Here is a 114,090-nt window from a genome sequence, read left to right on the forward strand (position 1 = left end):
CCCGGAGGACCGGGCGGCCATTCCTTCGGAGTCATCAACGACAGACCACCATCAGCCACACCCGGTCCTCCCGGACCGCCAACCATTCTTAGGGAGTCCACCATGAAGAAGAAGCTGTCGCTGCGCGCCCGTGTTCTGACCGGTGCCGTTGCCGTGGCCGCCGTCGGTGCCGGAACCCTGGGCGCCATGTCCGCCAACGCGTCCACCCCGGCCGCCGCCCCCGCCGCCGCGGTGAAGGCCGACACCGCGAACCGGAACCTCCAGCAGACCACCCACCTGACCGTGGAGGCCGCCACCAAGGCCGCGCAGGCCACCCTCGACGCCGCGAAGAAGGAGAACCAGCGGGTCTCCGTCGCCGTCGTCGACCGCAACGGCAACACCATCGTCACGCTGCGCGGCGACGGCGCGGGACCGCAGTCGTACGAGGCGGCCATGAAGAAGGCGTACACCGCCGTCTCCTGGAACGCGCCCACCTCCGAACTGGCCAAGCGCCTGGAGCAGGCCCCGACCCTCAAGGACATCCCCGGCACCCTGTTCCTCGGCGGCGGCGCCCCGGTGCAGGTCAAGGGGGCCCCGGTGGCGGCCATCGGCGTGGCCGGCGCCCCCAGCGGCGACCTCGACGAGAAGTTCGCGAATGTCGGCGTCGCCGCCCTCGCCAAGTAACACACGCCTGAGGGCTGTCCCGTGATCCCCGGCGGGCGCCCACCGGCGGCTGCGGCACCTCGCCGCGTTGTCGGAATGCCCGCATACATCCGGTATGCGGGCGGCCCTCCGCTGTACGGGCGGTCCTCCGCCTCGCCACGCACCACAACCGGAACCGCGTACCCGGGCCACCGTGGATTGCCAGGTCACCACGGATTGCCAGGCCACCACGGGTTACGGGAAAGCCGTCAGCCCGGCACCCTGCGGCGTGCTCGGCAAACTCACGGCTCGCCGGGCGCCTCACGAGCCATGAGCCGAGAGCCACGAGCCGGGAGCCGGGAGCCGAGAGTCGAGAGTCGACAACAGGGTCAGGACGGGAGAAGACATGAAAGCCCTCGATCGCCCATTTCCCGACGCCGCTTCCACCAGCGACACAGGCGGCACCCGGGCCGGGATCGAGGGCGTTGTCCCCGTCGGCAGGAGGGTCGCCTCGCCGCCGCGGAGCCGGACACTGCGGGACGCGTCGTCGGGGAACGGCCGATGAACGCGCGCCGAGCGGTCCTGACCATCGCCGCGGCGGCCGTGCTCGCGGGCTGTACGGTCGGCACTCCGACCAGCGCGCGGCCCGAGGCGCAGACCAGCGACGGGTACGGAAACGGCATCACCGTCATCGATCTCACGGGAAAGCGGCCCCCGGCCAAGGTGAACGTGGGAGCCCGCCTCCTGGGCATCGCCGTCCTCTGAACCGGCCTGCGGTTCAGGAGGCCGGGCCCGTGGCTGGTGGTCCCGGCAGCCACGGTGACTCCAATAGCCCAGCACGCCCAGCCCGCCCGCCCAGCCCAGCCCGCCCGGCCAGGCCAGCCCGCCCAGCCCGCCCAGCCCAGCCCGCCCGGCCAGGCCAGCCCGCCCAGCCCAGCCGGACCAGTCGGCCCCGAGGCCGAAGGCCGGGTGGTCCCCGCGCCGTCACCCCGGCGGTCGGTCACTCCGTGCGTCCGCCCGACCCGCGCCTAGGATCGCGGGTGTGAACCAGCGAATACCTGTACGCCGCGGAATATGCGTACGCCGCACGGCATGCATATGCCGCACGGTACGCGTACACCGCACGGCGCGCCCGCGCCGTACGGCACACATATGCCGCACGGCACGCGCCGCGGCTCTCGCCCTGCTGGTTCTGGCGGCGTTCAGTGGCTGCACCTGGGGCGTCGGCGGTGTCGAGGGCACCCCCGGAGCTTCGGGGCTGCGCGATCCGTACTTCCCGGGGCTCGGCAACGGGGGCTACGACGTCACGCACTACGACCTCGCACTCGATGTCGGCCCCGACGCCCACCGGCTGCGCGGCACCGCCACCATCACCGCGCGCGCCACCCAGGACCTCAGCGCCTTCAACCTGGACCTCGCCGGGCTCACCGTGCGGTCCGCGACCGTCGAGGGCCGCCCCGCCGCCGTCAACCGGGCAGGCCACGAGTTGACGCTGCGGCCCGACGCCCGGATCGCCCACCGGCTGCGCAAGGACCGGACCTTCCGCACAGTCGTCCACTACTCCGGCTCCCCGGAGACCCTCACCGACCCCGACCGGTCGAAGGAGGGCTGGCTCACGACGGCGGGCGGGGTGGTCGCGCTCGGCGAACCGGCCGGTGCCATGGCCTGGTTCCCCGGCAACAACCACCCGAGCGACAAGGCGACATACGACATCACGGTCACCGTTCCCAAGGGGCTGACGGCCGTTTCCAACGGCGAACTGGCCTCCCGTACCACCGCCGGCACCACCAGCACCTACCACTGGCACGTCGCCGAGCCGATGGCCGGCTACCTCGTCGTACTGGCCGTGGGCCGCTTCGAGACGAAGACATCGACGACCCCGGACGGCATCACGGTGTTCACCGCCGTCGACACGACGCTGGCGGACCGCAGCGCGGCGGTCCTGGCCCGCGTCCCCGAGGTCGTGGCGTGGGAGGCGGAACGGTTCGGGCCGTACCCCTTCTCCGCCACGGGCGCGATCATCGGGCGGAAGGGGGACGCCGGTTACGCGCTGGAGACCCAGAACCGGCCCTACTTCCCGGGGCTGCCGACCACCGGACTGCTGGTCCACGAAATGGCGCACCAATGGTTCGGGAACTCCGTCACGCCCGCGAGCTGGCGGGACATGTGGCTCAACGAGGGGCCGGCGACGTACGCGCAGTGGCTCTGGGAGGACGACCAGGAGGGCGAACCGATCGAGGACCGGTTCGACGCGGCCTTCGAGAACGATGACAACTGGGTCTTTGCGCCCGCCGATCCGCCGACGGCCGCGGACATCTCGAGGGCGCCGGTGTACGGGCGCGGCGCGATGATCGTCCACAAGATCCGGCAGGCGGTCGGCGATGACGAGCGCTTCTTCGCGCTCGTGAAGGGCTGGACGAAGGCCCACCGGCACGGCAACGCGTCGACCGCCGACTTCACCTCCTATGTGGAGAAGACGACCGGCAAGGACCTGACGGCGCTGTGGAAGACCTGGTTGTACGGGGAGAGCCGGCCAGCCTCGAAGGACTGACCGGCTCCCGCTCCGTGGTGCCTGTGCCCTCTGCTTCCCTTCCCGGGTTCCGTTCCGGATTCCTTCCCGGATTCCTTCCCGGATTCCTTCCCGGATTCCTTCCCGGATTCCTTCCCGGATTTCGTTCCGGATTCGGTTCCGGATTCCGAATCCCGGTGGCGAAGGCGGGGCGTTACTTCACGTCGACGGCGTCCCAGGCGGCGCCGACGGCCGCGAGTTCGGTGCTGTCCGCCCCGTACAGGTCGGTCGCCGCCTTCTCGGTGGCCGTGCGGGCGTCCGCGTAGTCGGTGCTCGACGTCATGTACTGGGAGAGCGCCTTGTACCAGATCCGGACGGCCTTGTCCCGGCCGATGCCGGTGACGGTGGAGCCGTCGACGGTCGGGGAGTCGTAGTCGACTCCGTTGATGGTCTTCTTGCCGCTGCCCTCGGCCAGCAGGTAGAAGAAGTGGTTGGCGACGCCGGAGGAGTAGTGGACATCGAGGTCGCCGACGCTGCTGTCCCAGTAGTCCGCGGAGGAGCCGTCCTTGCTCGGCTCGTCCATGTAGCGCAGCGGGGTGCCGTCGCCGTTGATGTCGATCTCTTCACCGATGAGGTAGTCGCCGACGTCGGTGCTGTTCTCGGCGGCGAACTCCACAGCGGTGCCGATGATGTCGCTGGTCGCCTCGTTCAGCCCGCCGGACTCGCCGTAGTAGGCAAGGTCGGCGGTGGACGAGGTCAGGCCGTGGCTCATCTCGTGCCCGGCCACGTCGAGCGAGGTGAGGGCGCTCTTGTTGCCTGCGCCGTCGCCGTACGTCATGCAGAAGCAGCTGTCGTCCCAGAACGCGTTGACGTACTCGTTGCCGTAGTGGACGCGCGAGTACGCGGCCTTGCCGTCACCGGCGATGCCCTCGCGGCCGAACGCCGACTTGTAGAAGTCCCAGGTCTCCGCGGCGCCGTAGGCGGCGTCGACGGCCGCGGTCTGGCGGTCGTTCCCGGTGCCGTCGCCCCAGGTGTCGTCGTCGTCCGTGAAGAGTGAACCGGTGCCGCTCTGGCCCTGATTGAGGTCGTACGTCTTGTGGCCGCCGCGTTCGCCGTCGGTCAGTTCGTAACCGGAACCGGTCTTGGTGGTGGTCAGGTCGACCTTGCCGCTGTACTGGCTGTTGCCGATGCCGGTCTTGACCGACTCGTACCTGCGGAGTTCCTTGCCGGTGTTCGCGTCGGTGATGATGTGCAGCCGGCTGGGGGTGCCGTCCTTCTGCTTCCCGGTCCGCACCGACTCGAGGGCGAGGACGGGCTTGCCGTCGCCCGCCCAGATGATCGTGCGGGCGCCCGACGTCGCGGTCCTGATCTTCGCCGTCGTCGACGGCACGGATATCCGGGCCTCCGTCGCCTTGGTGACGCCCTTGAGCCCGCCGTCGCGGGCGGTGTGGGTGACGAGGTCGCCGCCGAGGACCGGGAGGCCCGCGTAGGTGCGCTCGTAGCGGGTGTGAACGGTGCCGTCGGCGTCCTTGATCACATCACGGACTATCAGCTTCTCCTGACCGCCGAGGCCGAGCGTCTCGGCGGTCGAAGAGGCGTCGGCCTGGGCCGACGTGATGGCGGCGGTGCGCTGAGAGGCGTTGTTCGCGCCGAAGGGGACGACGCTGCGAGTGGCGGAGGGGGCGTCAGCCCCGTTGTCGGGAGCGGCGTTCGCCGCGCCGGTCTGCACGCCTACGACGACCATCGCGGCTACAGCGGCGAGGGCCGCGGCGCGACGCGTGTTCATGTGGGGGGTCATGCGTTCTCCGTTGCTCGTTCCGTGGGGGGTTACGAGCGGAGAGCGTGCCACCGAATGACCAAGATTGACGGTGTACTAACAAATACCTCACATTTTTTTGACCACCTCTTGTCTGTCTTGGATTTATTCGTGTTCGTTATTCGACGGATATTGGCAGGGGTTTGACGTCTCCTCTCGTGTGGGCACGCGGCTTCCGCCCCCGCGCACGCCGACGGCCGACCCTTGCGTCCGTCCCCGGACCCGAGGCGCTGCCCCGGACCCGAGGCGCTGCCCCGGACCCGAGGCGCTGCCCCGGACCCGAGGCGCTGCCCCGACTTCGGGCACCTGGACGCCTGTGGCCCCGGACGCCCGTGGCGCCGGGTCTGCGGTGCGTGGCACGCGTCTTGCGGCGTACGGGCTGCGGTGCATGGGCTGTGGCGTACGAGCTGTGGCGTACGGGGCATGGGAGGTGGGGGTGGCCGACGGACGGCGGGAGCCCCCGGCCGCAGGACGAGCGGCCGGGGGCTCCCGGTGACAGCGGTCCGGTCAGCCGGACCCGGCGTCAGACGTTGACGCCGAAGTCCTGGGCGATGCCGGTCAGGCCCGAGGCGTAGCCCTGGCCCACGGCACGGAACTTCCACTCGGCGCCGTTGCGGTACAGCTCACCGAAGACCATGGCGGTCTCGGTGGCGGCGTCCTCGCTCAGGTCGTAGCGGGCGATCTCCACGCCGCCGGCCTGGTTGATGATGCGGATGAAGGCGTTGCGCACCTGGCCGAAGTTCTGACCGCGGTTCTCGGCGTCGTAGATGGAGACCGGGAAGACGATCTTGTCGACATCGGCGGGCAGGCCCGCCAGGTTGACGTTGATCTGCTCGTCGTCGCCCTCACCCTCGCCCGTGACGTTGTCACCGGTGTGGACGATGGTCTGGTCGGGCGTCGACTTGTTGTTGAAGAAGACGAAGTGGCTGTCGGAGACGACCTTGCCGGCCTGGTTGACCGCGATCGCCGAGGCGTCGAGGTCGAAGTCGGTGCCGGTCGTGGTGCGGACGTCCCAGCCGAGGCCGACGGTGACGGCGGTCAGCCCCGGGGCCTCCTTGGTGAGGGAGACGTTGCCGCCCTTGGACAGGCTTACAGCCATGGGAAGTCCCTTTCATCGTCGGTTACGGGCTTCATGTCATCATGAAGCCACCGTCACTGGCCATAACGCGAATCAGGGACCACGAGGTTCCTGCTCTCTTTGCTTTCTTTACCGAAGTCCCCCCGGTCGGCCCGGTCCCGGACCGCATCGCTGGCCCCGGAGCCGACGGCCCCGCCCCGACACCACGGCGTACCACGGAGCGCGCGGCCGTGCTGCGAAGGCGCGGCGTACGACAATGCGCCCGGTCGCGCCGCGAGGCACGGTCGGGCGGCAAAAGAAGGTGGCGAACGGCCGGTCGGGCGAGGAACATGGGTGTCATGTCCGGGCCCTATGTCATCCGCGGCTCGGTCTCCCTGCCGGAGGCCGAGCTGATGTGGCGTTTCTCTCGCTCCTCCGGCCCCGGCGGACAGCACGTCAACACCAGCGACTCCCAGGTGGAGTTGCGCTTCGACCTGGGGGCGACCGAGTCACTGCCCCAGGTGTGGAAGGAACGGGCGCTCCAGCGGCTGGAGAACCGGCTCGTGGACGGGTTCGTCGTGGTGCGGGCGTCCGAGCACCGGTCCCAGTGGCGCAACAGGGAAACGGCGCTCGTGCGGCTCGCCGCCCTGCTGGCGGAGGCCACGGCGCCGCCCCCCAAGCCGCGCCGCAAGACCAAGATCCCACGCGGGATCAACGAGCGCCGACTGCGCGAGAAGAAGCGGCGCGGAGAGACGAAACGCGGTCGCTCCGGCCGCGACTGGTGACCCGCGACCGGTGACCTCCGCGGGGCCCGCCTCCCGACTGCGCCGCTCCCCCCCTGGGCCGTGCTGCGACTCTCCCCCTCCGAAGTGTGCCGCGTCGCTCCCCTTTGGGGCGTACCGCGCCGGGTCGTCCTCGGCCGCGCCGGGTCGTCCTCGGCCGTACTGGGCCGTCTCAGTCCAGGTGCCGGTACCGTCCCCGGAAGTACATCAGCGGCGAACCGTCCCCGCTCGGCAGGGCCGCGCTGAGCACCCGGCCGATCACCAGGGTGTGGTCGCCCGCCGGGACCCGCTGCTCGGTGCGGCACTCCAGCGTGGCCAGCGCGCCGCCGACCAGGGGCGCACAGGTGAACTCCCCTCTCTTGTAGGGGATGTCCTCGAACAGCAGCCGGTCGCTGATCCGGCCCCTCATCGCGAACCGCCCGGCGATGTGCCGCTGGCTCTCGGCGAGCATGGAGACCGCCCACAGCGGCTGCTCCGAGAGCAGGTCGTCCATCCGTGAGCCACTGCGCAGGCTCACCATGACCAGCGGCGGGTCCAAGGACACCGACATGAAGGCGGTCGCCGTCATGCCGACGTCCTCGCCGATCCCGTTCTCGTCCAGCGGCGGCTCCTCGGCCGTGACCAGGACGACCCCGGCGGCCAGCCGGGACAGCGCGGCCCGGAACTCATCGTTGCTCACCCCCTCAGCATGGGGGACGAGGCCGTGCGGGGCGGGACCGGAACCGGAGGCGGGGGACTCTGTCTTCAACACACCCGCACGCTATCCGCGCCCTGGACGCGGTCGCATCGGGCCAGGGGACCAGCCTGGTCCTAGGACCAGGCGCCCCGTCGGCACCCCAGCCCCCGCCGGCCCGCCCGTCGGTTCCCGGCGCGCTGCCCGCGACCCGCATCCCACACCACCCCGTCGCCCCCGCCCCTCCCGGAGCCCCGGCAGCCCGCCCCCGGTGTCTCCGTGTCCCCATGTCCCGTGTCCCCATGTCCCATGTCCCGGAGGCCCGCGGCTCAGGCGCACCGCACGGCCACGCCGGATTTGCGTTTTTGCGTTCAAGAAAGGGGTGGAACGTATCGGAGCGACACCTGACCCCCTTTACCATCTTTTGTGACTTGAGTCACAGAGGGCGATATTTGCTGACCCTGTGTACCGAGGGGGCAGCTCACTGTGATTCAGTGGCCGTGACACTTCATTAAGTAAGTCATCTAAGTGGGTCATCCAAGTACGTCATCAAGTGCGCCGATATGAACCTGGAGTGCTGTCGAGGTCTCGGGGAGTGCGAGCGATGGAGACCGAGTCGGAGCCATACGTCCGCCTGGCGACGCTGCGGCAACTGCATCAGGCCGTGGCCGACCTGAACACGGCACGGAGCCTGGCCGACACGGTGCAGACCGTGGCCGACGGAATCGTCACGGGTCTCGGCTACGGGCTGGCCTGTGTGAACCTGGTCCGACCGGACGGGGACCTCGTCGTCGCCGCCTTCGCCGGTAACAGCGCCGCGGAGGCCCTGATCACCGGACGCATCGGTTCGCGTGCTTCCTGGGAGCGCAGGCTCTCCATGGGCGAGGCGTGGGACGAGCTCCGCTTCATACCCCACACGGACGGTTGGGTCCTCCTCGACGACGACGTACCGCAGTGGCACACCGAGGGTCCCGAACCCCGCTTCGAGGACGAGTGGCACCCCCAGGACCGCCTCTACGCGCCGATGTACGCCTCCGGCAGCGGACGCGATCTGCTGGGCGTCATATCCGTCGACCGTCCGCGCAACGGCCGCCGCCCCGGTGCCTGGGGGCGGGAGGCCCTCCAGATGTACGCCTCGCAGGCGGCCATCGCGATCAGCAACGCCCGGCTCAGGACGAACATGCAGCGGGCCCTGGTCCGCCTGGAGCGGGAGCAGCAGGCGCTGCGCGCCAGCGAGGAATCCTTCCGCCAGGCGTTCGAGTACGCGCCCAGCGGCATGGCCATCGCCGAGATGGGCGGCGATCAGCACGGTCGGCTGCTGCGCACCAACGACGCCCTGTGCCGGCTGCTCGGACGCCCCGCGTCCGTGCTCCGCCGCTACTCCTTCGCCGACCTCGTCCACCCCGAGGACATCGGCACCCTGCTGCGCACCTCCGCCGAGGGCGGCCGCGCCGAGCTACGGCTGGGGCGGCGGGACGGCAGCTACTTCTGGGTCTCGCTGCGCAACTCCGTCGTCGCCGACACCACCGACGGCCCGCGCTTCCTGCTCACCCATGTCGAGGACATCGAGGAGCGCAAGCGCCACGAACTGCATCTCGCGCACCGGGCCTCGCACGACGCGCTCACCGGCCTGCCGAACAGCGCGGAGCTGCGCTCCAGGCTCAGTTCCCGGCTCTGTGAACGCCCGAACGCGGTCGGCGCCACCGCGATCGAGGTGCTGGACGCGGCGTACGCCGACCTGGACGCCGAACGGGACGCGCGGGGGCACGGCTACGAGGTGGACCTGGGGCCCGAAGGTCTCTACGACCACCATGTGCACGCCGTCGCCCCGGACACCGAGCAGGACGACGGGGCGAAGGGGCTCGCGGTCCTCTTCTGCGATCTCGACGGTTTCAAGTCCATCAACGACCGTTTCGGGCACCACACCGGTGACGCGGTGCTGATCGAGGTCGCCCGCCGGCTCAGCACCGGTGTCCGCGACGGCGACACCGTCGCCCGGCTCGGCGGCGACGAGTTCGTCGTCCTCGCCGATGGGCTCGCGGCGGTGGACGCCGCCGATCTGGCCGTTCGCCTCCGTAACGCGATCATTCCGCCGATCCGGGTCGACGGCCGGGCGGTGCGGGTCGGGGCCAGTTTCGGCATCGGCTGGGCCGCCTGCGGCATGACGGCGGAGGAGGTGCTGGCCTCCGCCGACCAGCGCATGTACGTGGAGAAGCGGTCCCGGTCCAAGGCCAACCGCAGGGCCGGCTGATGGCCGCGGGGGGAGTCGTCGGCCAGTGGGGCCGACGGGTGGATTCGTCGTCGGCTGCCAGGGGGCCGGCGAGAGGGGTTAACCGCAGGATCGGCCGATGTTCACGGAGGCGATGAAGCCCCGTTTCGAGGCGGTCCCGGGACACGCGACGGAGATTCTTGGTGTGGCTCGTTCGGGGTAGGCTCGGCCGGTCGGCCACGGCTGGCCAATTCGGCGACGGCTGGCGAGATGGTGAGGAGTGACCAGGGATGACAGCCGGGAACAACGGCGCAAACACGCCCGAGGACGACGATCCGTTCGGCTACCTGTACGAGGACGGTCAGGCGTCGGGCGCTCAGTCGCCACAGCAGGGCGGTTACGGCTACCCGCCGGTGGCCCAGCCCGGTGTGCCCCGGACCTCGTACAACCAGGTGCGGGCCGTCGGCGAGCGCCAGTACGGGCAGCAGGTGCCGCCGCAGCAGGCATACGGGCGGCCGAACGCCCAGTACGCCGCCCCGGAGACGTACCCCGGCGGCCCCGCCGGACATGTCCCGCAGCAGCCCGGCCGGGTCGCCCCCGGTGGTCCCGGCGGCTCCGGCAAGGGCGGCCCGAACACCAAGGGCCTGCTGATCGGCGCGGTCGCGGTGGTCCTGGTCGTGCTCATCGGCATCGGTGTCATGCTGCTCAGCGGCAACGACAAGGGGGACCAGAAGAAGAACGAGGCCACCCCCTCCCAGACCCCCGACGAAAAGGTCGAGGAGTCACCGCAGCCCGAGCCGACCACCGGCGCCGAGGCCCCGACCGAACTGCCCAAGCAGGACGCGGCGACGCTGAAGCTCGGCGGCTCGGCGGTAGTCAGCCAGTCGGTCAAGGGCGCGGAAGGCCCGAACGGCTCATACGTCACGGGCTTCAACGAAGTCGGGTCATCCGTGACGTGGAAGGCGGCGATGGGAGAGGAAGGCAAGTACCGATTGACGGTGCGCTACGCGATTCCCGCCAAAGACGCCAACGCCACGCTGACGGTGAACGGGAAGCCGAATTCCCAGCCCATCGGCCTCAAGAACTTCGTCCACTCGTCCGACTCGGACTGGGAAAAGAACTGGCAGACCACCTGGGCGCCGGTCGACCTGATCAAGGGTGAGAACGAGATCAGCATCTCGTGCCAAGAAGGGAATCAGTGCGACGTGATCCTGGATTGGCTGGAGGTCACCCCCGCGCCCGCGGGCGGTTAGCCCATCGAGGGCGAACGCTCTGCGATCCTTCCCGGTGTCCGAACCCGGGAGGGATCGCAGGGGACTGCCTCGCACAACCTCTTGGCGGCCCGTCGGTGCGGCAAGGTGCCGTGTTCCCCGGTCAGCCCATTAGCGCCAGGAATCCAGCCACCGTCGTCGCCATCGCCTCCCGGCCCGGTGCGAGGTACTTGCGCGGGTCGACCCCCGTGGTGTTCTCGGCCAGGTATGCCCGCACCGCCCCGGTGAACGCGGTGTTGAGCGCCGTACCCACGTTGATCTTGACCATGCCGGAGGCGACGGCCCGGCGGATCTCGTCGTCCGGGACACCGCTGGAGCCGTGCAGCACCAGCGGCACCGGGACCGCGTCGCGCAGCCGGCCGATCAGCTCGTGGTCCAGGGCGGCGGTGCGCTCGGTCATGGCGTGCGAGGAGCCGACCGCGACGGCCAGCGCGTCCACCCCGGTGTCGCGGACGTACGCGGCGGCCTCGGCCGGGTCGGTACGGACGCCGGGGGCGTGGGCGTCGAGCGGGGGTTCGCCCTCCTTGCCGCCGACCTTGCCGAGTTCGGCCTCGACCCAGATGTCGTGCTCATGACCCCAGGCCACCGCCTCGGCCGTGACCCGGACGTTCTCCTCGTAACCGAGCTTGGAGGCGTCGAACATCACCGAGCCGAAGCCCTCCGCGTGCGCCTGGCGCAGCAGGGCCACGGACTCGACGTGGTCGAGGTGGAGCGCGAGCGGGACCCCGGAGGCACGGGCGACGGCGGCGGCCGCCGCGGCCACGGGGGAGAGCCGCCCACCGTGGAACTTCACGGCGTTCTCGGAGATCTGCAGGATGGCGGGGGCCCCGGCGCGCTCCGCGCCGGCCGCTATGGCCTCCGCGTGCTCCAGCGTGATGACGTTGAAGGCGGCGATACCGCGTCCTTCGGCCTGGGCGGCGGAGACGAGTTCTCCGGTGCTGACGAGCGGCATGCTGACCTCTGTTGCTTCTGTTGCTTCTGTTGCGTTTGTGCTTCACGGTCCGGCCGGGCGCGGTGGCCGGACGGGGCGGTACGGATGACCGGACGAGCCGGTGCGGGTGGTACGGGCCGGCGGCTCAGGCCGCCGTCGTGCGTTCCTCGACGCCGACGCGCGGCAGCAGCTCCTCGTACGCCGCGCGGTCGAAGTCACCGGCCGTCGGGGAGAGCACGGTCGCCGTCGACAGTGCCACCGCCCGCCGCAGCCGGTCCGGCCAGCTCAGGCCCTCGACGAGACCGGACAGCAGTCCGGCCACCGCGGAGTCGCCCGCACCGGTCGGGTTGCCCGGGACCCTGGCGGGCGGGGACGCCTGCCAGGCACCGACGGGGGTGACCGCCAGCATGCCGTCCGGGCCGAGCGACGCGACGACCGTGTGCGCGCCGCGGCGGCGGGCGTCGCGGGTGGCGCGCAGCGGGTCGCGGGAGCCGGTGAGCTGGGCGAGCTCGTCGGCGTTCGGCTTGATCAGGTCGGGGCGGGCGGCGATCCCCCGGCGCAGCGGCTCGCCGCTGGTGTCGAGGAATACGGGGACGTCGGCCGCGCGGGCGGGGCGGATCAGTTCGGCGTAGGCGCCCACGTGGATGCCGGGGGGCAGGCTGCCGCACAGGGCGACGGCGTCGGCCCCGGCGAGCAGCTCCTCGTACCGGGCGAGGAAGGCGGACCACTCGTCGGCGCTGATGAGCGGGCCGGGTTCGTTGAGCTGGGTGGTGTCGCCGGTGGCTCGGTCGACGACGGCGATCGTGCGCCGGGTGCTCCCGGCGACGGTGACGAGGGCGTCGGTGATGGGCGCGGGGGAGGAGTCGAATCCCGGCGTGGGCGCGGGGGTGTCGCCGGCCCCGGATGCCGGTGCGGCACCGGATGCCCCGCCGGGCGCGGACGTGGCGTCGGCGGATATCGCGGCACGGGGCGACAGCTCGGCCAGCAATGTGCGCAGCACCGTTCCGGTGGCGCCTCCGGCGAAGCCCGTGACCACCGTTTCGTGGCCGAGGGCGGAGAGCACCCGGGCCACGTTGAGGCCCTTGCCCCCGGGACGCTCGGCGACATCGCTGACGCGGTGGCTGGCGTGCGGGACGAGTTCCGGGACGCCGTACGTCAGGTCGAGTGCCGTATTCAGTGTGACCGTGAGGATCACCGCGGCCGCTCCCTCGATCCCTGCCTGGAACGCGATTCCTCGGGAATGGAATGCGCTTACTCTGCCTGTTTCCGGGCGTTCGAGCCACCCGTCTCCCGGACGATCATGTCAAACAGGCGCCGGTCGGCCCAGACCCCGGAACCAACCGCCGTCTCTTCGTTACGTATTCGACTCGCCGTAAACAGTCGTAAAGATCCGTTGGCGTCGAGGGCGTCAGGACGGTCCGAGGACGCAGAACCCGTGGCCCTCGGGTCGGCCAGGCACGTCCACGGGACGTCGCCCTGGCCGAGGTCGAGGCCGGTGGCGCCGAGGGCCCGCAGCCGGGCCACCTCCGCTGTGACGAGCCGCGGTGAGCGAGTGAGTAGACGAGCAAACGCGCGACCAGGCGGAACGGGCCGGCGGACCGGCGGTCGGTCGGAACGTACGGACGAAACGTGGGGCGGTCGGACGGGCGGAACGCAGCGCGGTCGGACGGGCGGGCGGAGGAGCGGAACGGCGGGTCAGACCGCCTCGGGCTTGACGATCCACTCGCCCTTGCGCATGACGCCCTTCAGCGTGAAGTCCGCGTCCAGGACCACCAGGTCCGCGTCCTTGCCCGGGTCCAGCGACCCGACCCTGTCGTACACGCCGAGCAACCGGGCGGGGTTGGCGGAGATGGACTGCACGACGTCCTCGACCGGGATCCGGTCGATGGTCACGGCACGGCGGAACGCGGTGTCCAGGGTGAGCGTGGAGCCGGCGATCGAGTTGCCCTCGACCAGCCGGGCGACACCGTCCTTGACCTCGACCGCGAGCGGGCCGAGCTGGTAGCGCCCGTCGCCGAAACCGGCCGCGTCCATGGCGTCGGTGATCAGCGCGACGCGGGCGGCGCCCGCGTGGTGGTAGGCCAGCTCCAGGGCGGCGGGGTGCAGATGCGTGCCGTCGTTGATCAGTTCGACGGTGACCCGCTCGTCCTCCAGGAGGGCCGCGATCGGACCGGGCGCGCGGTGGGCGAGCGGTGGCATCGCGTTGAACAGGTGCGTGGCGACGGTGGCGCCCGCGTCGATCGCCTCGACTGTCTGCTCGTACGTGGCGTCCGTGTGGCCGATCGCGGCGATGACGCCGTGCTCGGCGAGCAGTCGCACCGAGTCGATGCCGCCGGGGAGCTCGGTGGCGAGGGTGAACATCTTCGCGGTGCCGTGCGCCGCGTCCATCAGCTTGCGGACCTCGGCCGGGTCCGGGTGGCGCAGCAGGTCCTCGCTGTGCGCGCCTTTGCGGCACGGCGAGATGAACGGCCCCTCGAAGTGGATCCCGGCCAGGTCGCCCTGTTCGACCAGTTCGGAGAGGATCCCGGCCCGCTGGGCCAGGAAGTCCAGTTCGCCGGTGACCGTGGAGGCGACCAGGGTGGTGGTGCCGTGCTTGCGGTGCGTGTGGATGCCGGTGAGGACCTCGTCGACGGTGCCGGAGGTGAAGGACGCGCCGCCGCCGCCGTGGTTGTGCATGTCGACGAAGCCGGGGACCAGCCAGTGGCCGCTGAGGTCGACGACCGGGGCGTCCTCCGGTGCCGAGCCGGCGATCCGGGCGCCTTCGACGATCACCCGCCCGTTCTCGACGGTGCCGGTGGGAAGCACCACCCGGGCACCTGCGAGAACCGTGCTGTCTGCGCGTCCGGCCATCAGGCGGATACCTCCGTGGAGAGAAGATCCCAGGCGAGCAGCCCTGCGCCCAGGCATCCGGCGGTGTCCCCGAGGGCCGCCGGGACGATGTGAGGCAGCTTCTGGAACGTCACGCGCTCCTCGACGGCCGCACGGAGCGGTGTGAACAACGTTTCCCCGGCCTCGGCGAGCCCGCCACCGATGATGAGCATGCGGGGGTCGAGCAGCGTCACAGCGGTGACCAGTCCGGCGGCGAGCGCGTCGACGGCGTTCCGCCAGACCTCCACGGCCGCGGGGTCGCCCGACTCGACGGCCTTCGCACAGTCCGCGGCATCCGCGGTCGGGACTTTGGACGCGGCGGCCCAGGCCCGGGTCACCGCGGAGGCCGAGGCCATGGTTTCCAGGCAGCCGCGCTGGCCGCAGCCGCATTCCGGACCGTCCGGGCGGACCACGATGTGGCCGATCTCGCCCGCGTACCCGTGGGCCCCCGCCTCGATGGTGCCCTCGATGCCGATGGCTCCGGCGATCCCGGTGCCCAGCGGCAGGAAGAGGAAGCGGTCGGTGCCCTTGCCCGCCCCGATCCGGCCCTCGGCGAGCCCGCCGGTGCGCACGTCGTGGCCGAGCGCCACGGGGACGCCGCCGAGCCGATCGCCGAGCAGCCGCCGCATGGGTACGTCGCGCCAGCCCAGGTTCGAGGCGTAGACCGCGATCCCGTTCTCGGCGTCGACGATGCCGGGCACGGCGACGCCGGCGGCGAGGGCGCTCTCACCGAGGTGCTCCTCGCCGTACGCGCGCAGGTCCGCGGCGAAGGTGAGGATCGACTCCACGACGGCGTCGGGACCGCGCTCCCTGCCGGTGGCCCGCCGTGCCTCGTGCAACAGGGTGCCGTCGGTCCCGACCAGTGCGGCCTTCATTCCGGTGCCGCCCACATCGAGGGCGATGACGTGTTTCACGGGCAACAGTCTCGCCCGAGAACCCCAATAGGTCTAGTCCACTCTTCTGGTTTGTTACGGATACATACAAAATCATCTTCGGGGCGTGGAGCCCTCCGCTCCGGGGTGTGTGCCGCGAGTCCGGCGAGGTGATGGGTGAGGTCTACGCGTCGCTCTGTTGTTCCTCATCGGCTGTTCCTCCTCGGCCGTCATCGCGCCGTCCCGTCGCTTCCGCCGGTCGTCGCTCCCATCGCTGTGGCGCCGCTCGTCGCCATGTCGCCCCGGTGCTCCCGTCGGCCCGCCGCCCCTTCACCGGCGTGGGGGAGAGGGGCGGCGAGGGGAAGATGTCGGCCATCCGGTCGAAGGCCGCTGTATTTACCGCCTATTCGACGATCGGTGCAGGTCGTGGTGCAGGCTGCACGCGTCAACGGACCGTTGGGAAGGGTCTGTTGTGGAAGAGGTGGCTCGTTGGTGTAGACCTTCGACGGCGGACCCGGAAGGATCGCGGCTCGTCCGGAGGCCTTCACTAGAACGGAACTGGGTGTGCGGCGGCGTTACTTGGGAATGACGGCGGCTGTGGCCGCGATGGGAATGACGGCGGCGCTCACGGGGTGCGGCGGGGGCGGCGGCCCGGGGCAGATCACCCTCCGGCTCGTCGCGGCGGACTACGGCACCGGAGCCGCCGACAGCTCCGAGAAGTACTGGGACGGGCTCGTCAAGGACTTCGAGGCGTCCCACCGCGGCATCAAGGTCGACGTGAGCATCCACTCGTGGAAGGACGTCGACCGCGAGGTCGCCATGATGGTGAAGAACGGACGGGCTCCCGACATCGCTCAGATAGGCGCCTACGCCGACTATGCGAAGGCTGGCAAGCTCTACCGGGCCGACGAGCTGCTGTCCATACGGGCCCAGGCCAATTTCCTGCCGCGCCTGACCGACGCGGGCAGTGTGGACCGGACCCAGTACGGGCTGCCGTTCGTGGCCAGTACCCGGCTGCTCTTCTACAACAAGGAACTGTTCGCCGAGGCCGGCCTGTCCGCCCCGCAGACCTGGAACGACATCCGCGACGGCGCGGCGGTGCTGAAGCAGCGCGGTGTGACATACCCCTTCGCGCTGCCGCTCGGACCGGAGGAGCCCCAGGCCGAGACGCTGATGTGGCTGCTCAGTGGGGGCGGCGGCTATATCGACGACTCCGGTTCATACGCGTTCGACGCGGCCGAGAACATCAGGACGTTCGACTGGCTGAAGGCGAATCTGGTCGACAAGGGCCTGGTGGGCCCCGTCGCTCCCGGTGAGCTCGACCGGGGCACGGCGTTCGCGGCGTTCACGCGCGGTGAGGTCGGCATGCTGAACGGTCACCCCACGCTGATGCGGGAGGCGCGGAAGAGCGGGATCTCCGTCGGCATGGTGCCCCTGCCCGGCGCGGACGGACCCGGCGCGAGTCCGATGGGCGTCGCCGACTGGATCATGGGCTTCAAACAAGGCGGCCACCGGAAGCAGCTCGGCACGTTCTTCGAACACCTCTACACCGACAAGAACGTGGTCGAGTTCGCCGACCGGTACGACATGCTGCCGGTCACCGGCAGCGCCTCGGCCGCGATGGAGACGGACGCCGAGCACAAGCCGCTGCGGAAGTTCCTGACCGCCTTGCCGACCGCGGAGTTCTACCCGTACGGCAAGACGTCCTGGGCCCGGACCAACGAGTCGATCAAGGAGAACATCGGCAAGGCGGTCGCGCCGGGCGGCAGCCCCGCGGACGCGCTGGGGCGGATCGCACGGGACGCGGAGGCCGCGGAGGCGGCGCGCTAGCGCGGGGGCCAGGCGTCGGCAGGGGCCGCGCGGCTGCGGAGTGGCGGCCCTCCGACCGGGCGATAGGTTGGCTGATATGACCACCCCCGAGCACGGCCCCGACGACACGGCCCGCCCGGCCGGGCCGGTCGGCCCCGCCGAACCGGTCGGCCCGGTCGAACCGTCCCACCCATCCGCCCGGTCCCGTTCATCCGGCCCGTCCGACCACACGGAGCCGTCGACTCCGCCCGACGCGGCACCCGAGGCACCCGGCGGACGGCACGGAGCGCGCGCACCCCAGGATCCGGCTGCGCCGGACGCGGCGGATACGCCGAGTGCACCCGAGGCACCCGGCGAGCCGGACGTGCCCGAGGCGCCCGAGGCGGCGGTCGCGTCGAACCCGTCCGGCCTCTCCGAGCGCGACCGTGCCGTGCTCGCCGTCGAGCGGCGGTCGTGGACCGGTCCCGGGGCCAAGGAACGGGCGATCCGTGAACGGCTGGGCATCTCGCCCACGCGCTACTACCAGCTGCTGAACGCGCTCCTCGACGACCGCCGGGCGCTGGAGGAGGACCCGGTGACGGTGTACCGCCTGCGCCGCGTCCGGGACGCGCGCCGCGACCGCCGCTGACACGACCCGGCCGCCGTAACAGCCCGGCCGCAGTGGCGGATCTGCCCGGGGGCGGATCCGCCCCCGGGACGCGGCCGCACCCCGCTTTCGGCCGCACCCCGCTTTCGGCCGCGAACGCCCTCCGCCTCCCGCTCCCCGCCTATAGGCTCGGCTCATGGGCAGCAACCCGCACGCACCCGCGCCGAGCGCGACTCCGTCCGAGTTCCCGACCCCCACCACCCCGGCCGGCCGAGAGGCGCTCGCCGCGATCCTCGCGCACCCGGACCGTGCCGTCGTCGCACTCGACTTCGACGGGACGCTCGCCGACATCGTCCCGGACCCGGACCAGGCCCGTGCCCACCCCGGTGCCGTCGCCGCCCTCGCCGCGCTCGCCCCGAAAGTGGCCTCCGTCGCCGTGATCACGGGCCGCCCGGCCGGCGTCGCGGTCCGGTACGGCGGCTTCGCCGGGGTGGCGGGCCTCGACCACCTCGTCGTCCTCGGCCACTACGGCGCCGAACGCTGGGACGCGGTCACCGCCACCGTTCGGGCCCCCGCCCCGCATCCCGGAGTGGCCGCGGTCCGCGCCGAGCTGCCCGGAGTGCTGGACCGGCACGGCGCCTGGCACGGCACCTGGATCGAGGAGAAGGGCCGGGCGCTCGCCGTCCACACCCGCCGCGCCGCCGACCCGCAGGGCGCCTTCGAGGCGCTGCGCGAACCCCTCGGTGAGCTCGCCGCCCGGCACGGGCTGATCGTCGAACCCGGCCGTCTGGTGCTGGAGCTGCGCCCGCCCGGCATGGACAAGGGGGTCGCGCTCGCGCGGTACCTGCGCGAGACGGGCGCCGAGTCCGTCCTGTACGCGGGCGACGACCTCGGCGACCTCGCCGCGTACGCGGCCGTCGAGAAGCTCCGCACCGAGGGCCCCGACGGCATCCCCGGCCTCCTGATCTGCAGCGGCAGCGCCGAGGTCGCCGAACTGGCCGACCGTGCCGATCTCCTGCTGGACGGCCCGGCCGCTGTCGTCCGCTACCTGGCGGCCCTGGCCGCACGCCTCTGAAACGGTCCGGAGCCGAAGAGGTCCGGACGGCCCGCCCCGTCGAACGCCACTGACGGATGTGGCCGATCTGACGGATCTGGCAGACCCGGCAGACCTTGACGGCCCCGGGCGGGCCCGGCCGCGCCGCGCTCCTTCGGAGGAAGAGTCGCCGGGCGCCCCTGGCGGACACACTCCCGGACATGCGCCCGGTGGCCCTGGTCGCACGCCGCCGACGGGTCTCCCGCCCCCGGCCCCGCTCACTCCTCCCGCAGCGCGCGCAACTGGTCCAGGAACCACTGCTGCGGCGGCAGCGCGACCGCCGCCGCGGCCAGCCGCCGCGTGCGTTCGGCTCGTTCACCGTCCGCCATCGTCAGCGCCTCGTGCAGGGCACGCGCCGTGGCGGACACGTCGTACGGGTTCACCACGACCGCGTCGCCGCCCAGCTCCTCGTACGCCCCCGCCTCCCGGGACAGCACCAGCGCGCAGCCGTGGTCGGAGACGACCGGGACCTCCTTGGCGACCAGGTTCATGCCGTCGCGGATCGGGTTGACGAGCGCCACGTCGGCCAGCCGGTACGCGGCCAGCGAGCGGGCGAAGTCGTCCTTGACGTGCAGCACGACCGGTGTCCAGCCCGGCGTGCCGTATGCCTCGTTGATCGCGTCGGCGACCTGCCTGACCTCGGCGGTGTAGTCGCGGTAGACGGCCAGATCCTGTCGCGACGGGTAGGCGAAGGCGACGTGGACGACGCGCTCGCGCCATTCGGGCCGCTCGTCGAGGAGTGCGCGGTAGGCGAGCAGGCCGCGCACGATGTTCTTGGACAGCTCCGTCCGGTCCACCCGCACGATCGTCCTCCGGCCGGGGCCGATCTGCTCGCGCAGCGCGGCCATCCGCTCGTCCACGTCCGCCTCGTGCGCGCGTCGGCGCAGGAAGTCCGCGTCCGCGCCGAGTCCGTGCACCCCGATCGCGGTCCGTCCCGTCCCGCCCAGGAACTCCGTGCAGCAGGCGGTGAACGCCTCGGCCCAGCGCCGGGTGAGGAAGCAGGCCCGGTCGGCGCCCAGGATGCCGCGCAGGAGCTGTTCCGCGATGTCGTCGGGGAGCAGCCGGAAGTAGTCGACGGGCGCCCAGGGGGTGTGCGAGAAGTGGCCGATCCGCAGGTCGGGGCGGAGTGCGCGGAGCATGCCGGGCACCAGCGCCAGGTGGTAGTCCTGCACCAGGACCGCCGCGCCCCGGCCCGCCTCCTCGGCGAGCGCCTCGGCGAAGGCCCGGTTGTATGTCTCGAACGATGCCCACTGCCGCCGGAACTCCGCGTCGAAGACCGGCTCCAGCGGCGTCTGGTACAGCATGTGGTGGACGAACCAGAGCACCGAGTTCGCGATGCCGTTGTACGCGTCCGCGTGGACGGCCGGGGCGATGTCGAGCATCCGCACGCCCGGTTCGCCGACCCCGCGCCGGACCGCCTCCCGGTCCCCGTCCCCGAGCGCGGAGCACACCCACAGCTTGTCGTCGACGGCGCTCAGCCCCGAGACCAGCCCGCCGCCGCCGCGCTTCGCGCCGAGCGACCCGTCCGTCTCCAAGGTGTACGACACCGGGCCGCGGTTCGACGCGACGAGGACGGTGGCTTCGGCAGCGCCGGACCGTGCGGCACCGGCTTCGGCGGACGGGGCTTCGTGCTCGGAGACCATGTTGCGGAATCTAGCCCGATCGCGAACCACTCAAACGCGCGAAGCCGGACGACGTCCGGCGGCATCCGGGTGGCGCACGGCCACGCCGTACGCCACCGTGCGGAACCCGGTGCGCCGGGCGCCGCCCGGCCCGCGCGGCACCACACCGCCCGTTGCCGCCCGTTGCCGCCCGTTGCCGTCCGGCAACGTCGGCGGCGTTCGACGGCATCAGGCCGCGCGGCGCGAGGTGTACTCCTCGATCTCGCGCATCGGAGGCCGCTCCTCCGTGTCCACCGCATGGGTGCGCGGTACGAAACCGTCCTCGCCGCGCTCGAACTGGGTCAGCGAAGGGCGCACCAAATGCCCGCGGGACAAGCGAAGTTGAGCGGTCCGGTAGATCGCCGCCGCCATCCGGCCGAGTGCCTGGCCGTCCTGGTGGCGGTGTTTGCGCACACCCACGTCGACCTGGGCGAGCGCGTCCAGGCCCACCGTGTGCAGCGCGTCGACGAGGAGGCCCAGCTCCACCCCGTACCCGACGGGGAAGGGCAGCTGTTCGAGCAGCGAGCGGCGTGCCGCGTACTCGCCGCCCAGCGGCTGGACGAAACCGGCCAGTCGCGGCCAGTGCAGATTGAGCAGCGGCCGGGCCACCAGTTCCGTGACGCGGCCTCCCTGCCCCGCGGCCCCGCCGGGCCCGTCGCCGAACGGCCGGTCGTACATCGCCTTGACGAACCCCACCTCGGGGTCGGTCAGCAGCGGGCCGACGACACCGGAGACGAAGTCCGCCGAGAAGTCCCTCAGATCGGCGTCGATGAAGCAGATGATGTCACCGTGCGTCACCAGGAGCGAGCGCCACAGCACCTCGCCCTTTCCGGGCAGGGCGGGTATGCGGGGGAGTATGTCGTCCCGGTGCACCACGCGGGCGCCGGCCTCCCGGGCGACCTTTGCGGTGGCGTCCGTGGAACCGGAATCGATCACCACGAGTTCGTCGACGAGCGCGACCTTCTCCATCAGTTCGCGCCGGATCGTCGCGACGATCTCGCCGACGGTCGCCTCCTCGTTCAGCGCAGGCAGTACGACGCTCACACTCCCGCGCCGAGGATCCTTCGCCCTGGCGGCGAGGAGCCTGTCCAGCGGGCGGTCGGCGACCGACCAGGAACGCCTGGTCAGCCAGCGTTCCACCTCTTCCAGCACGGTCGATACTCCCTGTATGTGATCCATCTCGCGGTTCGGACGACTATCTCAACAGTCCGGTGCTTCGGTTACAGTCTTGAACAACGCGGACGACCATCGCATGCCGGGGTCGGTCCGCCCACAAACGCCTGGAGCACCGCTCCAGTGCCATAGCGCTCATCCAGAGGGACTGAGGGAACGGCCCGTTGACGTCCCGGCAACCCCCCTGCCGACCGCGAGGTCACGGTGGGGAAGGTGCCAATTCCGGCTTGCGGCGAAACGCGTCGCAAGGAAGATGAGGAGAAAGGGCCTCCGCCATCATGGCCGTGCAGACCGCTGCGACCGCTTCAGCGAACACCGCTTCTTCCGCCGACGAGTCCTCCGTCGGCACCGCGCCCGCCGACCTCGATCTCGGACCCGCCGCGGCACTCTCCTGCCGCGAGTGCGGCGAGCGCTTCCCCCTCGGACCGATCTTCGCCTGTTCCTCCTGCTTCGGGCCGCTCGAAGTGGCCTACGACCTGCCGACCGGGTCCCCGGAGGAGCTGAGGAAGCGTATCGAGGCCGGACCGAACAGCATCTGGCGTTACGCGCCGCTGCTGCCGGTGCCCGCCGACGTCGCGGACAAGCCCAATCTCAACCCCGGCTTCACCAAGCTGGTCAAGGCCGACAACCTCGCCCGCGAGCTGGGCGTCACCGGCGGTCTGTACGTCAAGGACGATTCCGGCAACCCGACGCACTCCTTCAAGGACCGCGTCGTCGCCATCGCCGTCGAGGCCGCCCGCGCCTTCGGCTTCACCACCCTCTCCTGCTCCTCCACCGGCAACCTCGCCGGCGCGGTGGGCGCCGCCGCCGCCCGCGCCGGCTTCCGCTCCTGCGTGTTCATCCCGCACGACCTGGAGCAGGGCAAGGTCGTCATGGCCGCGGTGTACGGCGGCGAGCTGGTCGGCATCGAGGGGAACTACGACGACGTCAACCGCTTCTGCTCGGAGCTCATCGGCGATCCGCTCGGGGAGGGCTGGGGCTTCGTCAACGTCAATCTGCGCCCGTACTACGGCGAGGGTTCCAAGACCCTGGCGTACGAGATCTGCGAGCAGCTCGGCTGGCGGCTGCCCGACCAGATCGTCGTTCCGATCGCGTCCGGTTCGCAGCTCACGAAGATCGACAAGGGGCTCCAGGAGCTGATCGGGCTGGGCCTGGTCGAGGACAAGCCGTACAAGATCTTCGGCGCCCAGGCCGAGGGCTGCTCCCCGGTCTCCACCGCCTTCAAGGCCGGTCTCGACGTCGTACGGCCCCAGAAGCCCGACACCATCGCCAAGTCCCTGGCGATCGGCAACCCGGCCGACGGCCCGTACGTCCTGGACATCGCCCGCCGCACCGGCGGCGCGGTCGAGGACGTGGACGACGAGCGGATCGTCGACGCGATCAAGCTGCTGGCCCGCACGGAGGGCATCTTCGCCGAGACGGCGGGCGGGGTGACGGTCGGCGTCACGAAGAAGCTGATCGAGAACGGCCTGCTCGACCCGTCGCTGACCACCGTCGTCCTCAACACCGGCGACGGGCTCAAGACCCTGGACGCGGTGGCCGCCACTTCGCAGGCGACCGCGACGATCCGTCCGAGCCTGGACGCCTTCCGCGCCGCCGGCCTCGCCACTGCCTGACACCCACCGCGACCGAAGAAAGGCACATCCACCATGAGCGTCAAGGTCCGTATCCCCACCATCCTCCGCACCTACACGGACGGCCGGTCCGAGGTCCCGGCCGAGGGCGAGACCCTCTCCCAGGTCATCGAGTCCCTGGAGCGGAACCACCCGGGCATCGCCGCCCGTGTCCTGGACGACCAGGGCAAGCTCCGCCGCTTCGTGAACGTGTACGTCAACGACGACGACGTGCGCTTCGAGGACGGCCTGGGGACGGCGACCCCGGACGGCGCCGGCATCTCGATCATCCCCGCCGTCGCGGGCGGCTGCTGACGGACCGGCGGCTCCCCACGCCGTCGGCTGCCGCCAACGGCCGAAGATTTCCCGGCATTACCCGAATTGCCCTCTCCGAGAAGAAAGCGGAGGGGGCAATTCTGCATGGTTGAGCGCGGTAGAGTGGGGGAAGTCCCCCCAGCTTCACGTGCCGCCCGCCAATGAAAATGCGCCCGGTCACGATAAGAAGTGGCCAAAGTGCGCGATCTTCCTGAGTCATAAGTCACTTTTGCCCGGCCCGACTTGCCCTGGGATCTTATGAATTCTTCAGATCCGGGCGATCGATGCTGCCCAGAATTCTCGTCCGATTGACCTGTTGCAGGGGGCAGTTGGGCAGATACATTCAGCCGCGGTCGACGCGTTCCGGCGCACACACCCTCTCCTGTCGGAGGGTGAGTTCTGACCCGGGTCCGCGAAGTGCGGTCCTGCGCAAGGGCCAGTAATAGGGGAGTTAGGCATGGCTCAGGGCACCGTCAAGTGGTTCAACGCGGAGAAGGGGTACGGCTTCATCGCGGTCGACGGTGGTGCGGATGTTTTCGTCCACTACAGCGCGATTCAGATGGACGGCTACCGCACCCTCGAAGAGGGTCAGCGAGTTGAGTTCGAGATCTCGCAGGGCCAGAAGGGGCCGCAGGCGGACATGGTCAAGCTCGCCGTCGGCTGAGTTCGGCGCGGTCGGCCACCAACGACACCACTTTCGTGCGGAGGGCCCGTTCCCGGGGAGCACCCAGGGGCGGGCCCTCCGCATGTTCCCGCGCCGTCGGCCCTCCTGCGCCCCGGCTGCGCGGGCGCCCCGCGCCGTGCGTGCCGGGTGCCCGCGGTGCGTGCCCGGCCGTGTGTGCCCCGGCCGTGTGTGCTGAACGCCCGCCGTGCGCGCATCCGCCGTATGCACCGGTGCGCGCCTCAGTCAGCCAGGAGCACCCGGGTGCGCGTACAACCCTGCTGACCCTGCGCGCCCGGGTGCGTGTACGCGAGCGCGCGCCTTCACGCGCGCGCTCACCGGGACGCGGGGGCGTGCGGGAGCGTTCTGGCGGCCCGTTCGTACGGACCGTTCGGGGGGTGCGTCCGTCCGGGTTCAGGCGAGCCTCCCACCGCCTCCGTCCGGCGTCCGGGGTTGGCCACATCCCGAGGGGGACGCTTGCACTCTCGGGGGTCGAGTGCTAATCATTGGCGTTAGCACTCTCCGGGTGAGAGTGACAGACTTGGGCCGGGCCGGTGAGGTCCGCAGGTCCGGTGGGGCAAGGAACCACCGGTACGCAGGCCGTCCGTCGCGGGCGCCACTCGGTCCGGAGAAAATCCACCCCTGTCCGGGAGGACCACTTCACATGGCCAAGATCATCGCGTTCGACGAGGAGGCCCGGCGCGGTCTCGAGCGCGGCATGAACCAGCTCGCTGACGCCGTCAAGGTCACCCTTGGCCCCAAGGGTCGCAATGTCGTCCTTGAGAAGAAGTGGGGCGCCCCCACGATCACCAACGATGGTGTGTCCATCGCCAAGGAGATCGAGCTGGAGGACCCGTACGAGAAGATCGGTGCGGAGCTGGTCAAGGAGGTCGCCAAGAAGACGGACGACGTCGCCGGCGACGGTACGACCACCGCCACCGTTCTCGCCCAGGCTCTCGTCCGCGAGGGCCTGCGCAACGTCGCCGCGGGTGCCAACCCGATGGCCCTCAAGCGGGGCATCGAGAAGGCCGTCGAGGCCGTCTCCGCCGCTCTCCTGGAGCAGGCCAAGGATGTGGAGACCAAGGAGCAGATCGCTTCGACGGCCTCCATCTCCGCCGCCGACACCCAGATCGGTGAGCTCATCGCCGAGGCCATGGACAAGGTCGGCAAGGAAGGCGTCATCACCGTCGAGGAGTCCCAGACCTTCGGTCTGGAGCTGGAGCTCACCGAGGGTATGCGCTTCGACAAGGGCTACATCTCGGCGTACTTCGCCACCGACATGGAGCGTATGGAGGCGTCCCTCGACGACCCGTACATCCTGATCGTCAACTCCAAGGTCAGCAACGTGAAGGACCTCCTTCCGCTGCTGGAGAAGGTCATGCAGTCCGGCAAGCCGCTGCTGATCATCGCCGAGGACGTCGAGGGCGAGGCCCTGTCGACCCTGGTCGTCAACAAGATCCGTGGCACCTTCAAGTCCGTCGCCGTCAAGGCCCCGGGCTTCGGCGACCGCCGCAAGGCCATGCTCGGTGACATCGCCATCCTCACCGGTGGTCAGGTCATCTCCGAGGAGGTCGGCCTGAAGCTGGAGAACGCCGGTCTCGACCTGCTCGGTCGTGCCCGCAAGGTCGTCATCACCAAGGACGAGACGACGATCGTCGACGGTGCCGGTGACAGCGACCAGGTCCAGGGCCGCGTCAACCAGATCCGCGCCGAGATCGAGAACTCCGACTCGGACTACGACCGCGAGAAGCTCCAGGAGCGCCTCGCGAAGCTGGCCGGCGGCGTGGCCGTCATCAAGGCCGGTGCCGCGACCGAGGTCGAGCTGAAGGAGCGCAAGCACCGCATCGAGGACGCGGTGCGCAACGCCAAGGCCGCCGTCGAGGAGGGCATCGTCGCCGGTGGTGGCGTGGCCCTGCTCCAGGCCTCGGCCGTCTTCGAGAAGCTGGAGCTCTCGGGTGACGAGGCGACCGGCGCCGCTGCCGTCAGGCTGGCGCTGGAGGCCCCGCTGAAGCAGATCGCCGTCAACGCCGGTCTTGAGGGCGGCGTCGTGGTGGAGAAGGTCCGCAACCTGACCCCGGGTCACGGCCTGAACGCCGCGACCGGCGAGTACGTCGACCTGGTCGCCGAGGGCATCATCGACCCGGCGAAGGTCACGCGCTCCGCGCTGCAGAACGCCGCGTCCATCGCCGCGCTGTTCCTCACCACCGAGGCCGTCATCGCCGACAAGCCGGAGAAGGCCGCGGCCGGTGCTCCGGGCGGCATGCCGGGCGGTGACATGGACTTCTGATCCCCACGGGATCGTCAGTCCGGCACAGCTTCGCTGTCGCGCAGGCCCCCGGGACCATCTGGTCCCGGGGGCCTGCGCCGTGTCCGCGCTCTCGTATCCGTCCGGCCGGCGCCGGGGCTGCCGTCGGCGTCACGGCAGCCGGTCGAGGAGCCATGCGCAGAGTTCCTCCGTCACCAGGGTGTGGCCCTCGTTCCGGGAGGCGAGCTTGAAGTCGTCGAGCCCGCTGTCTTCGGGCGGGAGCGCCGAGATGTCCGTGTAGAGATCCTCGTCCGTGTCCAGGTCGCGGATGTCGACCGCGCTGACGGACGGTACGAAGCAGTGCGAGCGGATGCGGACGTCGGTCTTGAAACCGAGCTCCGGGCCGAGGGCGTTGAGGCCGTCGGCGAGGATGCCGAAGCCCTCCAGCGAACCTCCGGGGGCGCCGTCGATGGACGGCAGCCCGGACGTGCGCACTTCGGGGGACTTCAGCGTCGCCACGCTCGGTTTCGCGACGAGTTCGTCGTCGCCGGGCGCCTGGGTGTAGAGCGCGGTCCCGGTGACCGACGGGCCCTTGCCCTCCAGGGCCAGTTCACCGGCCGGGACATCGGTGCCGGTGCCGTCGGCCGCACCGTTGGCGACCCCGATCAGCCGCGGCCTGCGCGGCCATTCGCCGAGGTTCCTCATCTCGGCCAGGAACGCGGCGCGTTCCTCGCTCTGCGCCGGGGCCGCGTTCCATGCCGCGATGTGTCGCCACAGCAGTTGACGGGCGGCCGGGCTGTTGAGCTGGTCGGAGAGCCTGCTGTCGAGAACCCCGATGTAGTGTGCGAACGCCTGGAGCGCGATCGGGACCCAGGCGCCGCGATGCGGGCTGTCGTACGAGAAGTACAGCGCGGTCTGGTGGTCCGCGTGCTCGTGCTCCAGCTTGGCCAGTGCATGCCGGGCGACCAGCCCGCCCATGCCGAACCCGCCGACGGCGAGCGGTGTGTCGCCCCGCCGTTCCGCGATGACGCGCATGACCGCAGCCTGCACGGTCCGGGAATTGTCCAGAATCGACGCACTGCGCTCGTGGAATCCCAGGAGGATGACGTCATGCCCCCGGCGACGCAGTTCGCTGATGAGCGCGTAGTCGCCGAACTCCATGACCTCCCAGGAAACGTCCAGGCTGCTCGGCCCGGTGTTGAAGCCGTCGGCCACGATCACGGGTCGCACGAGACCCCGGTGCCCCTCGCCTTCGTACACCCAGGCGGTTCCGCCGGGCAGGTCCCACACGGTGCTGGGCGGCAGCGGAAGGGCACCGTGCGGCTCGGCGTCCCGGCGGAGGCCGGGAGTCAGGACGATGGGAGCCTTGCTCCGCAGCGCCGAGACGATCTGCTCGCGGGTCGGTTCGGACACAGGTCGTTCCCCTTTGGGCCGGTTCATCACAACTGGCGCCATGGTGATCACGTGGAGTAGCGGCCGGGTGGTGGAAGTGGATCAAACCACTCCCAGGTGGGAGTAGGTTTCGGACATATGGAGGGGTGGGGGCGCGGATGCGTGCGCCCCGGGGCGGCAAGGCGTGGGTGCGCGGCCGTGGTCCAGGGGTGCAGTTGAATGCGTTCAATTCTTCTGCGAGGGTGTTCTGCCCGTGATCTTCCCCGCCCATGGCGGAGACGGCCCGGTGGGTGGGCCGGTGAGGTCAACCGGACGGGCGGGGACGGCGGTTGGGGCGGAGGGGTGGGCGAACGGTCATGAGGACGCCCACGACGTACACCTGGAAATTCTTCGTGGACCGCAATGCGCGCAAGAAGCCGGTGCTGTTCTTCTTCTACGGCGCCCCCGACAGTTCTACGGCGCCCCCGACAGCGGGAACGCGTATGTGATGCAGCGCGCCGAGGGCCGAGACCGCCGCGATCGCCGTCGATCAACCCCCGGCTCGCGACTGAGTCGTGTCTTTCGGTTGCGGGTACGGTCGTTGTCCCACCCGCTGCGAGGAGTGCTTCGTGCCCGTGTCGCCATCGCCCGCCCTTGAACCGTTCCTCGACCTGCTGCGCTGTCCGATGTGCCATGCCGGTCTGCATCCCGACCAGGGTGCCCTGCGTTGCCGGGTCGGCCACACCTACGACATCGCCCGGCACGGTTACGTCAGCCTGTTGACCGGCACTCGCGCCACCAGCGGCGACGACGCGGACATGGCGCGAGCCCGGGACCGGTTCCTGGCCACCGGCAGGTACGAGCGCATCCGTCAGACCGTGGCTCGTCTGGCGGCCGACGCCGTGTCCGAGGGGGGCACGCTCCTGGACGTCGGGTGCGGTACGGGCTACTACCTCGCCGGGGCGCTCGACCAGCTGCCCGGTGCCCGTGGGCTGGGGCTGGACGCCTCGGTGCGTGCCCTGCGCATGGCGATCCGGTCCCATGCGCGGGCGGCCGCGGTGACCTGGGACGTCTTCCGGCCCTTCCCGCTGGCCGACGGGGTGGTCGATGTCGTGCTGGACGTGTTCGCACCGCGCAACCCGTCCGAGTTCCACCGGGTGCTGCGTCCGGGTGGCCGGCTGATCGTCGTGCGCCCCACCGCGCGGCATCTGACCGAACTGCGCAGCCGGGTGCCCGGGATGGTCGCGGTCGACCCGGCCAAGGAGCGGCGCCTGCGGCAGGCGCTGGCCCCGTACTTCGAGATCGACTGCACCCAACTGGTCGAGTACGTCACGGACTTGACCAGGGAGGAGGCGGTCGACCTGGTGGGGATGACGCCGAGCGCGCGCCATCTCGATCAGGCGGCCCTGGGCGACGGCCGCCTTCTGCCCGGCCAGGTCACCGTCTCCGTGTTGGCCACCGCCTACCGGGCCCGGCGAGCCGCTGCCCGTACGCCTGTCGGTCCTGGTGAGTCTCGACCGCGTAACGGGGTATCGGGGTAACGGGGTATTGGCGCAACCGTGTGATCGCGTAACCGTGTCATCGTGCGACAGCGCGTCTCGGCGGTGCTACGGCCGTGACCAGGACGGTCGGTCGTCGCGTGGGGCCATCGCGGCCCGGACCTCGCTCATTCGGGCCGGTACGCGGGACGGGGGGGGACCGCTCCGGGCGGGGCGGCCGAGGGGCTGACGAGGTTGCCGTGGCAGCGCCCGCAGACGCCGCCGACCAGGGAATCCGCAAGGTCGAGTGTGCCGCAGTCGCCGCATTCCAGAGTGCGTAGCAACGGGCGAGGGGGCGTCGGGGCCATCCGCTCGGGCGGCATCTTGTCGACCAGCCGCCTGCGGACGAGCGCCGCCGCGTGGTGGACGGGGGTGGGGAGGCCGTTGGTGAGGGTGTGCAGGAGCTGCGCCTCCGTGGCACCGCGCTCGAACCAGTCGGTGACCAGGGGTTCCAGCGCCGCGCAGTCGGCCGCCGAGAGGGTGAGCGAGGGTGCGGTGCGGCCGAGGGCGGCCAGCAGGACGAACTGACGGGAATGGGTGGAGCGTCGGCGCTGCTCCGGCGGTACGTCACCCCGGGTGAACGCCGCCCACCAGGCATCGTCCCGCGCGGTACGGGAGAAGAGCGTGCGGGTCACTCAGAGGGGTACCCGGTCGTTGGCGACGCACTTGCTGCCGCCTCACAGATGCCCGGCGGCCTGGAGCCGGTTGAGGGCGGTCCGCAGGGCGCACTGCCCGTAGGGGAGGACCGTGGCCAGCGTCTCCACGGAGATGTCGGCGCCGTCGGGGAGCTGGTCGAGGAAGGTGGCGTTGGACGCTTCGCGGGTCGGCAGGTGAGCGAAGTCGTTCCCGGTGCACTGGAGTTGCGAGGGAACGGAGCGCTTGCCGTAGCCCGGGGCGGCCATGGGGTGCGGGGTCCCACCATCCATTTCTATGAAAGAGCGCTCGGATCCCGAGGCTTGAGCCCCGGACGGGGCCGGGGGCGGTACGACGGACGGGACGACGGACGGGGGACGGGGGGCGACGGACGGGGAACGGTGGGCGCGGCATTGTGCGCTGAGTCGGGCGGAACACCGGGCGCTGACTCGGGCGCGGCGTCGGGCGGAACGCCGGGCTGCTGAGTCGGGCGGAACATCGGGCCCTGAGCCCGAGCGGGACGCCTCTCGTGGGCGCACGTGACAGACATGGCCCCCGGCCCGCGTGAGCGATCTACGCGGGCCGGGGGCCGACAGGGTGTCCGGCGGGCTCCGGCTGGGCTTCCGCCGGACCTCGATCCGGGCTCAGTCGCGGCGGGGGCCGATGACCGAGGTTCCGTCGTGCACGGTGATCGCCAGTGCCGGGCAGATGTCGGCGGCGTCCAGCACCCGCTCGTCCGGCTCGATCCCGTCGGCCTTGACCCGGGCGTGCTCCCGTCCGTCCCGCTTCCCGTCCAGCGCGAACACCTCGGGGACCGTTCCGGCGCACATGCCCGAGCCCTGGCAGAGTTCCGGATCGACGCGTACGTTCCACTCGGCCATGCCGGTCACCACCCGATCGGCATGACGCGCGGGCCGCGCACCAGCATCTCGGACTTCCACGTCACGTCGCCCGCCAGCCGCAGTTCCGGGAAGCGGGTGATCAGGGCGCTCAGCGCCTCCTGGAGCTCCAGCCGGGCGAGCGGGGCGCCCAGGCAGTGGTGGACGCCGTGGCCGAATCCCAGGTGCTGGTTGCCCTCCCGGGCGATGTCCAGCACGCCCGGGGCGGAGAACCGCAGCGCGTCGCGGTTGGCCGCGCCGATGGCGACCAGGACCGGGCTCCCGGCCCGGACCAGTGTTCCGCCGACCTCGATGTCCTCGGTGGCATAACGGGGTTGGCCGGAACCGCTGCCCAGCGGCACGAAGCGCAGCAGCTCCTCGACCGCGTTCGGGACGAGCCCGGGTTCGGCCCTGAGCCGGGCCAGCTGGTCCGGGTGATCCAGCAGGGTGAGGACGAAGTTGGGGATCTGGGTCGCCGTGGTCTCGTGTCCGGCCACCAGGATGCCCACGCACAGATCGATGAGTTCGAGCTCCGAGAGCCGGTCACGCCCGTCACGGGCCTCGATCAGGGCCGTCATCAGGTCGTCCTGCGGCTCCGCGCGGTGTTGTGCGATCAACCCGGCCATATAGGCGCGCAGTTCCTCGCGGTTGCGGTCGAACTCCTCGGCGGTGAGCGAACTGGTCGACAGCGCGGCGTCGCTCCACGCGCGGAACTTCGGGCGGTCCTCGGTGGGAACTCCCAGCATCCGGCAGATCACCGCGACCGGGAGCGGCAGCGCGAACAGGTCCACCAGATCGGCGGGTTGGCCCGCCGCCTCCATGCCGTCGAGCAACTCGGACGTCAACTGGCGTACCTGCGGGCGCAGTTTCTCGACCTGGCGAACCGTGAACGCCTTGGCGACCAGGGAACGCAGCCGGGTGTGGTCGGGCGGATCCATGCTGAGGATGCCGCTGTCGCGCTGTCCCTCGGACTGTCGGGGTTCGTCGTGCGAGAGGGCCGCCGCCCGGCTGAAGCGCTGGTCCCCGAGGACGAGCCGGGCGTCCGCGTAACGGGTGACGAGCCAGGCCGGCTCGCCGTACGGCATCTGGACGCGTAACAGGCCGGGCCGGTCGCGTACGCGCTCGTACTCCTCGGCGAGTTCCAGCCCTGCGGCGGTGTTGAAGGGATAGGCGAGGGGGGTGACATCTGCTGTGGTCACTGCGACCTCCGATATGTAAGCAGCTGCTTACAACGGTAGGAGCGGCCACATGGCAGGTCAACGATGCTTTACGGCCGTTATCCTTACGGGCCGCTCCGAGAGGTCCGAAAGGAGGGCCGACATGGAGTCCGCCCCCGTCCCGTCGCCCCGAGAGCGCCGCCGGGGCGCCGAGGCCGCGCGTCACCCGGGTGCCGAGGCCGCGCGTCGCGGGGAGGCCGAAGCCGCATCTCGCCACGATGCCGTGGGTGCGCCTCGCCGGTCGGACGCCATGGGCGTCCCGCGCCGGGACGCGGCGGCCACGCGCCGACGACTGCTGGACGCGGCCAGCGACCTGTTCGCGGAGCAGGGGTACGAGGGGACAACGGTCCGGAGTATCGCCGCGCGGGCCGGGGTCAACCAGGCACTGCTCTTCCGCTACTTCGGGTCCAAGCAGGGGCTGCTCACCGAGGTCCTGGCCCAGGGCGGACTGGAGCAGTTGCGCGCCACCCCGCCCGAGGAGCTCTTCGAGACCGCCCTGCGCTCGATGCTGACGCGCAGCTCGGGCGGTACGGAAGACCGCACCCTGGAGGTTTATCTGCGGTCCATCGGGCGGGGCGAGGAGGCGGCCGGCACGCTGCGGGAGCTGGGCGAGGAGTACCAGCAGGCACTGGCCGGGCTCTCCGGTGCGTCGGACGGCGCCCTGCGCGCGGAACTCGCCATGGCCTGGTTGCTCGGGATCGGCCTGATGCGGACGGTCGTCGCCCGCGAGCCCCTGGCCGGGGCGGAGCCGGACGACGTCTGCCATCTGGTGCTCGGCGCGCTCGGCCATCTCTGGTCGGCGCCGGAACAGGGACGAGAACCGGAACAGGGGCGAGAGCCGGGGGAAGCGGGAGAAGCGGGGGAGGGGCGGAGTGCGGCGCAAGGGCGGGGCGAGGCGGGCCCGGTCCCGGAGCAGCGGCAGGGCTCGGGAGAGCGGCAGGGCCCAGGGGAACAGCAGGGCCCAAGGGAACAGCAGAGCCCGGGGGAACGGTAGCCGGGGCGGGGGATGCCGGGGAGGCGGTGCGGGAGTTCGGGAGCGGTGGGGTGTCCGGTGGGGGACGCGTCGGGGCCCGGTCCCGGAGCTCAAGCCCCGGGACCGGGCCCCGACGGTATGTGCGCGATGGCCGGTGGCGGCGTACGCGTACGTATTCACCGGTGGTGGCAGTGCGTATGTGTGACCGGGTTGGGTTGCCGGTGCGTACGCGTTACCGGTGGCGGTTCTCGAAGGTGGTGAAGGCGGCCTCCTGGCGCCATTCGGTCGCCGCCTTCGGATTCTCGGCGAGGTAGCGGGCACAGCGCGTGCCCGGGTTTCCTTCGCCCGGCCGGTCGGCACGGCAGGCGGCGACCATGCGGTAGCCGGAAGCCGCGGAACCGGCGGCCCACAGGCTGCGGCCGTCGCGGAAGGCGTACTCCAGCGAGGCGCGCGCCAGGTCCTTCAGCTCGGTGTAGCGCAGACCGTACGTCCGGGCCGCGTACGCGTACTCATGGCTGATGTCGATCCGCGACACCCCCGGATCGTCGGTGGCCAGGACCACCGGAACGCCGTAGCGCCGGTACGCGTTGAACGGGTGCTCGGCGCCCGCGATGCCGAGGATCTGCTTGTTGCTGCTGAACGGCACCTCGACCGCCACGCCGCGTCGGGCCATCGTCCGGGCGAGCTGCCGCCAGTCGTCCTCGTGGACCAGGTCGACGCCGTGTCCGATGCGCTCGGCGCCGGCGACGAGCACGGCCTCACGGATGTGGAACCGCAGATCCTCCGGCTTCACCATGCCGGGGGCCAGCTCACCGGCGTGAAGGGTGAGATGGGCGCCCGGGTACACACCGCGCAGGTACTTCAGCATCCGCATCTGGAGGCGGTAGTTCTCCAGCGAGCTGTCCCAGTCCTCGGGCTGCACGAGGTTGACCGCGACGAACCTCCGGTCGCGCTCGGCCAGCCGCATCCCGACCGCCATCTGCGTGAACACGCGCGCCGGTGAACTGCCCCGGGACACCTGGGAGATCCACCGGACGGGGAGGCGGCAGCCCGGGTCGGGGCGAGCCGTGTCGCAGTGCGCGGCGGCCCGGAACTCCACGTCGGCGTCGTCGGCCTCCTTGACCGCCTCGTCCACGACCCGGTCGAGCTGCCCGCCGGACAGCAGCTTGCGGTGGAACGCCGCGAAGTCGGGGTCGTACCCCACCTTCTCGGACAGCTTCTTGGCGCTGTCCGAGGCCGGGGTGACCAGGGTCTCCAGATAGAACTGGTTCTGCTCGACCACGGTGTTGGAGACGTTGGCGAGGAGCTTGCCGCGGTCCCAGGTCGCCATCCCGAACTTGTCGAACGTGGCGAAGAAATGGTCGTGCCCGGACTGGTCGGCCGGGAAGTCCTGCATCGACCAGGCCCGTACGATCTGCTGCCGGAACGCCGCGTCGGTCCGCGCGTCGGCTGCCGGTCGCGTACCCGGACCGCACGGCGGTGCCACGGCCGTCATCGTGGCGTCGATGCACAGGCCCTTTTCGCCCGCGAGTTTGATCAGGAACTCGGTCGTGGCCGCGCCCGACAGGTGATTGTGCAGGTCGCCACCCTTGGGCAGGGCTTTGAAGAACTCCTTCAGCCGCTCGGGCCGGTTTCGCAGCGAGTCGAGGTACGCGGAGGTCCGTCGCTCGGCCGGGGTGACCGCGCGAGGCGAGAACCGTTCCGCGGCGGCCGGACGGGACGAGGTGCCGCCGGCGGGTGCCGCCGCGGCGGCCGGAACCGCCGGGAGCAGGGACAGCACGGTGAGCGCGCCGAGCCCGGCGGCACAAAGGGACTTGGGACGGTGAGCCGTCCGTTTCGATGAGGTCACCGCCGCATGATTGCGCCCGGGAGGAGCTTTTCTCACCGAAACCATATTGATGGCCGAAAACTCCCACTCGATCGAGTGCGTGTGGGGCCGCGCCTCCCACCGTCCCGATGTTTTTTCAGGGCGACAGCCCCCGGAGAACTCGGGGGGCGAGACGCGTGGACGGCTGCTGGCCGACCCCCAACTGACCGACCCCCAACTGACCGACGCCCAACCGACCGACCGGTGGCCTTCGACGCGTTCGCGGTGGACTTCGACCCGATGTGCGACCCTGACGACCACGGGCTGCAACTTCTCCTGAGTGGATCGGTCGTATCCGCAGTGATCTGCCGGGTGTTGCCGGTGTGTCCTGCGCACGCACAGCGGCCGCCACGGTTCAGCGGCTCGCCGACGAGTCGGCGAACTGGACGCTCATGCCGACCCATGTCCTAGCCCGCCGTGAGCCCCGCCCGCGCCCGTGCCCTGCCGCATACCGTGGCGCCGCGGCAGCCCCAGCTCTGCCGCCTATTGCGCGCGGCTGCACCGCCCATCGGCTCACCCCGAGCAGGCTGCACGACGGGATCAGCGGCCCGCTGGACGGCTCGCGCTGGGGCGACTTGGGGTCAGCATGACAACTCCCTGTGACACACGTGCGGTTGTCTTCTGCGCCTCTTCCAGGCCGACCGCGCGTTGGACACTCTGGGTATGCATCGTCATTACGCAGAGTGGAAAGGTATGGATCATGACGACGATGGAACGGCGCGAAGCGGCGGAGCGGGAAGTGCGGGCGGCGGAGGACGCGGTGGCACGGCTGAGAGAAGGTCTCTCGGGGGTGGGGGTCACGCTGCCGTCGTTGCGGGTCGACCCGGTGTCGTGTGCCGGGAGCGATCCCGCGCCGCTGGTGGAGCTCGGCCGGTGCAACCTCGACACGGCACTGCGGCTGAGCGCGGTGCTGGAGGCGCAGGGGAGGCCCGGACATGAGCGGTGAAGGGGGCGAACCGGGCGCACGGGGTTCGCGGAGTACGCCGGATGCGCAGGGCGGGCGGGGTTCGGGCGGTGTGCGGGGGGTGCCGGGCGCGCAGGATGCGCAGGGGGCGCCGGAGACGCCGGAGATCGGGGCGTTCGCGGTGGACGCTCGGGACGGACGGGTGGGACGCGTGATGGGGAGCGTCGGGCCGTACGTACAGCTCCGGGCGCCGGGCGGCGGGGCGGAGTGGGACTGCCCGCCGGACCTGGTGCGGGCGGCGCCCCCCGGACTGGAGCTGCGGGCACGGGTGACGGAGATCAATCGGGAGGGGCGGCTCCCGCGCTGAAGACCGGCCGTGCCGATGGCCCGGACCGGCACCGAACCGGGACGGCCAGGACCGGCGCCGTTCGAGGAGTCGGGTCCGGGCCGAGGGCGTGCGGGGGCAGCCGTCCGCAGGCCCGGCGGTGTGTTCCGGTGGCGTGTTCCGGTGCCATCGTCGGCGCGGGCTGTCAGGCCGGGTTCGACGACCGGACCAAGAAGCACCGCGCCTACGCGCGCCGGGGTGCCGACGTATCCGTTGACCGACCGGTTCGATACGCGTGGCGCGACGACCACGCTGTTCACGGAGCCGAACGAGGACGGGACGTACAAGCGCTCCGACCCTGTGCCGTTCGGGAAGCCGTTCACGCGGCCCGAGCCCTTCGGCACGACGCCGCTCACGGGACTTCCCGGGGGGCTTTCCCGTCGGGGGCTTCCCCGCGGAACGGGCGGTGACGGGAAGACGAGAAGCGAAGGAGAGGACGGCACCCCGGTGTGGGTGCCGCCCTCTCCGCCTCGTTCACCCGGTCACAGACCCGCAGGCTCCTTGGCCTGGTCCGGGCCCGAGCCCGGGACCGTGGGGGTGTTCGGGGCCTCGGAAGCGTGGGACGCCGTGGCGCCCGCCGGTTCCTGCGACACGTTGAACTCGGTCAGCAGTTCCTTGCCGAAGCCGAAGAAGTACGTCGCGAGGAACCCGGTCAGATAGCCGACCAGCAGCCCGCCGCCGTAGATCGCGATCGTGGTGCCCAGGCCGTGGTTGCCGTCGAGAAGGGGGAACAGGGCCCAGCCGGACGGGCCGATGGCCGTGGAACCGACCTTGTCACCGAGCTGGTTGAACAGGCCGATGAAACCACCGCCGAACGCGCCGCCCACACACGCCGTGATGAACGGACGGCCCAGCGGGAGGCTGACACCGTAGATCAGCGGCTCACCGACGCCCAGCAGACCGGCCGGGAGAGCGGACTTGATGGTGCGTCGGACCGAACCGTTGCGGGGCAGCCGGAAGTAGACCGCCACGGCCGCGCCGACCTGGCCTGCGCCTGCCATCGCGAGGATCGGGAGCAGGACCGTGTAGCCCTGCTGCTCGATCAGGGTGGTGTGGATCGGGATGAGAGCCTGATGCAGTCCCAGCATCACCAGCGGCAGGAACAGGCCGCCGAGGACGAAGCCCGCGCCCGCGCCGCCGTTGGCGAGCAGCCAGTCGGCGAACGAGCCGATCGCGGTGGAGACCTCACCGGCCACGTACATCAGGCCGAAGATCGTCACCAGCCCGGAGACCAGGACCGTCAGCGTCGGTGTGACCAGGACGTCCAGCGCCTCGGGCACCCAGCGGCGGCACCACTTCTCCACGTACACCGCGAGCACCGCCGCGCCGAGCGCGCCCAGCACGCCGCCCTGGCCGGGGGAGAGCTTCTGGCCGAACGCCTCGATGTTGGCGACGCCCGGAAAGACGACGATCGCCGCGACCGCACCGCCCAGGATCGGCGTACCGCCGAACTCCTTCGCCGTGTTGAAGCCCACGAACACGGCGATCAGAGCCATGAACCCGGACGCCATCGCGGCGAGCGCGGGTGTGACGGAGGGCAGCCAGCCCAGGTTCACCAGCAGTCCGTTGAGACCGGCGATGATGCCGCAGCCGATGAGCGCCGGGATCAGCGGCACGAAGATGTTCGCGATCCGGCGCAGGAAGAGCTTGAGCGGGGTGGCGTTCTTCGCCTTCCGCGCCGCCCTCATCGCCGCGCCGTGGGCGGCCAGTTCCTCCGCCGAGGCGGACGCGGCGGCGGCTCCGGCTCCGGGGGCGGGAGCGGTGCCGCCCTCGACCCCGGTCCCGGTCCCGGATACGGGGACGGGCGGCTGGGCGGGCTGCGGGGCGGTGGCCTCCCTGCCCTCCTCCACCAGCCGTTCGAACTCCGGCGTGACCCGGGCGACGGTGCCCGGGCCGAGGACGATCTGATACGTGTCGTCCTCGACCACGCCCATGACGGCGGGTATCGCCTTCAGAGCCTCGTCGTTGACGAGTGAGCGGTCGCGCAGTCCCAGCCGGAGCCGGGTCATGCAATGGGCGATGGAGTCGACGTTCGCGGCGCCACCGACGAGCGGAAGGATCGCGGCGGCTGTGGCGCGGTTCTTGTCTTCTGGTGCCATGGTGCGTGGTGCCTTGCTGTGCGGGGGTGGTGCGGGATGGTGCCGGTGGTTCAGGCGGTGCGGGGCGATGCTGGTGGTTCAGGCGGTGCGGGGTGATGCTGGTGGTTCAGGTGGTGCGGGGTGATGCTGGTGGTTCAGGTGGTGCGGGGTGATGCTGGTGGTTCAGGTGGTGCGGGGTGATGCTGGTGGTTCAGGCGGTGCGGGGTGATGCTGGTGGTTCAGGCGGTGCGGGGGGCTGCGGCAAGAGCAGGCCGGAGGTGGCCGTCGGAGGCGGCCAGCAGGCTCTCGGCCGTGGGGCCGTCGACCCGGCCGAGGATCGTGAGGATGGCTTTCTTCACCTCGCCGTCGGTCGCGGTGAGCGCGGCCTCGATCTCCGCGTCGGACGCGCCGGTGGCGAGCGAGACGATCCGGCGGGAGCGGGCGCGCAGCTTGTCGTTGGAGGCGCGGACGTCGACCATGAGGTTCCCGTACGTCTTGCCGAGCCGGATCATCGTGATCGTCGAGATCATGTTGAGGACGAGCTTCTGGGCCGTGCCCGCCTTGAGCCGGGTGGAGCCGGTGATCAACTCGGGGCCGACGACGACCTCGATGCCGTGCTCGGCGGCGGCGGCCAGCGCCGAGCCCGCGTTGCAGGACAACCCGATGGTCAGCGCGCCTTTGCCGCGGGCGTGCTCCACGGCGCCGATCGCGTACGGCGTGCGGCCGGACGCGGAGATGCCGACCACGGTGTCATCGGCCGTGAGCCCCAGGGCCTCCAGGTCGGCGGTGGCCAGTTCCTTGCTGTCCTCGGCGCCCTCGACGGCCTTGACCATGGCGGACGGGCCGCCCGCCATCAGGCCCACGACCTGGGACGGGTCGGTGTTGAAGGTGGGCGGGCACTCGCTGGCGTCCAGCACACCGAGCCGGCCCGCGGTGCCCGCGCCCGCGTAGATCAGCCGGCCGCCCCGGGCCATGCGCTCCGCGGTGCCGTCGATCGCCGCGGCGATCTCGGGCAGTCGGGCGCCGACGGCGACCGGGACGGATTGGTCCTCGCCGTTCATGATCCGGGCGATTTCGAGCGTGTCCAACCGGTCGATCTCGGCCAGCTCCGGGCGGAACGCCTCGGTGGTGAGCGTGTCGAGCTGGGCGCGGAGATCTCCGTACCCGGCGGGGGGAGTGGCTTCGCCGCCCGTTCGGTCGGCGTCGGTCGTGGAGGTCATGGAGGAAGGCTCTGCTTTCTCTTTCTCGGTCTCGTAAGGGCTTGTCCGGGCTTGCTCGGGCTTGTTTCGGGCTTCTTCGATCTCGGCCGAGCCTCGGCGACCTCGGCCGGTCTCGGGTGGTGTCGCTCGGGCCCGGCCGGGCTCGGGCGGTCTCGGGCGGTCTCGGGCGGGCTCGGTCGGCTGTGCGGGGTCGGCTGTAGAACGGGCTGCGGGGCGGGTCGGCTGCTGGGGTACGGCTGCTGCGGTGCGGGTGTCGCGCGGCGTCAGCGCGGGCGTGGGGTGTGGCGGTGGGCCAGTGCCTCGTAGGAGGCGGCGAGGGCCGGGGCGGCCGTTTCGTAGGTGCGCTGCGCGACGCCTATGAACAGGCAGTCGACGACGAGTAGTTGGCTTGTGCGGCTCGACATGGCGGCGGGCCTCAGCTCGGTCTCCCGGGCTGTGGACGTGGTCAGTACGTGGTCGGCGTACTGCGTCACCGGACCGTCGGGACGGCCCGTGATCGCGATCGTCGTCGCGCCATGGTCGAAGGCGACCCGCAGCGGCTCGATGACGTCGACGGTGGAGCCGGAGTGCGTGATCGCGATGGCCACGTCGCCGGAGCGCAACTGCACGGCGTTGGTCACCGCGAGGTGCGGATCCGTGTGGGGGTGCGCGATCAGGCCGATACGGGCCAGCTTCTGCGCCAGGTCCTGGCCGACGAGGGAGGAGGCGCCCACGCCGTAGATGTCGATGCGGCGTGCGGTGGCGGCGGCGGCGACGGCGGCGCCGAGCTGGACCGTGTCGAGCCCCGCGGCCGTGTCGGCGAGGGTCTGCTGCTCGTCGTAGGCCAGCTTGGCGACCACGTCGGCGATGGGGTCGTCGACCGTGATGTCGGCGGTGACCGACGGGGCCCGCCCCGACTGCTGGTGCGCCGCGAGCCCGGCGAGGGCGAGGCGCAGATCGCGGTAGCCGGGATAGCCGAGCAGGCGGGCCGTGCGCACCACCGTCGCCTCGCTGGTGCCGGTGAGCTCGGCGAGACCGGTGACCGTCAGGGCGGCGCAACCGGCGGGATCACCCGCGACGGCCTCGGCGACGCGCTGCATGGAGCGGGTCATGGACGGCGCGAGCGTACGCACCTTGGCCGCGAGGGCCGCCGGAGCGGGCGGGGATTCAGCGCTGAAACTTTCCTTCAGGTCACGGGTCACATTTGAAAGATATTTTCAACACGGGTTCCCGTCAACCCCCCTTTCCGGCCCTGTGGCCGGGGACCGGTCCGGGGCTCGGGTCCGGGAGCCGGCCGGACAGGCCCGTTCGCGAGCGGGGCGACAAGGTGGCGGGGTGACAAACGAGCGGGGTGACAATGGGCGTATGGAGATGAATCCCTTGGAACAGGCGTTGCATACGGCCCGCGCACTGGTCATGGCCGATCTCGCCGCGGGCGGCGTCGCCGAGGCCGGGATCGTCTCGCTGGTCGAGGACGCGGTGACCCATCGCCGCTGGTGGGTCGAACAGTGGCCCGAGGGCGCCGCGTTCGTCGTCGGTCTGGTCGCTCAGGACGTGCAGGACGCGCTGCTCGAACAGTACGGGCGCTGGCCGCTGTGCCCGGTCTGCGACGCGGGCGACCCGCACGCCCTGGACGTCGAACCGGAACTCGGACCGGACCCGCACTGGGTGTGCACCAAGGCGGCCGTCGCCGTGGCGCCGGTCGGTTCGCTGGGCGGGATACCGCGCGGGTGACGGTCTATATCGATCCGCCGCAGTGGCCGGGGCACGGGCGGCTCTGGTCGCACCTGGTCAGCGACGTGTCCTTCGAGGAACTGCACGCCTTCGCTGCGTCGATCGGCTGCCCGCGCCGCGCGTTCGAACGGGACCACTACGACGTGCCCGAGTCGCGCTACGAGGACGCGGTGCGCGCCGGGGCGGAGGAGATCGGCTCGAAGGAACTCGTCCGCCGGCTCACGGACGCCGGGCTGCGACGGCCCAAGGGGCGTCCGGCCCCCGCCCCGTCGGGGGCACGGCTCGGCTGAACGTCCCCGCAGCGCCGGAGGCGGGGTCCGGGCAGCGGACCGAGCGGCAGGCCGGACGCCCGGGGCGGGCGCCGATGGCCGGGCGGGGCGTCGAGACCGCCTACCCGTGCCGGCACGGGTAGGCGGCGGGGCCGGGCACCGAGGCCGGTCGCGGCCGGGGAGACGGGCGGACGGCGGAGGTCAGACCCCTGTGGTGCCCGTCTCCGCGCACATCTCCGACGCCCGGACGGACCGGTCCGCCGTCGCAGAGGCTGGTGCCGATGAGGCCGATGAGGCCGATGAGGCCGATGAGGCCGATGAGGCTGACGGGGCTGACTGGGCTGACGGGGCTGACGGGGCCGAGGACGTCGCCCTCGGCGAGCCCGTCACCCGCAGGGACCCGCCCCCGCGGCCTTGGAGCCGCAACGAGATCACCACGGCCACCAGCGCCAGCACGGTCATGGCCGCTCCCGCCCACGCGGTTGCGGCGAAACCGAAGTCGGCGTCGATCACCGCGCCGCCCAGCCAGGGGCCGCCCGTGTTGCCGAGGTTGAACGCGGCGGTCGTGGTCGCACCGGCCAGCGTCGGGGCGGCGCCCGCCACGTTGAACATCCGGGCGTTCAGCGCCGGGGCCGTGTAGAACGCCGAGACGCCCAGCAGGAACGACAGCCCGATCGCGGCCACCTGGTACGAGGCGAACAGGGCCAGCGCGACCAGGAACACCGTCGAGGCCGCGATGCCGCTCATCAGCACCCCGAAGAGATGTGCGTCCGCGACCCGGCCGCCGATCGTCGTACCGACCAGTGCGCCGATCCCGAAGAGCGCGAGCACCGTCGGAACCCATCCGGAGTCCAGTCCGGCGACATCCGTCAGCAGCGGGGCCAGATAGCTGAACGCGCAGAACACACCGCCCGCGGCGAGCGCCGTGATCACGATCGACAGCCACACCTGACGGTCCCGGTAGATGGCCGTCTCCTGCCTGAGTCGCGGCTTCCGCTCCGGCAGCGGGATGCGCGGGATCAGCGTCACGACCCCGACCAGCGCCACCGCGGATGCCGCCCCCACGGCCCAGAACGCCGAGCGCCAGCCGAGGTTCTCACCGAGCAGGGCCCCCAGGGGCACGCCCAGTACATTGGCGATCGACAGACCGCCGATCATCACGGCCATCGCGCGGGCCCTGGCGTTCATCGGCACCATCGCGATGGCGACCGCCGCCCCCACCGCCCAGAAACCGGCGCAGGCGAAGGCGCTCACGATCCGCGACGCGAACAGCACCTCGTACGTCGGCGCCAGCGCGCCCACGACCTGTCCGATACCGAAGACGGAGATCAGGGAGATGAGCGTGGTGCGGCGCGGCAGCCGCAGCGTGGCGACGGCGAGCAGCGGGGCGCCGATCACCATGCCGATCGCGAAGGCGGATATGAGGAGTCCGGCGCGGGGAATGGACACGTTCATGTCGTCGGCGATCGGCGGCAGCAGACCGGAGAGCATGAACTCACTGGTGCCCAGGGCGAAGACGGAGAGACCGAGGATGTAGACGGCCAGGGGCATGCGGGAGGGGCGAGCGGCGGAGTCGGGCATGACTGCTGACAACCGTGTCCGCCGTGGCGTCATTCCCGCCGGCGCCGGTTTCACGCAGGTGTCACACACCCGTCATGTCCGGTGCGCAGGCCGTGCGCCGGCCCGTCGTCCGTCGCCAGGTCCCCGGCCCGTCGTCCGGTGCCTGGTCCTCGGCCCCGGCCCGTCGTCCGTCGGGCGGTCCTCGGCGCCGGCCTTCAGCGGTCGAGCAGTTCCAGTTCGGTCAGCAGGTTCTGCCGCGCCCGCGGCTCCCAGTGCTCCGCCGCGTACGGCGTACGGAACAGGCGGGGCAGGCCGAGCAGCTGACGCAGCACCATCGCCCGCCCCTCCCGGAACGCGTCGTCGGGCACGAATCCGTACTCCGCGCGCACCTGTGCCGCGTACGTGGCGTACTCCCTCGGGGGCGCCGCCAGGATCGCCAGATCGGCGTCGCACAGCACCTCGCCGTCGGCGTCGCCGGCCGCCGGATCGTGGCCGACGGTGAGCCGGACGAGCCGGGCCACCTCGGCGGTGACCTCGTCCGGTACGCCCGCCTCCGGCAGGGCGCGCTCGGCGAGGGCCGCGCTCCGTTCCTCGTTCTCCGAGCGGTCGGGCCGGTACACCGCGTCGTGGAACCAGGCGGCCAGGCGCACGGTGTGCGCGTCGGCCGCGTACGCGGCGAGCGTGTCGACGTGGTCGAGCACCGCGATCAGATGCGCGGTGGTGTGGTATTGCCGCTGCGGCTCGGCCCAGCGCGCCAGCAGATCGTCCGCGTACGGCCCCGGATCGGGGCCGGGAGCCCCGCGTCGTGCGGCGAGGAGCGTCTCCCGCCAGCGGTCGCGGAGCCTGGCGCGGGTGGCGGCCGCCTCCTGGGCGCCGCTTCCGCGTGAGCTGTCGGTCATGGCACGACCTTACGGCCGTCCGGCGGCTCCAGGAACGGTGTGCGCCCCGGTCCGGGAGGCTCGCGGGCCGACCCGAGCGAGGCCGCCCGGCCGAGTCCCCGGCCCACCATGCAGGACGGGGCCCGTCCGGCCGGGAGGAGGGCCGGACGGGCCCCGTCGGGGCCGGGGAGGCGGTGCTACGACGCAGCCTTGAACCCCCGCAGCCGCAGCGAGTTGCCGACCACGAAGACCGAGGAGAACGCCATCGCCGCGCCCGCGATCATCGGGTTGAGCAGTCCGGCCGCGGCGAGCGGCAGGGCGGCCACGTTGTAGGCGAAGGCCCAGAACAGGTTCGTACGGATCGTGCCCAGCGTCCGGCGGGCGAGCCGGATCGCGTCCGGCGCGGCCCGCAGGTCGCCGCGCACCAGGGTCAGGTCGCTCGCCTCGATCGCGGCGTCCGTGCCGGTCCCCATGGCCAGGCCCAGATCGGCCTGGGCGAGCGCCGCCGCGTCGTTCACCCCGTCGCCCACCATGGCGACCGAGTGCCCCTGCGACTGGAGTTCCTTGACGACGTCGACCTTGTCCTCGGGCATGACCTCCGCGTACACCTTCTCGATCCCGACCTCGGCCGCGACCGCCTCGGCCACCGCCCGGTTGTCACCGGTCAGCAGGATCGGGGTGAGGCCGAGGCCCCGCAGCCGCTGGATCGCCTCCGCGCTGGTGTCCTTCACCGCGTCGGCGACCTCCAGGACCGCGCGCGCCTCCCCGTCCCAGGCGACCGCGATGGCCGTCCGGCCCCCGGTCTCCGCCTCGGCCTTCCGGCGGGCCAGCTCGGCCGGCAGGTGGATCTCCCACTCCGCGAGGAGTTGTTCGCGGCCGACGAGGACGGCGTGGCCGTCGACGATGCCCTGGACGCCGAGGCCGGGGACGTTGGTGAAGTCCTCGGGGTTGGGGAGGGGGTTGCCGGTGCGTTCGGCGGCTCCGGCGGCGACGGCCTGGGCGATGGGGTGTTCGGAGGAGTGTTCCAGGGCGCCGGCGAGGCGCAGGACGTCGGTCTCGTCGGTGCCGTCGGCGGTGTGGATGTCGAGGAGGGTCATGCGGCCGGTGGTGACGGTGCCGGTCTTGTCGAGGACGATGGTGTCGACGCGGCGGGTGGTCTCCAGGACTTCCGGGCCCTTGATCAGGATGCCGAGCTGGGCGCCGCGTCCGGTGCCGACCATGAGGGCGGTCGGGGTGGCCAGGCCCAGGGCGCACGGGCAGGCGATGATCAGCACGGCGACGGCGGCCGTGAACGCGGCCGTCAGGCCCGCGCCGTTGCCCAGCCAGAAACCGAGTGTGCCGAGCGCGAGTGCGATGACGACCGGGACGAAGACCGCCGAGATCCGGTCCGCGAGGCGCTGTGCCGCGGCCTTGCCGTTCTGCGCGTCCTCGACGAGCTTCGCCATCCGGGCCAATTGCGTGTCGGCGCCGATCCGGGTCGCCTCGACGACGAGCCGGCCGCCCGCGTTGAGCGTGGCACCCGTGACCGAGTCGCCGACACCGACCTCCACCGGCACGGACTCACCCGTCAGCATCGACGCGTCGATGGCCGACGCACCCTCCACGACGACACCGTCCGTGGCGATCTTCTCGCCGGGACGGACCAGGAACCGGTCCCCGACCTGGAGCTCGGCCGTGGGCACGGTCACCTCCCGGTCGCCGCGCAGCACGGTGACCTCCTTGGCACCCAGTTCGAGGAGCGCCTTGAGGACCGCGCCCGCCTTCCGCTTGGAACGGGCCTCGAAGTAGCGCCCGGCGAGGATGAAGGCGGTGACTCCGGCGGCGGCCTCCAGGTAGATGTTCCCGGCGCCGTCGCTGCGGCTGATCGTCAGCTCGAAGGGGTGCGTCATGCCGGTCATCCCGGCCGTGCCGAAGAACAGCGCCCACAGCGACCACAGGAACGCTGCCGAGGTGCCCACCGAGATCAGTGTGTCCATCGTCGCCGCCCCGTGCCGGGCGTTGGTCCAGGCGGCCCGGTGGAACGGCCAGGCGGCGTATGTGACGACGGGAGCCGTCAGCGTCAGCGCCAGCCACTGCCAGTAGTCGAACTGGAACGCCGGAACCATCGACAGGACGATCACCGGCACGGAGAGCGAGACGGCGGTGACCAGCCGCTGCCGCAGCACCGTCAGCTCGGCGTCCTCCTCGCCCGCGGCGGGGGCTTCCTTCTCGGCGGCGGCCGGGGGAGCGGGCTCGTGCGCCGTGTAACCGGTCTTCTCCACCGTGGCGATCAGGTCCTGCACGGAGACGTCCTCGCCCCGGTAGCTGACCTTGGCCTTCTCGGTGGCGTAATTGACGGTGGCCTCGACCCCGTCCATCCGGTTGAGCTTCTTCTCGATGCGGGCCGCACAGGAGGCGCAGGTCATGCCGCCGATCGCGAGCTCGACCTCTGCTGTGGTCCCGGCGAGCGTGCCGGGACCGGTGCCGGTGGTGGCGGTATGCGCGGACACGATGTCCTCCCTGGCGGAGATCCCATACCCCTGGGGGGTATGCCTACGCCTTCAGGTATACCCCCCACCCCTATTAAACGCAAGGCGGGAATGCCCAGGGCGCCCGGTGCGTGCGTGTCTGGGCGGCCGGATGCGTCCGACCTCACGGCGCTCGGCTCGTATTCGGGCTGTGTCCGGGGGAGATCTCCCCGTAGGGTGGCATTGGACTAGACCTGTTGACCTATTGGCGCTTCCTGGAGGATGGGGATCCGATGAGCAACCGTGCAGTCCTGGAGGTGATCGCTCTCGACGCGGAGGACGCGGTCGCCGCCCAGGCGGGTGGTGCGGACCGGCTGGAGCTGGTGACCGACATGGCGGCGGACGGCCTGACCCCGCCCCGCCCGACCTTCGCGGAGATCCGGGCGGCGGTGGACCTCCCGCTACGGGTGATGATCAGGCTGGCGGGCGGCTTCGCCGCCGGTGACCTCGACGTGCTCGTGGCCAAGGCACACGAACTGCGGGAGGCGGGCGCCGAGGAGTTCGTCCTGGGCTTCCTCGATGCCGAGGGCGGCCCGGACCTGGACGCCGTCGAGCGGCTCGTCACCGAACTGGACGGCTGCCACTGGACGTTCCACCGGGCGATCGACCGCTCCGCCGACCGGGACATGCTGCGCAAGCAACTGGCGGACCTGCCCGGTCTGGACACCTATCTCACGGCGGGCTCCCCGAAGGGCGTCGACGACGGCATCCCGACCCTGGTGGCCGAGATGGCGCGCAAGGGCGAACCCGGGTACGAGCCGCGGATCCTGGTGGGCGGCGGCCTGCGCCTGGACCATCTGCCGGAACTGCTGGCCGCGGGCATCGACGCGGTGCACATCGGCGGCGCGGCCCGCCCGCAGGGCTGGTCGGGCCCGGTGGACGCGGCGGCGGTACGGGAATGGCGGACGGTCCTCGACGCGTGAGGGGGCGTGGCGTCCGCCCGGCGGGGCCCGGCCGACGGGAGCCCGTCTGCGGTGTGGCCCGTGGTGAGCCGATTCCGCGACGGGGATGCTCCTGCCGGGCACCCGTCGGGCGGGGCGCGGGCGGGGCCTTCGCGGTCGGGTGCCCGCCCGGCGGGGCCGGCGGGGAGCCGGGACGGCCGGCACGGGGGCGTGCGGGAAGACGTTCCGTACGAGCCGTGCCGGGATACGCGGCGCGGGGGCGTGCGGAACGGCCTGTGACCGCACCGCGCCCCCGTGCCGACGGCCTGTACCCCGCGTGGGACGGCCCGTGCCCCGTGCCGGATGGCTTGTGCCCCGTGCGAGGCGGCCCGTACCCGTCCCCCGGCGCCGCCCCTTCGCTACGCCAACTCCTCCGGCAGCGCCGCCGCGTGCACGACCGTCAGCCCCGACACCGCACGGGTCAGCGCCACATACAGCCGCCGCAGCCCGGTGCGCTCGTCCGGTTCGCCGTCCACCACCGCGGCGGGCTCGTCCAGCACCACGTAGTCGTACTCCAGGCCCTTCGCCAGCGAGGCCGGCACCAGGATCAGCCGGGTCTCGGCCGAGGTCTCCTCACCGGGGGAGAGATACACGCGGCCCGCGGCGGTCAGCGCCTCGGCCAGCGCCGGGACGCGTGCGTCGGCCGCGATCAGACCGATCGAGCCCTCCCGGACCAGCGATTCCTCGCATGCCGCGAGCACCGCCGCGTCCAACTCGGCCGGATCGGCCACCGCCCGTACCTCCAGCGAACCCGGCGACTCCCGTACCGACTCCACCGGCGCGAGCCCCGGCGAGATCACCGGCAGCAGCCGCGAGGCGTACGCGATCACCTCGCGCGGCACACGGAAGCCCGCAGTCAGCTCCTCCACCGCCGCGTCCGGCTTGCCCAGATGACGCAGCGCCTGGGCCCAGTTCTCCGTCGACCACGGCGTCGTCCCCTGTGCCAGGTCGCCGAGGACCGTCGCCGACCCCGTCGAGCAGCGGCGGCCCACCGCCCGGTACTGCATCGGGGAGAGGTCCTGCGCCTCGTCGAGCACCACATGGCCCAGGGAGTGCGTACGCGTCACCAGATCGCGCGCCTCGTCGATCAGCACCGCGTCCGCCGCCGACCACTTCGCCGACCGCACGCTCCGGGCGGGTTTCGTGAACAGGACCGCCTTCTGTTCGTCCCCGGTGAGCAGCCCGTCCGCGTGCGCGGCCAGGAACTCCGCGTCCGACAGCAGACGCAGCACCAGCTTCGCCGGGTCGACGGCCGGCCAGATCGCCTTCACGGCCGCCTTCACCGCCGGATTACGGGCCACCGCGTTCTGCACCCGGTCGTCCGGCGCCTCGCCCGCCTCCTCCATCCGGACCAGGACGGCGTGCGCGATGCGCTGCGGCAGAGCCTCGTGGGCGGCTCCGTACCGCATCTCACGGGCCAGCAGTTCGGTGACGATCTCCTCCAGTTCGTACGCGGGCACCCGCCAGCGGCGCGAACCGCGTACCACCACGACCGGCTCCGTCGGCATCGTCACATGGGAACGGAGCGCCCGCCGCAGCACCTCGGCCATCCTGGCGTCGCCCTTGACGACCGCGGCCTCCGCCGCATCCGTACCGCGCACCTCGATGCCCGCTGCACCTGACGCGCCCGACGCGCCCGCCATGCCCGGCGTACCCGCCGTCACCAGGTCCTCGACGGTCGCCTGCCGCACCTCCAGCTCGCCGAGGGCCGGAAGCACCTGCTCGATGTAGTGGAGGAAGGACCGGTTCGGCCCGATGACCAGCGTCCCGGTCCGGGCCAGCCGCTCACGGTGCGCGTAGAGCAGGTACGCGACCCGGTGCAGGCCGACGGCCGTCTTCCCCGTCCCCGGGCCTCCTTGGACGCACACCGTTCCACCCAGGCCGCTGCGGACGATCTCGTCCTGCTCGGGCTGGATCGTCGCCACGATGTCCCGCATGGGGCCGACGCGGGGCCGCTCGATCTCCGCCTGGAGCAGCCTGCTGGTGCGCTCATTCCCCGTCGGGTCGGTGAGGTCCTCGTCCTCGTACGCGGTCAGCTCACCGCCGGTGTAGCCGAAGCGGCGGCGCCGACCGACGTCCTGCGGGTCCTTCTTCGACGCCCGGTAGAACGGCTGCGAGACGGGCGCGCGCCAGTCGACGACCATCGGGTCGCCGTCGGCGTCGTGGACGTGACGGCGGCCGATGTAGAACCGCTCCCCATCGCCCCCCTCGGCCTGTTCGGCACCGATCGCGCGCAGGTAGTCCAGGCGCCCGAAGAAGAGCGGGGTGTGGGCGAGATCGGCGAGGGACCTGATGCGCTCGTCGATCTGGGACTGGAGGACGGCCGCGTTGACCCAGTTCGCGGTGACATCACTGATGTCGAGGGCCTGGGCGTCCTCGCGCATGGTGCGCAGCGCGGCGCGGGACGCGGCCAGATGGGCGCGTTCCCGGACCAGCGGATCGGTGGTGACGCTTTCGTGTTCGTGCGCGGGCACGGTGTTGCCTCCGGCTGTTCGACGCAGGACGGCGGGCCGCACCTCACCCACGGAGCGGCACGGATTCGGCACGGCACGGTTCGGTGCGGTACGGCCGGGCGCGGGGCGATGCGGTCCGCTCGGGGATCGATCACGGGTGTACGCGGGTGGTGTGCGCGTACGGATGTCGGCCGGTTTCCGTCCGGTCGGCGGCACTCCCCCGGCTGCCGGCGCGGGCCGGTACCACGGTGCGGGAGGCGGGCAGACCGGCGATTGTATCGGCCGTTCCGGCCCGGAGCGAACGGTTTTCACGCCCGGGGGCCGTGTCCGCGCCGGTGTCCGCGGCCGTGCCCTTGGTCCGGGGCCGCTTCGGCCTGACGCCGGGGCCGTCTCCGGGCCGTTTCCGGGACCCGCCCCTCACCTTCGCACCGGGGCCCGCCTCTCGGCACCGGGGCCGTCTCCGTAGCGTGCCGTCGGATGCCGGGCCGTCCCCGAGACGCCGGGCCGCGACCCGTAGGGGACGGGTCCGTCGCGGAGAGGAGCGGCTACGGCCCGTCAGGGCTACCCGCCCGGCCTCCCGGTTCCGCCCGTGGGCCGACGCGCGCGGGGGACGGGAACAGGACCATGGATCACATGAGCACCGTCACCCTGAACCCCCGCAGCACCGCCCCCGCGCACGGCGCGACGGCGGCCACCGGTCACCCGCGCACCCGCCGCTTCGGCGGCACCCTGCGTGCCGTCAAGGTCTACGCCCGCGCCGCGTTCGGCGTGATCGTCATGGGCGAGTACGCCGAGGAAGTGGGCGTCCACACCCGCAGTCACACGCGTACCGGTGCCGGTACGCACTGAGCACCCCGGTCGAGCACCGGACAACCCGGCTGAGCACCGGACAACCCGGCTGAGTACCGGGCAGCCTGAACGCACACGACTGAGCGTCCCCCGCATGTGCCGGCCGGTCCGGGTACGCGCTGAGCGGCCCCGTACGCCTTCGCACGAAGACCAGTACGCCCACCCCTGAAGACGTCAGCACGCCTCACCGCACGAAGCCGGCACGCCTCCTCCGCACGGAGCCGGCACACCCCCGTACGAAGGCCGGCCCGGCCCCCGTGCCCGCCTCCCGTACGAGAGTCAGCCGCCGCTGAGCATCTCGTCGGCGTCCACGATCCGGTACGCGTACCCCTGCTCGGCCAGGAAACGCTGGCGGTGCGCCGCGAAGTCCTGGTCGATCGTGTCGCGGGCCACCACCGAGTAGAACCGCGCCTCGTGCCCGTCCGCCTTCGGCCGCAGCACCCGGCCGAGCCGCTGCGCCTCCTCCTGACGCGAGCCGAACGTCCCCGACACCTGGATGGCGACGGTCGCCTCCGGGAGGTCGATCGAGAAATTGGCGACCTTCGACACCACGAGGACGCTGATCTCGCCCTCGCGGAACGCGTCGAACAGCTTCTCCCGCTGGGCGTTGCTCGTCTCGCCCTTGATCACCGGCGCGTCCAGGTACTCGCCGAGCTCGTCGAGCTGGTCGATGTACTGCCCGATGACGAGAGTCTGCTCGCCCTTGTGCTTGCGTACCAGGGCCTCGGTCACCCTGCGCTTCGTCGCGGTCGTGGCGCAGAACCGGTACTTCTCCTCGGTCTCGGCGGTCGCGTACGCGAGCCGCTCCGAGTCCGTCAGATCGACCCGTACCTCGACGCAGTCGGCGGGCGCGATGTAGCCCTGCGCCTCGATCTCCTTCCACGGGGCGTCGAACCGCTTCGGCCCGATCAGCGAGAAGACGTCCGACTCACGGCCGTCCTCGCGCACCAGCGTCGCGGTGAGCCCGAGGCGCCGCCGGGCCTGCAGATCGGCGGTGAACTTGAAGACGGGCGCGGGCAGCAGATGCACCTCGTCGTAGACCACCAGCCCCCAGTCGCGGGAGTCGAACAGCTCCAGATGCGGGTAGACGCCCTTGCGGCGAGTCGTCAGCACCTGGTACGTCGCGATGGTGACCGGCCGGATCTCCTTGCGCGTGCCGCTGTACTCGCCGATCTCGTCCTCGGTCAGCGAGGTCCGCTTCACCAGCTCGTGCTTCCACTGCCGGGCCGAGACGGTGTTCGTCACCAGGATCAGCGTGGTCGCCTTGGCCCGTGCCATCGCGCCGGCCCCGACCAGCGTCTTCCCCGCGCCGCAGGGCAGCACCACGACACCGGAGCCGCCGTGCCAGAACCCCTCGACGGCCTGCTTCTGATAGGGCCGCAGCGCCCAGCCGTCCTGCTCCAGCTCGATGGCGTGCGCCTCGCCGTCGACGTAACCGGCCAGGTCCTCGGCGGGCCAGCCCAGCTTCAGCAGCGTCTGCTTGATCTGCCCGCGCTCCGACGGGTGCACGGCGACCGTGTCCGGGTCGATCCGCGCCCCGACCAGCGGCCGGATCCTCTTCGACCGGAGCACCTCCTCCAGCACCGGCCGGTCGGTGGAGGTCAGCACGAGACCGTGCACCGGGTGCTTGGAGAGCGTGAGGCGGCCGTACCTGGCCATCGTCTCGGCGATGTCGACGAGCAGCGCGTGCGGAACGGGATAGCGCGAGTACTGCACCAGCGCGTCGACGACCTGCTCGGCGTCATGCCCGGCGGCGCGTGCGTTCCACAGCCCGAGCGGGGTCAGCCGGTAGGTGTGGATGTGCTCGGGCGCCCGCTCCAGCTCTGCGAACGGCGCGATGGCGCGGCGGCAGGCGTCGGCGAGGTCGTGGTCGACTTCGAGGAGCAGTGTCTTGTCGCTCTGGACGATGAGGGGTCCGGTCACGCGCGTCGGCCCTTTCTGCTGCGGGGAACGGCCGGGAATGGCTGGGAACGGCCAAACGTCCAGTCTGCCGCATGCGCGGGCCCGGTGCGTGGGTCGTGCGCCACGTCGTGCACCAGACCGGACGCGGGTACCGGGCGACCGGGGCGGATGACCGCTCGTTGCATGGGCTCCAGATTCGCGCCGAGCGAATGAGTGAGAACGCCATGCGATGTCGTTCGGTGGGCAGTATGGTCAAAGCTCGACGAGAAAGCCTGGTCAACGACATTGTTCAATGTTTGGAGGAGCTGCTGTGCTGCTTCGGTTCCAGGTCACGAATCACGCTTCGCTCCGGGAGGAGCAGGAGCTGTCTCTCGTCGCTACCGATCACCATTCGGAGCGCGCCGAGGCAAGAGTGCCGGGCGGTGAACTCCGCGCGGTTCCGGTCGCGACCGTGTACGGCACCAATGCTTCCGGGAAGTCGAACGTCATCGACGCCCTCGATTGGATGCGATCGGCGGTGCTGACATCGTTCCGCCGCTGGGATCCCCGCGGCGGAGTCCCGCGTCGACCGTTCGCCCTCAGACCAGCAGCCTCTTCCTACCCCAGCTCGTTCGCCGTCGACTTCGTCGTGGCCGGAGTACGCCATCAGTTCGGCTTCTCGGTCGACGACGACCGGGTGACTGAGGAGTGGCTCTACTACTACCCCGAAGGTCATCGGCGCCGTCTCTACGAGCGCGGAGCCGATGACAAGGTCCTCTTCGGGCGGTGGCTCACCGGGCGACGCAAGCTGATTGCCGAACTCCTGAGGCCGAACAGCCTCTATTTGTCGGTTGCGGCGGCGCAGGGACACGAACAGCTCCGTGAGGTGTTCCGCTGGTTCGGAGACGGGCTGAGGATGGCGACGGACCGCGACTTTCCGCAACGGCTCGATCACACCGTGCAGCTGTGCCTCGCCGACGGTGCGGAAAATACGGCGGAATCCGCCATGGCCCTGCTCCGCTTCGCGGATCTCGGTGTGTCCGGACTGGAGATCAAGGAGCAGGACGCCGCGGCGCGGGAGGAGCACGAGCGGATCACTCGGGCGCTCAGGGACGCGCTGGGCGACAAGGTCCGGATCCAGCACGATCACGGCAAGCGTGTGCGTGTTGAGCACCGCACGGCAGACGGAGTCTTCCCGCTCGACCTCGTATACGAATCGAGTGGGACGCGGACATGGATCGGCCTGATCGGTCCAGTGATCACCACGCTGGCCGAGGGGGGCGTTCTCTGCGTGGACGAGCTGGACGCGCGTCTGCATCCATATCTCGTGGACGCCCTGGTCGGTGTGTTCCAGTCGCCCGAGACCAATCGGGCCGGAGCCCAGTTGGTGTTCAGTACACATGAGGCAGCTCTGCTCGGCCGGAACGTCCGGACCGAACTCTTCAGGGACCAGGTGTGGTTCACGGAGAAGGATCCGCACACACTTGCGACGCGGTTGTTTCCCATGACGGAGTTCTCGGTACGCGATTCCGCCGACAACCTTGAGAAGCGGTACCTGGGCGGACGCTATGGGGCAGTGCCGCACTTGGACGACGAAGTGCTGCGGGACATCGCCGCAGCGATCCTGCGTGGGGGTGGGAGTGAAGCGGGGCAAGCCGCTGAAGCGGACAAGGGGCGCGCGACCGGAGCAGCGTAGGTTCCTCATCTACTGCGAGGGAGAGTGCACGGAGCACCAGTACTTCAAAGGTCTGCGAGCCGAACTGCGCGCTCTTCCCGTGGCGGTTTGTCTCGGAGGGGAGCACGGTGAGCCGAAGTCCCTCGTCAAAGCGGCGATCGAGCACAAGAACCGGGCTCCGAGTTCCGCGAGCGACCGATGGACCGCGTACGACGAGGTCTGGTGTGTGATCGATGTCGAAGCGCCGGCTCCGCACGAAGGATTGGCGGACGCGCTGAAACTGGCCAGACGGAATGGGATCGAGGTGGCGCTCACAAACCCCTGCTTCGAACTCTGGCTGCTGCTGCATTTTCAGGATGTGCGGGGGTACTGCACGTCGGCCGAGGCACAGAAAGCCCTGGAGAAGCTCGGCTCCTGCGGGTATTCCGCCAGCCGCAAGCACTTGGTGTACGAGAGCCTTCGCGACGGCCATGCTCGGGCCGAGGAACTGGCCCGAGCGTTACGGGGACGAAAGAAGGGATACGCGGACAATCCGTGGACGGATGTGGACCGGCTGGTCGGGCTGCTGAAGGCGGCGCGGCACGGGCGGGCCTGAGACACCGGGCTCCCGGAGCGGGCGGAGTGCCGACGGGTGCCTTTCCAGGCGCTCGTCGGCACTCACGGCTCGGCGTCGTCGGCCAGTTCGGCCACGCCCGTGATGCGGTGCAGCGGGTATGTGCGGATGCCGTCGGCCGTGTGGTCGTACGCCGTGACGTAGCCGCCCTCGACCTTCACCGGGGCGATGACGCGCTGGCTGGCCGCGCCCTCCGCGTTGACGTAGCCGATCCAGAGCGCCGAGCCGGTCAGCACGGCGGCCTGGACGGTGGCGAGGGTCTCGGCCACGGAGGTACGGGGCAGGGAGCCGGGCGGGGTGGGTGCGGAGGAGTTCCCGTGCGGTTCCTTGCGGGGCACCATCGCGGCGGCGTCCCCCGCGCGGATCGCCCGGATCGCCGCGCCGAGCAGGGTGGCGTCGGGGACCGGGGGCCCCTCGGGCACGGGGGCGGGGGGTGTGCGCGGCGGGGTGCGGTGGGCGCCCGCGCGGGTGATCAGGACATCGCCCTCGGCGGACTCCGCGGCCGGCGCGTACCCCATCTCGCGCAAGCCGTCGAGCAGGGACGCCGGGTCGACCGGGGCGGCCAGGACGGTCGGGGCGAGGCGGCGCAGGCGCAGGGTGGAGGCGCGCTTGTCGGCGAGGATCTCGTTCAGCACGGTGTCGTCGTCGCAGCGCACGTAGGACGAGGCGGCGCCGATCCGCAGATGGCCGTGGCGGCGGGCCACGTCGTCGACGAGGTAGCTGAGCGGCTGCGGCACCGGCGTGCGGCTGTGCGCGGCGAGGAACGCGTGCAGATCGGCCGCCGACCTCCCCGCGTCCAGGGCACGGCGTACGGACCCGGGCGTGAACCGGTAGACGGTGGCGCCGCCCTTCGACTCGACGTCCGCGAGCACGGAGAGCATGTCGGCCAGGGGGCGTTCCAGCGGGCCGGGCGCGACGGCGGTCAGGTCGGCCTGGAGCAGGATGTGGTCCAGGGGCTCGGGGATCAGCGGCGCGAGCAGCGCGGCGGCCTCGGCGGGACCGGCGTCGAGCAGGGCCCGGGTGTGCGCGGCGAGCGCGCCGCGGCCGGTGATGCCGAGGAGTTCGGACTCGCTCAGCGTCCACAGGGCGATCCGGGACCGCAGGTCAGCGGTGTCCCCGCCGGCACCGGAACCAGGACCGTAGCCGGAAGCGGACGCCGCCGCGGAGGCCGATGAGGCCGTGGACGCGGCGCGCAGGGGGCGTTCCCAGCGGAGCCGGGCGAGGACGGTCTCCGGGTCGGGGGCAGCGCCCGGATCCAGGGCGGCGAGGAGGGCCAGGACCCGGTGGCGCACCTCGGGCGCGGCCGAGCGGTCGAGGCCGGGGCCGAGGGCGGACAGCGGCCGGCCCTTGGCGTCCTGGCCGCCGACCAGTCCGGGGGTGCGGGTGGCGGCGAGCCAGGCGGTGGCGAGGCACGCCCAGCGCTCCTGGGCGGGGAGGTCGGCCCAGTCGTCGTACGCGGGTGTCGGCGCGTACCGCTCCGCGGCTTCCCCGTCGGAGGCCACCAGTCCGGCCGCGTAGGCGAGTTCGATCCAGAACGCGGCGACCGGCTCGGGGACGTCGAGGGCGGCGGCGGTCCGCTTCAGGTCGCGTACGCCCACCCCGCCGGCCCGCAGCGTGGCGGGACCGCCGCCGTTCCAGCCCTTCAGCAGTTCCTCGACCGTCGTCACCGCGAGGTACGCCTGACCGGCCGCGGCGCTGTCCACAGCCTGGGGATCGCGGTGCGCGACCGTCTCGACCGCCGGCGGCCGGGGCTCCGGTACGCGGTGGGCGCGCCCGGCCCGCAGATGCAGGGCGGCCTCGCGGGGCAGCACCACGGTGCGGGCCGACACGGGCAGGAGCAGTCCGCGGTCGCGCAGCCACCGCACGGGTGGGGCGGGGGCCGCGGTGACTTCGCCGTAGGGAGGCCCCCACACCAACCGGTCCAGGACGGACAGGGCCTCGGCCGGGGCGGTGTCCAGCAGGGCGGCCATGGCGGCCCGGTCGGTGAAGAGGCCGGTCAGGGCCGTGACGGCGGAGACCGGGTCGTGGGTGGCGGGCAGCCCGGCGGCGGCCAGGATCTCCTGGAGGCGGCCCGGCGACATCCCGGCGGTGGCCTCCGCGACGGTCGGGCCCAGACCGGTGGGGGAGGGGTGCCGCGGAGACGGGGCGAGGAGTTCGCGCGCGGTGCGGACCAGCCGCAGCCGGTCGTCCTCGCCCCATGCGAGGGCCTGCTCGCGCAGGGTGGCCAGGGCGGAGGGCAGCGCTTCCGCGATCGCGTCGGCGTTCGCCTCGGCGGCGGTGCCCGCGAAGGTGGTGCCGGTGGCGCCGCGCCGCTGGTCACCGGTGCCGTGCTGGTTGCCTTCGCCTTCGGCGGTGGCGGTGCGTTCGTCTCTGTTCTCGGCTTCGCTTGTGTCGGGCGGCTCGTCGGCGTTCCGGTCGTCGCCGGTGAGCAGGCCGAGGAGTGTCTCGTACGAGGCCGGGTCGGGGGCCACGGCGAGTGCTTCGGCGGTCTGGAGGGCGAACCGGTCGAGGTGCTCCAGCGCCCGTACGACGGAGGCGCGGGTACCGGCTCTCGTCGCGAGCTGGGTGATGTCGTTGGGTACGGGGGAGAGGAGATCGGGGCGGGCACGCAGCAGCGCAGCCAGCGACTCGTCGTTCCGGGCGCGGATGGCTTCGGCGAGCGTCCGCGGTGGTGTGGTCGTCCCCATCCGCCCCACCGTAGTCGTTGTCCGTCCCGGACAGCCTCATCCCGGTGTTCGTCGATGGCCGCCGTCCGGCGTTCCCCGGTCGTCGCCGCCCGTCGCCGCCCGTGGTCCGTGGTGGTCGCCCCGGACGGGTCCGGGCGCTACCGTCGGCGGTGCAAGCGGCAGGAGGGGAACCAGCGCGGTGGGGATCGAGAGCGACCAGCTCGTCTACGACTATCTGAGCCGGGTCGGCGACCTGGCTCAGCAGCAGCAACTGTCCTCGGGCGCCCGCATGAAGCTCGTGTCGACACTCCGGGGCGAGATCGACCGGCAGCGCCGGGAGCAGTCCGCGGACACCCCGGCGGCGGTCCGCCGCATCATCGGCAGGCTCGGCACACCGGACGAACTGGTCGCCGCGGCGGCCACGCCGGACGGTGATGGCTCGGTGGAGTCGCCGCCGCGGCGGCCGGCACGCGACGTCCCCGGTCCGCGCGAGGTGCGCCGGGGGCTGCTGAGGAAGGACGCCTTCGGCAGGGGCGCGTCACGGGCGGCAGAGGGACCGGGGGCGAGTACGGGTACGGAGACGGGTTCGGGCGAGGGTGCGGGCGAGGGCGCGGCGGTCCCGGCGGTCCCGGCACCGGAGGTTCGCGGCGGTCGGCTCGCTCCGGACGATCAGGCGGCCCGGGAGGACCGGGGGGGTGGCGGCGCCCCGGAGGAACCGGAGGCGCCCTGCTCCTCGCCGGACGACGCCCCCCCGCCGCAGATGCCCGGACGGGTACCCTCGCCTCCGCACATGGCCGGTACGGACGAACTGGGGCCGTCCGGGGACGAACCCGACTGGTGGCTGGTCGAGCCGGGGCCGTTCGGCGCCGGGGTCGACGTGCCGGGGTTCACCGGGGGCATCGAGATCCCGGCCATGGTGCGGCAGCCGTCGGCGGGGGACACCGTTCCCCGTCCGCGTACGGCGGCGGACGGGAAAGCCGACGCGGCGACCGAGGACGAACCCTCCGCCGAGGACACCGGCCCCGACGAGCCGGCGCCGCGCCGCCGCCGGCTCCTGGGACTGCCCCGCCGCGCCCCGCGCGAGGCGAAGGACGGCGGCGCGGCGCGGCGCGGGTTCTCCCACCCGCTGCTGCTGGTCGCCGCCGCGCTGCTGGTCGCGGGCGCGGTGCTGGGTTCCTGGCTGGCCCTGGGGGCCGGCTGGTTGCTCGCGTACACCTCGCGCACGCTGTCCCGTGCCGAGGCGAAGTGGGCGGCGATGGGGCTGCCCGGCGTGGTCGTGGCGGGCGCGATCGTCTGGCTCTGGGGCCGCATGGACGGCCGCTGGGGCGAGCCGATCGCGCAGGACGGGCTGGCGCAGGCGATGAGCGGGATGTGGCCGGTGGTGGTCCGGATGGCCGCGGTGGCCTCGGCTGCGTTCCTGGTGTGGCGGGCGCGCCGACGGGCGGGATGAGCGCGCAGGACGGGCGGACGACGGGCCGGGCACCAAGGGCGTCAGGGTGCCCGGCGGCGTGATACGCGAGCGGCGCGATACGCGAATCGCCCCTGTCGCGCCGTCACTTGGTCATGTCCGCCTGCAGCTCGTCGAGGATCTTGTCCGCGGCCGTGTAGCCGATGCCCCCGATCCACAGGCGGTCGTCGACCTCGAAGACCTTGCCGTTCTTCGACGCCTTCAGCTCCTTCCACAGGCCGCTGTTCATCGTCTTCTTCGTCCCCGCCTTCTGCGGGCTGCCGTACGTCGATGTGAAGATGACGTCCGCGTCCGCGAGGTCGATCTTCTCGGGGGACACGTCGTACGAGAAGCCGTCCTTGGCCTTGTCGGTGATCGCGGGGCGGCCGAGGCCGAGGTCGGCGAGGATCGAGCCGATGTAGTTCTGCTTGCCGTAGATGCGGATGTCGGCGCCTTCGACGAACCGGACGAAGTTGACCTCGGTGGTGGCCGCCTTCTCCTTGCCGCCGAGCGCTTTCGTGACCTCCGCGACGTGGGCGTCGTATGCGGCGAGGACCTTCTTCGCCTCGTCCTGCTTGCCGAGGGCTTCCGCGTGCAGCCCGAAGTTCTGCTTCCAGGCGGACCCGGTGGACTCCGTCATCACGGTGGGGGCGATCGCGCTGAGCTGCTCGTAGCGGTCGCCGTCTCGGACCTTGCTGGTCAGGATCAGGTCGGGTTTCAGCGAGGCGACGGTCTCCAGGTTGGGGTTGGCGATCTCGCCGACCACCTTGATCCCCTTCGTCCGCTCGGCGGGCAGATAGGCGGGGAAACCGTCCTCCGTCGCGGAGCGCGTCGCGCCGACGGGCTGCACGCCGAGGCTGAGCGCGGAGTCCAGCTCACCGGTGTCGAGCACCACGACGCGCCGGGGGTGCATGGGCACCTTGACGTCGCCCATGGCCGTCTTGACGGTGTGGGTCTTGGCGGAGGCGGCGTCGGTGCCGGAGGAACCGCCGGAGTCCGAGGAGCCGCAGGCGGAGAGCGCGAGCGTCCCGGTCAGGGCGAGGGCGCCCAGGGAGAGGGCACGGCGGCGGCGGGTGGTCATGGACGGCCTTTCGTCGAGGGGGTGTGGGGTGCCGGGCCCGGTCATGGTGCGGTCGGTCTGCCGGTCGTGGCGGGCTGCCAGGGCGCCCCCGGTACCACGAGCGGCGAACCGGTCACCGGGCACGGGACGATCACCGCGTCCAGCCCGAAGACCTCGTGCACGAGGTCCGCGGTCACGATGTCCTTCGGGTGGCCCTCGGCGACGATCCGCCCCGCCTTCATCGCGACCAGGTGGTCCGCGTACCGGGCGGCCTGGTTGAGGTCGTGGAGCACGGTGACGACGGTCCGGCCCCGGGTGCCGTCCGCCGCGGGGGTGGTGAGCCGCCGCACCAGGTCCAGGACCTCCACCTGATGCGCGATGTCGAGGTAGGTGGTCGGCTCGTCGAGCAGCAGCAGGTCGGTCTCCTGGGCCAACACCATCGCGATCCAGACCCGCTGGCGCTGACCGCCCGACAGTTCGTCCACCGACCGGTCGGCCAGCGCGGTGACGTCCGTGCGTTCCATGGCGTCCGTCACCGCCCGCTCGTCCTCCTCCGACCACTGCTGCCACCAGTGCTGGTGGGGCTGTCGGCCGCGGGTGACGAGATCGGAGACGGTGATCGCCTCGGGGGCCACCGGGGTCTGCGGCAGCAGCCCGATCGACTGGGCGATCCGTCGGGTGGGGATCTTCGACAGTTCGGTGCCGTCGAGGAGTACCGCCCCGCCGCTCGGCCGCAGCAGCCGCCCAAGCGCCCGCAGGGTGGTCGACTTGCCGCAGGCGTTCGGGCCGACGATCACGGTGACCTGCCCGTCCGGCACGGCCAGGTCCAGTTCGCGCACGACGGTGCGGTCCTCGTACGCGAGGGTCAGGCCGCGCGCGGTGAGCCGGCTGTCGGCGTTCCGCGCCGCCGCGGCCCCGGAAGCACCCGTCGTACCGGGAACGCCGTTCGTACCGGGGGCACCGGATGTGTCGGCAACACCGGATGCGTCGGGAACACTGGACGTGCCGGATGCGCCGGATGCGCCGGACGTGTCGGACGTACGGGTCGAGCTCATGCGGTACCTCCACTACGGCCGCGACCGCCGCCGTGACCGCGGATGATCAGCCAGATCAGATACGGGGCGCCGACCGCCGCCGTCAGCACGCCCACCGGCAGTTCGGTGGGCGAGAAGAGCCTGCGGGCCAGCAGGTCCGCCGACACCACGATCAACGCGCCCAGCAGCGCCGAGCACAGCAGCGGGATCTGCGCGGTGCGGGTCAGGCGACGAGCGATCTGCGGGGCGAGCAGCGCCACGAAGTCGACCGGTCCGGCCGTTCCGGTCGCCACGGACGCCAGGACCACGCCGAGGGCGACCAGCCCCAGCCGTACGCGGCCGAGCCGTACCCCGAGCGCGGTCGCGGTGTCGTCGTCCATCGAGACGGTGCGCTGTGCCCGCGCCGCCCACAGCACGGCGGGCAGCAGGAGCAGCAGCGTCCAGCCGATCGGCGCGGCCTCCGCCCAGCCCCGGCCGTTGAGCGAGCCGGTCATCCAGATCTTCGCCTGCTGGGCGACCAGGTAGTCGCCCTTCGTCATGAAGAGGGTGGTGAGCGAGCGCAGTGCGATGGCGAAGCCGATGCCGATGAGCACGAAACGGGTGGCGTGCAGCCCGCCGCGCCAGGCGAAGAGGTACACCAGCGCCGCCGCGGCCACCCCGCCGACGACGGACAGATACGGCAGCACGGTGTGAGAGGTGATGCCGAACGTCATCGCGCCGACCGTGAGCGCGCTCGCCCCCTGGCTGATGCCGATGATGTCCGGGCTGGCCAGCGGGTTGCGGGCGACGGTCTGGATCAGTGCGCCGGCGATCCCGAACGCCGCCCCGACCAGCAGCCCCGCCGTCATGCGCGGCAGCCGCAGCGTGCCGACGACCAGTTCGTCCGGGGACGGTCGGCCCAGGATCACGTTCACGACCTCACCGGGCGCGACGAAGCTCTCGCCGACGCAGAGGTACGCGACGCAGACGGCGGCCAGCAGGACGACGAGGCCGCCGGCGACGGCAAGGGCCCGCCGGTGCAGCAGGAGCCGGCCGCGCGCTCCGATCTGTATGACGCGGTATCCGGTGGGCGCCATCCGGCGACCGGTGGTGGGCCGCACCCGGTCGGCCGTGTGCGTGTTCATGCGGGCACCGCCTTCCGGCGCACCAGCGTGACCAGGAACGGGACGCCGAGCAGGGCCGTCATCACCCCGGCCGGGACCTCGCTCGGCGGGAACAGGACGCGGCCGATGACATCGGAGACGAGCAGCATCACGGGTCCGATCAGCGCCGCCGTCGGCAGCACCCAGCGGTGGTCGGCGCCGACGATCGCGCGGGCGATGTGCGGGACGGCGAGCCCGATGAACGCGATCGGCCCGGCCGCCGCGACCCCGACACCGGTCAGCACGGTGGCACCGATGCCGCCGACGATCCGCACCGTCGCGATCTTCTGCCCGAGCCCCTTCGCGACGTCCTCGCCCAGCGCCAGCGCGTCGAGGCCGCGGGCCACCGACAGCACCAGCACGGCCCCGACCAGCAGGAACGGCCAGATCTGCCCGACCACCACGGCCTCGCGTCCGGCGAGCGAGCCCACCTGCCAGAACCGGAACTCGTCCAGCGCGGACGCCTTGGTCGTCAGCACCCCCGTCGTCACCGACAGCAGCAGCGCGTTGATCGCGGCGCCGCCCAGGGCGAGCTTCACCGGGGTGGCGCCCCCGCGGCCGCTGGAGGCCACCGCGTACACCGCGACCGAGGCGATGGCCGCGCCCGCGAAGGCGAACCACACGTATCCGGTCAGGGTGTGGATGCCGGCGTACGCGATGGCCAGCACCACTCCCACCGACGCGCCCTGACTGATGCCCAGGACACCGGGGTCGGCGATGGGGTTGCGGGTGATGCCCTGGAGCACGGTGCCCGCCAGGGCCAGTGCGGCGCCGACCATCAGCCCGATCAGGGTGCGCGGCACCCGCATGTTGCGGACGACTTCGGCTTCGTTGGAGTTCCCGCCGTGCAGCAGGGCGTCGAACACCTCGGACGGGGGTATGGTGCGGGCCCCCACGGCCAGGCTGAGGAGCACCGCCATCAGCAGCGCCGCGACGGCCGCCGCCGTCACGAGTGCGCGTCTGGAGCGGCGTGGTGCGGCGGCTGACATCGGACCCAATCGGACGGCGAGTGGAGCGGTGAAGCAAAGTTAGGCTTGGCTAAGTCTAAGCATCGTCGTCGTACGGCCCGAGGGCCGTACCGGCTTTACCGGGACCATCGGGGCCGATCCGGGCCCTCGGGGCCACTATTGAAATCGGGTCATTCGGGACTGCTCGGGCCATTCAGGCTACTCGGACTACTCGGACTACTCGGATTGTCGGGTCGGATGTGGCGTACTCGGCTCCGCGACAATGGGACCCATGTCTTTGTCTCAGCCCTCGATCCCGTTGACGGTCGGTTTCGACCTCGACATGACGCTCATCGACTCCCGGCCCGGCATCAAGGCCACCTACCTGGCGCTGTCCGCGGAGACGGGCACGCCGATCGACGCGGACCTCGTGGTGAGCAGGCTCGGTCCGCCAGTCGACGACGAACTGCGGAACTGGTTTCCGGCCGATGTCGTGGCGGCGACCGCCGACCGGTACCGGGAGATCTATCCCGCGCACGCCATCACTCCGACACCCGCGCTGCCGGGTGCACGGGAGTCGTTCGCGGCGATCCGCGAGTGCGGCGGCCGGGCGATCGTCGTCACCGCCAAGTACCGGCCGAGCGCGGAACTCCATCTGACCCATCTCGGGATCGAGCCCGACGAGCTGATCGGCGGTCTGTGGGCGGAGGCCAAGGCGGAGGCGCTGCACGAGCACGGTGCGTCCGTGTACGTGGGCGACCACATAGGCGACGTACGGGGTGCACGCACGGCCGGCGCCCTGTCGGTGGCGGTCACCACGGGGCCGTGCGACGCCGCCGAACTCCGGGCGGCCGGCGCGGATGTCGTCCTGTCCTCCTTGACGGAGTTCCCGTCCTGGCTGGAGACGTACAACGCCGCACGCTGAGCACACGGGCCTTGCCTTGCCCTGTCCTGCGCCGGGGCCTCGTCCGGACCTTCCGGGTGATCGAGCAGACGCAGGATCTCCGCGTGGTCGTGCCGGGTGACTGCCATCCGGGAGCTCGCCATCAGGTCCTTGGTGGGGGAGGCGTTGCGTCACGCACCGTCGTGGTTCCCGAGCGCACTTCGGAGGTTCCCGCTCATTCCTTCTGCCCGGCGCCGCTGATGCGGTCGTTGATCTGCTGGGGACGCTGCCAGGCAGCGAGGTCGGTGCCGTCGCCGAGCGTGTAGTGCAGGGTGGCCGGACCGAGCCGGACGGGCGGGGTTTCGGTGAGCGTATGCCAGGCCCGTTCCAGGGCACCGCCCAGGACGAGCCGCTCATCAGCCGGGTGCCTTCGGGCGAGTCCGTCCGGAGCCGGAGTCGGAGCCGGCCGGAGCGGTTCGGCGGGTGGGTGGGGCGCGCGATCCGCCGGGCTACCCGGCCCTACCGCTCCCGCGCGCCCGCGCGCACGGAGCGGATCACGCCCGCCGCGGCGATCAGGAAGCCCACACCCATCAGCATGCACAGCGACCACGCGATGGGCGGCAGCGGACGGGTGCCGAGGAACAGCGGGGCCACCGTGGCCAGAGTGGCCAGCGTGCCGATGAAAAAGACGATCGCGCCGATACGGACCAGCCGGTCACCCGCGCCAGGAGGTGTAGTACTCACCCCGCCAGGGTAGTTCCCGACGGCGACAGGACCGCCCCGCGGGTTGCGGTGGGCGGAGCAGGCATCGTTTCCGGACAAAGGTCCGGATGACCAGGCTTGACTAGGGGTACTCCGCTGGGGAGGCTGCTGCCAGCAGGGGAGCACCACCACTGGATAGCCTGACCTGCTGAGGCTTTGTTCCGGCATACAGGTTGAGATGGGGTGCGTGCTTTGCCGACTGGCAAGGTCAAGTGGTTCAACAGCGAGAAGGGCTTCGGCTTCCTCTCCCGCGACGACGGCGGCGACGTCTTCGTGCACTCCTCCGTGCTTCCCGACGGTGTCGACGCGCTCAAGCCCGGCCAGCGTGTCGAGTTCGGTGTCGTCGCAGGTCAGCGCGGGGACCAGGCGCTGTCGGTGACGATTTTGGAACCGACTCCGTCCGTCGCGGCGGCACAGCGCCGCAAACCGGACGAACTCGCCTCCATCGTGCAGGACCTGACCACCCTGCTGGAGAACATCACACCCATGCTGGAGCGGGGCCGCTACCCGGACAAGGCGGCCGGCAAGAAGGTCGCCGGCCTGCTGCGCGCGGTCGCCGACCAGCTGGACGTGTAGGACCAGCTGGAGTAGGACCAGCCGGACGTGCGGGACGGGCTCGACGCGCAGGACGGCGCTGTCCTTCCGGACCGGCTCCGGAAGGACAGCCGGGATTCAGACGAACGACAGCGCGTCCGGGCCGAGGGGCGGGACCAGTCCCTCGGCCGCCGCGCGGGTCAGCAGCCCGCGGACCGCCGCGTAGCCGTCCTCGCCGAGGTCGGCCGTGAACTCGTTGACATACAGTCCGATGTGCTGGTCGGCCACGGCCGGGTCCATCTCCTGGGCGTGCTCCAGCACGTAGGGCCGTGACGCCTCCGGTTCGTCCCAGGCCATCCGCACCGAGGTGCGCGCCGACTCGGCGAGCCGCCTCAGCGTTTCCGCGCCCAGCGACCGCTTCGCGATGATCGCGCCGAGCGGGATCGGCAGCCCGGTGGTGTCCTCCCAGTGCCGGCCCATGTCGGCGAGGCTGTGCAGCCCGTAGTTCCGGTACGTGAAACGCGCCTCGTGGATGACGAGACCGGCGTCCACCTTCCCATCGCGCACGGCGGGCATGATCTCGTGGAACGGCATGACGACGATCTCGCCGACCCAGCCCGGAACGACGTCCGCAGCCCAGAGCCGGAACAGCAGGTAGGCGGTGGAGCGCTCGCTCGGCACCGCGACCGTCCGCCCCGTCAGATCCGTGCCCGGCTCCCGGGTGAGGACCAGCGGTCCGCAGCCCCGCCCCAGCGCCCCGCCGCACGGCAGCAGCGCGTACTCGTCGAGCACCCACGGCAGCACCGCGTACGAGACCTTGAGGACGTCGCCCTCACCGCGCTCGGCCATGCCGTTGGTGATGTCGATATCGGCGAAGGTCACGTCGAGGGCGGGCGCGCCGGGGACCCTTCCGTGCGCCCAGGCGTCGAAGACGAAGGTGTCGTTCGGGCACGGTGAGTAGGTGATGCTCAGCGGGGAGCGAGGGGCGCGCGGTGGTTCAGGCGTGGTTTCGGTCATGGTGGGTCCAACCTTCCAGTACGGGGGCGAGCTTCCCGAACGCCTCGGTGAGTGCGGCCAGCGCGTCCCCGATGCGCCAGGCGTCGCGGTCGCGCGGGCCGACCGCGTTCGAGACCGCTCGCAGCTCCAGGACCGGTACACCGGCCTGGTCGGCGGCCTCGGCGACGCCGAAGCCCTCCATGGCCTCGGCGGCGGCCCGCGGGTGCGCGGCGGTCAGGGCGGCGGCGCGCTCCGCGCTGCCGGTCACGGTGGAGACGGTGAGGATCTCGCCGGGGAGCGCACCGGTCGCGGCGGCCACGTCCCGGACCAGCGAACGCGGCGGTACGTGCCGGTCGCGGCCGAAGCCGAGCGCGGTGACGGGCACGAAGCCGTCCGGGGTCTGCGCGCCCAGATCCGCGGCGACGATCCCGCTCGCGACGACGAGCGAGCCGACCGGGGCAGCGGGCAGGAACCCGCCGCCGATCCCGGCCGAGACCACGAGGCCGTACGGCGCGCAGCCGCCGTCGTACGGGGAGCGGCCCGGCGCGTGCCCGGAGGCATCCCCGGATCCGGGGACCGGGGCAGGGGCGGCCAGGTGCCCGGCGGCGAGGCCGAAGGCCGTGGCGGCGGCCGCGGCGGCCGGTCCCACACCGCCCGCGAGCACATCGACGACGATGCCGGGGCCGCCGGGGCCGGGTACGCGGTGGAACTCGGCACCGGCCACCCGGCGCACCGCCGGTGGCGTCCCGTCCCCGAACGCACGCGTGACCGCGTCCCGTTCTGCCGGGACGGCGGTCACGACGAGCACACGCACAGGAAGGGGCCCTTCGGGGCCGGAGGCCGTCAGGGGGCGGGTCAGGACGTCTTCTTCAGCTCGAAGTGCCAGATGCCCGTGAGGTTCTTGCCCTGCGTCTCGACGATGCTGACCTGCGTGCTGTTCGCGGTCTCACCGGTCTGGCTGGAGAAGAAGGCGCTGCCGGGGATGGACCGGTAGGTCTTCTTGTACGGCTCCTGCTCGGCCTGCTGGCCGTTGATGAACAGGGTCCAGCCGCTGTCGGCGATCTCCGGCTCGACGCCGAAACGGACCTTGTCGTCCATCGCGACCTCGACGGTCTTCTCCGCCTTCTTGTTGAGGCAGCTCTTGATCTCTGATGTCGTGAGGGGCTTGCCGTCGTTGTAGCAGGCCGCCTCGGAGCTCACCGAGTTGCCGCCGACCGTCACGGTCGCGAGCGGCGTCGGCTTTTCGCAGGCGGAGAGGACAAGGATTCCTGCGGAAACGGCACCAAGAGCGACGCCGATTCGACGGCCCTTACCGGAGAAGAACGCAACGGTCATGAGCCGAAGGCTATCGGTCGCCCCGGCTCACGCCACGCGGGGGTGCGGCGAGCCGCGTCGGGCGGCGCCCAGCAGCCCCCGTACGGACGTGGCGGCGCCGAGGACGAGGACCCCCGCGGCGACCGACATGCCCAGTACGCCGTTGAGGGGGAGGACGATGCCGATGCCGCCGCCCGCCACCCATGCCATCTGGAGCGCCGTCTCGGCCCGCGCGAACGCGGACGCCCGCACCTCCTCGGGCACGTCCCGCTGGATCATCGCGTCCAGCGAGAGCTTCGACAGGGCCTGGGTGAAACCGGCCGTCGCGCTCAGCGCGGCGACCGTGACGGTGCCGAAGAAGAGCGCGGTGAGCAGGGCGACGCCCAGGGCCAGGGTCAGGAGCGAGGCGACGATCAGCTCGGGGCCGCGGACGCGCAGCCAGGACCCGACCGCCGTGCCGAGCGCATTGCCGGCCCCGGCCGCCCCACCGACGATGCCGAGCGAGACGGCGGCGCTCTGACCGGAGAGCGGCTGGTCGCGCAGCAGAAATGCCAGGAAGAAGATGAGGAGGCCGGAGAGCGCGCGGTGGGCGGCGTTGGCCTGGAGCCCGTTCAGCACGGACGGTCCCACGGTCCGCAGGCCGGGCCGGCGCTCACCGTTCCGTCCCCGGCTCCACCGCCTTCCGGCCCGGGCCCACCACCGGCCGCCCTCCGCGGTCCGGGGCTTCTCGCGGCGCTCCACGTGGGGGCGCGGGGGCAGCACGCCGTACGGCGGCACCAGCCGGGCCCTGCGCTCGCCCTTCGCGGAGTCGACCTCGTGCGGCAGGGTGAAGGCGAGGACCGTTCCCCCGAGGAAGACCACGCACGCCCCGTACAGCGGCCAGGCCGGCCCGATGAACTGCAGCCCGGCCCCGATCGGCGCGGCGAGCCCCGTCGCCAGCAGCCCGGCGAGCGTGACCCGGGCGTTCGCCTTCACCAGTGAGATGCGGGGCGGCAGCAGCCGCGGCACCACCGCGCTGCGCACCACCCCGTACGCCTTCGAGCAGACCAGGACGCCCAGCGCGGCCGGATACAGCTCCAGACCGCCGGTGGCGACCGCGCCCGCCATGGTGAGCGCCAGCACCGCGCGGGCCAGCATCGCCCCCGCCATCGCGGCGCGGCGGCCATGGGGCAGCCGGTCCAGGAGCGGACCGATCACCGGCGCGAGAAGCGTGAAGGGCGCCATCGTGACGGCGAGGTAGAGCGCGACCCGGCCGCGGGCCTCGTCCGTCGGTACGGCGAAGAACACCGTCGAGGCCAGCGCCACCGTGATCATCACGTCGCCCGCGCCGTTCACGGCGTGCAGTTCGATCAGCTTGCCCAGCCCGGACTCCCCGGCGCCGTGCGCGTGCGTCGCCCTCCGGATGCCCCGGGCAGCACCTGTGAAAGGGGAGCGAAGGGCACGGCCGACCATCCGTCCCGTCCTGCGGAGCGGGCCGGAATCCTGATGCGACCGGGCGGAAGTCACCCCGTCATAGTGCCCCAGGGGCGGCGGCCCCGAACCGGGACCGGCCCGGGGCACGGGCGCACTCCGCCCTGTCGGGCCAGTGGCCGGCCTTCCTGACCGGCGCCGGGTCCGGTCAGGGAGGCCGCGCATCCTCCGCTTCCGGACGGGAAGGTGGGCGGGGGACTGCGAAGGGGGTAGCGTGCGTAGCGCGCCACCGGCGGTTGTTCTCGGCGCGCGCCTATCGGCGATCCCGCAGAATGGATAGCAGAAGGTGCGTCCGAGACCGGCACGACGGGCGCGGACGTCGACGCGGCCCCCAGGTCCGCTCCGCCCGCACCCGCCACGGCCGAGAATCGATGGATGTGCAGGCGCGCCCGTGAGACTGGCGTAGGAGAGAAGCGAGACCCGTGAGTGCTGTGACGACGCGAAGGCGTACGGCCCGTACCCCTGCCCCCGACCGCCTGTGCGCCGAGGCGGTGGACCTCGCCCGCGCCGCGGCCGAGGAAGTGGCCGCGCCCGGGGTCGTCGGGGAGCACGTGGGAGTGGTCTCCGAGGGGGACCGGGTCGTCACGCACTTCTTCGAGTGCGAGGAGCCCGGCTACCGGGGCTGGCGCTGGGCGGTGACCGTCGCCCGGGCGTCCCGGGCGAAGAAGGTCACCCTTGACGAGACGGTTCTGCTGCCCGGCGGCGACGCGCTGCTCGCCCCGGAGTGGGTGCCGTGGAGCGAGCGCCTGCGCCCCGGCGACATGGGGCCCGGCGACCTGCTGCCCACCGAGGCCGACGACATCCGCCTGGAGCCCGGCTACACCGGCGAGGACGAGCCGCCGCCGAATTCCGCGGTGTCCGAGGTGTCGCGGGAGATGGCCGACCTCGTCGACACCGAGGACGCGGAGCTGACGACCCGTCCCACGACGACCAGCCGCGGGGCGATCGCGGCGCTCGCGGACGAGCTCGGGATGCGGCGGGCCCGGGTGCTGTCGCGGTACGGGCTGCGCAATGCGGCCGAGCGGTGGGACGAGGGGTTCGGCGCGCGGACCCCGATGGCCCAGGCCGCCCCGGCGACCTGCGTGAGCTGTGCGTTCCTGGTGCCGCTGGCGGGCTCGCTGCGGCAGGCGTTCGGGGTGTGCGCCAACGAGTTCGGCCCGGCGGACGGGCACGTGGTGTCCCTGTCGTACGGGTGCGGCGGGCACTCCGAGGCGGCCGTGATGCCGAAGCCGCCGAAGCCCGCGCCGCACGCCCTGGACACGATGCGGGTGGACGAGTACCCGCTGCGCCCGGCCCCGGACTCCGGCTCGGTCCCGGCGGAGCCGGACGCCCCCACGGAGGACCTCGGCCACTCCTGACCAGGCGGATTCCCCGGATGCCCGCAGCGCACTGATCCCCGGCGCGCCCGGGTCACCGGGTCTGCCCCGCGCCCCGTTTCCACCGGGGCGGCGGCGTGCGGTGCGGCGGAATCCGGCCCGGCCGCGGGCGACCCCTCGGATGCGGCCGCCTTCCCGGCGCGAGGACCCGGTACCTTCGGGCGCACACTGGCGGCACGGGGAGCCCGGCGGCGGACCAACCCGACGGAAGAAGATCCCGAGGACCGCCCGACGGTGCATGGGCCGGGAAGACCGGCGGAGCCGGCAGGGCCGGGAAGATCCGACCGGGGGAGAACCGGAAGGATCCGACCGGAAGGATCCGACCGGAAGGATCCGGCCGGAAAGAGCCGGGAAGAGCCGGGAAGAGAAGAGCGGAGTCGGAGCGTGAGCATGAATGGGACCGAGGGAGCCGACCCGTTCGGGACCGCGCGGCTGCGACGCGGTGTGCTCGACGCCTGGGGCGCCGGCCCCGCACGGTTCCGCGAGGACGCCAACGCCGAGGAGGAACTCGCGCTCGGCGGCTACCGCGACCGGCTCGTCGTCGAACTGGCCCAGAACGCGGCCGACGCCGCCGCCCGCGCGGGCGTGCCCGGCCGGCTCCGCCTCACGCTGCACGCCGCGGGCCCGGACGCCCCCGCCGTGCTCGCCGCCGCCAACACCGGAGCCCCCCTCGACGCCACCGGCGTGGAATCGCTCTCCACCCTGCGTGCCTCCGCCAAGCGCGAGGGCCACGAGGGCGCCGTCGGCCGGTTCGGCGTCGGGTTCGCCGCCGTGCTCGCGGTGAGCGACGAGCCCGCCGTGATCGGCCGGCACGGCGGTGTCCGCTGGTCCCTGGCCGAGGCCCGCGACCTGGCCGCCCGCACCGCCACCGCCAGCCCCGGCCTCGGCGACGAACTGCGCCGCCGCGACGGCCACGTACCCCTCCTGCGGCTCCCGCTGCCCGCCGAGGGAACCCCGCCCGACGGCTACGACACCGTCGTCGTCCTCCCGCTGCGCGACGGCGGCGCCGAGGACCTCGTCGCCCGGCTGCTCGCCGCCGTCGACGACGCGCTGCTGCTCACCCTGCGCGGCCTCGACGAGATCGTGATCGAGACCCCGGACGCGGAACGGACGCTGCGCCGCACCCAGCGCGGCCCCTACACCCACGTCGAGGACTCCGCGCACGGCACGCACCGCTGGCGCACCGTCACCCACCACGGACCGGTCGAACCGGCCCTGCTCGCCGACCGCCCCCGCGAGGAACGGCTGCGCCCGCACTGGTCGGTCACCTGGGCCGTCCCGGTGGACGCCGAGGGCGCCCCGGTACGCCCCCGCACCGCCCCCGTCGTCCACGCGCCGACCCCCACCGACGAACCCCTCGGCATCCCCGCGCTGCTCATCGCCTCGCTGCCGCTCGACACCAACCGCCGACACCCCGCGCCCGGCCCGCTCACCGACTTCCTGGTGCAGCGCGCGGCCGACGCCTATGCCCAGCTGCTCGCCGACTGGCGACCGGTGTCGATCGACACCATCGACCTCGTGCCCGGACCGCTCGGCAAGGGCGAACTGGACGGAGCCCTGCGCGGCGCGATCAACCAGCGGCTGCCGCGCATCGCGTTCCTGGAGCCCGCCGCCCCGCGCGACACCGCCGCCGGAGCGGACACCACCGACCGCGCCGACCGGTGGGACACCTGGGACAGCACGGACGACGGCATCCGCGAGGCGTCCGCCGCCGCGCTGCGCCCCATCGAGGCCGAGGTCCTGGAAGGCGTCGGCGCCGAGACCGTACGCGTTCTCTCCGAGGTCCTGCCGTGCCTGCTGCCCGCCGGGCTGGAACGCCGCAGCGAACTGCGCACCCTCGGCATCGCCCGCGTGCCGCTGACCGAGGCGATCGACCGGCTCGCCGGCCTGGAACGCGAGCCCGGCTGGTGGCGGCGGCTCTACGACAGCCTCTCCGGCATCGACCCGGACCGCCTCTCGGGCCTGCCCGTCCCGCTGGCGGGAACGCGGGAGACGACCGGCACGCCCGAAGGACAGGAGGACGGAGCCCCGGCCGCGCCACGGACCACCATCGGCCCCCGCCAGGTCCTCCTCCCGCTCCCCGACGCGCTCACCGGCCCCGTCCTGGACCGGCTCGCCCGGCTCGGACTGAAGGTGGCCCACCCGGACGCCGCCCACCCGCTGCTGGAGAAGCTCGGCGCCCTGCCCGCCACCCCGCGCGCCGTGCTGACGACCCCGCAGGTGCGGGCCGCCGTGGCCGGATCGCTGGACGCCGGTGAGATCTGGGACGAGGACGCGCCGGGCGCCGACGAGCTCGCCGAAACCGTCCTCGCCCTCGTGCGCGATGCCGAACTGGCCCCCGGCGACGAACCCTGGCTCGGCGCGCTCGCCCTGACCGACGAGGACGGCGAACTCGCCCCCGCGGGCGAACTCGTGCTGCCGGGGAGCCCGTTCGCCGCGGTCATGCGGGAGGGCGAGCTCGCCCTCTGCGACGAGGAGCTGGCCGAGCGCTGGGGCGAACAGCCACTCACCGCCTGCGGGGTGCTCGCGACCTTCGCCCTGACACGGGCCACCGATGTCGTCCTGGACCCGGACGAACTGGAGCCCCGCGACGGCGACTTCGCCGAACCCGACGACCCCGGCCTGCTCGACGCCGTGGACGTGTGGTGCGAGGACGTCCTCGACCAGCTGCAACTGGATCTGCCGCCGCGCAGCGGTGACGATGAGGGGTGGTGGTCCGGCGACGGGCGCATCTCGGTGCCGCCGGTCGCCACCGAGATCGTCGCCGTCCGCGATCTGGACCTCGTCGACGACGACGCCTGGCCGCAGGCGCTCGCGATGCTCGCCCGCCCGCCGCTGCGCGACGCGCTGACCCAGCCGGTGCGGGTGCTGCTGCCCGACGGCACCACGCGGTCCGTCCGCCCGTACACCGCCTGGTGGCTGCGCGGCCATCCGGTGCTCGACGGCCGCCGTCCGGCCGGTCTGCGCGCCTCGTCCGGCGACCCCCTGCTGGCCGGGCTGTACGACTCCGCCGACGCGACCGGCTTCGACGACACACAGGTGCTGCGCGCCCTCGGGGTACGGACGTCCGTGGCCGCGCTCCTCGACGAGCCGGGCGGCGCCGCCGAACTCCTCGGCCGGCTCGCGGACGAGGACCGCACGGCCGACCCCGTGCAGTTGCACGCGCTGTACACGGCACTGGCCGATCTCGACCCCGAGCAGGTCACGCTCCCCGACGAGTTGCGGGCGGTCGTCGACGGCGAGATCCGGATCGTCGACGCGGCGGACGCCGTGATCGCGGACGCCCCCGACCTGCTGCCGCTGGCCACCGGGTTGCCGCTGCTCCCGGTCGCCCCGGCACGGGCGGCCGACCTGGCCGAACTGCTCCAGGTGCGGCGCCTGGGCGAGAGCGTCGAGGCCGAGGTGACCACGGACGGCCAGGAGCATCGCGTACCGGAGGCGGTACGGGCCCTGCTCGGCACCGGCACCCCGGACACATACATCGAGCACGCCGAACTGCGTGCGGGCGGTGTCGAACTGGACTGGCGCCGCACCCCCGACGGCACCGTGCACGCCGCCACGCTGGAGGGCGTCGCGGCGGGGCTGGCCTGGGCGGCGGGGCAGTGGCCGCGCCGCTTCGAGGTCGCGGCGCTGCTGGAGGACCCGTCCCGGACGGAGGAACTGGCCCGGGACCGCTGGTTCGACTGACCCGGCGCGGCCCGCGCGTACGGGCGGGCGCGGCGGTCGGCCGGCGCGCGGCCCGCGCGTACGGCCGGGTTCACCGCGGTACGGGTGGGCGGGCCGGGCGAAGACGCGCCCCGAGAGCCGGTCCGATTCCGCGCAGGGGCGGCCGGGCGCAGGCAGGGGCCGGATCCCGCTTGCGCACGGGCCGGTCCCGCGAGGGGCCGGGGCCGGCCGCGAATACAGCTGAACCCGGCGTACAGGAGCATTTCGCGGGGAATTTCTCTGTTTTCATACAACCCTTCACATCTCTCACAGGTCTGGTCTGTCGAGCTATCAGGCTCACAGACAAACGAGCCCCGCCCGGGACACACCACGTACCCGCGGGGCCCTTTCTCCACTGGGGAAGCACATGCGTATTCGTGCCACCGTGGCCGCCGTCTCCGGCGCCCTGGCCCTGTCCGCTCTGGCCGTCCCGGCCGCCCACGCAGGTGACACCGAGAACCTGCCGCACATCCCGACGTCGGGGGCCGAGATCTTCGGCATCGCCCCGCAGAGTGCGCCGAAGGCCGCCCGTGCAGCAGCCGCGGTCACGACGGAGCCCGTCATCTCCAAGGTCGTCGTCAACGGCGGCAAGGACATCGTCCTGGGCACCACCGCCTCCAAGACGTTCTCCGCCTCGGTCACCGCCTCGCACCCCTCCGGCATCTCCGACGCCTTCGTCGCCCTGTGGCACGGCAAGGACCTGTCCTCCCCCGACACCGTGGACGGGGCGGTCCTGCCGAAGGAGGAGGTGGCCAAGTGCACCAAGGTCAATGCCACGACCTCGACGTGCAAGCTGACCTTCACCATCAAGCCGGGCTACGACCTGTACAAGAACTCCCTGGCCGGTACCTGGAAGGTCGCCGTGGCCGTGCTCTCCGGTGACGAGGCCAGCGCCGCCGACAGCCCGTCCCACAGCAAGGTGCGCGTCCAGCGGGCGTCGAAGCTGACGGTCAACGCCGCTCCGGAGCCGGTGAAGAAGGGCAAGACCCTCACGATCACCGGCAAGCTCTCGCGGGCCAACTGGGAGACCTTCAAGTACCAGGGCTACACCGGCCAGCCGGTGAAGCTCCAGTTCCGCAAGAAGAACAGCAACACCTACACCACGCTCAAGACCATCAAGACCAACAGCACCGGCAACCTGAAGACCACGGCCAAGGCGTCGGTCGACGGCTACTGGCGCTACACCTTCGGCGGTACGTCCACCACCCCGGCCGTCAAGGCCGCGGGCGACTTCGTCGACGTGCGTTAGGCGTTAAACGACGTCCTGGTGCCCCGCCCGGCCGCTGGTCCCGGGCTGTTCCGCATCAGCACCACGGGCCGTGCCCGGGGGACGGTTTCCGTCCTCCCGGGCACGGCCCGTACGTGTTCCCGAGTGCGGCGGCGCCGCGCTACGCCGGGAAGCGGCGGCCGACCAGCCGCCAGGTGTACTCCAGGACGACGGCCGCCAGTACCGCGATGCCCACCGCCGTCCACGGCATCGTCGTCCCCACCAGCCTCAGCGCGAAGAACTCCTGGAGCCAGGGCACCGCCAGCACGATCAGGAACGCCAGCCCCATCGCCGCCACCAGGCAGATCCGCCACCAGGTGTACGGCCGGGCGATGATCGCCAGGACCCACATCGAGACCAGGAACAGGGTGAGCGTCGCCGCGCTCGTCTCCGCCTCCAGCGCACCCGCGCCGGTGTAGTGGTTCCGGGCGATCAGGTATGTCACGAAGGTCGAGACGGCGGCGATGACGCCCGACGGGATCGCGTACCGCATGACCCGGCGCACGAAGTGCGGATGGGCGCGTTCCTTGTTGGGGGCGAGGGCCAGGAAGAACGCCGGAACGCCGATGGTGAGCGTCGAGAGCAGGGTCAGGTGGCGCGGCAGGAACGGGTAGTCGACCTGGGAGCAGACCACCAGGATCGCCAGCAGCACCGAGTAGACGGTCTTGGTCAGGAACAGGGTGGCGACCCGGGTGATGTTGCCGATCACCCGGCGGCCCTCGGCGACCACGGACGGCAGCGTCGCGAAGCTGTTGTTCAGCAGCACGATCTGGGCGACGGCCCGGGTCGCCTCGGAGCCCGACCCCATGGACACGCCGATGTCGGCGTCCTTCAGCGCCAGCACGTCGTTGACGCCGTCGCCGGTCATCGCGACAGTGTGGCCGCGGGACTGGAGGGCCGCGACCATGTCCCGCTTCTGCTGCGGGGTGACTCGGCCGAAGACCGCGTTCTGCTCCATGGCCGTGGCCATGTCGTCCGGGTCGGTGGGCATCCGGCGCGCGTCCAGGGTGTTCTCGGCACCGGGCAGGCCCAGCTTCCCGGCGACCGCGCCCACGGAGACCGCGTTGTCGCCGGAGATGACCTTCGCGGCGACGTTCTGGTCCGCGAAGTACGCCAGCGTCTCCTCGGCGTCCGGCCGCAGCCGCTGCTCCAGCACGACCAGGGCGCTCGGCACCGCGCCGGCGGCGGCGTCCGAGCCCTGGAGCTCGCCCCGCGTCCTCGCGAGCAGCAGCACCCGCAGCCCCTGCTGGTTGAGCTGCTCGATCTCGTCGAGCGCCGGGTCCCGCTCGGGCAGCAGCACGTCGGGGGCGCCGAGCAGCCAGGTGGAGGTCCGGCCGTCGCCCTCGTCGAACGCGGCGCCGCTGTACTTGCGGGCCGAGGAGAACGGCAGCGTCTGCGTGCACCGCCACTCCTGGCCGTCCGGGTACGCGTCGACGATGGCCTGGAGGCTGGCATTGGGCCGCGGGTCGGAGCCGCCGAGGGCCCCCAGCACGCGATGGATGTACGCGTCCTGGGCGTCGCCCAGCAGCCGCACCTCGGTGATGTCCATGCCGCCCTCGGTGAGGGTGCCGGTCTTGTCCAGACAGACGACGTCGACGCGGGCCAGGCCCTCGATGGCGGGGAGCTCCTGCACCAGGCACTGCTTGCGGCCGAGCCGTACGACGCCGATCGCGAAGGCGACCGAGGTGAGCAGCACCAGCCCTTCCGGGATCATCGGGACGATGCCGCCGACGGTCCGGGCGATCGAGTCCTTGAGGTTGTTGTTCTGCGTGACGAGCTGGCTGACGACCAGCCCGATCGCGGTCGGCACCATCATCCAGGTGACGTACTTGAGGATGGTGGAGATGCCGGTGCGCAGCTCGGACTGGACGAGGGTGAAGCGGGACGCCTCCTCCGCGAGCTGTGCGGCGTACGCCTCGCGCCCGACTTTGGTCGCGGTGAACGAGCCGCCGCCCGCGACGACGAAGCTGCCGGACATCACGGTGTCGCCGTAGCGCTTCAGCACCGGATCGGCCTCGCCGGTGAGCAGCGACTCGTCGATCTCCAGCCCGTCGGCCTCGGCCACCGTGCCGTCCACCACGACCTTGTCGCCGGGGCTCAGCTCGACGAGATCGCCGAGGACGATCTCCGAGGTGGAGATCTCGGCCGAGATCCCGTCACGCCGCACCGTGGGTTTGGCCTCGCCGATGACCGCGAGACTGTCCAGGGTCTTCTTGGCGCGCCACTCCTGGATGATGCCGATGCCCGTGTTGGCGATGATCACGAAGCCGAAGAGGCTGTCCTGGATCGGCGCCACGAACAGCATGATCAGCCAGAGCACGCCGATGATCAGGTTGAACCGGGTGAAGACGTTGGCGCGGACGATCTCGCCGATGGACCGGGAGGAGCGTACGGGTACGTCGTTGACCTCGCCGCGGGCGATCCGCTCGGCCACCTCGGCCGCCGTCAGCCCGCGCGTGCTCACGGCCGGAGCCGGCGGGTCCACCGGGTGGACCGGGTCGAGCTCGGCCCCGGCGTCGATCATGGCCGAGCCGGGGCGGCCTTCGAAACCGGGAGCCTCGGGGATCTGCTCGCCGGAGGAATGGGGTACCCGCTGTGTCATGGTTCCGACGGTACGGGTGAGAGGCCCGATTCACCTACTAGGGATGTGAAGATCAGACCGGGGGAGGAGGGGAAGCGCTCCCCTGGTGGGAGAGGAGCCCCTAGGTGTTCTGCCCGCGGAGGGGGGGCGTGGGCGGGGCCCGGACCGGGGAGCACGCCGTCCCGTCGTCGGGCAGGACGGGGGATCCCGTCGTCGGTCCGAACGGGGAGATCACTCCTCCGGGCGAGGGGCTCACGCCGTCGCGTGGCCCGCGCCCTTCGGCTCCGGTGCGGACGGGCTCGTGGTGCCGGCGGTCTCGCCGGTCCCGGCCGCGGAGGCCGTCCGGGCGGCCTCGGCCCGCTTGATCGCCGCGTCGCGCTTGCGCACGTACCAGATGCCGATCACGCCGAGCCCCGCACCGGCCAGGCAGGTCCACAGCCACCACAGGTGCCCGTGGTCGTCGAACCAGCCGTAGAACGGGAGCTGGACGAGGAAGAGGGCGAACCAGAGGATCGTGCCGCCGGTGATGGTGGCGACGACGGGCCCCTCCAGGGGCTCGGGTGCCTCGTGCTTCGGTGTCCACTTCGCCATGACCTCAGTGTATGAGGCCCCCGCCACGCCGTTCCGGGGCCCATGGACCCTCCGCGCGTGCGGAGGGCCGCGGGGCGCGTCCGCAGGGCCGCGGGACACGCGTCAGAGGGACGCCTGGAGGCGCGCGGACCGCCGAAGGGGCAGGCGCCCCAACGGTCTACGCGCGGAGATAGCGATCTTCGCCCTATGTATTCATACTGAATCCGCTTACGGCTGACTCGAATTATTCGTGTGAAAGTCCAAAGGCGACCAATTTTAATCCCCCTACGTACGACTGAGGTCCTACATGTCCCCCTCGGCCACCGCTCCGGTCGATTCCGCGCAGCCATCGGCTCCCCAGCCGTCCGGCCGTCTGGACCGCTTCTTCAAGATCTCCGAGCGGGGGTCGTCGGTCGCCCGTGAAATCCGTGGCGGTTTCGCCACGTTCTTCGCGATGGCTTACATCATCGTGCTGAACCCGATCATTCTGGGCAGTGCGAAGGACATCAACGAGCACTACCTGAACCATGGGCAGCTGGTCACCGCGACCGTGCTGACGGCGGCGTTCTCCACCCTGCTCATGGGCATCATCGGCAATGTGCCGATCGCGCTCGCCGCCGGTCTCGGCGTCAACACCGTCGTCGCCCTCCAGCTCGCCCCCAGGATGACCTGGCCCGAGGCGATGGGCATGGTGGTCCTCGCGGGCTTCGTGGTGATGCTGCTGGTCGCGACGGGGCTGCGGGAACGCGTGATGCACGCCGTGCCCGGCTCGCTCCGCAAGGGCATCGCGATCGGCATCGGCCTCTTCATCCTGCTGATCGGCCTGGTCGACTCCGGTTTCGTCTCCCGCATCCCGGACAAGGCGAGTACCACCGTCCCGCTCCAGCTCGGCGGCGACGGCCACCTCAACGGCTGGCCCGTCCTCATCTTCGTCATCGGCACGCTGCTCACCATGGCGCTGCTCGTCCGCAAGGTGCCCGGCGCCATCCTGATCTCCATCGTCGCGATGACGGTCGTCGCGCTGATCGTCAACGCGATCGCGGGCCTTCCGGGCGAGGCGTGGGGACTGACCGTCCCGGAGTGGCCGGGCAACCCGGTCTCCACCCCGGACTTCGGGCTGCTCGGTGAGGTCGACCTGTTCGGCGGATTCCACAAGGTCGGCCTCCTCACCGGCGTCCTGTTCGTCTTCACCGTGCTGCTGTCCTGCTTCTTCGACGCGATGGGCACGATCCTCGGCGTCGGCGACGAGGCGAAGCTGACCGACGAGAACGGCAACTTCCCCGGCATCAACAAGGTCCTGTTCGTCGACGGCATCGCGGTCGCCGCGGGCGGCGCGAGCTCCTCGTCCGCCTCGACCTGCTTCGTGGAGTCCACCGCGGGCGTCGGCGAGGGCGCCCGTACCGGTTTCTCCAGCATCGTGACGGGGCTGCTGTTCACGGTGGCGCTGTTCCTGACGCCGCTGGCGACCATGGTGCCCTCGCAGGCGGCCACGCCGGCGCTGCTGGCGGTCGGTTTCCTGATCATCTCGAACTCGGTCCGGGACATCGACTGGGGCGATTACACGCTCGCCATTCCGGCCTTCATGGCCATGATGATGATGCCGCTCACCTACTCGATCACCAACGGCATCGGCATCGGCTTCATCACCTTCACCGTGCTCCGCGTGGCGGCCGGGCGCTGGCGGGAGGTGCCGGCGGCCATGTACGCGGTCTCGGCGGTCTTCGTCTTCTACTACGCGATGCCGGCCCTCGGCCTCACCTGAGTCCTCGGTCCGGCCCGAGCCCTCGGCCTCGTCCGGGCCGAGATCCGGGCCGAGGGACGGGAGCGGCCCCGGCGCCGGGCAACATGCCCGACGCCGGGGCCGCGGCGTGTGTCCGGTGGGGCCCCGGCCGGTGCGAGACCTCAGAGACTCCTCCGGAACACCCGAAATGCCGGGAATGCCGGGCACGCCGGGAACCCCCGGCGCGAGGCCCGGACCCCGGGGGTCATCCGGCGCGGGCCCCGGGGTCATGCGGCCCCGGGGCCCCGCGTGGTTCTCTCCGTTCCGACGCGCGCGGCGCCCCTGATCTCCGCGGTCCCGGTCACTCCTGTGGTCCGGGCGGTCCCCGCCACTCCCATGACCCCCTCCGCCCCGTAGAACTTCTCCGTCTCGTCGACGGCCGCCTTGAAACGCTCGTCGAAGTCATCGCGCACGAGCGTCCGGACGACGTAGTCCTGGACGCTCATTCCGCGTTTGGCGGCGTGCTGCCGGAGCCGGTCGAGCAGCTCACCGTCTATCCGCAGGCTGAGCACAGTCGATCCCATGGCAAGCAGGGTTACGGCCCGAGAAGCCGTTTCGCGTCACTTTCCGGATCCGACTCACTCGTTCGGGTGAGTGATTCAGTGATCCGGCGGCAGGGGTGTCACACGAATGGTCTTTAGGGTAGGTAATGAGTTACGCTAATAAACATGCCTGACCTGATCCACGACGGCGACAACGCGGCCGCCGTGAGCTCCCTCCGTTCCGCCGTGATGCTGCTCGGCCGACGCCTGAAGCACCAGCGCGTCGACGAGTCGCTGAGCCCCACCGAGATGTCGGTGCTCGGAACTCTGGCCCGTTGCGGCTCGGCCACCCCCGGTGAGCTGGCCCGCAAGGAGCACGTACAGCCCCCGTCGATGACCCGCATCGTCGCGCTGCTGGAGTCGAAGGGTCTGGTCAGACTGGAACCGCACCCCGACGACCGTCGCCAGAAGGTGGTCAGCCAGACCGAGCAGGCGGAGGCCATGCTCGAGGAGAGCCGCGCCAAGCGGAACGCCTGGCTGACCTCCCTCGCCGAGGGCCTGGACGAGGACGAGTGGGAGACGCTGCGCAAGGCGGCGCCCGTGCTGGAGAAGCTCGCCCACCTGTAGCGGGGCCGGCCGTGCCGGAGTCACGGCCCTGCCCGCCGCATCCCGTCAGTCAGCGAACCGTATACGCCCGAGGAGGCGAACCCCTTTGAGTACGGGATCCGGAGCAGACTCCGCCCCCGCACCGACTTCCACCCACGAGAGCAAGCGCGGCGGGACCTTCTCGTCGCTGAGAATCCGCAACTACCGCCTGTTCGCCACGGGCGCCGTGATCTCCAACACGGGTACCTGGATGTCCCGCATCACGCAGGACTGGCTCGTCCTGAGCCTCACCGGGTCCGCCGCCGCCGTCGGCATCACCACGGCCCTCCAGTTCCTCCCGATGCTCCTCTTCGGCCTGTACGGCGGCGTCATCGCCGACCGCATGCCGAAGCGGAAACTCCTGCTCATCAGCCAGGCGGCGCTCGGCCTGTGCGGCATCGTCCTCGCGGTGCTCACGCTCTCCGGGGTCGTCCAGGTGTGGCACGTCTACCTCATCGCGTTCCTGCTCGGCATGGTGACGGTCGTCGACAACCCGGCCCGCCAGTCGTTCGTGTCCGAGATGGTCGGCCCCGACCAGCTGCGCAACGCGGTCAGCCTCAACTCGGCGAACTTCCAGTCCGCCCGCCTCATCGGGCCCGCGGTCGCCGGTGTCCTGATCACCACCGTCGGCAGCGGCTGGGCCTTCATGCTCAACGGCCTGTCCTTCGCCGCCCCGCTCGTCGGTCTGCTGATGATGCGCCCGCACGAGCTGCACGAGCCGACCGTCGTGCCCCGCGCCAAGGGACAGCTGCGCGAGGGCCTGCGCTACGTCTCCGGCCGCCCCGAGCTGATCTGGCCGATCGTCCTGATCGGCTTCGTCGGCACATTCGGGTTCAACTTCCCGATCTGGCTCACCGCCTTCGCGGACGAGATCTTCCACGGCGGCGCCGGGATGTACTCGTTCTTCAACATCCTCATGGCGGCCGGCTCCCTCGTCGGCGCCCTGCTCGCCGCCCGCCGCGGCTCCTCCCGGCTGCGGATGCTGGTGGCCGCGGGCACCGCGTTCGGCCTGCTGGAGATCGTCGCGTCCCTGTCGCCGTACGTCTGGCTCTTCGCGCTCCTGCTGGTCCCGATCGGCATGATCGGCCTGACGACCAACATCAGCGCGAACACGAGCGTGCAGATGGCCTCCGACCCGGAGATGCGCGGCCGGGTGATGAGCCTCTACATGATGGTCTTCGCCGGTGGTACGCCGGTGGGCGCCCCCATCGTCGGCTGGATCAGCGACGCCTACGGGGTCCGCACGGCCATGGCGGCCGGCGGCGCGATCTCGCTCCTGGCGGCGATCGGGGTCGGCCTCATGCTGACCCGGGTCGGCGGCTTCCGCATCCGGGTCGACCTGCGCCCCGGCCGCCCGCACCTGCGGTTCGTCCCGCGCGAGAAGCTGGCCGCGGCGGCCTGAGCCTGAGCCGTACCGCGAGGCGCGCGGTACGGCTCCGTCCCTCACGGGTGTACGGCCCCGATCCGTGACTGCGGTCGGGGCCGCCGGGTGTGCGGGGCGCGTCAGGCATGGGGGAAGCCGCCGGTGCGGAGCACGAGCCCCACCGGCGCGTCGGTGGGGCCGATGTCCGCGCCACGGGGCGCGGGCAGTCGCGTAGGACAACGCGACCGGCACGGACGGCCGGGGCACGCCGGTACGGTGCGACACTCGGGCCATGAGCAGCCTCAGACTCTTCGTCGCCGTTCTGCCACCCGACGCAGCCGTCCGGGAACTGAGCCGCGCCGTCGCCCGGCTGCGGGCGCTCCCCGGCGCCGACCGCCTCCGCTGGACCGGGAGCGCCGGCTGGCACTTCACGCTCGCCTTCCTCGGGAACGTGGACGAGGAGGTGCTGCCCGAGCTCCACTCCCGCCTGGCCCGGGCCGCCCACCGCACCGAACCCTTCCCGCTGCGGCTCCACGGCGGCGGGCGGTTCGGCGGGCGGGCACTGTGGGTGGGCGCGGCGGGCGGGATCGACACCCTGCGGCTGCTGGCCGAACGCGCCGACGCCGCCGCGCGCCGGTCCGGCGTCCCGATGGACGAACACCGCCGCTACAGCGCGCACCTGACCCTCGCCCGCAGCCGGGGCGCCGACACCGACCTGCGCCCGTACGTGGCGGCCCTGGCGGATTTCGAAGGCACCCCGTGGGAGGTCGGCGAGGTCGCCCTGGTCCGCAGCAACCTGCCGGGCGGCGGGGCACCGGGCGAGCGGCCCCGGTACGAGGTGCACGCATCCTGGCCGCTGGGCCGCTGACGGCGGCGGTTACCCTCGGGGGGTGGACCCGAAGACCAGAAACCGCGTGATGGCGGCCGCGCTCGTGCTGATGTTCGTTGTCGTGGCCGTGGCGTCCGCCGTCGGTCAGTGACGCCCGTGGCCGCGCCCGTCGGCCGGTGGTCCGTACGGCCCGGCCCGCCCGTCGCGTACGCCCCGCCCGGCCTCGCGCGATGCCGTCCGGCGCGGACCGTACGGTACCGCCCCCGGCCCGGCCGTGCGGGACGGGGGCGGCGGTCGGCCTTCACCGGGCGCGCATCCGCGGTCGCCGCCGCGGCTACTTCAGGTAGACGAGCCCGTCGGTGGTGATCGCCGGCCGGCCCGAGGTGCCCACGACGACGATCTTGACGGTGTGCTTGGCACTGCCGGACCAGGTCTTCGTCCACAGCGCGTCGCGGTACTTGGTGGTGCTGGACTTCAGATCCACCGTGGACGTCTTCACACCGTCCACGTAGACGTGGACCTGGCCGGAGTTCGCGGCCCGGGAGACGACCAGGGCGGCCGAGCGGCCGGTGAACGTCCAGCTCAGCGAGGCGCCCTTGGACGAGCTGGAGTACGACTTGCCGCCGAGGTAGCTGGACGAGGACTTCGTCGTCCATGTCCCGGTCTTCGTCCCCGCGCTCTCCTGGAGGATGACCGGGGTGCCGGAGACCGACGCGGCGGCGGTGTTGCCCGCCTGGTCGTACGCGGTCATGGACCACTTCGTCGCGACCGCGGACTTGGCGGTGTGCGAGGCGCTGGCGGTCGTCGGCCCGTACGTCTTGGCGACCGGGGCGGTGAGCCGGACCTCCTTGAGCGCGGCGGCGTCCTGGGCCTTCCACTTGAGGGTGAGTGGCACGGCGGCGGTGTTCACGGTGCCGGTGCGCAGGGCCAGGTTCGGCTTGGTGGCGAAGGTGGGGGCGGTCTGGTCGGCGACCACGGTGACCGCGGCGGACGTGGTGACCTTGCCGGACTGGTGGGTCGCGCGGACCTGGACCGTGTGGGTGCCGACGGCCGGCGTCGCCGTGGCGGAGGTGGCGGTGCCCGCGGTGGTGGCCACGGACTTGCCGTCGACCAGCAGCTCGTACTTGGAGACGAACACGCTCGGGGTCGACGCCGACCAGCCGACGGTGACGGCGGACTTGGTGTAGTACGTCGTGCCCGAGAGGCCCGCGCCGGTCACGGACTTGACGGTCAACCCGGTGACGGGGCCCGCGGCGAGGGAGCGGATCGCGGGGAGCTGCCCGTACAGCTTGGTGCCGGGGCACTGGGTGTTGAAGCCGTCGCGGTGACCGGAGACGGTGTTGAACGTGTACGCCGTGCCGGAGGCGAACTTGGTACCCGCGAAGTTGCCGCCGGTCGCCCCGGCCGTCAGCTTGGTGGTGCCCGCCGGGTCGACCTTGTACTGCCCGAGCTTCCACGCGGCGACCCGGGCCACGGCCGTGGTGGCCGCGGTGGGCGCGGCGGAGTCCGTGTAGGTGCCGATGACGGCGATGCCGGCCGACTCCCGGTTGAAGCCGTAGGTGTGCGCGCCGAGGACCGGCCGGTCGACACCGCCCTTGCGGCCCTCGAAGACCTTGCCGCACTTGTCGACCACGAAGTTGTAGCCGAGGTCCTTCCAGCCGTTGGCCTTGACGTGGTACGCGTACAGGCCGCGCACGATCGCCGCAGAGTCGGCGCAGGTGTAGTTGTTCGTCTCGGCGGTGTGGTGGACGAAGACGGCCTTGACGTCGGTCAGGTACTCCGGCTCCTCCGGGCTCATCGACTCGTCGGCGCCCCAGCCGGAGCGCGAGACGATCGGCGGCTTCGGAACGGCCGACGGCGGGGCGGGCGGCAGCGTCGGCGCCGGCGGCGAACTCACCGGCGGCGAGGGGCTGGCGCTCGCGGTCGGGGTGGGCTCTCGGCCGGCCGGTGAGGAGGTGCCGGGCGACGGGGCGGTGGTCGGGGTGGCCTCACCGGACGGGTCCGGGCCGGCGCCGGGCACGGTCGGCTCGGGCGTGACCGGGTCGGACGGCTCGGCGGCCGGGGTGGCCGAGGGGTCCTCGGCCGAGGGCAGGTCGGCCGCGAAGGCGGCGGGCTGCGCGTTCAGCGTGCCCCGGCCGGGGTCCACGGTGTCCAGCCGCAGCCCCGCGGGCAGCTTCGCGGAGACCTTGCCGCCCGCGTTGATCCGCACTTCGACGCCGTCGGACGGGCCGACCCAGCGCGGTTCGGTGCCACCGCGCACACCGGACCGGCCGGTCTCCGCACGTCCCGTCACATCGGTTTCGAGAGGCATCCAGGACGTCCAGGTCCCGTCGGCGGCGGACCGGGTCCGCGCCTCCACGGTGCCGGTGACCCTCGCCGCCGGGTCGGTCCAGGTGACGCCCAGCATGCTGAAGGGCTCGGTGTCCCGCTTGCCGAGGGCGGCGGAGGTGCCGTCGTCGGCGACCTTCAGCACGGTGGCGTGCACCTCGGGCTCGGCCGCGCCGGACTTGGCGTCGGTGTCCACCGGGGAATCGTTCGTCACGCCCTCGAAGACCAGGACTCCCGCCACGGCGGAGGTGGCCAGGGCGGCCGTGAGCCAGATTCTCTTCTTCGATCTCAAGTCGTACCCCACGGTTGGTGTCGGACATGGACGCGTCAGCGTGGTGTCCGGCGACAGCACTGGCTTCATGACGAGACCAGTGGGGGGTACGCGTGCCGTCGCGTGCTGTCGCGCGCTTGTTGCGGGGACACAGCTTGCCATGCCGTTCCGGCGAACAGACCCCTGCCCCCGCCCCTGCCGCCCCCGGACACGATGAATTCCGCGTCCGTTCACCGCTCGGCGAACCGTTCCGAAGCGGTCGAAACCATTCGGTGAACCGTCTCTGGGTGATCAACTCCGCTCGGCGAACCGTCCGGAATGGTCGGTACCGCTCGGCGAGCGGGCCCCGGCCGGTCACCGCCGTCCGGCGGACCGTCCCCGGGCGCCCGGCCGCGCGACGATCAGTGCCGCCCGGCGAACCGGTCCAGCGCCGCCAGCACCGCCCGGCGCGTCGCCGCGCCGCCCAGATGGCCCGCACCGTCTATCACGGTGAGGTCCGCGTCGGGCCACGCCTTTGCCAGCTCCCACGCCGTGATGAGCGGCCCGCCCAGGTCGAACCGCCCGTGCACCAGCGCGCCAGGAATCCCCGTCAGCCGCCCCGCGTCCCGGATCAGCTGCCCCTCCTCCAGCCAGGCGCCGTGGGAGAAGTAGTGCGAGCAGATCCGCACCAGCGCCTGCTTCGCCCGACCGGGGCGCCCGCTGTACGGGGACGGCCCGGTGTACGACTCCAGCGAGAGCACGGCGTCCTCCCAGGCACACCAGTCGGCGGTCGCCTTCTCCCGCACACCGGGGTCGGGGCTCTCCATGCGCCGGGCGTACGCGGCGAGGACGTCGGGTGTCGCGTCCCCCTCGACCTCCGGCACCCCGGCCCGGAACAGGTCCCACGCCTCCGGGAAGATCCGTCCGGCGCCCCGGTACAGCCAGTCGATCTCGGAACGCCGGGTCGTCGTGACCGCCGGGATCACGATCTCGGAGACCCGCTCCGGGTGCCGCTCGGCGTACGCGAGGATCAGCGTCGACCCCCACGACCCGCCGTACAGCAGCCAGGAGCCGATCCCGAGATGGCGGCGCAGCCGCTCCATGTCGTCGACCAGCCGGGCGGTCGTGTTGTACCGCATGTCGGCGGCGGGGTCGCTCGCGTGCGGGGTGGAACGCCCACAGCCCCGCTGGTCGAAGAGGACGACGCGGTAGCGGTCCGGGTCGAAATACCGCCGGGCACCCTCGGAGCACCCCGAGCCGGGACCGCCGTGCACGACGACCGCGGGCTTGCCGCCCGGGTCGCCGCACACCTCCCAGTACACATGGTTGCCCTCCCCGACATCGAGCATCCCGTGCGCGTACGGTTCGATCGGCGGGTACATCCCGTCGGGTTCGCGGTCCATGGCGTCGTCGCTCCTCGGGTCGGCGGGCAAAGGCGGTCATCGTAGGGCGGGGCGTAGCCTGATGGCCGTGAATTCCGTACCACGGGTACTGGCCGTACTCGACGAGCTGTTGACCGCCGCCGCGCCCGACGCCCGCGGGGCGCTGTGGCAACTGGCCGAGCCGGGCCGGGAGCTGGACGCCAACCTGGTACGCCTGCCGGCGGGCGCCGAGGTCGGCGAGCACCAGGAGGACGTCCTGGACGTGCTTCTCGTCGTCGTCGCGGGCGGCGGACGGGCCGTCGTCGCGGGCGAGGCACTGGATCTGGCACCGACCACCGTTCTCTGGCTGCCCCGTACCTCCCGCCGCGCGCTTGTCGCGGGACGGGACGGCCTGGCCTATGTGACCGTCCACCGCCGACGCCCCGGCCTCACGATCAAACCCCCGGCCAGGCCCTCGGCCGAGCCCTTCGAGGTGCCTTCGGCCGGGGCGTCCGCCGCGTCTTCGGCCGGGTACCGGGGCGGCGAGGCGCCCTGCATGCTGGACCTGGTCTGCCCCGCGTGCGGTCGGCTCTCGGCGGACCCGGAGCCGGTGTTCTGCAGCCGGTGCGGGGAGCGGTTCGCGGACGGCTGATCCACCGGGCGGGCCGGGCGCCGACCGCGGTCCGCCGACCGGTCGGGGCGTGCGGGGCCGGCCGCGCGGGCTCCTGCCGGACAACCCGTCAGCCCGCCTGCGCGCGCCCGGACGCCCACCATCGGCGGCGCCGTACACCGTTCACCGCGCGCGTGACCGTGTGTCTGCCCCGGTGACGCGCCCTCGTCGCGCCTGCCGGGGCCGCGGTCCCGGCGGAGGGGCCGTGACTCCCTGCGGAGGGCCGCGGCACGGGCTTGTTCCGGTGGTACGGGCGGGGAAGAGTGGACGGCATGAACTGGGACGAGGAGCGACTGCTCACCGCCGAAGTGGACGCGATCCACGGGCTCGACCTCACCGGTGACGGACCGCCGGTCCTCGTGAAGGACCCCGCGCTGCGGGCGGTGTGGGCGTGGTCGCCCCGGGCACGGCTGCTGGCCCTCGGGGCGGACGTCGGCACCCGGGCCAGGGACGCGGCACTCGCCGTGTGGGCGGGCGCGGGCCGGGAGGAGGCGTACCGCCCCGGCGAGCCGCCCGCAGCGCTCGTCCGCCTGGTCGCGGCGCTCGACGGTACGGAGGCACTCGATCCGGAAACAGCGGGTCCGGAAACAGCGGGTACGGGAACACCGGGTAGGGGCACACCGGGTGCGGAAGCGGCAGCCAGGGGAGCGACCCGCACCGGAACGGTCGTCACGGGAGCGTCCGGCGCGGGCGCGGCCGTGACACCCGGCCCGCGCCGGGTGCGCCCGGGCGCGACCGTGGCGGGCGGCCCGTGCTTCGTGTTCCCGGTGGACGTCCGGGCCCCGGACCCGTCCCCGCTGCCCGTCGTGGTGTCCGACGCCGAGGGGCGGGACACGGCGCGGCGGTGGATCCGCCCCGGCAACTGGCAGCCGGGGGAGTGGGAGGAGCTGATCGGCGGGCGGATGGGGGAGTGGGCGATGGCCGTGGACGGTCGTGAGCCCGTCTCGATCTGCTTCTCGCCCGCGACGAACGCCGCGGCGGCGGAGGCGGGCATCTGGACCCGTGCCGATCACCGGGGCCGCCGCCTCGCCCCGGCCGTCGTGGCCGCCTGGGCCGGACGCGAACGCCGCAACAAGGGGGTGCTGTTCTACAGCACCTCCGCCGACAACCACGCCTCGCGGTCGGTCGCCCGGCGGCTGGGACTCACCCCGCTGGGCTGGATCTGGACCGTGCGCTGAGGTTCCGGACGACATCGGCCGGACCCCAAGTCCGGTGCGACTGCGCGTATATGACGATGCCTCTACTCTGAGGCGCGGTTGATCCAAGGAACGCACAGGGGGTCGCATGCACAGCGACGGCACGGCGGATCGCGGTACGGGCGACGGACGGCACGGCGGCGGCTTCGACGGCCGGCCCGACGACGCCACCCGGCCGGACGGCCGTGGCCACGGGGCCGGACACGCCTGGGAGGGCGGCGAGCCGCGCGAGGACGTGCCGGATGCCCAGGCGCCGCCGGAGACGGTGACCGCGTCCTTAGAAGTGATCGACGCGCGTTACCAGTTGCTGCGTCGGCTCGGGCACGGCGGGATGGGCGAGGTCTGGGAGGCCCTCGACACGCGCCTGAACCGCAAGGTGGCGGTGAAGGGGCTGCTCGACCGCGGTGCCGTCGGCACGGACAAGCAGGCGCAGCTCATGAAGCGGGCGCGGCGCGAGGCGGAGGCCATCGCGCGGATCAAGCACCAGAACGTGGTGGCGGTGCACGACCGGGTCGAGACCGACAGCCAGGTCTGGATCGTGATGGAACTGCTCAACGCCCACTCGCTGGCCGATCTGCTGCATGTGGAGCAGCAGCTCACGGTGGTGCGGACGGCCAGGATCGGTCTTCAGGTCCTGCGCGGGCTGCGGGCGGTCCACGACGCGGGGGTCGTCCACCGGGACGTCAAGCCGCACAACGTCCTGTTCCGGCCGGACGAGTTCGCGATCCTCGCCGACTTCGGGATCGCGACCTTCGACGGGGCCGTGCCGGTCACCCTGTCGGGGGAACTGGTCGGGACGGTGAAGTACCTCGCGCCCGAGTTGTTCGACCACGCATCGGGTCGGCCGCAGCCCGCGACACCCGCGTCCGACCTGTGGGCCCTGGGCATCACGCTGTACGAGATGGTCGAGGGCAGGACCCCCTTCGACGGGCTGTCCCTGGTGGAGTTCCTGATCGCCGTGCGCGACTCGCCGGTGCCGCCCATGACGTACGGCGGACCGTTGGCACCGGTCGTCGGGGAACTGCTGCGCAAGAACCCCCGGCAGCGCCTTTCCTCGGCGGAGGCGGAGGAGATGCTCCGAGGGGTCGTTCACAAGACCCCGGCGCCGAGGGCGTCCACGCTCGGCATCTCCCCGGCCCGCCCGCCCGGCCTCGCTCCGTCGGCCCCGGACTCCGCGCCGTCGGCCCCGGACCCGGTGTCGCCGTCGCAGGATCCCGCGTCATCGGCCGGGAACCCGGAACCGCCGTCGCAGGATCCGTTGTCGCCGCCGTCCCCGCACCAGGTGCCGCAGGGACCGCCGCCGGGACCGCCCCCGGAAGATTCCCGGACGGCGGAGGATTCCCGGATGCCGGAGGGGCGCGGCCCGGACCGGGGCCGGGGCCGCAGGTGGCGCGGGGCCCTGGCCGCCGTGCTGTGTGCCGCCCTGCTGGGCGGCCTCGGCTGGTACGTGGTGAACCGCTCCCAGCAGGGCGGCAAGACGGACGCACGTACGACGGAGGGCAAGGGCGCGCAGCCGCAGAAGTACCGGGCGACGCACCGGACCCTGAAGGTCGGGGTCAAGGCGGATCAGCCCGGCCTCAGCGAGAGGACGGCGAAGGGGGTGTACCGGGGCTACGAGGTCGACCTGGCCCGCGCGATCGCGCGGGCCATGGGGTACGCCCCGGAAGCGGTCGAGTTCCGGCCCGTGAGCACCGAGAACCGGAGCAGCCTGCTGAAGAGCGGGGCGGTGGACCTGGTCATCGCCACGTACAGCATCACCGACGAGCGGAAGAACGCGAAGCCACCGGAGTACAGCGTCGCCTTCGCCGGGCCGTACTTCGTGGCGAACCGGAGCTTCCTGGTGAACCGGAAGTCGAAACTGCACAAGGTCGAGGACTCCAGCGATCTGATCCGCGACCGCCTGGAGGTGTGCACCGCCCGAGGATCGACGTATGTGGACTGGCTCGCGGCGGAGAAGTACAACGTGACGGCATCGCGCCCGAACGGATACGAGGAGTGCGTGCAGCGCCTGCTGAATCCGGCGTCCGAGGTCTACGCGGTGAGCACCGACGACGTCATCATCGCCGGATTCGCCAAGAAGGACCCGGTCCGGCTCAAGCGGCTCCCGAGCAGTTGGGGGGCGGAGGGCTACGGCGTCGCGATGAAGCCCGAGGAGAAGGAGCTGAAGGGCGAGGTGTGCGCCGCCCTGGAGAAGGTCATGGCGGACGGAACGTGGGAGCGGCTCTACCAGCAGCACCTGTACCCGCTGATGGATCAGGCGGCTGCGCCGAACCGACCGTCCCTGGACGAATGCCCGAAACGCTGACGGGATACGGGCGGCGGGAGACGGAGGGCGCGGGGCGGATCTTGCCGGGCCGGGCGGCGCCGAAACCGGTGGAGAGGGAGGACACCGACGGCCAAGATGGTCGAATGACCGTTCCCATACCCCCGGTTGAGGCCCTGCTCGTCGTGGACGTCCAGTCGGACGCCGTCTCGGGCGACAGGGCGGTGCCCGACACCGGCCGGCTCGTGGACCGCACGGGAGACCTGATCGCACGGGCACGCCTCGGCGGGGCACTCGTCGTGCACATCCAGAACGACGGGAGGCCCGGAGCGCGCGACGAGCCCGGCACCCCCGGCTGGGAACTCCACCATGCCGTCGAGCCCGGCCCGCTGGAGGCCGTCGTCCGCAAGACCGAGGACGACGGCTTCCACGAGACCCCGCTGGGCGAGCTGTTGGCCGGTTCGGGCGTGCGGTCCCTCGCCGTCTGCGGGGTGATGTCCGAGATGTGTGTCCAGGCCACCGCGCGGACGGCCCTGGCCCGGGGATACCGGGTCGTCATGCCGCACGACGCCCACGCGACGCACGACATCCCGGCGGCACCCGGGATCAGCGACGCCATCCCGGCCGCGGCGGTCTCGCGGGTGGCGGAATGGGCGCTCGGCAGCGAAGTGGAGGTCGTCGCGCGCGCCGGGGACGTCATCTTCGCGCCCCCGCCCGCACATCCCGGCGCAGGCCCCTCGCCCGCCGGGTGACGCGGGGAGCCGCGTCCGCGGGGAGCCGACCGCGGGACCGTACGGCTCCGGACCAGGGCCCGTCCGGGCCGGTCGGCGCCTGCGTGTCCGTCAGGCCGGGGCCCCCGCCGGAACAGGGCCGTCCAAGGGCCTCGTCCGGTCCGTGCAGAAGCCGTCCCACCACGAGGCCGCGCCGGCCGTCCACCGGTCGGCCTCCGGCGAGGGCGAGGCCAAGTCGTCAAACAGCCCGAGTACATCGTCCGTCGTGCGAATGTTCCGATCCATGCGGTTGCCGTTCCCTTCCCTTGCACGGAAGGGGGAATCGTAGGCGCGTCAGGCGCGGGAGCGCGGCGCGGGGGAGAAGGGCCGAGGCCGTGCCACGGCCTCGGCCGACCCTCCGGGGCGGGGCGAGAAGCCGGTGTCGGACCCGGTCCGTCTCGGGCGTCGCCGCGTGCGCGGAGGCGCCTGAGTGGTGGTGTTTCGGCGACGTCGGACGGTGTCTTTCCGGCGGCGCCCCGCGCGTCTTCACGCTCCGTCCGAGCGCCGGGCCGGAAGAGGGCGCCCGGGTGACCGGAAGCTCCCAGTCCGGGCGCCGTCGCGCCCCCGATGGATATGCGATTGGACTCCTTCGTGACTCAGAGTGTCGATAGAGTCACGGTCGCGGAAGCCCGTCGTGCGAGCGGCGCCCGCGTCGGACGGGTGCGGGCCGCGGTGCGGACGAGCGGACCCTCCGGGCCGGGAATCCGGTGCCGTGGCGGCAACGGATCGTCGGGCGATCGGACTTGATGAGGTGCTGCCCCACGCGCGCCCCCTGCGTGGCGGAGACACCACCGGCGGGGACGAGCAGGAAGAGTGGGGGCCGGCGGTACGGACGACGAAGGAGGACCGATGGTGGGTGCCGTGGCGAGCCAGCGGAACGGAGCGGCCGGGCAGACGGCGGAGGGCCAGGAGGCCCGGGACCGGCTTCTGCGGGCCGGGCGTCAGTTGTTCGCCGCGTACGGGTACGCGAACACGAGCGTCGAGGACCTGTGCGAGCAGGCGAGGGTGCCCGTCCACCTCTTCCAGCAGGAGTTCGTCTCGCGCGAGGTGCTCCTCATGGCGATCTACGACGAGGTCGCCACCCACGGACTGCGCGCCGCCGAGAACGCCCTGATGGCCGAGGGGATGGAGGACTGCCCGACCCGGGAACGGGTCCGGCTGCTCTTCGACGCCTATGTGAAGGCGGTCACCGAGGACCCCTGCGCGGCCCGGGTGGCGTTCGTCGAAGTGCTCGGGGTGAGCCGGGAGGTGGACAACCACCTCGCCACCTGGCGGGCCATGTGGATCGAATTCCTCACCTCCGAGGCGGAGCGCGCCGTGCGCCGGGGCGAAGCGGTGCCGAGCGACCACACCGTGACCGTCACGGTGCTGAACCACGCCGTGGACGAACTCATGGCGCACCACGGACGCCGCCCCCGCCAGGTCGACGCCGTGTGGCTGACCGACGAGCTGACCAGGCTCTCGCTGGCCATGATCGTGCCCTGCTGACGCGGCGGCCCGCCGGACTGCCGCCCGGCCACCGGACGCCGTTCCGGCGAATAATGGGCGGATGGCGGACGACGGAGAGCACCGGATGCGCGGTGCGCGGCACAGGCCCGGGAGCCACCGGGAGCACGGCGGGCGCGCGAAGGACCGCGAGGCGCGCGCGGACGACGACATGGCGGCCGTCCTGACCGGCGTCGGGCCTCGGCTGCGGGCCCTGCGTCAGGAGCGCGGCACGACCCTGGCGCAGCTCAGCGAGACCACCGGCATCTCCTCCAGCACGCTCTCGCGACTGGAGTCGGGCGGCCGCAAGCCCACCCTCGAACTGCTGCTGCCGCTGGCCAAGGCGTACGGGGTTCCGCTCGACGAACTCGTCGGCGCCCCGCCCACCGGTGATCCCCGCCTCCGCTTCCGCCCCTTCACCCGGGACGGCATGACCTTTGTGCCACTGACCCGGCACCTCGGCGGGGTGCACGCGTACAAGCAGATCCTGCCCGGCGGGCGCGGCGCGACGGGATGGCTGGAGCAACGGGTGCACGAGGGGTACGAGTGGGTGTACGTCCTGGCGGGGCGGCTGCGGCTGGTGCTGGGCGAGCACGATCTGGTGCTCGCGGCCGGCGAGGTCGCCGAGTTCGACACCCGCACCCCGCACGCGTGGGCCAGCGCCGGGCCCGAACCCGTCGAATTCCTCAGCCTGTTCGGACCGCAGGGCGAGCGGATGCACGTACGGGCCCGGCCGACGGGACGGCCGGACGCCTGACCGGGGCCGGAGCGGACGGGCTCGCGAGCGGACGGAGCCGCCAGGGGCCCGAAGAGGCTACGGGCGGGCCGTGTACGGGCCGCCGATTCCCCACGCCTGGTGCATCGCGTCGGCGAACGCGGCCGCCAGCCGGTGCTCGCCGGTGGGACCGGGGTGCGTTCCGTCGTAGGTGTCGCGCTGGACGGCGTACCCCTCGGGGCGGGAGGCCAGCAGGATCGGGGACAGCGGGTCGTCGAGGTCGGCCACGGCCTTGGCCAGGAGTTCGTTGAAGCGGTCGCACTCGGCGGCGAACGGGGCGTCCGACTCGGCCCGGATGTTCGGTATCACGGGCAGCAGCACCATCTTCACGCGTGGGTTCGCGGTGCGAGCGGTGGCGATGAACTCCCTTGCGTTCAGGGCGGTTTGGTGGCTGTCGGTGTAGAAACCGAGGTCGATCAGCCCCAAGGACACGAGCAGTACGTCCGTGCGGTGCGCGGTGACGGCGTCGGCGATCAGCGGGGCCATGTGCAGCCAGCCCTCGCCCCAGCCGGCCAGGTGGGTGCGTGCCTCGGCGGGGAAGTCCGGCGCCCCGTACGCGTGGCTGACGGCGGCGTCCGCCTCCGGGTCGTACAGCGCGCTCCGCGGGCCGACGATCTCGAACGGGGCGCCGAGGGTGGCCGAGAGGTGCCGCCACATGCGGTACCGCCAGGTGACGTCGCCGACGCGGCCGATCGTCATGGAGTCGCCGACAAACGTGAAACGCATGGAGGCCATCATCGCGGATCACCCGGGAACGGGCCTCCGGCACCGACGTGACGATGGACACTTGCGGTATGCGTTCGTACCTGACTGTGTCCGGAGCCGCCGCACTGCTGCTGTTCACCGGGGTGTCCCCGGCCGCCGCGACGGCCGCCGAGTCCGGCGACGGGGCCGACCGGACCTTCACGATCGAGGACCCCCGGATCATCGAGTCCAGTGGTCTCGCCGCCAGCCGGGCCCACCCGGGGGTCTACTGGACGCACAACGACAGCGACGACGGGCCATACGTCTACGCCGTCGACTCCCGCACCGGCAGGACGGTCGCGACGATCACCATGAGCGGAGTGGGTCGGCCGCGCGATGTGGAGGCCATCTCGCTGGGGCCCGACGGCAATCTGTACGTGGCGGACATCGGCGACAACCTGAACGGCAGCTGGGACCACGTCTGGATCTACCGCTTCCCCGAGCCGAAGGAGCTGAAGGACGCCACGGTCCGCGCCACCCAGTTCGACGTGAAGTACGCGGACGGGCCGCGCGACGCCGAGGCGCTGATGGTCCATCCCGGGACCGGACGGGTCTACATCGCGTCGAAGAACGAGAACGGCGGCGGGTTGTACGAGGGCCCGGCCCGGCTCACCACCGGCGCCGTCAACGTGTTCCGGCGGGTGGGCGAGGTGCCGTGGGTGACGGACGGGGCGTTCTCGCCGGACGGTGGGGAACTGGTGCTGCGCTCGTACTTCAGCGCCCGCGTGTACGTCTTCCGGAACGGCAGGCTCGGCGACGACCGTGCCGTCCGGGCGCCGTTCCAGCGGCAGGCCGAGTCCGTGACGTACACGGCGGACGGCTCGGCGCTGATGTTCGGCTCGGAGGGGGAGCGCAGCGAGGTGGTGCGGGTGGACCTGGAGAAGGACACCGGCCGCGGAGGGAGCGGGCCCCGGGGCGGGGACTCCTCGGCGTCCGCCGGGGACGCCGGGGACGGCGTCGGCGGCACCGGGGGAGTGGGCTTGAGCGGGGTACTGGTGGTGGCGGCCGTGGCCGCGTTCTTCCTCATGAAGCGGCGCAAGGGCCGGGGCTGACCGCATGCAGGGGTGGCCGGGCCGGGGCTGATCTCCCGGAGTGGTGGCGGGGCCGGGGCTGACCTTCGGGGCGGCGGCCCGGCTCATCCCCCGGCCCGGCGCTCGACGAGCACTTCGAAGCCGTCGATCAGCCGTTGCAGACCGAACGCGAAGTGGTCGGTCCCGTAGCCGAACGCGTCATCGGAGAGTGCCGCCATCAGCGGGTAGTCGCCGCTCAGCATGGCCCGCTCCAGGTAGGGGCGCTGGTTCTCCCAGAAGTCGTCGTTGCTCAGACCGGTCTCCCGCACGACCTCGGAGGTGTGGAGCTGGGCGCGGGCGATGCCCTCCACGAAACTGTTGACCGCGATGATCGTGGAGATCAGCTCGGCGTCGGCCAGACCCAACGGGCCGCCGGTACCGGCCCCGTCGTCCTCGACGAAGCGCACCGCCGGGTGCACGCCGGGGTTCTCGACCGGGTCGCCGCTCTCACCGAAGTCGTGAGGGCCCTTCAGGACGCGGGCATCGCGGCCGAGGACATCGGGCTGCGTCGTCCGACCCTCGACGACGTGTTCCTCGCCCTGACCGGAAGCCCGGCGTCCGAAGGCCCGGTGTCCGAAGGCCCGGCGTCCGGCCCGCGGGCCGGACGCCGTACCGGCACCACGGAGAAGGAGGAGGTGGCGGCGTGACCGTCGTCGAACCGCGGGTGTGGGGACCCGCGCGTGGCCGGCTCCACTGGGCGCTGGCGGACAGCTGGAACGTGGCCCGGCGCTCCCTCACCCACTACCGGCGCCAACCACTCGCCATCGTCTGGCAGTTGGGCTTCCCGATCCTCTCCGTGCTGCTGTACGGGTACGTCTTCGGCAGTGCCATGAAGGTTCCCGGCGGGGGCGACTACCGGGAGTTCCTGATGCCGGGCATGTTCGCCATGACCATGGCCCTGGGCTTCATGAACACTGCCGTGGCCATGGTGACGGACGTAGGGAAGGGGGTGGTGGACCGGTTCCGTTCCATGCCGATGGCACCGTCCGCGGTCTGTGCCGGACGCGGTCTCGCCGATCTGGTGGTCGCCGCCGCCGAACTGGCGATCCTCGTGGCGACCGCGCTGGCGATCGGCTGGCGCGCGGGCGACGGACCGATGGCGGCCGTGGGCGCGTTCGGACTGCTCCTGCTGCTCAGGTTCAGTCTGATCTGGGTCGGTGTATGGCTCGGGCTGCTGGTCCCGGACCCGGAGTCGGCGGGTGGGCTGTACGCGATCGCGTTCCCGGTCACGATGATCTCCAGTGCGCTCGTCGCACCGTCCCTGATGCCGGGCTGGCTGGGCACCGTCGCCGCCTGGAACCCGATCTCGTCCACGGTCACGGCGACGCGCGCACTCTTCGGCAACCCGGTGGCGAGCGGCGGCACCTGGGTCGAGGAACACGCCCCGCTGATGGCGGTGGTGTGGCCGCTGGTGCTGACCGCGGTGTTCCTGCCCCTGGCGGTACGGCGCTTCCAGCGGCTGAGCCGCTGAGGTGCTGAGCCGCGGTGCCGCTGTATCGCGGGGGGCCGTTGTCAGTGGCGGGTGTGAGGATGGCGCTCGCCGGTGGAGCGCACCGGCGAGCGTTGTCTCGCACCGAGCCGACGTTGTTTCGCACTGAGGGGACACCGCCATGGGCACCTGGGACACCGGTCACTTCGACAACGACTCCGCAGCGGACTTCTCGGGCCGTCTGGACGACGCTCCCGAGGCCGAGCGGCCGGCGCTGATCCGCCAGGCCCTGGAACTCGCCATCGCGGCGGACTTCCTGGACAGCGACGAGGCGGCGGAAGCGGTCGCGTCGGCGGCGCTGATCGGATCGCAGTGCCCCGGCGGGGAGCCGGTGACCACCGCCTACGGCCCGAAGGAGCCGCTGCCCGCGCTCCCGACGGACCTGCGCCCGCTCGCGGTGAAGGCCCTCGACGCAGTGCTCGGCGAGAACTCGGAGATGCGCGAGCTGTGGGAGGGCGACGAGACATGGACGGCGGGCATCGTCCGGCTCCGGGAGGTGCTGGGCGCGGCTGGAGCTTGAGCATGCCCGATGCCTGACGGGGGACCGTGGCCCGGTGGGGGATCGGGGCCGACGGGCGATCGGGCGCGGGGGCGGCTGGGTTCGTCGTCGCCCGATCTGGCGGACGCGCCGCTGCCCGTGGAGCGGGCCGTGCGTGCGGCCCGCAACGGAGAGGGCCCGAGGATCCGGGCGCGGGCGCACGCGCTGCAAGCCGAGCCGGCCGCGCGGGCAGGGCTGAAGCGCCCGTCACAAGCGGCGCTGGGTCTCGCGTGGTACGACATCGAGAACCAGGGCGGTGGCGATCCGTCGGGCAGCGGATTCCGGCGGGACTTCAGCCGTGGCGTCGGGAGAACGTCGTCGCCGAACTGGACGACCACCTCATGGATGTACTGGGCACCTGAGCCGTGCGGGGAAGCGCCCCGCTACCCGGACGGGGGACCGGCAAAGGTCCCGCGCACGCCGGGTGCGCGGGACCTTTGCCGGTCGAGGGGCTACGGGCGGGTGCCCGTTACAGCTTCTCGATGACGTAGTCGATGCAGGCCGTCAGCGCCTGGACGTCCGCCGGGTCGATCGCCGGGAACATCGCCACGCGCAGCTGGTTGCGGCCCAGCTTGCGGTACGGCTCGGTGTCGACGATCCCGTTGGCGCGCAGCGCCTTGGCGACGGCCGAGGCGTCGATCTCGTCCGAGAAGTCGATCGTGCCGATGACCTGCGAGCGCTTGGCGGGGTCGGAGACGAACGGGGTCGCGTACTTGGACTCCTTGGCCCAGCCGTACAGGTTCCGGGACGAGGCGGCGGTACGGCCGGTCGCGAAGTCCAGGCCGCCCTGGCCGTTCAGCCAGTTCAGCTGCTCGTTCAGGAGGAAGAGGGTGGCCAGGGCCGGGGTGTTGTACGTCTGGTTCTTGAGGGAGTTGTCGATCGCCGTGGGGAGCGAGAAGAACTCGGGGATGTGACGGCCCGACGCGTGGACGCGCGCGGCGCGCTCCAGGGCCGCCGGGGAGAACACACCGATCCACAGGCCGCCCTCGGAGGCGAAGGACTTCTGCGGGGCGAAGTAGTAGACGTCCGACTCGGTGATGTCGACGGGCAGGCCGCCCGCTCCGGAGGTGGCGTCCACCAGGACCAGGGAGCCCTCGTCGGCGCCCGCGACGCGCTTGACGGGCGCGGCGACACCGGTCGAGGTCTCGTTGTGCGTGAACGCGTACACGTCCACGCCCTCCTCGGCGCGCGGCTCCGGGTGGGTGCCCGGGTCGGAGGCGATCACGGACGGGTCGGCCAGCCACGGGGCGAGCTTGGCGGCCTTCGCGAACTTCGAGGAGAACTCGCCGAAGGTCAGGTGTTGGGACTTGTTCTCGATGAGTCCGTGCGTCGCGATGTCCCAGAAGGCGGTGGAGCCGCCGTTGCCCAGGATCACCTCGTAGCCCTCGGGGAGGGAGAAGAGGTCGCGCACACCCTGACGGACCGAGCCGACCAGGTTCTTGACCGGGGCCTGGCGGTGCGAGGTGCCGAGCAGGGACGTACCGGTGGCGGCCAGGGCGTCGAGCGCCTCCGTCCGCACCTTGGAGGGACCGGCGCCGAAGCGTCCGTCGGCGGGCTTGATGTCAGTGGGAATCTGGATATCGGCCACGAACCGGAGCGTAGTACCTCGTGGACGGCGCCGATGGCCGTGTCCGTCGGATGAGACACCCGCTCCGGGGCGTGGACCACCGTCGTGCGGGCCGCCGGACGCGCGGATTCCCCGTGTGCTGCACCGGTAAGCGGGCGGGTGCGGGGCCGGTACGAGGACGGTGCGGGGCCGGTACGCGCACGGCGTGCCGAGGCCGGTCAGCCCAGCAGCACCGGCAGTTCGTACAGGTCGTTCTGGGTGACGATCGGCTTGTTGCGCAGCTCGGAGGCGGGGACGGCCAGCTCCAGGCGCGGGAACCGCTCGTACAGGGCGGGCAGGGCCACCCCGGCCTCCAGCCGGGAGAGCGCGGCGCCGGGGCAGACGTGCGGGCCGTGGCCGAACGCGATGTGGCGGTTGGGGGAGCGGGTGGCGTCGAATTCACCGGCCGTCGGCCCGTGCTGGGCCTCGTCGCGGCCGAGTGCGCCGAAGGAGACGATCAGCGCCTCGCCCTTCGGCAGGGTCCGGTCGCCCACCTCGATGTCCTCGGTGGCGAACCGGAACAGGACGTGGGACGTGGGAGTGGACCAGCGCAGCGTCTCCTCGATCACGTTCTCCCACGACACCTCGCCGCTCAGCACCCGCTCGCGCTGCTCGGGGTGGGTCTGGAGCGCGGCGACCGCGTTGACGATCAGGCTGATCGTGGTCTCGTGACCGGCCGCGATGATCAGCTGGAGGGTGTTGACGATCTCCTCGCCCGTGAGGTGGTCGCCGTCCTCGGACGCGGCGATCAGGGCGCTGGTGAGGTCGTCGCCCGGGTTCTCCCGCTTGGCGTCGACGATCTTCGTGAAGAGAGCACCGAGGTCCGCCATCATCCCGGGGACCTCCTCGGGGGGCGTCTGCGTCGAGAAGAACTTCTCGAACAGTTCCTTCAGCCGTGGGTGGTCGGCGCTGTCGACGCCCATGAGTTCGCTGATCACGTTCATGGGCAGCGGGTAGGCGAACTCCGCCTTCAGGTCGACCGGTTCGCCGCCCTCGGCGAGCGCGGCCAGCTGGTCCAGGCCCGCCGCGGTCAGCGCCTCGACGCGGGGGCGCAGCTGTTCCACCCGCTTGACGGTCAGGGCCTGGGCGACCAGGGTGCGCAGCCGGCGGTGGTCCGCGCCGTCGACGGTGAGCATCGAGCGGCCCGGGTTGGCGAGGCCGATCAGCGGCCAGTCCATGGGGATCTCGCCGCGCTGCCAGGCGCCCCAGACATCGATGTCCTTCACGAGGCGGGCGTCGGTGAGCAGGCTCCGGGCCTCGGCGTGGTGGGTGACCGCGTAGCAGGGCACCCCGCCCGGCAGCTCCACCTCGGCGAGCGGTCCGGCGGCCCGCAGTTCGGCGGACTCGCCGTCGAGGTCGGTGACGAAGGGGTCGAGCACGATCCGGGTCATCTGGGGCCTCCGATGTCGGGTGCTGCGTCCGGTCCGGCGGGGGTGCCGGCCGCGGATCCGATGGCCTCCGCGATGGCTGCGCCGATCGCGGATCCGATGGCGGGGGTGGGGGTGAACGTCACCGGCAGGGCGGTCAGGCCCCGCAGCCACGGGGACGGGCGGCGGGTGAGCCGTTCGGCGGGGACGGCGAGGTCGATGTCCGGGAGCCGGTCCAGCAGGACCTCGATGCCGGTACGGGCGATGACCTCGGCGGTCTCCTGGGCCGGGAACGGGCAGCGGTGCTCGCCGTGGCCGAAGGAGAGGAAGGCGTTGTTGCCGCCGGTCAGCGTGGAGCCGTCGGTGCGGACCTGCGGGTCGTAGTTGGCGGCGGCGATGCCCAGGAGCAGCAGATCGCCCGCCTGGATGTGGCGCCCGCCGAGACGGGTGTCGCGCGAGGCCCAGCGGCCCGCGACGTTCTGGGTCGGGGTGTCCTCCCAGAGCACCTCGTTCATGGCCTCGGCGACACTGTGCCGGCCGCCGGAGAGGGAGGCGGCGAACCGGTCGTCGGTGAGCATCAGCCGCAGCGAGTTGCCGATCCAGTCGGCGGTCGGCTGGTGCCCGGCGGCCATCATGACCATCAGGTCCTGGGCGACCTCCTCGTCGGTGAAGCCGCCCGGGTCGGCGAGCATCCGGGTCGCGACGTCGTCACCGGGCACGGCGTGCTTGTCGGCCAGCAGTTGGAACATGGAGGTGGCGAGGTTGCGCTGCCCGGCCAGGGCCCGCTCCCGGCCGTCGATCATGTCGTTGAGCGAGCCGACGAGCGCGGCGCCGGCGGAGTCGGCGAAGCCGTAGATCTTCGCCAGGACGAGCGCGGGCAGCAGCATCGCGTACTCGGCGATGATGTCGGTGCCGCCGGTGGAGCAGAACCGGTCGACGAGGCCGTCGGCGAACTCCTCCGCGTACCGCTTCAGCGCGAACGGGTCGACGCCCTCCAACGCGTCGCTGATCATCGCGGCGCGCTGGGTGTGCCGGGGACCGACGGTGTAGAGGATCGACGGCTGCTTGCGGCCGATCATCGGCAGCAGCGGCCAGTCGTCGGGGATGCGGTCCCACTGGTTCCACAGGTCGGAGTCGCGGCTGAACAGCACCGGGTCGCCCGTCACCTGGTGCAGCTCGCGGTAGCCGAGCACCAGCCAGGCGGGGAAGCCCCCGTCGAGGACGACGGGGGCCACCGCCCCGTGGTCGCGGCGCATGTCCCGGTACAGCTGGGTCGGCTCGGTCTGGAACCGGGGGCCGGAGAGCGGTACGCGGCCCTGGGAGAGGGGACAGCCGGCGGACGGCTCCGGGGGCTGGGTCACGGCATGGGCTCCGGGGTCTTCTCCGGCGCGGCATCCGGAGGGGTGATGGACGGGTCGGCCGCTTCGGCGGCGAGGCGGCGGCGCGACAGGGTGTGCAGGTACTCGACCAGCGTGATCAGCACGTACTTGCTGGACGAGCGGTCGCGGGCGTCGCACTCCACCAGGGGCACGTCGTCGGAGAGGGCGAGCGCCTCCCGGATCTGCTGCTCGGTGTGGACCGGGCCGCCGAAGTCGTTGCAGGCCACGATGAACGGCGCGCCGTGGTGCTCCAGGCGGTCGATCGCGTACCAGGAATCGGCGAGCCGACGGGTGTCGACGAGGACGACGGCACCGAGCGCGCCCGAGAACAGGCGGTCCCACAGGAACCAGAAACGTTCCTGCCCGGGGGCGCCGAACAGGTACAGCACGGAGCGTTCGTCAAGCGTGATCCGGCCGAAGTCGAAGGCCACGGTGGTGGCCGTCTTCGACTGGACGCCGTCGAGGTGGTCGACGGCCTCGCCCGCGCTGGTCATGGTCTCTTCCGTGTTCAGCGGGCGGATCTCGCTGACGGAGCGGACCATGGTGGTCTTGCCGACCCCGAAGCCGCCGACAATGGCGATCTTCAGTCCGTTGTCGGCCGTCGCCCGGAGGGCGGCACGGTCAGAGATTGCGGAGTCCAACGAGCACCTGCTCCAGGATGTCGGGGTCGGGAAGCCGGTCAGCGACCCGGGCGGTCCGCGGGTGGCGGGCGCTGATCCGGCCGGTGGCCAGCAGATCGGACAGCAGGATGCGGACGATGCTGACGGGCAGTCCGAGGCCCGCCGCGATCTCGACGACGGCGGTGGGCAGGGCGCACATCCGCAGGATCGTGGCGTGCTCCGACTGCATGCCGGCGGTCGGTTCGCACTCGGAGACCACCAGGGTCACCAGGTCGAACGCGTCCGAGTCGGACCGGCTGCGGCCCCCGGTGAGGGTGTACAGCCGGTCGGGGGCGTCGTCCCGGCCGGGGCGGGGGCGGCTCATACGTTCGCGATCGCGGCGGGGGCGGAGTCCGTCGTCCCGCCGGTCCCGGAACCGGTGCCGGAGCGGGGCGGGGCGCTGAGGTGCTCGCCGAGCTGCTCGACGAGTTCACTCATGTTGTGCCCGACGAGGCCGACGTCAGACTCGTCGGAGGCGATGACGGCGAGGTGGGCGCCCGCCCCGGCCTCGACGATGAACAGCACGCCGCCGTAGAACTCGGTCATCGCGGACCGCACTCCGCCGCTGCCGTCGCCGAACTCGACGGACGCGCCGTGCGAGAGGCTCTGGATGCCGGCCGCGATCGCGGCCAGCTGGTCGGCCTGGTCGACGGTGAGCTCGGGGGTGCGGCACAGCTTGAGGCCGTCCCTGGACAGGACGAGGGCATGGCGGGCGCCGGGGGTGCGCTCCAGGAGCCCCTCCAGCAGCCAGTTGAGCTTCTCGTCGGTGGTCGCGGTCATCGGGTGTTGCCTTCTTCCGGGTGCGGGGTACTGGGCCGGACAGCCCGGCGGAAGCTGCTGAAGCGGGCTGCCTGTTCCTTGGGATCGGCGGCACGGGGCCGGGGTGTCTCGCCGACGTGGCCGGCGCTTGCGGTGTCGTCGGCTCGCTTGCGGGCCTCGGCGGCGGCGAGGGTGCGGCCGCGGGGGCGCCGGGGGAGCCCGCTCTCGCCGAACCGGGGGAGGCCGCCGGCGGTCTCGGACGCGGAGGGCTCCGGGTGCGTGGCGGCGGCCGGGGCGGCGGAGGCCGGAGGCGCGACGGATCCGGGGTACGCCGCGGCCGGGGCGGCGGACTCCGGGGAGGCGGGCGTGGTGCCGGACGGGGCCGCCGCGGTCCGGACGTCGGCCGGGTCGGCCGTGCCGTGCGTGGGCTCCGGTTCGACGGCCCGGGCGGGGGCCGGAGCGGGGGCCTGGGCGGGGACGGCGGCGGGCGCGGGGCCCTGGGCGGGGACGGAGGCGGTCGCCGGGGCGGCGGCCGGGGTACGGGTGAGGATCTCCTGGGGGAGCATCATCAGCGCGCCGGTGCCGCCGCGCGCGGACGGCCGGAACGACACGGTCAGGCTGTGCTTGCGGGCCAGCCGGCCGACGACGGCGAGGCCGAGCCGGGTGCCGGAGAGCCCCGTCAGACCCTCGTCGGTGGCGGACACCGCGCGCTCGGCGCGGCGCAGCTGCACATCACTCATGACCAGGCCGCTGTCCTCGACGGTCACGACGATGCCGGCCGGAACCTCCTCGACGTACACGTGGACCTCGGCCGTCGGCGGCGAGAAGTTGGCGGCGTTGTCGAGGAGTTCGGCGAGCGCGTGCATGACGCCCTCGGCGGCGTGACCGGCGATCGCGACATCGCTCGTCGAGTGGAGGCGTACCCGCTGATAGCCGCTGATGCGGCCCATGGCGCCGCGCAGGATCGACTCCATCACGATCGGCTTGGCCCAGCGCCGTCCGGAACGGGCGCCGGTCAGCACGGCGATGGAGTCGGCGAGGCGGCCCGCCTGGGCGGTGCGGTGGTCCAGGTGCAGCAGGTCGCCGAGCACGTCCTCGGAGGAGTGCCGGTGCTCCATCTCGCGCAGGTCGGCGAGCATGCTGGTGGCCAGGGCCTGCATCCGGCCCGCGGCGTTGGCGCAGGCGGCGACCGCGGCGGCGCGCTCGGTCTCGCTGCGGGCCGCACGGGCGGTGAGCCGTCCCACCTCGCCGCGCAGCCGCTCGGCGTCGGCGGCGGCCTGCGCGGCGATCCGGGCGTTCTCGGCGCCGGCGGCGGCCTTGATGCGAGCGGTCTCCGCGGTGAACCGCTGGCCCTCGGCGGCGGAGGCGGACACCAGTCTGCTGATCTCGCCGGTGAACCGCTGGGTCTCCGACGTGAGTCGGGCACGCAGCCGGTTCGCCGTGGCACGGGCGTGCACCGCGGCGGTCACGGCGGCGGACAGCAGCACGGCGGCGGCGCAGGCGCCCCAGGCCACGGGGGTACGCACCGAGTCGGGGGCGGCGACGACCGCCCACAGGCACAGGGAACCGGTGACGGCCAGTGATATCAGCAGGGCCAGTGCGGTCGGCCGGGATGAGGCGCTCAAGTGGAGTCCTTGGGGCGGACGGGGCGGGTGGGCCGGTCGGCCGGACGAGGGGTCGGGCCGGTCGGACCGGTCGGGCGGAGCGTAAGGGGTGAATGGGGCTTATTGGTACGGCTCGGTACGGCGACGGGATATCCGACAACTGGAGTTGGCTATTCCCAGGTAAGTCCTGGTCACTATATGAGAATTGAAGCTCTCTTTGGGAAGCTCTTGTGGCGTTCTCTGTTTATGCCCGGGGCAACATGCCCAGTCGTGCATCGGGGGGTGCGATCGACCGTGAATCCGTCGTGTTCGGGCGTGTTCCGGTGTGTTCCGGCGCATTGCGGCATTCGCGGGAAACGCGCGCGGCCCCCGGGGCGTGGGCTCCCCGTCGGCGGCATCCTGGGCCGATGGCCGCACACCAGAAACCGACGGGACGCGACGGACGACCGACGGGACGCGACATCGAACCGACCGGGCGCGACGCGAAGCCAGTGGCGCGCGACCCCGAACCCGCGGAACGCGACGCGCTCGCCCGGGCCTTGCGCACCGAGGTCCGCGGCGAGGTCGACTTCACCCCCACCGCACGGGCGCTGACGACGATGGACGCCTCCAACCACCGCCGCGTGCCGCTCGGCGTCGTCGCCCCGCGCGACGCCGACGACGTGGCCGCCGCACTCTCCGTCTGCCGCGAGTACCGGGTCCCCGCGGTCCCGCGCGGCGGCGGGACGTCCATCGCCGGGCAGGCCACCGGGACCGGGGTCGTGCTCGACCTCACCCGCCACATGCGCCGGATCATCGAGCTGGACCCCGGTTCCCGTACCGCCGTGGTCCAGCCGGGCGTGATCCTGGACGACCTCTGCGCGGCGGCTGCCGCGTACGGCCTGACCTTCGGTCCCGACCCGTCCACGCACGGCCGCTGCACCCTCGGCGGCATGATCGGCAACAACTCCTGCGGCGCGCACTCGGTCGCCTGGGGCACCACCGCCGACAACGTGGACACCCTGACCGTGGCCCGCTACGGCGGCTCCTTCCTCCGGGCGGGACGCGGTCACGACGCCGAACTGCCGGACGGCCTCCGCGCGTTCATCGACACCAACCTGGCCCCGCTGCGCACCGGATTCCCGGAACTCCCGCGCCGGATCTCCGGCTACGCCCTGGACGCCCTGCTGCCCGAACGCGGCACCGACCTCGCCCGCGCGTTCTGCGGCAGCGAGGGCACGCTCGGCGTGGTGACGGAGGCGACGGTCCGGCTCGTCGAGGCACCGGCGGCCCGGGCGCTCGCCGTACTCGGCTACGCCGACGAGTCCTCGGCCGCCGAGGCCGTCCCCGGCCTCCTCCCGTACGGGCCGCTGACCGTGGAGGGCATGGCCGCCGACCTGGTGCGGACACCGGCCGGGCTGCCGCGCGGCGGCGCCTGGCTGTTCGTCGAGACCGGCGGCGCCACCCCGGCCGAGGCCCGCGCGCACGCCGAGCGGATCGTGCGGGCCGGTGACCCGCTGGACAGCGCCCTGGTCACCGACCCGACCGGGCAGCGGGCCCTGTGGCACATCCGCGAGGACGCCGCCGGAACGGCCACCCGCTTGCCCGACGGCACCGAGGCGTGGCCGGGCTGGGAGGACTGCGCCGTACCGCCCGCCCGGCTCGGCCCGTATCTGAGCGCGTTCCGCGCCCTGCTCGACGAGCACGGACTGCGCGGCACCCCGTACGGGCACTTCGGCGAGGGCTGCGTCCACGTCCGGATCGACTTCGACCTGCTGGACCCCGACGGCGTGGCCCGCTACCGCCGCTTCTCCACCGAACTCGCCGACCTGGTCGTCGCGCACGGCGGCTCGCTGAGCGGCGAACACGGCGACGGCATGGCCCGCGCCGAACTGCTCCCGCGCATGTACGGGGACGAACTGGTCGCCCTCTTCGCCCGGTTCAAGGACATCTGGGACCCGGACGGCGGCATGAACCCGGGCGTTCTCGTCCGCCCCGCCCGGCTGGACGAGAACCTCCGCTTCGACGTGCTGCCGAGACGCCCGGTGGACGTCGCTTTCGGCTACCCGCACGACGGCGGCGACTTCACCGCGGCGGTACGGCGGTGCGTCGGCGTCGCCAAGTGCCGTACGGCCGTGCCCGTCGACGCGGGCGTGATGTGCCCGTCGTTCCGGGCGACCGGGGAGGAGGCCCACTCCACCCGCGGCCGGGCCCGGCTGCTGCACGAGATGCTCGCGGGCGAGGTCATCACGGACGGCTGGCGCTCGACGGAGGTGCGCGACGCGCTCGACCTCTGCCTGTCCTGCAAGGGCTGCCGAACCGACTGCCCGGTGGGCGTCGACATGGCCACGTACAAGGCGGAATTCCTGCACCACCACTACCGGGGACGGCCGCGCCCCGCCTCCCACTACACGATGGGCCGGCTGCCGGAGTGGCTGCGCCTCGCCGCCCCGTTCGCGGGCGCGCTGAACACCCTGGCCCGGGTGCGCCCCCTGGCCGCCCTGGCCAAGCGGCTGGCCGGGATCGCGCCGGAGCGCCACATCCCGGTCCTGGCACGCGAGACGTTCAGCCGGTGGCTGCGGCGGCGCCAGGGCCCCGGGACGGTGATCCTCTCCAACGACCGGGTGGCCCTCCTGTGGCCGGACACCTTCACCGAACACCTCGCGCCCGAGGTGGGCCGGGCGGCCGTCCGCGTCCTGGAGGCGGCGGGCCGGACCGCGCTGACGCCCGGTGGTGGGCTGTGCTGCGGCCTCACGTACGTGTCCACCGGCCAGCTCGATCGGGCCCGTAGCGTGATGCGCCGGACCCTGGACCGGATCGCCCCGGTCCTGGGCGATCCCGTCGTCGTCCTCGAACCGAGCTGCGCCGCCACCCTCCGCACCGACCTTCCCGAACTCCTCCCCGACGACCCGCGAGCTGCCGAACTGGCCGCGTCCGTAAAGACGTTGGCCCAGTACCTGGAGGAGTGCGCCCCGCACTGGCGGCCGCCCCGCCTGGACCGCCCGGTCGCCGGGCAGACCCACTGCCATCAGCACGCGGTCCTGGGCGACGAGGCGGACCGCCGTCTGCGCGAACGTGCCGGGTTGAAGGGCGAGTTGAGCGGAGGATGCTGCGGTCTCGCGGGGAACTTCGGCTTCGAGCGCGGCCATGGGGAGGTATCGGTGGCATGCGCGGAGGAGCAGCTGCTCCCCTCGGTGCGAAAGGCCGTGCCCGGCACGGCGGTCCTGGCGGACGGCTTCTCCTGCCGTACGCAACTGGCGCATCTGGGCGACGGGGTGCGGGCGCGCCACCTGGCGGAGGTGCTGGCGGAGGGCCTGGCGGACGGGCCGACGGGAGGGCCGGTGAAGGGACCGTAGGGCGGGCCTGCTGGCGGGGCGGTGGGCGGACCGACGGGTGGGCCGGCGGGAGGGACGGGGCACGGACCGGCGGACCACCCGGGCGAGGGGGAGTAAGGCGTCATTCGGGTGGGGCGGCCTCACCCCCGGTGCCGTGCCGCACGATCTCGCGGACGAGCGCGAGGAGGTCGGGCAGTGCGGGGTGGCCGGGGGCGTCGCGCCGGACGAGGAGGACGGGGAGGGCCGGGGCGTCCACGAGCGGGCGGTAGGCGACCCCGGAGTGCGGGTGCGTGCCCGGGGTGGAGGTGGTCGAGACCCCGACGCCCCGCCCCGCCGCGATGGCGGTCAGCCAGTCGTCGGTGTTGGCGACGGTGAGGGTCGCGGCGGGGCGGGCCTCCGGCGGCCACAGGTCGAGCGCGGTGGTGCCGGAGACGGTGTTGAGAACGAGGGTGGCGTCCGCCAGATCGGCGAGCCGGAGCACGGCACGGGCGGCGAGCGGGCCGTCCGCCACCACCGCGGCCACCCGCGGCTCGTCGAACAGCACCTCGGTGACGAGTCCGGGTGCCGCCACGGGCCCCCGCAGCAGTGCGGCGTCGACCTCGCCCCGGGTGAGCCCCGCGGTGCGGTCGTCGATCCGCAGCAGTTCGAGCGGGGTCGCCGGATACCGCTCCTGCCAGCGTCGGAGCAGCGGCGTGGTGTACGGGCCGAACGCGGACCAGGCATGCCCGACCCGCAGGGCCCGGTGGTGCGGCCCGCCGGGGCCGAGCGCCTCGTCGAACGCGGCGACCGCGGAGGCGGCCCGGTCCCGGAAGGCGACGCCCTCGGGGGTGAGGACGAGATGGTGGGTGGACCGGTCGACGAGCCGGACGCCGAGGTGCCGCTCCAGGGCGGCCAGCGTCCGGGAGACCGCGGGCTGGGTGAGGCGGAGGCGGGCGGCGGCGCGGGTGACGTTGCCCTCGTCGGCGACGGCGAGGAAGGCGCGCAGATGGCGGATCTCGATGCCGCGGCCCCGCCCGCGGTCCGGGGAGCCCCCGGCATGGGGGTCGCCACTGGGTCCAAGGCTCATGCGTGCGGAGCATAACCGGAGCCCAACCGGCATTTCACATGGCACGCGGAGGTACCTACCGTAAGAGGGAGGTACCGCATGGCCGCGAGTAGTATTTTCGATATTTTCGATCGGATATGCGGCGGAACGCACCGAGGACGACGGTCTTCGAGCCCCGCGCACCGATGTCGGGCCAAGCGACATCCGGGCATCCGGCATGTCGGGCATACGGCATGTCGGACGTGCGGCATCCGGGCATACGGGATGCCGCACGTGTGGCATCCGGATGACGTGCGGCATTCAGGCATCGGGCTCGGGGCCCGGACTCGGGAGGAACAACGCAGGTGGACGTGAACGACCGGAGCGCGACGGCAGGGGCGGCGACGGAAGGAGTGGCGGCTGTCGCCGTACCGGGGACGGCCGCCGCGGACGGCCCGGCACCGGGTGCTGCGCGCGCGCCGGGTTCCGTCCCCGCGCCGGGCTCTGTCCGCCCGCCGGGCCGGGCGGCGGCCCTCGGTCCGATCGCCCTGGTCGTCGCGGGGGGCCTCTCCGTCCAGTTCGGTGCCTCGGTGGCGGTCCTGCTGATGCCCCGGGCCGGGGCGGCCGGCGTCGTCACCCTGCGCCTGGCCGTCGCCGCGCTCGTCATGCTGGTCGTCTGCCGCCCGAGGCTGCGCGGCTACTCCCGCGCCGACTGGGGCACCGTCCTGGCCTTCGGAGTGGCCATGGGCGCCATGAACACGCTCTTCTACCAGGCCGCCGACCGCATCCCGCTGGGCGCGGCCGTCACCCTGGAGGTGCTGGGCCCGCTCGCCCTCTCGGTGATCGCGTCCCGCCGTCTGATCAACGTGGTGTGGGCCGGGCTCGCCCTGGGCGGTGTCGTCCTGCTGAGCGGAGGGGGCTTCGACCGCCTCGATCCGCTGGGCGCCGCGTACGCGCTGGGCGCGGGCGTGATGTGGGCCGCGTACATCGTCTTCAGCGCCCGCACCGGCCGCCGGTTCCCGCAGGCCGACGGCCTGGCCCTGTCCATGACGGTCGCCGCCCTCCTCACCCTGCCCCTCGGCGTTCTGGAATCCGGCTCGAAACTGCTGGTTCCGTCCACGCTGGGACTGGGTGCGGGGGTGGCGCTGCTGAGTTCCGTCCTGCCGTACACCCTCGAACTCATGGCGCTGCGCCGCCTGCCCGCGCCCACCTTCGCCATCCTCATGAGCCTGGAACCGGCCATTGCGGCCACGGCCGGCTTCCTCGTCCTCGGCCAGGCCCTCGCCCCGACGGACGCCCTGGCCATCGCACTGGTCATCGGCGCGAGCATGGGCGCCGTGCGAAGCCAGGTGCGGGGCTCCGGGCGGCGCGAACGCGCCTGACGGCTATTCGTACCCCGTACCCCGTACCCGCCGCGGCCTCCTGCCGCCCCTGCCCGCCCGGCCACACGGAGGGAGCCCCGGACGCGGAGGGTGCGGGATCAGAGCGAGCAGAAAATCATGCAAGCATGCTTGCTTGTTTATGGTCGCGCTGTCATGATCCTGGGCACACCGCCACGCCCCGAGGGGAGCGCACCGTGTCCGATGTCGCAGCCGTGATCGACGACCTGCGCGACGAGAGCGACGAACTCGACGAACTGGTGGAAGGGCTGGGCGCCGAGCAGTGGCGCTTCCCGACGCCCGCACCCGGCTGGAGCATCGCCCACCAGATCGCCCATCTCGCCTGGACCGACGGGGTCGCGCTGCTGGCCGCGACCGACCCCGAGGCCTTCGCGGCCGAGACGGCGAAGGCTCTGGAGGCGCCCGACACCTTCGTCGACCGCGCCGCGGAGGCGCTGGTGGCCGAGACGAACGCGTCCGGGGCCGCCCCGGACGTCCTGCTCGCGCGATGGCGGGACGGGCGGGAGCGGATGCAGCGGATGCTGCGCACGGCACCGGCCGGGACCCGGATCCCCTGGTACGGGCCGCCCATGAGCGTGGCGTCCATGGCGACCGGCCGGCTCATGGAGACCTGGGCGCACGGCCAGGACATCGCCGACGCGCTCGGGGTGACCAGGACGCCGACCACCCGCTTGCGGCATGTGGCCCGGATCGGGGTGCGGGCCCGCGACTTCGCGTACCGGGTACGCGGGATGGCGGCGCCCGAGGAGGAGTTCCGGGTGGAACTCCGTTCGCCGGACGGCGGGCTGATCGCCTTCGGGCCCGAAGGGGCCACCCAGCGGGTCACCGGGCCGCTCCTCGACTTCTGCCTGCTGGTCACCCAGCGCGCCCACCGTGACGACCTCGCCGTCCGGGCCACCGGCCTTGATGCCGACCGTTGGCTCGGCATCGCCCAGGCGTTCGCCGGGCCCCCGGGACCCGGCCGCGCGCCCCGCCCGGCAGGTCCCGACGACGGCCGGGTACCCGGATCCGACGCGTCCGCCCGCGACCACGCACCCCGCCCGGCAGGGCCCGGCGAACGCCGGGTGCCCGGTTCCGGTGTGGCCGGCGACGGTCACGAGCTCCGCCCGGGAGGTCCCGACGACGGCCGCACATCCCACGGGACGCGGGCATGACCGCCCCCCTCCGGATCGGCAACGCCTCCGGCTTCTACGGCGACCGCTTCGACGCCCTCCGCGAGATGCTCACCGGTGGCCCCCTCGACGTCCTCACCGGCGACTACCTGGCCGAGCTGACCATGCTCATCCTCGGTCGGAGCCGGATCAAGGACCCCGCGCGCGGGTACGCCACCACCTTTCTGCGCCAGCTCGAAGAAGGCCTCGGGCTCGCCCACGAACGCGGGGTGAAGATCGTCACCAACGCCGGAGGGCTCAACCCGGCCGGACTGGCGGACGCGATACGGGAGCTGGCGCAAAGGACCGGGGTCCCGGCGCGGGTCGCCCATGTGGAGGGCGACAACCTGCCCGTCCCCGACGGGTATCTCACCGCCAACGCCTACCTCGGCGGCGCCGGGATCGCCGCCTGTCTGCGGGCCGGGGCCGATGTCGTCGTCACCGGCCGGGTCACCGACGCCGCCCTCGTCACCGGTCCCGCCGCCGCCCGCTTCGGCTGGGAGCCGGACGACCACGACGCGCTCGCCGGGGCGGTCGTCGCCGGACACGTCCTGGAGTGCGGCACCCAGGCCACCGGAGGCAACTACGCCTTCTTCCGGGACCACGACATCCGGCGGCCCGGCTTCCCCGTCGCCGAGATCCACGCCGACGGCACCTCCGTCATCACCAAGCACGAGGGCACCGGCGGCGTCGTCGACATCGGTACCGTCACCGCGCAACTGCTGTACGAGACCGGGGGCGCCCGCTATGCCGGGCCGGACGTCACCGCCCGGCTCGACACCGTGCGGCTCACCCGGGACGGGCCCGACCGGGTGCGGATATCCGGGGTGCGCGGCGAGGCACCGCCGCCCACCCTCAAGGTCGGGC

The 114,090-nt window shown here is 72.2% G+C and carries 96 protein-coding genes, 3 pseudogenes and 1 riboswitch (1 of these 100 only partly in view); of the genes and pseudogenes, 48 read left to right on the forward strand and 51 right to left on the reverse strand.

Annotation, left to right across the window (positions count from 1 at the left end):
• Positions 1-102: 102 nt before the first annotated feature.
• From ACIHCL_RS05285 to ACIHCL_RS05295, 3 genes are all read left to right on the forward strand, one after another.
• Positions 103-663, forward strand: coding sequence for a heme-binding protein (locus ACIHCL_RS05285; RefSeq protein ID WP_399857180.1), 561 nt, complete (start codon positions 103-105; stop codon positions 661-663).
• A 519-nt stretch (positions 664-1,182) separates the two neighbouring features.
• On the forward strand, positions 1,183-1,386 hold the full coding sequence (locus ACIHCL_RS05290; protein WP_399857182.1) for a hypothetical protein: 204 nt from the start codon (positions 1,183-1,185) through the stop codon (positions 1,384-1,386).
• A 385-nt stretch (positions 1,387-1,771) separates the two neighbouring features.
• The gene (locus ACIHCL_RS05295) at positions 1,772-3,172 is read left to right on the forward strand and encodes a M1 family metallopeptidase (protein WP_399857995.1); all 1,401 of its coding nucleotides are present in this window, start codon (positions 1,772-1,774) and stop codon (positions 3,170-3,172) included.
• Positions 3,173-3,344: 172 nt separating this feature from the next.
• Here the strand turns inward: ACIHCL_RS05295 and ACIHCL_RS05300 are convergent, their stop codons facing one another.
• Positions 3,345-4,928 (reverse strand): M4 family metallopeptidase, encoded by a 1,584-nt coding sequence (locus tag ACIHCL_RS05300; RefSeq protein WP_399857184.1) that lies wholly within the window; start codon positions 4,926-4,928, stop codon positions 3,345-3,347.
• A 541-nt stretch (positions 4,929-5,469) separates the two neighbouring features.
• Positions 5,470-6,045, reverse strand: coding sequence for a TerD family protein (locus ACIHCL_RS05305; RefSeq protein ID WP_399857185.1), 576 nt, complete (start codon positions 6,043-6,045; stop codon positions 5,470-5,472).
• A gap of 308 nt (positions 6,046-6,353) precedes the next feature.
• Here ACIHCL_RS05305 and arfB point away from each other — a divergent pair, with 308 nt between their 5' ends.
• Complete coding sequence (gene arfB, locus ACIHCL_RS05310; protein ID WP_399857186.1) at positions 6,354-6,788, forward strand: alternative ribosome rescue aminoacyl-tRNA hydrolase ArfB; 435 nt, start codon at positions 6,354-6,356, stop codon at positions 6,786-6,788.
• Positions 6,789-6,957: 169 nt separating this feature from the next.
• On the opposite strand, the gene ACIHCL_RS05315 is transcribed toward arfB, so the two are convergent.
• Positions 6,958-7,536 carry a flavin reductase family protein gene (locus ACIHCL_RS05315; RefSeq protein ID WP_399857188.1) on the reverse strand — a complete coding sequence of 193 codons (579 nt, stop codon included), beginning with the start codon at positions 7,534-7,536 and terminating at the stop codon, positions 6,958-6,960.
• A 526-nt stretch (positions 7,537-8,062) separates the two neighbouring features.
• Between ACIHCL_RS05315 and cdgB the strand changes: the two genes are divergently transcribed.
• Entirely contained in the window at positions 8,063-9,709 is a 1,647-nt protein-coding gene (cdgB, locus tag ACIHCL_RS05320; protein ID WP_399857190.1) for a diguanylate cyclase CdgB, read from the forward strand.
• Between the two features lie 248 nt (positions 9,710-9,957).
• Positions 9,958-10,920, forward strand: a complete 963-nt coding sequence (locus ACIHCL_RS05325) for a CBM35 domain-containing protein (RefSeq protein WP_399857191.1) — start codon at positions 9,958-9,960, stop codon at positions 10,918-10,920.
• A gap of 121 nt (positions 10,921-11,041) precedes the next feature.
• Here the strand turns inward: ACIHCL_RS05325 and ACIHCL_RS05330 are convergent, their stop codons facing one another.
• The 5 genes and pseudogenes from ACIHCL_RS05330 to ACIHCL_RS05350 form a co-directional block, all read right to left on the reverse strand.
• Positions 11,042-11,890, reverse strand: coding sequence for a ketose-bisphosphate aldolase (locus ACIHCL_RS05330; RefSeq protein ID WP_399857193.1), 849 nt, complete (start codon positions 11,888-11,890; stop codon positions 11,042-11,044).
• A 124-nt stretch (positions 11,891-12,014) separates the two neighbouring features.
• Positions 12,015-13,064 (reverse strand): 1-phosphofructokinase family hexose kinase, encoded by a 1,050-nt coding sequence (locus ACIHCL_RS05335; protein WP_399857194.1) that lies wholly within the window; start codon positions 13,062-13,064, stop codon positions 12,015-12,017.
• 213 nt (positions 13,065-13,277) lie between these two features.
• Positions 13,278-13,402, reverse strand: a pseudogene (locus ACIHCL_RS05340) (VOC family protein); the annotation flags it as partial.
• Between the two features lie 162 nt (positions 13,403-13,564).
• On the reverse strand, positions 13,565-14,719 hold the full coding sequence (nagA, locus tag ACIHCL_RS05345) for an N-acetylglucosamine-6-phosphate deacetylase (RefSeq protein WP_399857196.1): 1,155 nt from the start codon (positions 14,717-14,719) through the stop codon (positions 13,565-13,567).
• The gene (locus tag ACIHCL_RS05350) at positions 14,719-15,651 is read right to left on the reverse strand and encodes an ROK family protein (RefSeq protein ID WP_399857198.1); all 933 of its coding nucleotides are present in this window, start codon (positions 15,649-15,651) and stop codon (positions 14,719-14,721) included. Before ACIHCL_RS05350 ends, nagA begins: the two co-directional genes overlap by 1 nt.
• A 564-nt stretch (positions 15,652-16,215) precedes the next feature.
• Here ACIHCL_RS05350 and ACIHCL_RS05355 point away from each other — a divergent pair.
• From ACIHCL_RS05355 to otsB, 3 genes are all read left to right on the forward strand, one after another.
• A complete protein-coding gene (locus ACIHCL_RS05355) occupies positions 16,216-17,439 on the forward strand; it encodes an ABC transporter substrate-binding protein (RefSeq protein WP_399857998.1) in 1,224 nt (407 codons plus the stop codon).
• A gap of 343 nt (positions 17,440-17,782) precedes the next feature.
• On the forward strand, positions 17,783-18,046 hold the full coding sequence (locus tag ACIHCL_RS05360; RefSeq protein WP_399858001.1) for a DUF3263 domain-containing protein: 264 nt from the start codon (positions 17,783-17,785) through the stop codon (positions 18,044-18,046).
• Positions 18,047-18,200: 154 nt separating this feature from the next.
• The gene (gene otsB, locus ACIHCL_RS05365; RefSeq protein WP_399857200.1) at positions 18,201-19,079 is read left to right on the forward strand and encodes a trehalose-phosphatase; all 879 of its coding nucleotides are present in this window, start codon (positions 18,201-18,203) and stop codon (positions 19,077-19,079) included.
• A 236-nt stretch (positions 19,080-19,315) separates the two neighbouring features.
• On the opposite strand, the gene ACIHCL_RS05370 is transcribed toward otsB, so the two are convergent.
• Together ACIHCL_RS05370 and ACIHCL_RS05375 are read right to left on the reverse strand one after the other, a co-directional pair.
• Entirely contained in the window at positions 19,316-20,740 is a 1,425-nt protein-coding gene (locus ACIHCL_RS05370; RefSeq protein WP_399857202.1) for a trehalose-6-phosphate synthase, read from the reverse strand.
• 207 nt (positions 20,741-20,947) lie between these two features.
• The gene (locus tag ACIHCL_RS05375) at positions 20,948-21,910 is read right to left on the reverse strand and encodes a glucosyl-3-phosphoglycerate synthase (RefSeq protein ID WP_399858004.1); all 963 of its coding nucleotides are present in this window, start codon (positions 21,908-21,910) and stop codon (positions 20,948-20,950) included.
• Between the two features lie 153 nt (positions 21,911-22,063).
• A riboswitch (SAM riboswitch) is annotated at positions 22,064-22,191 on the forward strand.
• Between the two features lie 18 nt (positions 22,192-22,209).
• On the opposite strand from ACIHCL_RS05375, the gene thrC reads away from it, so the two are divergent.
• The 4 genes from thrC to groL all read left to right on the forward strand — a co-directional run bounded on the left by thrC (position 22,210) and on the right by groL (position 26,807).
• Positions 22,210-23,547 (forward strand): threonine synthase, encoded by a 1,338-nt coding sequence (gene thrC / locus ACIHCL_RS05380; protein ID WP_399857203.1) that lies wholly within the window; start codon positions 22,210-22,212, stop codon positions 23,545-23,547.
• Positions 23,548-23,580: 33 nt separating this feature from the next.
• On the forward strand, positions 23,581-23,859 hold the full coding sequence (locus ACIHCL_RS05385) for a MoaD/ThiS family protein (RefSeq protein ID WP_399857205.1): 279 nt from the start codon (positions 23,581-23,583) through the stop codon (positions 23,857-23,859).
• A gap of 457 nt (positions 23,860-24,316) precedes the next feature.
• Positions 24,317-24,523, forward strand: a complete 207-nt coding sequence (locus ACIHCL_RS05390) for a cold-shock protein (protein WP_003967346.1) — start codon at positions 24,317-24,319, stop codon at positions 24,521-24,523.
• A 661-nt stretch (positions 24,524-25,184) separates the two neighbouring features.
• Entirely contained in the window at positions 25,185-26,807 is a 1,623-nt protein-coding gene (gene groL / locus ACIHCL_RS05395; protein WP_399857207.1) for a chaperonin GroEL, read from the forward strand.
• Positions 26,808-26,936: 129 nt separating this feature from the next.
• On the opposite strand, the gene ACIHCL_RS05400 is transcribed toward groL, so the two are convergent.
• Positions 26,937-28,178: an esterase/lipase family protein gene (locus ACIHCL_RS05400; protein WP_399857209.1), complete on the reverse strand. Its 1,242-nt coding sequence runs from the start codon at positions 28,176-28,178 to the stop codon at positions 26,937-26,939.
• A gap of 335 nt (positions 28,179-28,513) precedes the next feature.
• On the opposite strand from ACIHCL_RS05400, the gene ACIHCL_RS05405 reads away from it, so the two are divergent.
• A complete protein-coding gene (locus tag ACIHCL_RS05405; protein WP_399857211.1) occupies positions 28,514-28,645 on the forward strand; it encodes a hypothetical protein in 132 nt (43 codons plus the stop codon).
• A 120-nt stretch (positions 28,646-28,765) separates the two neighbouring features.
• Positions 28,766-29,677 (forward strand): putative RNA methyltransferase, encoded by a 912-nt coding sequence (locus ACIHCL_RS05410; RefSeq protein WP_399857212.1) that lies wholly within the window; start codon positions 28,766-28,768, stop codon positions 29,675-29,677.
• Positions 29,678-29,802: 125 nt separating this feature from the next.
• On the opposite strand, the gene ACIHCL_RS05415 is transcribed toward ACIHCL_RS05410, so the two are convergent.
• The 4 genes from ACIHCL_RS05415 to ACIHCL_RS05430 all read right to left on the reverse strand — a co-directional run bounded on the left by ACIHCL_RS05415 (position 29,803) and on the right by ACIHCL_RS05430 (position 32,384).
• Positions 29,803-30,309, reverse strand: coding sequence for a hypothetical protein (locus tag ACIHCL_RS05415; RefSeq protein WP_399857214.1), 507 nt, complete (start codon positions 30,307-30,309; stop codon positions 29,803-29,805).
• Positions 30,310-30,351: 42 nt separating this feature from the next.
• A complete protein-coding gene (locus ACIHCL_RS05420; protein WP_399857215.1) occupies positions 30,352-30,576 on the reverse strand; it encodes a hypothetical protein in 225 nt (74 codons plus the stop codon).
• A gap of 375 nt (positions 30,577-30,951) precedes the next feature.
• On the reverse strand, positions 30,952-31,188 hold the full coding sequence (locus ACIHCL_RS05425; protein ID WP_399857217.1) for a ferredoxin: 237 nt from the start codon (positions 31,186-31,188) through the stop codon (positions 30,952-30,954).
• 5 nt (positions 31,189-31,193) lie between these two features.
• Positions 31,194-32,384 (reverse strand): cytochrome P450, encoded by a 1,191-nt coding sequence (locus ACIHCL_RS05430; protein WP_399857219.1) that lies wholly within the window; start codon positions 32,382-32,384, stop codon positions 31,194-31,196.
• A gap of 121 nt (positions 32,385-32,505) precedes the next feature.
• Between ACIHCL_RS05430 and ACIHCL_RS05435 the strand changes: the two genes are divergently transcribed.
• Positions 32,506-33,396 carry a TetR family transcriptional regulator gene (locus ACIHCL_RS05435; RefSeq protein ID WP_399857221.1) on the forward strand — a complete coding sequence of 297 codons (891 nt, stop codon included), beginning with the start codon at positions 32,506-32,508 and terminating at the stop codon, positions 33,394-33,396.
• A gap of 211 nt (positions 33,397-33,607) precedes the next feature.
• On the opposite strand, the gene ACIHCL_RS05440 is transcribed toward ACIHCL_RS05435, so the two are convergent.
• Positions 33,608-35,269 (reverse strand): adenosine deaminase, encoded by a 1,662-nt coding sequence (locus tag ACIHCL_RS05440; protein ID WP_399857223.1) that lies wholly within the window; start codon positions 35,267-35,269, stop codon positions 33,608-33,610.
• A gap of 673 nt (positions 35,270-35,942) precedes the next feature.
• Between ACIHCL_RS05440 and ACIHCL_RS05445 the strand changes: the two genes are divergently transcribed.
• Positions 35,943-36,188 (forward strand): hypothetical protein, encoded by a 246-nt coding sequence (locus tag ACIHCL_RS05445; protein ID WP_399857224.1) that lies wholly within the window; start codon positions 35,943-35,945, stop codon positions 36,186-36,188.
• A gap of 79 nt (positions 36,189-36,267) precedes the next feature.
• Complete coding sequence (locus tag ACIHCL_RS05450; protein WP_399858006.1) at positions 36,268-36,513, forward strand: hypothetical protein; 246 nt, start codon at positions 36,268-36,270, stop codon at positions 36,511-36,513.
• A 500-nt stretch (positions 36,514-37,013) separates the two neighbouring features.
• On the opposite strand, the gene ACIHCL_RS05455 is transcribed toward ACIHCL_RS05450, so the two are convergent.
• The 3 genes from ACIHCL_RS05455 to ACIHCL_RS05465 all read right to left on the reverse strand — a co-directional run bounded on the left by ACIHCL_RS05455 (position 37,014) and on the right by ACIHCL_RS05465 (position 41,010).
• Positions 37,014-38,630, reverse strand: coding sequence for a PTS transporter subunit EIIC (locus ACIHCL_RS05455; RefSeq protein ID WP_399857226.1), 1,617 nt, complete (start codon positions 38,628-38,630; stop codon positions 37,014-37,016).
• Positions 38,631-38,848: 218 nt separating this feature from the next.
• A complete protein-coding gene (murQ, locus tag ACIHCL_RS05460; protein WP_399857227.1) occupies positions 38,849-39,829 on the reverse strand; it encodes an N-acetylmuramic acid 6-phosphate etherase in 981 nt (326 codons plus the stop codon).
• 263 nt (positions 39,830-40,092) lie between these two features.
• On the reverse strand, positions 40,093-41,010 hold the full coding sequence (locus ACIHCL_RS05465; RefSeq protein WP_399857229.1) for a MurR/RpiR family transcriptional regulator: 918 nt from the start codon (positions 41,008-41,010) through the stop codon (positions 40,093-40,095).
• Between the two features lie 163 nt (positions 41,011-41,173).
• On the opposite strand from ACIHCL_RS05465, the gene ACIHCL_RS05470 reads away from it, so the two are divergent.
• On the forward strand, positions 41,174-41,542 hold the full coding sequence (locus ACIHCL_RS05470) for a hypothetical protein (protein WP_399857231.1): 369 nt from the start codon (positions 41,174-41,176) through the stop codon (positions 41,540-41,542).
• Positions 41,539-41,832 (forward strand): DUF4031 domain-containing protein, encoded by a 294-nt coding sequence (locus ACIHCL_RS05475; protein ID WP_399857233.1) that lies wholly within the window; start codon positions 41,539-41,541, stop codon positions 41,830-41,832. Before ACIHCL_RS05470 ends, ACIHCL_RS05475 begins: the two co-directional genes overlap by 4 nt.
• Before the next feature lie 180 nt (positions 41,833-42,012).
• Here the strand turns inward: ACIHCL_RS05475 and ACIHCL_RS05480 are convergent, their stop codons facing one another.
• From ACIHCL_RS05480 to ACIHCL_RS05490, 3 genes are all read right to left on the reverse strand, one after another.
• Positions 42,013-43,362: a Cmx/CmrA family chloramphenicol efflux MFS transporter gene (locus ACIHCL_RS05480; RefSeq protein WP_399858010.1), complete on the reverse strand. Its 1,350-nt coding sequence runs from the start codon at positions 43,360-43,362 to the stop codon at positions 42,013-42,015.
• A gap of 224 nt (positions 43,363-43,586) precedes the next feature.
• Positions 43,587-44,270, reverse strand: coding sequence for a hypothetical protein (locus tag ACIHCL_RS05485; protein WP_399857235.1), 684 nt, complete (start codon positions 44,268-44,270; stop codon positions 43,587-43,589).
• A 176-nt stretch (positions 44,271-44,446) separates the two neighbouring features.
• Complete coding sequence (locus tag ACIHCL_RS05490) at positions 44,447-46,738, reverse strand: heavy metal translocating P-type ATPase (RefSeq protein WP_399857237.1); 2,292 nt, start codon at positions 46,736-46,738, stop codon at positions 44,447-44,449.
• A 251-nt stretch (positions 46,739-46,989) separates the two neighbouring features.
• On the opposite strand from ACIHCL_RS05490, the gene ACIHCL_RS05495 reads away from it, so the two are divergent.
• Positions 46,990-47,679, forward strand: coding sequence for a copper homeostasis protein CutC (locus ACIHCL_RS05495; RefSeq protein ID WP_399857239.1), 690 nt, complete (start codon positions 46,990-46,992; stop codon positions 47,677-47,679).
• Positions 47,680-48,056: 377 nt separating this feature from the next.
• On the opposite strand, the gene ACIHCL_RS05500 is transcribed toward ACIHCL_RS05495, so the two are convergent.
• On the reverse strand, positions 48,057-50,171 hold the full coding sequence (locus ACIHCL_RS05500; RefSeq protein WP_399857240.1) for a HelD family protein: 2,115 nt from the start codon (positions 50,169-50,171) through the stop codon (positions 48,057-48,059).
• A gap of 612 nt (positions 50,172-50,783) precedes the next feature.
• On the opposite strand from ACIHCL_RS05500, the gene ACIHCL_RS05505 reads away from it, so the two are divergent.
• A complete protein-coding gene (locus ACIHCL_RS05505; RefSeq protein ID WP_399857242.1) occupies positions 50,784-50,999 on the forward strand; it encodes a hypothetical protein in 216 nt (71 codons plus the stop codon).
• A 279-nt stretch (positions 51,000-51,278) separates the two neighbouring features.
• On the opposite strand, the gene ACIHCL_RS05510 is transcribed toward ACIHCL_RS05505, so the two are convergent.
• Positions 51,279-52,922, reverse strand: coding sequence for a DNA repair helicase XPB (locus tag ACIHCL_RS05510; protein WP_399857243.1), 1,644 nt, complete (start codon positions 52,920-52,922; stop codon positions 51,279-51,281).
• Between the two features lie 289 nt (positions 52,923-53,211).
• Between ACIHCL_RS05510 and ACIHCL_RS05515 the strand changes: the two genes are divergently transcribed.
• Entirely contained in the window at positions 53,212-54,576 is a 1,365-nt protein-coding gene (locus ACIHCL_RS05515) for an ATP/GTP-binding protein (RefSeq protein WP_399857244.1), read from the forward strand.
• Positions 54,521-55,150: an RloB family protein gene (locus tag ACIHCL_RS05520; RefSeq protein ID WP_399857246.1), complete on the forward strand. Its 630-nt coding sequence runs from the start codon at positions 54,521-54,523 to the stop codon at positions 55,148-55,150. The genes ACIHCL_RS05515 and ACIHCL_RS05520 overlap by 56 nt, the downstream gene beginning before the upstream one ends.
• A 62-nt stretch (positions 55,151-55,212) precedes the next feature.
• Here ACIHCL_RS05520 and ACIHCL_RS05525 read toward each other — a convergent pair whose 3' ends face one another.
• Entirely contained in the window at positions 55,213-57,855 is a 2,643-nt protein-coding gene (locus ACIHCL_RS05525; RefSeq protein ID WP_399857247.1) for a helicase C-terminal domain-containing protein, read from the reverse strand.
• A 178-nt stretch (positions 57,856-58,033) separates the two neighbouring features.
• On the opposite strand from ACIHCL_RS05525, the gene ACIHCL_RS05530 reads away from it, so the two are divergent.
• Positions 58,034-59,284 (forward strand): hypothetical protein, encoded by a 1,251-nt coding sequence (locus ACIHCL_RS05530; RefSeq protein ID WP_399857249.1) that lies wholly within the window; start codon positions 58,034-58,036, stop codon positions 59,282-59,284.
• Between the two features lie 103 nt (positions 59,285-59,387).
• Here the strand turns inward: ACIHCL_RS05530 and ACIHCL_RS05535 are convergent, their stop codons facing one another.
• From ACIHCL_RS05535 to ACIHCL_RS05550, 4 genes are read right to left on the reverse strand one after another with little or no spacing between them, the layout of a single operon-like run.
• On the reverse strand, positions 59,388-60,362 hold the full coding sequence (locus tag ACIHCL_RS05535) for an ABC transporter substrate-binding protein (protein ID WP_399857251.1): 975 nt from the start codon (positions 60,360-60,362) through the stop codon (positions 59,388-59,390).
• Between the two features lie 41 nt (positions 60,363-60,403).
• A complete protein-coding gene (locus tag ACIHCL_RS05540; RefSeq protein ID WP_399857253.1) occupies positions 60,404-61,396 on the reverse strand; it encodes an ABC transporter ATP-binding protein in 993 nt (330 codons plus the stop codon).
• Positions 61,393-62,499, reverse strand: a complete 1,107-nt coding sequence (locus ACIHCL_RS05545) for a FecCD family ABC transporter permease (RefSeq protein WP_399857254.1) — start codon at positions 62,497-62,499, stop codon at positions 61,393-61,395. The genes ACIHCL_RS05540 and ACIHCL_RS05545 overlap by 4 nt, the downstream gene beginning before the upstream one ends.
• Positions 62,496-63,506 carry a FecCD family ABC transporter permease gene (locus tag ACIHCL_RS05550; RefSeq protein WP_399857256.1) on the reverse strand — a complete coding sequence of 337 codons (1,011 nt, stop codon included), beginning with the start codon at positions 63,504-63,506 and terminating at the stop codon, positions 62,496-62,498. Before ACIHCL_RS05550 ends, ACIHCL_RS05545 begins: the two co-directional genes overlap by 4 nt.
• A 241-nt stretch (positions 63,507-63,747) precedes the next feature.
• Here ACIHCL_RS05550 and ACIHCL_RS05555 point away from each other — a divergent pair, with 241 nt between their 5' ends.
• Complete coding sequence (locus ACIHCL_RS05555) at positions 63,748-64,389, forward strand: HAD family hydrolase (RefSeq protein WP_399857257.1); 642 nt, start codon at positions 63,748-63,750, stop codon at positions 64,387-64,389.
• 193 nt (positions 64,390-64,582) lie between these two features.
• Here the strand turns inward: ACIHCL_RS05555 and ACIHCL_RS05560 are convergent, their stop codons facing one another.
• Together ACIHCL_RS05560 and ACIHCL_RS05565 are read right to left on the reverse strand one after the other, a co-directional pair.
• A complete protein-coding gene (locus ACIHCL_RS05560) occupies positions 64,583-64,957 on the reverse strand; it encodes a DUF6177 family protein (protein WP_399857259.1) in 375 nt (124 codons plus the stop codon).
• Positions 64,867-65,091: a hypothetical protein gene (locus tag ACIHCL_RS05565; RefSeq protein ID WP_399857260.1), complete on the reverse strand. Its 225-nt coding sequence runs from the start codon at positions 65,089-65,091 to the stop codon at positions 64,867-64,869. Before ACIHCL_RS05565 ends, ACIHCL_RS05560 begins: the two co-directional genes overlap by 91 nt.
• 210 nt (positions 65,092-65,301) lie before the next feature.
• Here ACIHCL_RS05565 and ACIHCL_RS05570 point away from each other — a divergent pair, with 210 nt between their 5' ends.
• Positions 65,302-65,685: a cold-shock protein gene (locus tag ACIHCL_RS05570; RefSeq protein WP_399857262.1), complete on the forward strand. Its 384-nt coding sequence runs from the start codon at positions 65,302-65,304 to the stop codon at positions 65,683-65,685.
• 96 nt (positions 65,686-65,781) lie between these two features.
• Here the strand turns inward: ACIHCL_RS05570 and ACIHCL_RS05575 are convergent, their stop codons facing one another.
• The 4 genes from ACIHCL_RS05575 to ACIHCL_RS05590 are packed head-to-tail and all read right to left on the reverse strand — an operon-like array spanning position 65,782 to position 69,459.
• Positions 65,782-66,660 (reverse strand): 1,4-dihydroxy-6-naphthoate synthase, encoded by an 879-nt coding sequence (locus ACIHCL_RS05575; protein ID WP_399857264.1) that lies wholly within the window; start codon positions 66,658-66,660, stop codon positions 65,782-65,784.
• Complete coding sequence (locus tag ACIHCL_RS05580; RefSeq protein WP_399857266.1) at positions 66,641-67,453, reverse strand: futalosine hydrolase; 813 nt, start codon at positions 67,451-67,453, stop codon at positions 66,641-66,643. Before ACIHCL_RS05580 ends, ACIHCL_RS05575 begins: the two co-directional genes overlap by 20 nt.
• A 41-nt stretch (positions 67,454-67,494) precedes the next feature.
• Positions 67,495-67,974 (reverse strand): DUF2771 domain-containing protein, encoded by a 480-nt coding sequence (locus ACIHCL_RS05585; protein WP_399857268.1) that lies wholly within the window; start codon positions 67,972-67,974, stop codon positions 67,495-67,497.
• 27 nt (positions 67,975-68,001) lie between these two features.
• Positions 68,002-69,459 carry an MFS transporter gene (locus ACIHCL_RS05590; RefSeq protein ID WP_399857270.1) on the reverse strand — a complete coding sequence of 486 codons (1,458 nt, stop codon included), beginning with the start codon at positions 69,457-69,459 and terminating at the stop codon, positions 68,002-68,004.
• A gap of 386 nt (positions 69,460-69,845) precedes the next feature.
• On the opposite strand from ACIHCL_RS05590, the gene ACIHCL_RS05595 reads away from it, so the two are divergent.
• From ACIHCL_RS05595 to ACIHCL_RS05605, 3 genes are all read left to right on the forward strand, one after another.
• Complete coding sequence (locus tag ACIHCL_RS05595) at positions 69,846-70,781, forward strand: DUF3027 domain-containing protein (RefSeq protein ID WP_399857272.1); 936 nt, start codon at positions 69,846-69,848, stop codon at positions 70,779-70,781.
• A 408-nt stretch (positions 70,782-71,189) separates the two neighbouring features.
• Entirely contained in the window at positions 71,190-74,486 is a 3,297-nt protein-coding gene (locus tag ACIHCL_RS05600; protein WP_399858013.1) for a sacsin N-terminal ATP-binding-like domain-containing protein, read from the forward strand.
• 385 nt (positions 74,487-74,871) lie between these two features.
• Positions 74,872-75,753: a DUF5707 domain-containing protein gene (locus ACIHCL_RS05605; RefSeq protein WP_399857274.1), complete on the forward strand. Its 882-nt coding sequence runs from the start codon at positions 74,872-74,874 to the stop codon at positions 75,751-75,753.
• 139 nt (positions 75,754-75,892) lie between these two features.
• On the opposite strand, the gene ACIHCL_RS05610 is transcribed toward ACIHCL_RS05605, so the two are convergent.
• Positions 75,893-78,373, reverse strand: a complete 2,481-nt coding sequence (locus ACIHCL_RS05610) for an HAD-IC family P-type ATPase (protein ID WP_399857276.1) — start codon at positions 78,371-78,373, stop codon at positions 75,893-75,895.
• A gap of 231 nt (positions 78,374-78,604) precedes the next feature.
• Positions 78,605-78,943 carry a DUF2530 domain-containing protein gene (locus ACIHCL_RS05615; RefSeq protein ID WP_399857278.1) on the reverse strand — a complete coding sequence of 113 codons (339 nt, stop codon included), beginning with the start codon at positions 78,941-78,943 and terminating at the stop codon, positions 78,605-78,607.
• A gap of 286 nt (positions 78,944-79,229) precedes the next feature.
• Here ACIHCL_RS05615 and ACIHCL_RS05620 point away from each other — a divergent pair, with 286 nt between their 5' ends.
• Positions 79,230-80,684: an NCS2 family permease gene (locus ACIHCL_RS05620; RefSeq protein WP_399857280.1), complete on the forward strand. Its 1,455-nt coding sequence runs from the start codon at positions 79,230-79,232 to the stop codon at positions 80,682-80,684.
• Positions 80,685-80,929: 245 nt separating this feature from the next.
• Here ACIHCL_RS05620 and ACIHCL_RS05625 read toward each other — a convergent pair whose 3' ends face one another.
• Complete coding sequence (locus ACIHCL_RS05625; protein ID WP_399857281.1) at positions 80,930-81,226, reverse strand: hypothetical protein; 297 nt, start codon at positions 81,224-81,226, stop codon at positions 80,930-80,932.
• A gap of 144 nt (positions 81,227-81,370) precedes the next feature.
• Between ACIHCL_RS05625 and ACIHCL_RS05630 the strand changes: the two genes are divergently transcribed.
• From ACIHCL_RS05630 to thpR, 3 genes are all read left to right on the forward strand, one after another.
• Positions 81,371-81,811, forward strand: a complete 441-nt coding sequence (locus tag ACIHCL_RS05630; RefSeq protein ID WP_399857283.1) for a MarR family winged helix-turn-helix transcriptional regulator — start codon at positions 81,371-81,373, stop codon at positions 81,809-81,811.
• A gap of 85 nt (positions 81,812-81,896) precedes the next feature.
• A complete protein-coding gene (locus ACIHCL_RS05635) occupies positions 81,897-83,231 on the forward strand; it encodes an MFS transporter (RefSeq protein ID WP_399857285.1) in 1,335 nt (444 codons plus the stop codon).
• A gap of 253 nt (positions 83,232-83,484) precedes the next feature.
• Complete coding sequence (gene thpR, locus ACIHCL_RS05640; protein ID WP_399857287.1) at positions 83,485-84,060, forward strand: RNA 2',3'-cyclic phosphodiesterase; 576 nt, start codon at positions 83,485-83,487, stop codon at positions 84,058-84,060.
• Between the two features lie 295 nt (positions 84,061-84,355).
• On the opposite strand, the gene ACIHCL_RS05645 is transcribed toward thpR, so the two are convergent.
• Positions 84,356-86,641: an N-acetylmuramoyl-L-alanine amidase gene (locus ACIHCL_RS05645; RefSeq protein ID WP_399857289.1), complete on the reverse strand. Its 2,286-nt coding sequence runs from the start codon at positions 86,639-86,641 to the stop codon at positions 84,356-84,358.
• 380 nt (positions 86,642-87,021) lie between these two features.
• Entirely contained in the window at positions 87,022-88,002 is a 981-nt protein-coding gene (gene pip, locus ACIHCL_RS05650) for a prolyl aminopeptidase (protein WP_399857290.1), read from the reverse strand.
• A 67-nt stretch (positions 88,003-88,069) separates the two neighbouring features.
• Here pip and ACIHCL_RS05655 point away from each other — a divergent pair, with 67 nt between their 5' ends.
• The 4 genes from ACIHCL_RS05655 to ACIHCL_RS05670 all read left to right on the forward strand — a co-directional run bounded on the left by ACIHCL_RS05655 (position 88,070) and on the right by ACIHCL_RS05670 (position 92,841).
• Positions 88,070-88,612, forward strand: a complete 543-nt coding sequence (locus ACIHCL_RS05655) for a hypothetical protein (protein ID WP_399857292.1) — start codon at positions 88,070-88,072, stop codon at positions 88,610-88,612.
• A gap of 290 nt (positions 88,613-88,902) precedes the next feature.
• Entirely contained in the window at positions 88,903-89,808 is a 906-nt protein-coding gene (locus ACIHCL_RS05660) for a GNAT family N-acetyltransferase (RefSeq protein WP_399857294.1), read from the forward strand.
• 106 nt (positions 89,809-89,914) lie between these two features.
• On the forward strand, positions 89,915-92,131 hold the full coding sequence (locus tag ACIHCL_RS05665; protein ID WP_399857296.1) for a protein kinase: 2,217 nt from the start codon (positions 89,915-89,917) through the stop codon (positions 92,129-92,131).
• 104 nt (positions 92,132-92,235) lie between these two features.
• Positions 92,236-92,841 carry a cysteine hydrolase family protein gene (locus ACIHCL_RS05670; RefSeq protein WP_399857297.1) on the forward strand — a complete coding sequence of 202 codons (606 nt, stop codon included), beginning with the start codon at positions 92,236-92,238 and terminating at the stop codon, positions 92,839-92,841.
• 123 nt (positions 92,842-92,964) lie between these two features.
• Here ACIHCL_RS05670 and ACIHCL_RS05675 read toward each other — a convergent pair.
• Positions 92,965-93,105, reverse strand: a pseudogene (locus ACIHCL_RS05675) (SAM-dependent methyltransferase); the annotation flags it as partial.
• A gap of 603 nt (positions 93,106-93,708) precedes the next feature.
• On the opposite strand from ACIHCL_RS05675, the gene ACIHCL_RS05680 reads away from it, so the two are divergent.
• Positions 93,709-94,347, forward strand: coding sequence for a TetR/AcrR family transcriptional regulator (locus tag ACIHCL_RS05680; protein ID WP_399857299.1), 639 nt, complete (start codon positions 93,709-93,711; stop codon positions 94,345-94,347).
• Between the two features lie 169 nt (positions 94,348-94,516).
• Entirely contained in the window at positions 94,517-95,101 is a 585-nt protein-coding gene (locus tag ACIHCL_RS05685) for a helix-turn-helix domain-containing protein (RefSeq protein WP_399858015.1), read from the forward strand.
• Positions 95,102-95,158: 57 nt separating this feature from the next.
• Here the strand turns inward: ACIHCL_RS05685 and ACIHCL_RS05690 are convergent, their stop codons facing one another.
• Positions 95,159-95,845, reverse strand: a complete 687-nt coding sequence (locus ACIHCL_RS05690; RefSeq protein WP_399857301.1) for a GDSL-type esterase/lipase family protein — start codon at positions 95,843-95,845, stop codon at positions 95,159-95,161.
• 68 nt (positions 95,846-95,913) lie between these two features.
• Here ACIHCL_RS05690 and ACIHCL_RS05695 point away from each other — a divergent pair, with 68 nt between their 5' ends.
• Positions 95,914-96,915, forward strand: coding sequence for a WD40 repeat domain-containing protein (locus ACIHCL_RS05695; protein ID WP_399857303.1), 1,002 nt, complete (start codon positions 95,914-95,916; stop codon positions 96,913-96,915).
• A gap of 83 nt (positions 96,916-96,998) precedes the next feature.
• Here ACIHCL_RS05695 and ACIHCL_RS05700 read toward each other — a convergent pair whose 3' ends face one another.
• Positions 96,999-97,352 (reverse strand): TetR/AcrR family transcriptional regulator C-terminal domain-containing protein, encoded by a 354-nt coding sequence (locus ACIHCL_RS05700; protein WP_399857304.1) that lies wholly within the window; start codon positions 97,350-97,352, stop codon positions 96,999-97,001.
• Here ACIHCL_RS05700 and ACIHCL_RS05705 point away from each other — a divergent pair.
• From ACIHCL_RS05705 to ACIHCL_RS05715, 3 genes are all read left to right on the forward strand, one after another.
• The gene (locus tag ACIHCL_RS05705; RefSeq protein ID WP_399857306.1) at positions 97,347-97,580 is read left to right on the forward strand and encodes a hypothetical protein; all 234 of its coding nucleotides are present in this window, start codon (positions 97,347-97,349) and stop codon (positions 97,578-97,580) included. The two genes, ACIHCL_RS05700 and ACIHCL_RS05705, sit on opposite strands and share 6 nt — an antisense overlap.
• Complete coding sequence (locus ACIHCL_RS05710) at positions 97,577-98,404, forward strand: ABC transporter permease (RefSeq protein ID WP_399857308.1); 828 nt, start codon at positions 97,577-97,579, stop codon at positions 98,402-98,404. The genes ACIHCL_RS05705 and ACIHCL_RS05710 overlap by 4 nt, the downstream gene beginning before the upstream one ends.
• A gap of 139 nt (positions 98,405-98,543) precedes the next feature.
• A complete protein-coding gene (locus tag ACIHCL_RS05715) occupies positions 98,544-98,942 on the forward strand; it encodes a DUF4259 domain-containing protein (RefSeq protein ID WP_399857310.1) in 399 nt (132 codons plus the stop codon).
• A gap of 487 nt (positions 98,943-99,429) precedes the next feature.
• Here the strand turns inward: ACIHCL_RS05715 and serC are convergent, their stop codons facing one another.
• From serC to ACIHCL_RS05750, 7 genes are all read right to left on the reverse strand, one after another.
• Positions 99,430-100,548, reverse strand: coding sequence for a phosphoserine transaminase (gene serC / locus ACIHCL_RS05720; RefSeq protein ID WP_399857312.1), 1,119 nt, complete (start codon positions 100,546-100,548; stop codon positions 99,430-99,432).
• 197 nt (positions 100,549-100,745) lie between these two features.
• A complete protein-coding gene (locus tag ACIHCL_RS05725; protein WP_399857314.1) occupies positions 100,746-101,957 on the reverse strand; it encodes a cytochrome P450 in 1,212 nt (403 codons plus the stop codon).
• On the reverse strand, positions 101,954-103,294 hold the full coding sequence (locus ACIHCL_RS05730; RefSeq protein WP_399857315.1) for a cytochrome P450: 1,341 nt from the start codon (positions 103,292-103,294) through the stop codon (positions 101,954-101,956). Before ACIHCL_RS05730 ends, ACIHCL_RS05725 begins: the two co-directional genes overlap by 4 nt.
• Positions 103,291-103,953: a GTP-binding protein gene (locus ACIHCL_RS05735; protein WP_399857317.1), complete on the reverse strand. Its 663-nt coding sequence runs from the start codon at positions 103,951-103,953 to the stop codon at positions 103,291-103,293. The genes ACIHCL_RS05730 and ACIHCL_RS05735 overlap by 4 nt, the downstream gene beginning before the upstream one ends.
• On the reverse strand, positions 103,934-104,296 hold the full coding sequence (locus tag ACIHCL_RS05740) for a DUF742 domain-containing protein (RefSeq protein ID WP_399857319.1): 363 nt from the start codon (positions 104,294-104,296) through the stop codon (positions 103,934-103,936). The genes ACIHCL_RS05735 and ACIHCL_RS05740 overlap by 20 nt, the downstream gene beginning before the upstream one ends.
• Positions 104,293-104,751 (reverse strand): roadblock/LC7 domain-containing protein, encoded by a 459-nt coding sequence (locus ACIHCL_RS05745; protein WP_399857321.1) that lies wholly within the window; start codon positions 104,749-104,751, stop codon positions 104,293-104,295. Before ACIHCL_RS05745 ends, ACIHCL_RS05740 begins: the two co-directional genes overlap by 4 nt.
• Positions 104,748-106,355 carry a sensor histidine kinase gene (locus tag ACIHCL_RS05750; RefSeq protein WP_399857323.1) on the reverse strand — a complete coding sequence of 536 codons (1,608 nt, stop codon included), beginning with the start codon at positions 106,353-106,355 and terminating at the stop codon, positions 104,748-104,750. Before ACIHCL_RS05750 ends, ACIHCL_RS05745 begins: the two co-directional genes overlap by 4 nt.
• Positions 106,356-106,741: 386 nt before the next feature.
• On the opposite strand from ACIHCL_RS05750, the gene ACIHCL_RS05755 reads away from it, so the two are divergent.
• Positions 106,742-109,669, forward strand: coding sequence for an FAD-binding and (Fe-S)-binding domain-containing protein (locus ACIHCL_RS05755; RefSeq protein WP_399857325.1), 2,928 nt, complete (start codon positions 106,742-106,744; stop codon positions 109,667-109,669).
• Between the two features lie 100 nt (positions 109,670-109,769).
• On the opposite strand, the gene ACIHCL_RS05760 is transcribed toward ACIHCL_RS05755, so the two are convergent.
• Entirely contained in the window at positions 109,770-110,714 is a 945-nt protein-coding gene (locus ACIHCL_RS05760; protein WP_399857327.1) for a LysR family transcriptional regulator, read from the reverse strand.
• A 329-nt stretch (positions 110,715-111,043) separates the two neighbouring features.
• Here ACIHCL_RS05760 and ACIHCL_RS05765 point away from each other — a divergent pair, with 329 nt between their 5' ends.
• The 3 genes and pseudogenes from ACIHCL_RS05765 to ACIHCL_RS05775 form a co-directional block, all read left to right on the forward strand.
• Entirely contained in the window at positions 111,044-112,054 is a 1,011-nt protein-coding gene (locus ACIHCL_RS05765; protein ID WP_399858017.1) for an EamA family transporter, read from the forward strand.
• Positions 112,055-112,248: 194 nt separating this feature from the next.
• Positions 112,249-113,046 (forward strand): annotated as a pseudogene (locus tag ACIHCL_RS05770) (TIGR03084 family metal-binding protein); the annotation flags it as partial.
• Positions 113,047-113,222: 176 nt separating this feature from the next.
• On the forward strand, positions 113,223-114,090 hold the 5' portion of the coding sequence (locus tag ACIHCL_RS05775; RefSeq protein ID WP_399857329.1) for an acyclic terpene utilization AtuA family protein. 845 nt of this gene lie beyond the right edge of the window; the window shows 868 of its 1,713 coding nt (coding positions 1-868); its start codon is at positions 113,223-113,225; its stop codon lies beyond the right edge, outside the window.

The organism is Streptomyces sp. NPDC052042 (assembly GCF_044548345.1).
GTDB lineage: Bacteria > Actinomycetota > Actinomycetes > Streptomycetales > Streptomycetaceae > Streptomyces.

Bases quoted from the DNA above. Each gene is read 5' to 3' on its own strand.
- ACIHCL_RS05285 (WP_399857180.1), top strand. From the start codon at position 103: ATGAAGAAGAAGCTGTCGCTGCGCGCCCGTGTTCTGACCGGTGCCGTT.
- ACIHCL_RS05290 (WP_399857182.1), top strand. From the start codon at position 1,183: ATGAACGCGCGCCGAGCGGTCCTGACCATCGCCGCGGCGGCCGTGCTC.
- ACIHCL_RS05300 (WP_399857184.1), bottom strand. From the start codon at position 4,928: ATGACCCCCCACATGAACACGCGTCGCGCCGCGGCCCTCGCCGCTGTA.
- ACIHCL_RS05305 (WP_399857185.1), bottom strand. From the start codon at position 6,045: ATGGCTGTAAGCCTGTCCAAGGGCGGCAACGTCTCCCTCACCAAGGAG.
- arfB (WP_399857186.1), top strand. From the start codon at position 6,354: ATGGGTGTCATGTCCGGGCCCTATGTCATCCGCGGCTCGGTCTCCCTG.
- cdgB (WP_399857190.1), top strand. From the start codon at position 8,063: ATGGAGACCGAGTCGGAGCCATACGTCCGCCTGGCGACGCTGCGGCAA.
- ACIHCL_RS05325 (WP_399857191.1), top strand. From the start codon at position 9,958: ATGACAGCCGGGAACAACGGCGCAAACACGCCCGAGGACGACGATCCG.
- ACIHCL_RS05330 (WP_399857193.1), bottom strand. From the start codon at position 11,890: ATGCCGCTCGTCAGCACCGGAGAACTCGTCTCCGCCGCCCAGGCCGAA.
- nagA (WP_399857196.1), bottom strand. From the start codon at position 14,719: ATGGCCGGACGCGCAGACAGCACGGTTCTCGCAGGTGCCCGGGTGGTG.
- ACIHCL_RS05355 (WP_399857998.1), top strand. From the start codon at position 16,216: ATGGGAATGACGGCGGCGCTCACGGGGTGCGGCGGGGGCGGCGGCCCG.
- otsB (WP_399857200.1), top strand. From the start codon at position 18,201: ATGGGCAGCAACCCGCACGCACCCGCGCCGAGCGCGACTCCGTCCGAG.
- ACIHCL_RS05370 (WP_399857202.1), bottom strand. From the start codon at position 20,740: ATGGTCTCCGAGCACGAAGCCCCGTCCGCCGAAGCCGGTGCCGCACGG.
- thrC (WP_399857203.1), top strand. From the start codon at position 22,210: ATGGCCGTGCAGACCGCTGCGACCGCTTCAGCGAACACCGCTTCTTCC.
- ACIHCL_RS05385 (WP_399857205.1), top strand. From the start codon at position 23,581: ATGAGCGTCAAGGTCCGTATCCCCACCATCCTCCGCACCTACACGGAC.
- ACIHCL_RS05390 (WP_003967346.1), top strand. From the start codon at position 24,317: ATGGCTCAGGGCACCGTCAAGTGGTTCAACGCGGAGAAGGGGTACGGC.
- groL (WP_399857207.1), top strand. From the start codon at position 25,185: ATGGCCAAGATCATCGCGTTCGACGAGGAGGCCCGGCGCGGTCTCGAG.
- ACIHCL_RS05405 (WP_399857211.1), top strand. From the start codon at position 28,514: ATGAGGACGCCCACGACGTACACCTGGAAATTCTTCGTGGACCGCAAT.
- ACIHCL_RS05420 (WP_399857215.1), bottom strand. From the start codon at position 30,576: ATGGCCGCCCCGGGCTACGGCAAGCGCTCCGTTCCCTCGCAACTCCAG.
- ACIHCL_RS05425 (WP_399857217.1), bottom strand. From the start codon at position 31,188: ATGGCCGAGTGGAACGTACGCGTCGATCCGGAACTCTGCCAGGGCTCG.
- ACIHCL_RS05435 (WP_399857221.1), top strand. From the start codon at position 32,506: ATGGAGTCCGCCCCCGTCCCGTCGCCCCGAGAGCGCCGCCGGGGCGCC.
- ACIHCL_RS05440 (WP_399857223.1), bottom strand. From the start codon at position 35,269: ATGGTTTCGGTGAGAAAAGCTCCTCCCGGGCGCAATCATGCGGCGGTG.
- ACIHCL_RS05445 (WP_399857224.1), top strand. From the start codon at position 35,943: ATGACGACGATGGAACGGCGCGAAGCGGCGGAGCGGGAAGTGCGGGCG.
- ACIHCL_RS05455 (WP_399857226.1), bottom strand. From the start codon at position 38,630: ATGGCACCAGAAGACAAGAACCGCGCCACAGCCGCCGCGATCCTTCCG.
- murQ (WP_399857227.1), bottom strand. From the start codon at position 39,829: ATGACCTCCACGACCGACGCCGACCGAACGGGCGGCGAAGCCACTCCC.
- ACIHCL_RS05470 (WP_399857231.1), top strand. From the start codon at position 41,174: ATGGAGATGAATCCCTTGGAACAGGCGTTGCATACGGCCCGCGCACTG.
- ACIHCL_RS05480 (WP_399858010.1), bottom strand. From the start codon at position 43,362: ATGCCCCTGGCCGTCTACATCCTCGGTCTCTCCGTCTTCGCCCTGGGC.
- ACIHCL_RS05485 (WP_399857235.1), bottom strand. From the start codon at position 44,270: ATGACCGACAGCTCACGCGGAAGCGGCGCCCAGGAGGCGGCCGCCACC.
- ACIHCL_RS05495 (WP_399857239.1), top strand. From the start codon at position 46,990: ATGAGCAACCGTGCAGTCCTGGAGGTGATCGCTCTCGACGCGGAGGAC.
- ACIHCL_RS05505 (WP_399857242.1), top strand. From the start codon at position 50,784: ATGAGCACCGTCACCCTGAACCCCCGCAGCACCGCCCCCGCGCACGGC.
- ACIHCL_RS05525 (WP_399857247.1), bottom strand. From the start codon at position 57,855: ATGGGGACGACCACACCACCGCGGACGCTCGCCGAAGCCATCCGCGCC.
- ACIHCL_RS05535 (WP_399857251.1), bottom strand. From the start codon at position 60,362: ATGACCACCCGCCGCCGCCGTGCCCTCTCCCTGGGCGCCCTCGCCCTG.
- ACIHCL_RS05540 (WP_399857253.1), bottom strand. From the start codon at position 61,396: ATGAGCTCGACCCGTACGTCCGACACGTCCGGCGCATCCGGCGCATCC.
- ACIHCL_RS05545 (WP_399857254.1), bottom strand. From the start codon at position 62,499: ATGAACACGCACACGGCCGACCGGGTGCGGCCCACCACCGGTCGCCGG.
- ACIHCL_RS05550 (WP_399857256.1), bottom strand. From the start codon at position 63,506: ATGTCAGCCGCCGCACCACGCCGCTCCAGACGCGCACTCGTGACGGCG.
- ACIHCL_RS05555 (WP_399857257.1), top strand. From the start codon at position 63,748: ATGGGACCCATGTCTTTGTCTCAGCCCTCGATCCCGTTGACGGTCGGT.
- ACIHCL_RS05575 (WP_399857264.1), bottom strand. From the start codon at position 66,660: ATGACCGAAACCACGCCTGAACCACCGCGCGCCCCTCGCTCCCCGCTG.
- ACIHCL_RS05585 (WP_399857268.1), bottom strand. From the start codon at position 67,974: ATGACCGTTGCGTTCTTCTCCGGTAAGGGCCGTCGAATCGGCGTCGCT.
- ACIHCL_RS05600 (WP_399858013.1), top strand. From the start codon at position 71,190: ATGAATGGGACCGAGGGAGCCGACCCGTTCGGGACCGCGCGGCTGCGA.
- ACIHCL_RS05605 (WP_399857274.1), top strand. From the start codon at position 74,872: ATGCGTATTCGTGCCACCGTGGCCGCCGTCTCCGGCGCCCTGGCCCTG.
- ACIHCL_RS05610 (WP_399857276.1), bottom strand. From the start codon at position 78,373: ATGACACAGCGGGTACCCCATTCCTCCGGCGAGCAGATCCCCGAGGCT.
- ACIHCL_RS05615 (WP_399857278.1), bottom strand. From the start codon at position 78,943: ATGGCGAAGTGGACACCGAAGCACGAGGCACCCGAGCCCCTGGAGGGG.
- ACIHCL_RS05620 (WP_399857280.1), top strand. From the start codon at position 79,230: ATGTCCCCCTCGGCCACCGCTCCGGTCGATTCCGCGCAGCCATCGGCT.
- ACIHCL_RS05625 (WP_399857281.1), bottom strand. From the start codon at position 81,226: ATGGGATCGACTGTGCTCAGCCTGCGGATAGACGGTGAGCTGCTCGAC.
- ACIHCL_RS05630 (WP_399857283.1), top strand. From the start codon at position 81,371: ATGCCTGACCTGATCCACGACGGCGACAACGCGGCCGCCGTGAGCTCC.
- thpR (WP_399857287.1), top strand. From the start codon at position 83,485: ATGAGCAGCCTCAGACTCTTCGTCGCCGTTCTGCCACCCGACGCAGCC.
- pip (WP_399857290.1), bottom strand. From the start codon at position 88,002: ATGGACCGCGAACCCGACGGGATGTACCCGCCGATCGAACCGTACGCG.
- ACIHCL_RS05660 (WP_399857294.1), top strand. From the start codon at position 88,903: ATGAACTGGGACGAGGAGCGACTGCTCACCGCCGAAGTGGACGCGATC.
- ACIHCL_RS05665 (WP_399857296.1), top strand. From the start codon at position 89,915: ATGCACAGCGACGGCACGGCGGATCGCGGTACGGGCGACGGACGGCAC.
- ACIHCL_RS05670 (WP_399857297.1), top strand. From the start codon at position 92,236: ATGACCGTTCCCATACCCCCGGTTGAGGCCCTGCTCGTCGTGGACGTC.
- ACIHCL_RS05680 (WP_399857299.1), top strand. From the start codon at position 93,709: ATGGTGGGTGCCGTGGCGAGCCAGCGGAACGGAGCGGCCGGGCAGACG.
- ACIHCL_RS05685 (WP_399858015.1), top strand. From the start codon at position 94,517: ATGGCGGCCGTCCTGACCGGCGTCGGGCCTCGGCTGCGGGCCCTGCGT.
- ACIHCL_RS05690 (WP_399857301.1), bottom strand. From the start codon at position 95,845: ATGCGTTTCACGTTTGTCGGCGACTCCATGACGATCGGCCGCGTCGGC.
- ACIHCL_RS05695 (WP_399857303.1), top strand. From the start codon at position 95,914: ATGCGTTCGTACCTGACTGTGTCCGGAGCCGCCGCACTGCTGCTGTTC.
- ACIHCL_RS05715 (WP_399857310.1), top strand. From the start codon at position 98,544: ATGGGCACCTGGGACACCGGTCACTTCGACAACGACTCCGCAGCGGAC.
- ACIHCL_RS05725 (WP_399857314.1), bottom strand. From the start codon at position 101,957: ATGACCCGGATCGTGCTCGACCCCTTCGTCACCGACCTCGACGGCGAG.
- ACIHCL_RS05740 (WP_399857319.1), bottom strand. From the start codon at position 104,296: ATGAGCCGCCCCCGCCCCGGCCGGGACGACGCCCCCGACCGGCTGTAC.
- ACIHCL_RS05745 (WP_399857321.1), bottom strand. From the start codon at position 104,751: ATGACCGCGACCACCGACGAGAAGCTCAACTGGCTGCTGGAGGGGCTC.
- ACIHCL_RS05755 (WP_399857325.1), top strand. From the start codon at position 106,742: ATGGCCGCACACCAGAAACCGACGGGACGCGACGGACGACCGACGGGA.
- ACIHCL_RS05760 (WP_399857327.1), bottom strand. From the start codon at position 110,714: ATGAGCCTTGGACCCAGTGGCGACCCCCATGCCGGGGGCTCCCCGGAC.